Below are 97,805 nucleotides of genomic sequence, written 5' to 3' on the forward strand. Positions count from 1 at the left end.
ACCAGAGCAGGCAGCAGCTCAACGAGCGCCTCCTCATGGCCCGGCAGCAGGTCGCGCAGCGGCAAAGCGAACTCGGAGAGGTGGAGGCGGCGTTGCGGAGCGCCGAGCGCTCGTACCGGATGGCGCAGGAAGAACTGGCCATCACCCGCCCGCTTCTGAACTCCGGCGCGGTGTCCGAGATGGAAGTCCTGCGGCTGGAACGGGACGTCTCGCGCGCGCAAGGGGATCGTCAGCAGGCGCAGGCACGGCGGGCGCAGCTGGCCGGCAGTATTCAGGAAGCGCAGACGCGGATCCGTGACGTGGAGCTGACCACGAAGAACGAGTGGCGGGCCGAGCTCACCGCGGCCATGGCCGAGCTGAACAGCCTGGGCGAGAACGTCACCGGCTTGGCCGACAGGGTGAAGTATTCCCGAATCCGTTCGCCGGTGGACGGGGTCGTCCAGCGCGTGCTCTACAACACGATCGGCGGCGTCGTGCAGCCCGGCCACGCGGTGGTGGAGGTGGTGCCGACCGGCGGGAGGCTGGTGGTCGAGGCCAAGGTCTCGCCGCGTGACATCGCATTCCTACGGCCCGGGCTGCCCGCGGTGGTGAAGTTCACGGCTTACGATTTCTCGGTCTACGGAGGGATGCCCGCGAAGCTGGTCCATATCAGCCCGGACAGCATCACCGACGACAAGGGCAACACCTACTACCTCGTCAAGGCGGAGACCACGAGCAACCAGTTCAGGGAAGGATTGCCGGTCATCCCCGGCATGACCGTCCAGCTCGATGTCCTGACCGGCGAGAAGACCGTCCTTTCCTATCTGTTGAAGCCGATCCTGAGAGCCAAGGCCAATGCCTTGAGCGAGCGCTAACCGGTCTCGTTGCGGGAGCGCTGTGTGGGTGAAGTGATTTTTTGGGGGCAAATGTGAGCAAGAATGGAACTGTCGTCGCCGTAACGGGCACTGTTTGGGCGGTCGCGGCGGATGGTTCCATGCGCGAGCTGTCGCCGGGCGACGAGCTGCTCGCCGGCGAGACGCTGATCCTTGCCGCCGGCGCGACGATTACCATCAGCTACGGCACCGGGCCGGACGCCGAAGTGATGACCTTCGAGGGCCCCGAAGGCGAAGGCTTCAGCGTCGTTGCTGCCGGCCAGGACGAAGCCGTCGTCGCGTCGCCGGAACTCGTCCGCATCATCGACGAGGAACTCCTGCGCGAAGCGAACCAGGAGACGGACGCTGATCGGCCCGACCGCGTCGGCGATGGCCACCGCTTCGTGGAGCTCGTCCGCATCGATCAGAACCTCGAAGCCGACGGGATCACGCCTCTGAACCTCGCGCGGGTCGAGGAACGGATTCCCCCGATGACGGTCGACTGGGGCGATCCGGAGCAACAGCGGGTCGAGTGGCCGTACGGCACCGGCCGGGACGACGACCAGGCGATCAACCGGGTGCCCGAACCTGCGCCCGACGTTCGCGTCATTGCGGAAGACGAGATCGCCACGGGCAACGTGCTCGACAACGATTTCGATAACGAGAACAACACGCTCACCGTCACGCAGTTCGAGATCGGCGGCGAGATTCACGCGGCCGGCGATACGGTGACCATCCCCGGCGTCGGCACGATCCTGATCGAGGCCGACGGCAGCTACACCTTCACCCCCGTCGCCGACTGGAACGGCGTCGTGCCCACCGTCACCTATACGGCCGACGACGGCCGCGGCGGCGTCGCCACCAGCACGCTCGACATCACGGTCGAGCCGGCGGTCGACGTCGAGGCCGACGAGATCGCGACCCACGCGGGCGATCCGGTCACCACCGATGTGCTCGCCAACGACAGCTTCGCGAACGACGATGCCGAAGTGACCGGCGTCACCCAGGGTGAACACGGAACCGTCGTGATCAATCCGGACGGGACAGTCACCTATACGCCCGTTGACGGTTACGTCGGCCCCGACAGCTACACTTACACCGTCACCAGCGGCGGCAAGACCGAGACCACGACGGTGACCGTCGAGGTCACCAACGCAGTGCCCGTGGCAACACCCGAAGTGGAGACGACGCCCGAAGACTCGCCGCTCAGCGGCAACGTGCTTGCGAACGAGAGCGATGCCGATGGTGATCCGCTGACGGTGACGCAGTACGAGGTCGGCGGCCGAACCTACGCCCCGGGCGAGATAGCCGTGCTCGCCGGGATCGGCTCGCTCGTGTTGAATGCCGACGGCAGTTACACGTTCACGCCGGTTGCCGATTGGAACGGCACAGTGCCGACGATCACCTACACCGTAACCGACGGCAACGACGGGGGCACGGTCAGCAGCACGCTCGGCATTACGGTGACACCGGTCGAGGACATCGCGTCGGACACGATCACGACCCACGCGGGCGATCCCGTCACCACCGATGTGCTCGGCAATGACAGTTTCGAGAACGGCGACGCCGAAGTAACCGCCGTCACCCAGGGTGAACACGGCACCGTCGTGATCAATCCCGATGGGACGGTCACCTATACGCCGGCCGAGGGTTATGTCGGCCCTGACAGTTACACTTACACCGTCACCAGTGGCGGCAAGACCGAGACCACGACCGTCACGGTCGAGGTCACCAACACGGCGCCCGACCCTGCTCCGGAGAGGGAGACGACGCCGGAGGACACTCCGGTCAGCGGCAACCTGCTGGAAAACGACAGCGATGCCGACGGCGATCCGCTCACCGTCATCGGGTTCGAGGTCGACGGCCGAGTCTATTCGGCCGGAGAGACGGCCGCGATCCCGGGCACCGGCACGCTGACCATTGGCGCCGATGGCGATTACACCTTCACGCCGGACGCGAACTGGAACGGGACCGTCCCGACCGTCACCTATACGGTAAGTGACGGTAACGACGGCGGAATCGGCACCAGCACGCTTGATATCACCGTCACGCCGGTGAACGACGCGCCCACGGCCGACATCCTTCCGCCGCGAGCGGATGCGGACGCCGATGTGATCGCGGGCATCGACGTGAGCCCTGCCTTCTCCGACGTGGAGGGCGACACGCTGACCTACGCGGCCACGGGTCTGCCGGCCGGTCTGACGTTGGATCCCGTGACGGGCATTATCAGCGGGACGATCGACAACTCTGCCAGTCAGACCGGCACTGCCGGCAATCCGGCGGGCATCTATACCGTTGTCGTGACCGCTGATGATGGCAATGGCGGTACCGTCTCGCAGAGCTTCGAGTGGACGGTCGCGAACCCGGCGCCCGGTGCGACTGATGACAGCGGCACCACTGACGAGGACACAACGCTTGCGGTCGATGCTGCAAGCGGTGTGCTGGGCAACGACAGCGATCCCGATGGCGATGCGCTGACGGTGGGCGCGGTGAACGGCAACGCGGCTAATGTCGGTGCAGTCATTGCCGGCAGCAGCGGCGGGGCGTTCACGCTGAACCCGGACGGCAGCTACAGCTTCGATCCGAACGGCGAGTTCGATGATCTTGCCGTGGGTGAGACGCGGACGACCAGCATCAGCTACACCGTCAGCGACGGCGAGGGTGGGACCGATACGGCAACGCTCGAGATCACGGTCACCGGCACCAATGATGGTCCGGTGGCAGTGGGGACACTTCCCGACCAAGCGAACGAGGATGCGGACGGCGTCACGACAGTGGACGTCACCGCTGCCTTTGCGGATGTCGATGCAAGCGACACGCTGACCTACACCGCCACGGGGCTGCCGGCGGGTCTAACGCTCGACCCCGCCACAGGGATCATCAGCGGGACGATCGACAACTCGGCAAGCCAGACCGGCACTGCCGGTAATCCGGCGGGCACCTACACCGTCGTGGTGACGGCTACCGACGGCAGCGGCGCCTCGGTGACGCAGAGCTTCGAGTGGACGGTTGCGAACCCGGCGCCGGATGCCCTGAACGATGCCGATACGACCGACGAAGACACAGCGCTTACGGTGGATGCTGCGGGCGGCGTGCTGGGCAACGACAGCGATCCCGATGGCGACGCGCTGACGGTCGGCGCGGTGAACGGCGATGCAGTCAACGTCGGCGCAGTGATTGCGGGCAGCAGCGGCGGGGCGTTCACGCTGAACCCCGACGGCAGCTATGGCTTCGATCCGAACGGCGAGTTCGATGATCTTGCCGTGGGTGAGACGCGAACGACCAGCATCACCTACACCGTCAGCGACGGCGAGGGCGGCACAGATACCGCAACGCTCGAGATCACGGTGACGGGCACCAACGATGGTCCGGTTGCCGTGGGGACGCTGCCGGACCAGGCGAACGAGGATGCGGACGGTGTCACGACGGTGGACGTCATCTCGGCCTTTGCGGATGTCGATGCGAGCGACACGCTGACCTACACCGCGACCGGTCTGCCTGCGGGTCTAACGCTCGACCCCGCCACAGGGATCATCAGCGGGACGATAGACAACTCGGCGAGCCAGACCGGAACGCCGGGCAATCCGGCCGGAACCTACACGGTTGTCGTGACGGCTGATGACGGCCACGGCGGCACCGTCTCGCAGAGCTTCACGTGGACGGTCGCCAACCCCGTGCCGAGCGCGACCGACGATAGCGGCGCGACCGACGAGGACACAGCGCTTGCGGTCGATGCTGCGGGCGGCGTGCTGGGCAACGACAGCGATCCCGATGGCGATGCGCTGACGGTCGGCGCCGTCAATGGCGATGCGGCCAATGTCGGTGCAGTCATTGCCGGCAGCAGCGGTGGTGCCTTCACGCTCAACCCTGATGGCAGCTACGGCTTCGATCCGAACGGCGAGTTCGATGACCTTGCCGTCGGTGAGACGCGGACGACCAGTATCACCTACACCGTAAGCGACGGCGAGGGCGGGACCGACACCGCAACGCTCGAGATCACGGTCACCGGCACCAATGACGGGCCGGTTGCGGTGGGGACGCTGCCGGATCAGGCGAACGAGGATGCGGACGGCGTCACGACGGTGGACGTCACCGCTGCCTTCGCCGATGTCGATGCGAGCGACACGCTGACCTACACGGCCACGGGTCTGCCGGCGGGTCTGACGCTCGACCCTGTGACGGGCATTATCAGCGGGACGATCGACAACTCGGCAAGCCAGACCGGCACTCCGGGCAATCCGGCGGGCACCTACACCGTCGTCGTGACGGCTGATGACGGCAATGGTGGAACCGTTTCGCAGAGCTTCGAGTGGACGGTTGCGAACCCCGTGCCGAGCGCGACCGACGATAGCGGCGCGACCGACGAGGACACAGCGCTTGCGGTCGATGCTGCGGGCGGCGTGCTGGGCAACGACAGCGACCCCGATGGCGATGCGCTGACGGTCGGCGCGGTGAACGGCGACGCGGCTAATGTCGGCGCAGTCATTGCCGGCAGCAGCGGTGGCACGTTTACGCTGAATCCGGACGGCAGCTACGGCTTCGATCCGAACGGCGAGTTCGATGACCTTGCCGTCGGTGAGACGCGGACGACCAGCATCACCTACACGGTAAGCGACGGTGAGGGCGGGACGGATACGGCAACGCTCGAGATTACGGTGACAGGCACCAATGATGGGCCGGTGGCCGTTGGCGCGCTGCCCGATCAGGCTAACGAGGATGCAGAGGGCGTCGCCACCATCGACGTCACCTCCGCCTTTGCCGATGTCGACGCGAGCGATACGCTGACCTACACGGCCACGGGTCTGCCGGCGGGTCTGACGCTCGACCCTGTGACGGGCATTATCAGCGGGACGATCGACAACTCGGCAAGCCAGACCGGCACTGCCGGTAATCCGGCGGGCACCTACACCGTCGTGGTGACGGCTACCGACGGCAGCGGCGCCTCGGTGACGCAGAGCTTCGAGTGGACGGTTGCGAACCCGGCGCCGGATGCCGCCAACGACACCGATACGACCGACGAAGATACAGTGCTCGCAGTCGACGCTGCGGGCGGCGTGCTGGGCAACGACAGCGATCCCGATGGCGACGCACTGACGGTCGACGCGGTCAACGGCGATACGGCCAATGTCGGCGCAGTCATTGCCGGCAGCAGCGGGGGCACGTTCACGCTCAGTCCCGACGGCAGCTACGGCTTCGATCCGAACGGCGAGTTCGACGATCTTGCCGTCGGCGAGACGCGGACGACCAGCATCAGCTATACCGTCAGTGACGGCGAGGGCGGGTCCGATACGGCGACGCTCGAGATTACCGTGACCGGTACCAATGATGGTCCGGTCGCGGTGGGGACGCTTCCCAACCAGGCGAACGACGATGCGGACGGCGTCACGACGGTGGACGTCACCGCGGCGTTCGCCGATGTGGATGCGAGCGATACGCTCAGCTACACCGCCACGGGTCTGCCGGCGGGTCTGACGCTCGACCCTCTGACGGGCATCATCAGTGGGACGATCGACAACTCGGCGAGCCAGACTGGCACTGCCGGTAATCCGGCCGGCACCTACACCGTCGTCGTGACCGCCACGGACGGCAGCGGCGCTTCGGTGACGCAGAGCTTCGACTGGACCGTCACCAACCCGGCGCCCGAAGCCGCGCCCGACCACGGCACCGTGGTGGAGGACGGAGCGGATCTGGTCGTCTCGGCCGCCGATGGCGTGATCGGCAGCGGTTCCGCGCCTGCGGGCGCCGACACCGATCCGGACGCCGACAGCCTGGCGGTCACCCATGTGATCACCGGAACCGCCGACGACCTCGGCGACTTCGCGGCAGGCGCGACGCCCGGCGTTCCGATCACCGGCGCCTACGGCACGCTCACGCTCAATGCCGACGGCAGCTACACGTACGTGCTCGACAACGACAATCCGGTCGTGAACGGGCTGAACGCCTCGAGCCCACCGCTTGCCGACGTCTTCAGCTATGCCATCTCCGACGGAGAAGGCGGCACCTCGTTCACCACGCTGACCATCACGATCAACGGCAATGATGACGGCGCGCCCTCGATCACCCCTGCCGATACGAACGGCGCCGAAGCGGGCGAGGCCACCGTCTACGAGGCCGGGCTGACGAGCGACGGACCGGCCGGCCAGAGCGCCGCGGCAACGGGCACCATCGCGATTTCCGCGGGCAATGGCCTCGCCAGCGTCACCATCGCGGGCCTGACGCTGACGCTCGCCGAGTTGGAGGCCATCACGGCCGGCACTCCGGTCGAGATCGACACGCCGCAGGGCAAGCTGACTCTCACTGGCTACACTTCGTCTAGCGAAGTCGGCGGGGTCTCCACCGGCGGCAGCCTGAACTACACCTATACGCTGGAAGACACGGTCACCAATCCCGACGCCGCATCGGGCAGCAGCATCGAGAACATCGCGCTCGCGGTCGAGGACGTCGCGGGCGGAACCAGCAGTTCCACTCTCGGCGTCACGATCATCGACGATGCGCCCACGATCGAGAGCGTCGAGGCCGCTACCGTGGACGAAGCCAATCTGGCTGACGGGACCGACCCGAACGCCGGCGCGCAGACCCAGTCCGGCTCGCTCGAGATCCGCACCGGTGCGGACAGCGGCACGGTGACCACCGTCTTCGACGGCGCCCAGACGGCCCCGGCCGGCCTGACCTCGAACGGCGTCGCCGTGGTCTACACCGTGAGCGCCGACGGTCTCACGCTGACCGCGACCGCCGGGCCCGGCGGCCCCGTCGTCTTCACGGTGACCTTGACCGATCCCGGCACGCCTTCGCTCGGGTACGATTTCACGCTGACGGGACCGCTCGATCACGGCGGCTCGGACATCGACCTCTCCTTCGGCTTCACCGTCACCGACGCGGACGGCGACAGCGACGCGGGCAGCTTCCAGGTGTCCGTCGTCGATGATGGACCGGTGGCGGTGAACGACCCCGGCGTGACGCTGGACGAGGGCGGCGCTGTCGTCGTCGCGAACCTGCTGGGCAACGACCGGGCGGGTGCCGATGGCGACACCAAGGTGGTTTCGATCACTTACACGAACGAGGCCGGCGACAGCGTCGCGGCGGCCGTGCCCGCGAGCGGCGTGACGGTCGACACGCGCTACGGCTCGCTGACTGTCCATCAGGACGGCACCTGGAGCTACACCAGCGACGCGACCGAGAACAATCCCGCGGGCGTGAGCGAGAGCTTCGGCTACACGATCGAGGACGGCGACGGATCGACGTCCACGGCGGTTCAGCCCATCACCGTGACCGACACCGATCCTTCGGCGGGCCCGGTGGGGCTCACGCTCGACGAGCAGGACATTCCGGGCGCGGGCAGCGCAGGCTCGCCCACGAATTCGGTGACCGAGGATCTGGCGATCGTCAGAGGGCCGGATGCGATCAGCGACGTAGTGTTCGACGGCGCCACGGTCAGCGGGCTCGAGGCGCAGAACCTCACCTCGGGCGGAACGGCGCTGGTCTATACCGTAAGCGCCGACGGGCACACGCTGACGGCCACGGCCGGTGCGGGCGGCGCCCCCGTGTTCACCCTGGTGCTCAACAACCCGAACGACGCGGCGGGGACGAGCCAGAGCGTCACCCTGACGCTGACCGGCAAGCTCGATCACGCAGCGGCGGGCGGCGAGAACGGCCTGTCTATCCCGGTCGACTATACCGTGCACGATACCGATTCCAGCGCTCCGGCAAGTCTCGACCTGACGATAGTGGACGACGTGCCGACGGCCGCGGCCGACGCCGGTGTCAGCACCGTCGAGGGTGGGAACACGGTGGCAGGTACGTCGCTGCTCGCCAACGACGTGCAGAGCGCCGACGGCGCGCGGGTGAACCAGATCCAGTACACCAACGAGGCAGGCGAACTGACCACCGCGACGGTGGCGGCGGGCCCGGCGGGCAGCACTTTCGATACGATCCATGGCAGCCTGACCGTCCACCAGGACGGAACCTGGAGCTACACCAGCGATCCCGCGGTGAGCGCCGGCGCCTCGGTCGACCACCCGCAACCGGGCAACGACCTCTCGATAGACGATGTCTTCAACTACAACCTGATCGATGGTGACGGGGACGTCAGCGGTTGGGCGAGCCAGACGGTGACGGTCGACGATACGGCGCCTTCCATCGGCACGCCGGACACCACCGCGGTCAACGAGGCGAACCTGCCGAGCGGCAGCGATCCCGACGCCGCAGGGCTCACGCAGACCGGCTCGCTCGACGTGACCAAGGGGGCGGACGGCATCGATGTCACCTTCGATGCGGTTCAAAGCGCGCTGATCGATCTCGGCCTGTCCTCGGGAGGCGCGGATCTGGTCTACTCGGTCAGCGCCGATGGTCACACGCTGACCGCGACCGCCGGAGCGGGCGGACCGGTGGTGTTCACCGCCACCATTACCGATCCGGCTTCGGCCAGCGCCGGCTACACCTTCGACCTGTCGCGTCCGCTGGATCATACCGGAGGGGGCGAGATCGAGCTTCCGATCGGCTTCGGCGTGGTGGACGGCGACGGCGACGTGGATGATGCGAACTTCATCATCATCACCATTACCGACGATCAACCCGCAACCGCGCGCTCGTTCACTCTCGATGAGGACAGCAGTGGCATCACGTTCAATACGAGCGCGGATGCCACGGACCAGAACACGGTCGCGAGCGATCCGGCGAACGGCACTGCGACGGTCAATCCCGACGGCACGGTGACCTATGTGCCCGATGCCAATTTCAGCGGGACCGATACGTTCGACTATTCGACCACGGCCGATGACGGGACTACCGTCGTCACCACGGTGACGGTGACGGTGAATCCGGTTTCCGACGCTCCGCAGGTGCCGGTCGACGCCGGCGCGGTGCTGACCAACGAGGACGAGCCGGTCGCGCTCGGCCTCAACGCCCCGGTCGTCACCGACGCGACCGACCAGAACGGCGCCGGCGCGGGCGACAATCCGGAACTGCTCGGGGCGATCACCCTGAGCGGCCTGCCGGCCGGCGCGGTGCTGCTCGATGGGGCGGGGCACGTCCTGCTGATATCGGACGGCAGCGACATCACCATCCAGCTTTCCGATGGGTCGCACATTTCGGGTCTCACGTCGAACCTGACGCTGAGCAGCGCCGACTACGAAGCTCTGCAGGTGCTCCCGCCGCCCGAAAGCCATGCGAACTTCACGGTCAACGTTGGCGTGACCAGCTACGAAGTCGGTGATGACGGCACGCCGATCCCCGGCGTGCCCGGTGCGGCTTCCTCGACCGACGTCACGGTCAACGTGCAGGCTGTGACCGATCCGGTCGAGCTCTCGCTGGTCGACGGCGGCGATGCCGATACCCTGGCGAGCGATCATACGTTCGCTGAGGATACCAGCTTCGACCTCGCGGATCTCCTGTCGGTCAATTTCCCCAGCACCGACGGCAACGCCGGCGCGGATACGGACGGCTCCGAAGTCCGCTGGTTCGAGATCTCGGGCCTGCCGGTCGGCACCATGGTCAACGGCGTCGAGGTCACGGCGGCGAACCCGGTGGTCACGGTCGCGGCGCCGGGCCTGAGCACCTCTCCGACCGGCCTGCCGCCGATGACGATCACCCCGCCGCAGGACTTCAGCGGCGACGTGACGATCACGGTGACGCTCAACGCGCAGGACCGGGATGCGGATGGCGTCGGGGCCGGTCCGACGACCGGCGTCGTCGAGCAGGCGTCGGTCACGCTCGACCTGCATGTCACGCCGGTCGGGGGCGATGTGACCGCGTCGGACGTCTCGATGCCCGAGGACACGGCCGCGGCCTTCCTCTCCGGCATCGAGGTCACCGACCAGGGCGGGAATGGTACCGAAATCATCACCGAGGTGCAGTTCGAGGTGCCTGCGGGCTGGACCGTCGCCGACACCGGCGGCGGCGCCGGCTATACGGCGGGTCAGTCCGGCACGACCTACACCATCACGTTCGATGCGAGTCTGACCGAAGCGGAGCGCGAGGCGGTGCTGGACGGCTTCACGATCGCGGCACCCGCGCACAGCAGCGCGGACCAGACGATCGACGTCGCGGTGACCACGGCCGACACGGTCAGCATCGAGGGCAGCGACGTCACCCAGACGACCACGACCACCTTGCCGATCGAGGTCACCGTCACGCCGGTGGCCGAGGCGGTGGGCAGCGATAGCGATGGCGACGGGACCGCCGACGCCACGATGACGCCGGGCCACGCCTACACGACCGTGGGCGCGGAAGATGCCTGGTTCACTCTCGGCACCGAGGGCGGCTTCAACCTCGAAGCAGGCTGGAGCGATCAGGACGCGGACGAACAGGTCTTTGCCCGGCTGACGCCCGAGTTGATCGCCGGGGACGGCGGCTCCAGCAGCGCAATCGGTTCGCAGTTCCGCTACATGGACGGCGAAGGCGATTGGGTCACCGTCACCTATGCCGGCTCTCCGGTCGACATTCCTGTCGAGTATCTCGACACGCTCGAGTTCAAGGCGCCGGAGAACCTGTCCGGAGCGTTCGAGATCGGCGTCGAAACGCTGACCGTCGATACCGACCCCGACACCGGTGCGCGGGTCGAGACTGTCTCGGGCTCGGCCGCTCTGTCGAACCTGGTGATCGAGCCGGTGGCCGATGAGGTCACCATGGCCCTGAACGCGCGCGCGACAGGTATCGAGGACACGGCCATTCCGCTGGATGTCAGACCGACGAGTTCGGACCCCTCCGAAACCTTCACGGTGACGATCTCCAACATCCCGCCGGGCGCTCAGCTCTTCTATGACGGCGTGCTGCAGACGCCGGTTGGCGGCAGCGTGACGCTGACGGACTTCGACTCCAGCAAGGCGCTGGCCATCCAGCCGCCGCCCAACAGCAACGAGGACTTCACGCTGGGCGTGTCCGCCGTCTCGATAGACGGAACCGATATGTCCGCCGCCACTAGCCTGAACGTGAACGTCTCGGTTCGCGGGGTGGCGGACGAGGCGACCGTCACGCCGGTGGACATGACCTACAGCGAGGCGACGCTCGACAGCGGCGCCGACCAGGTGATGCTGAGCGAACTGGTATCTGCCAGCCTAACCGACACCGACGGCTCGGAAGTGCTGACGATGCGCGTCACGGGCCTGCCCGAAGGCTTCTCGCTCAGCGCGGGCACGATGCTGGTCGGCGGCACGGGCGCGGAACGCGTCTGGGTGCTGACGCAGGAGCAGTTCGCGACCGCGACCGTATCGACCCCTGCGAACTACAGCGGCACGCAGGCGTTCACCGTCACCCCTGTGACGACGGAGAACGACGGCGACTCGCGGACGGGCAGCCCTCAGACGGTCGAGATCACGGTCACTCCCTCGGCCGAGGCCGGGGTCACGACCAGCGCCGTGCTGACAGAGGATGTCGTGACGCCGCTCGGCCTCGGCATCGTCCACCAGAACGGCGATGCCGACGAGACTCTCACGACCGTGTGGATCTCGGTCGATGATGCCGACAGTGCGAACTTCACGCTCTACCTCGGCGGAACGCCGCTGTCCGCCGCTGGGCTGACCACCGAGACGATCGACGGGCAGAGCTACTACGTCCTGACCGGCGCGCAGATCGGGGAACTCGGAGCGAAGGGCGCGGCCAATCTCGACGGGTCGCTCGGCTCGTTCGACTTCAAATACGAGATCACCGACGACAGCTACGGCTCGACGCCAGCCGGCGCGAGCGGCACGGCGGTGCAGGACGGCATCTTCGACCTTAGCGCCACTCCGGTCACCGACGCGGTCGACGTGTCGATCACCGCCATCGCGGGATCGGCTGGCGTCACCACCGTCTCCGACGACGTGTCGGGCGACGATGCGTCGCCCGACTCTGCGACACTCAATGCCGGCGACATGGTCACGGTGACCCTGAACGTCGCCAAGGTTCCCGATGCCGGCAGCGCTACCGGAACGGCCGACACCGACGGCAGCGAGAAGGTGATCCGCGTCGTGATCGAAGGCGTGCCGGACGGCGTTTCCGTCCAGGGCGCCGAATATAGCGGTGGGGGCACCTGGCTGCTGATCTACGACGACGCGGCGGCTCTGCCGATCAACAGCGCGGGCGGCATCGATCTGCCGGTCGTGTTCGACGTCAGCGGGTTCGCCGGCGATCTCCAGGACGTGCCGATCAGCATGCAGGTCCAGACGCAGGACCGGGGCGAACTCAACGCAGGGACGGCCGTCGTGTCCGACACCGTCACCTGGCATCTCACCACCGAGTTCACCGGCGGCGACGGCGCGATCCCCGCGCAGATCGACCAGTGGGCGTACAACGGCGCGCACGCCAGCGAGGACACCGAGTTCTCGCTGTCGGACGTCATCGACGCGCAAGTGACGATTCGGGATGCGACGGTGGACAACACCTTCACGGTCAGCCTGACCGACATTCCGCCCGGCACCGTGATCGACGGCATGACTTCGACGATCGTCAACGGAGTCGAGGTCTGGACCGCCTCGGTGACGGTGCCGCCGGGCGGCGATGCCGACGCGGCATTGGCCGGTCTTCTCGACAGCATCGGGATCACCGCGCCTGAAAACAGCAATGCGAACAACGCCCCGGGCGCGTTCCACCTCGATGCGCGGCTGACTGTCTCGGTCGCGGGCGGCGACAACGAGAGCGCCGACATCGACGACATGACCGTGCCGGTGGATCCGATAACCGACCCCGGCGAAATCACCATCTCACCCGAAGCGATCGACGAGGGCACCGCGTCCATTCCGGTGACCATCACCGTCTCGAACGATGCCGACGGCGCGTTCGGCACAATCATCGACGGCACGGTCTACGTGAAAGTGGACGCTGCCGGCAGCACGAACGGGCTGGAAAACGGCACGCTCACCCACAACGGCGCGCCGCTGACGACCGAGGTGGTGGACGGCGAGACCTACTACGTCATCACCGGGGTTACCCCGGGCGCGCCGATCGACCTCGTCTATACGCCGGACAACAGCACCGCAGGCGAGGTTTCATTCAGCGCGCTGGTGCGGACGCAGGAGAGCGGCTCGGCGCTCGTGCAGACGGGCACCGCCACCAGCACCGGCCAGGTCATCATGATCAATAACGGCGTGACGGTAGGCACCGGGCCCTCGTCGGGCGACGAATCGAGCCAGGTTCAGATCACCAACTTGGTGGTCTCGCTCGTCGATGACGATGGATCGGAGACGATCAATTCCGTCCTGCTGTCGAACCTGCCGAACGGCTTCCTCGTCTATGTCGGCGATTCCGCTGCGACGGCGACTCTGGCGAGCAATGCCGGCGGCACCAACACCTGGGTCATCTCCAACCCCGATGGTTCGCTTCCGCCCTATGTGGCTATCGTGCCGCCCGAGAACTGGAGCGGAACGCTCGACAACCTCTCGATCACGGTCGAGAGCGGAGAGACCGTCTTCGACGAGGGGCTCATCCAGAACTTCGATCTGGGCCCCGTTACGATCAACCCGGTGGCGCAGGGCGTCGATCTCACGGCAACCAACACCTTCGGCCCCGAGAACCAGATCATCCCGCTCAATCTCAACGCCTCCATGGCCGACGCGGCCGATGCATCGGTTCCGGGCGCGGTCGATGCCTCTCGCGAGACGACGACGCTGAAGCTGACGGGCCTGGGCGAGTTCGCCTCGTTCTACATCGGGGCGGATCAGAAGATCGACGGCGTGAGCTACGATCCCGCGACCGACACCTACACCCTGACCGGCTTATCCCAGGCGGATCTCGATCAGCTCGGGTTCCTCCAGGCGCGTGACGCGCTGACGGATCAGAATGCCGTCGCTTCAGGCGTCCAGATCCGGGTGGAGGCGTTCACGGTCGACGGGGAAAGTACATCGGCATCCGACACCGTCGACCTGACGGTGAATTCCTATGCCCAGCTCGGGACGAACGGCGACGACTCGCTTCTGTGGACCGGCAGCACGATCAACGCGGGCGCCGGCACGGACACCGTCCGCCTCCGGGGCGGCGAGAGCCTCTCGGGTACCGAGCTCGACACGCAGCTGGCGAACGTCGAGGCGCTGGATCTGCACGGCAATGCCATCACCAGCCTCTCGGCGGCCGATGTCCTCGGGATCGCCGGCGGCAGCGATCCGATCCTCAAACTGCTGGGCGATGCGGACGATTCGGTGGTGCTGGGGGAAGGCTGGACATCTGCCGGATCGCAGCAAATCGATGGGATCGAGTATGCCATTTTTACCTCGACCGTCGGCTCGACACAGGTGGAACTGCAGGTCCAAAGCTCGATATCGGTCGACTGACCGACCACCCGGTGGTTCCAAGCCGCTCCCTGCCATCCCAGTTTCATCTGGTAAGCAGGAAGCGCTGCTGAATGCTCGCGGATTTATGCCCCGTCATGGGCGCGCTCGGGGCTGGGCAGTTCGGTGATCGGGCTCGACTGCGCCATGGCCCCGATAAAATTAACCTCTGCCGATAGGCGAAAAGCGGCCGCTGCCGAGAACGAGCACGCCACTGGGAAGGTCAAGCGGCAGATCGTCCGCGATTGCCTGATCGGCGCAAACGGGCGAAGGTCGACGGCTAGGTGCTGAAGTGGATGGCTTTCCCGGCATCTGGCTACACCTTGCGCGGCGGGGTGCCGAGCGCCGAGCGGAGCGCGTGTGTGGCCGCCCTGATCGCTGCGCTGGCGACAGCGCCTGCGCCGAGTGGCCGAGATGCGCTGCCGCAGGCGGCGTGAAGGCAAGTGCCGGTGGCGCCCCGCGCCACCGGCATTGCCCGCGCCAAGCAACGGAGGATGCCATGAACGACACCGATGACCGCGCCCGCACAAAACCGGGTGCGGGCGAGCCTCGAATATCAGAGGATGCATGAGAGCACGTGCACGCGGCCGCCACGCGTGAAGACGCACGCAAGCAGCTGATCCGCGCACTGGAATCGGGAACGGCAGGAGCAGCCGGCGAGCAGCCGCGTCATCCTCACGCACACCAACAACGGTGCGAACCAGGATGCGTATCGCCGGTGAGCTCGGGCAGGAGGCAACCCTGCAAGTGACCCGCGGCATACGAACGTTCGCGGCCGGCGACCGGATCATGTTCCTCCGCACGAGCGTAGTCTCGGGGTGAAGAACGGTTCGCTCGGCAAGGTGCGCAGCGTCGATGCCGGCCGCATGCGGGTCATGCTCGATGACGGGCGAAGCGTCGCGTTCGATCACAAGGATTATCGCGATATCGATCACGGTTACGCAGCCACCATCCACAAGGCACAAGGCATGACCATCGACCGGGTGCATGTGCTGGCGACGCCCGGGCTCGCGCAGGCGCTGGGGCCCATGCTGGGACGGGAGCGGGGGCTGGGCTTTGAAACGCAGGAGAAGTAGGGGCTGCGAATCAGTAAAACCGCTCTACCTTCGGACAAAGCTGCACCGCGTAAGATCTATACGGCTACCATCAGCGCGGACAGTTCTTAGCAGCACCTGTACCCAGATGCGGTAGTCTTCGCTATGAAGTGCCGGGACGTCCACTGCCCAGAACAGCCGCCGCCGAGCCATCGAGAAACGGAAGAATGCCGTTCCGGACAAAGCGTGCAAGCTCCGCATCGTCGTCGACATTGACGCTGAAGCGACCCTCGGAAAGGATCAGGGCGAAGCCGTATGTCAGCGCCACATATCCCACGGCGACCCCGTGCTGAGAGGCATTGCATACGGGCGCAGAGGGATCGGTTTGGATTCCATAAATGAAGCGGACGATCTCACTGAATGATCGATCAGACGTTTCCACATACTTGACGGCTGTCTGGTGAGCTTGACGTCGCAACATCAGGCGCATGAGCTGTCTGTTCTGCAAGCAGAACCGGATGAAATCGGTTGCGGACGCGACAAGCAGCTCCTGCTTGCTTCCCTCGTTGGACCAGATGGAGATCGCGCGGGCAATCGCCTGATCCAGTGACGACGAAGCGATCAGGAGGAAAAGCTCGTCTAAATTCTGGTAGTGGTTGTAGAAATTTGCTGGTGCGACACCGACTTCTCTTGTGAGTCTGCGAACAGTCACATCTTCCAAGTCTTCGGATGCGAGAATTCGCTCAGCGGCCTTGCGCAAATCGCCAGCGACGTTCCCCCTATGATATGCGCGGGAAGGAGGTATTGGCTGCTCGGAATCTGATGAGTCGGTCATTTCTATTGGTCCTGACGATCCTTGAGTCGCAATAGTATCCTGTATGGGAGAATTGGTCAAAATAGTCCTGATACGCAAATAATAACCCTTGTTCTGCTGGAGGCATCTCACGCGGGGGCAAGTGTTACTGTCGCTCGTCACCGAAACAGACGGGCGGGACCTTTCCTTGGCGGGCAGGGCGGGTTGGCCTCCTCCGCGTGCAATACGCACAGCGCTCATCTTGGGTGGCCCCGCCATAGTGCTTGAAGCCCTTTATAGTGGTTAAGCGCCGATTAGTAAAATTACGTCGGAACTAGGTTAGCTTAGGCAACTAACTCATAAACATTGTAAAATACCCCTGTTTCCGAAAAAAGGGGCTAGACATCGCGTCTAAACGCTGTTCATATCGCATTTGCTGAGTCAGCACAGGGGCAGTGCGTATCAGGCAAAACAGGGTCGGAATCTCATATTGCATCTCTAAATGATGCGGATTTCCGCAGATGATACTTCTGCGCCGTCGATCTATTCGGCGGCGAAGGATGTCGTTCGCCCTCCCGCCTTGCGCTGCCGAGTTTTGAGAGGAGACGCAGTGATGGGTTTTTCGGTAGAAGGATTGAAGCGGCGCGGCGGAGCGTCTCGTGTAGCCGGGCGGCGCGCCCAGCTATTCTCTACGAGAGCGCCGATGCTGCGCGGAATTGCGATCGCTGCGGTGCTGCTGGGCGCCGCGCAGTCGGCGGCCCAGTCGCAGTCGGCCGCACCCGCGCCGGCGGCGCAGAACGTCGACGCCTTCCGCCAGCAGGCAGACCAGCTTGCGGTTCGGCGCTGCGCCAATCTGTTTTCGGCGATCGGCCAGACCGCCACCGCCGGATCCACTTACGCCGTGCAGGTGCACGCGAGCCGTGACAACCCGGACGCCCATGCGGTGCAGGGCGTCGCCGGAATCAACTATGACACGCCTGAAATCCGCGGGCAGGCGGCCGGTGTCGTGCTGGCGGCGCCCGTCGGAAACGCCTGTGAAGGGCAAATGGTGCGCGTCGCGCCGTTCCAGGAGCCCTGCCCTCGGATAATCAGCCTTCTTCCTGCCGGCAGCACCGAAGCCGCAAGGCTCGCCGGTGTTCCGCTTTACAATCTCGGCGGCAATCAGGGGCAGGCCCTGTTGGTGACGAGTGGAAATTCCTGCGTTGTTGTGACGGTCGCGCAAATGGCGGCGACTCAAGAGTAGTCACGGGGCCGGCGAAGGCACGCCGGTCTCGATAATTCGGTTCTGATGGTTGAGTGGCGCGCGCCGGGCGCGGGCCAGTGGTTTCGTGCGTCCTGCTCCCGTTCCGGTGCGGGCATCTACAGGGGAATATGTCATGCTTGGTTTCGATGCAGTCTCGAAGCAACAACGTGGTTCGCTGTTTGCCCAAAATTGGATTGCGGGAGGCGGGCATAGCGCTTCACAGCGGCGCCGGCTGATGTCCGTGCTGCGCATGGCGCACCGCGTGCTCGGCATCGACCGCAAGAACCTCGGCGTGGGCGCCCTCGGCTTCGGCGGCGGCGCCCGCGCGGTAAGCGTCGGCACGCACGACGCGCTCGTGCCCGGCGCCGCGGCCACCGGCGGAGCGCGCGGTCTCCTGGCAGGCGTGGCAGTGCTGGCGCTGAGCGCCGCGTTCGCAACGCCCGCACTGGCGCAGAACTATCAGGCGGGCGGCGCCACGGCCACGGGTGGTGCCGACTCGGTCGCGATTGGTGCTGGCAGTCGAGCAACTCTACCAGCTGGTGGGACAGGCAGCGCCATTGCGATCGGCGCCGGGGCCACCGCGTCCAACACGGATAGCGGCGGGGTGAACCCAATCGCCATTGGCTCAAATACCCAGGCGACCGGCAATTCCGCTATCGCCATAGGCGGACTGTCGACCGCCACCGGATCCGCAGCGGTGACCTTGGGCGTGAATTCCCACGCGTCCGGCAACCAGGCTACGGCGTTGGGCCGGGCCACCAACGCTTACGGAGCGAACTCCACGGCGTTGGGCGCTTTGGCCACGGCGAACGGATTGCGCGGTATCGCAATCGGATCTTCGGCCACGCAGACGGGGGTCGATTCCATTGCCCAAGGGACCAACGCCAATGCGGGGGCGCAGAATGCGCTCGCCATCGGCTTTCAGGCGGACGCCACCAGCTTGAACTCGATCTATTTGGGTTCCCGTAGCGCTGCGGGAACTGGTGCGCTCGCTCAGGGCACGATCGCTATCGGTACGGATGTGACGGCATCCGGGCTCTATTCAATGGCCGTGGGCTTCAACGCGGTGTCGAGTGGCGACCGAGGCACCGCGGTAGGGTATAACGCCACGGCCAGCGGCCTGGAAGGAACAGCGCTCGGCTTGGGGACCGCAGCGACGGCCACCAATGCCGTCGCCGTCGGCAACCAGGTCAGGGCGGAGGGCACAGGCAGCATCGCCATTGCAGGCAACTCGGGCGTGATAATCGCTGTCGACGACGCGTCTACCAACGGCATCGCGATCGGCAATGCGGCGACAGTCGTCAACGCCTCCTCCGCCATTGCCCTTGGCACGCGGGCTGCGGTGTCGGGCGCGAATGCAGTTGCGGCGGGCACCGACACCACCGCGACCGCCTCCGGTGCGGCGGCCTATGGCTGGGAAGCCAGTGCCACCGGCGTCAACTCGACCGCACTCGGCCGACTTGCAGCGGCGGGCGAGCAGAACGCGGTGGCGATCGGCGGCGCAGCTCGCGCCAGCGACCTGAACTCGATCGCCGTAGGGTTCTCCAGCCGGGCGATCGCCGCAGACACCGTCGCAATAGGCACGGGCGCCGTCGCGGACGCTGCGGAAGCCGTCGCCATCGGTAATGGCTCTACCGCCACGGGCGGCAAGGCCGTTGCGATCGGCTCCCAGAACGTCGCCAGCGGCAATGGCGCGGTGGCGATCGGAGATCCCAACACCGCCACTGGCGACGGCGCCGTGGCCCAAGGCATGGACAACACCGCGACCGGCAACGGCTCGATCGCCGTGGGGAACACGAACATGGTCGGCGGCGGCGGCCAGAGCGTGAGCGTTGCCGGCACGGCCGCCCAGGGCGCGGTCGGCATCGGCTATCAGAACACCGTGGTGGGCCAGGGCAGCGTCGCCATCGGCAACATCAGCCAGGCCCTTGCCGCAGGTTCGCTCGCCTTCGGCGACGCGGCCGTGGCGAACAACGCGGGGGATGTTGCGCTGGGCTCGGGTTCGGTGACGGGGGCAGCGGTTGCGACCACCAGCACCACCATTCGCGGCACCACCTACAATTTCGCGGGTACGACCCCGACCAGCGTGGTTTCGATCGGCGCCGCCGGTTCCGAACGCCAGCTCCAGAACGTCGCGGCGGGGCGGATCAGCAGTACCTCGACCGACGCAGTCAATGGCTCGCAGCTCTTCGCGACCAATCAGGCAATAGATGCGCTGGCGACTAGCATCTCAGGGGCGACGCCGCATTATTGGAGCGTCAACGATGCCGGCAGCCCCAGCCCCAACTACAACAACGACGGCGCGACCGGTCTCAACGCCATCGCTGCGGGCGTCGGCGGCCGGGCGACGGCGATAAACTCCGTCTATCTTGGCGCACGCACCGCACCTGGAACGGGGGCTCTTGCGGAGAGCGCTATCGCTATCGGCACGGACGTGACGGCGTCGCATATCGACACCATCGCGATTGGGCGCCAGAGCGTGGCGAGCCAGGCGGAAGCGGTTGCCGTAGGGCAACTAGCCCTGGCGAGCGGCGTCAACGCCATCGCAGTGGGGTCGTCCGCTACGGCCGCGGGCCAGAGTGCCATAGCACTAGGTGCCGGCTCCACGGCTACCAATATCAATGACACGGCTCTCGGCTTCGGGGCAGCGGCGACGGGCGGCAATGCCGTTGCGATCGGATATCAAGCACAATCACAGGGCGTGACCTCGGTTGCCATCGGTTGGCAGGCCGATGCAGCCCAGAACTACGGTGTCGCCGTCGGCAATGGCACTATCGCCGGGCTGTCAGGTGCAGCTTTCGGCGTCAATGCACACGCGTCGGGAGCTACATCGACCGCCTTGGGCGCCGGCGCGCAGTCGACCGGCGTCAACACGCTCGCAGCCGGCGCTGGCGCGACCGCCAATAATGACGACGCCATCGCGCTGGGCTCAGGGACAGTTGCAAACGGACAGCAAACGGCCGCGATGGGGGCGGACGCATCAGCCCTGGGTTTCCAGACGGTCGCGATCGGAACCGGCAGCAGCACCGACGGCAATAGCGCCGTCGCCATAGGAACCGGAGCCAACGCCACGAACTTCGCGAGCGTCGCGCTGGGCATGGACAGCGTCACGGACGGGAACAGCACGGTCTCGATCGGCAGGGCCGCGCAGTCCCATGGTTTCGAATCGATGGCCATGGGGGCGGAAAGTTCGGCCAATCTCGGCGGTACGGCAGTGGGCGCGCGGACCGTGGCTACGGGCGATCTTTCGACCGCTGTGGGCCGGTCGGCAAGCGCGACGGCGGCCAACGCCACTGCGCTGGGCGTGCTCGCCGATGCCGGCGGAGAGAATGCAACCGCGATCGGCAGTGAAGCCAACGCTTCCGCTGTCAATGCGATCGCGATGGGCACCAACGCCACGGCCGACGCGGACGAAGCGGTAGCGCTCGGCACCAATGCGGTCGCGACCGGCGGCAAGGCAGTCTCGATCGGCTCCAACAACACCGCCTTTGGCGACGGCGCGGTCGCAATCGGCGATCCGAGCTATGCGAGCGGCACCGGCGCCTTCACCGGCGGCGCGGACAACATCGCCAATGCCGACGGCACGGCAACGGCCACCGCCGCCAACATGGCGAGCGGCGCGGTCGCGATCGGCAACAGCAATGTGGCGGTCGGCCAGGGCTCGGTCGCGCTGGGCAACGACAGCAGCGCGCTGGCGGCGGGCTCGCTTGCCTTCGGCGATACGGCCATTGCGAACAATGCAGGCGACGTAGCGCTCGGTTCGGGTTCGGTGACTTCGGCGGCAGTTCCGACCGCGAGCACGACCATTCGCGGCACGACCTACAATTTCGCCGGCAACAGCCCGACGAGCGTCGTCTCGATCGGCGCCGTCGGCTCCGAGCGCCAGCTCCAGAACGTCGCGGCGGGGCGGATCAGCAGCACTTCGACCGATGCGGTCAACGGCTCGCAGCTGTTCGCCGTGCAGGAGTCGGTACAGTCGCTGGTTGCCAGCGCGGCGACGCACTACTTCAGCGTCAACGACGACGGCATCGTGGGCGGCAACTACAACAATGACGGGGCGATCGCGCCGAATTCCCTGGCGATAGGGGTGGATGCCAGCGCGCAGAAGGCGAACAGCCTGGCGATCGGCCCTGGCGCCACCGTCACTTCCGCAACCGGAACCGGTATCGAGGGGGACATCGCGATCGGTTCCGCCGCCCAGGCGTTCGGATCGGGCAACAGCACCGTGATCGGCGCCAACGCAGCGGCCGGTGTCCTCGGTGACTTTACTGGCCAGTCGAACATGACGGTGATCGGGTCGGCGGCCTTCGCCCGATCGGCGGGCGCCACTGCCATCGGACATGGAGCGGATGCCTTGGGCAACTCCTCCGTCGCGCTCGGCCTCAATGCAACGGCGGGCGTTGGTCCGGGCAACGGCATTTACGCGATCGCGATCGGCTCCGGCCCGACCACTGGCCTCGGCGCGACCGCGCGCGGGAGCTTCTCGATCGCGATCGGCGGTGGCATACCCGGCGGCGCCAGCGCCCCTTCGTCCGCTTCCGGCATCATGGCCATTGCCATCGGGACCGGGGCGAGCGCCAATTTCGCGCGGACCGTTGCGCTCGGCCCGAGTGCCGTCTCCGGAAGCGTATCGTCGGTCGCTATCGGCGACACGGCGAGGACCGGGGCGACCGGCCGCAACGTTGCCATCGGCAACCTCAGTACGGCCAATTCCTCCACGGCGGCTGGCGGCGCGGTGGCGATCGGGCGCTCCAACACCGCGTTCGGTGACGGCGCGGTGTCGATCGGCGACCCAAGCTACGCCAGCGGCACCGGCGCCTTCACGGGCGGTGCGAACAATATCGCCAATGCGGACGGCACGGCCACTGCCACTGCCGCCAACATGGCCGACGGCGCGGTCGCGATCGGCAACAGCAATGTGGCGGTCGGGCAGGGCTCGGTCGCGCTGGGCAACGACAGCAGCGCGTTGGCCGCGGGCTCGCTTGCCTTCGGTGATACCGCCGTTGCCAACAATGCCGGCGACGTGGCGCTGGGCTCCGGCTCGGTGACCGATGCGGCGGTGGCGACCACCGGCACGACGATCGACGGCACGAACTACGCCTTTGCCGGCACGACGCCGACCTCGACGGTCAGCGTGGGCGCGGCCGGGGCGGAGCGGACCGTGACCAACGTCGCGGCGGGCCGCATCGATGCGGCCTCGACCGACGCGATCAACGGCTCGCAGCTCTACGCCACCAACCAGGCTATCGAGGCCGTGGCGACGACCGCCGGCATGGGCTGGAACGTCCAGACCAATGGCGACGCCGCGACCAATGTCGCCCCGGGCGACACGGTCCAGTTCGTCGACGGGCAGAACATCGAGGTGACCCGCACCGGCACCGACATCACCATTGCGACCAGCGCGGACCTCGTTGCCGACAGCGTCACTCTGGCGAGCGGTCAGGTGCTCGACGCCGCCGGTCTCGACATGGCCAATACGACGATCACCAACCTGGCCGACGGCGAGGTCAGCGCGACCTCGAGCGAAGCGGTGAACGGCTCGCAGCTCTTCGCGACGAACCAGCAGGTCGATCAGAACACCACCAATATCGCCAACAACACGACGGCGATCACCAACCTCGGCGACACGATCACCGACATCAACAACGGCGCCGGCATCAAGTACTTCCACGCCAACTCGACCGAGGCGGACTCGCAGGCGCTCGGCACGAACTCGGTGGCGATCGGCCCGAATGCCGTTGCCAACAATACGGGTGACGTGGCGCTTGGCTCCGGCTCCACGACCGAGGCGGCCGTGGGAACTACCGGCACGACGATCGGCGGCAATGCCTACGCCTTTGCAGGTACTGCGCCGACGAGCACGGTCAGCGTCGGCGCGGCTGGTGCCGAGCGGACGATCACCAATGTTGCGGCAGGCCGCCTGAGCGCGACCTCGACGGACGCGGTGAACGGTTCGCAGCTCTTCGCGACGAACCAGCAGGTCGATCAGAACGCGACGGATATCGACAATCTCGACGGCCGCGTGACGACGGTGGAAGGCGACATCGCCAATCTCGGCGACACCATCACCGACATCAACAACGGTGCCGGCATCAAGTACTTCCACGCCAACTCGACCGAAGCGGACTCGCAGGCGCTCGGCACCAACTCGGTGGCGATCGGTCCGAACGCCGTCGCGAACAACACGGGTGACGTTGCGCTGGGCTCCGGCTCCACGACCGAGGCGGCCGTGGGAACTACCGGCACGACGATCGGTGGCAATGCCTACGCCTTCGCAGGTACGGCGCCGACGAGCACGGTCAGCGTCGGCAGCGCCGGGGCGGAGCGGACGGTCACCCACGTTGCGGCGGGGCGTCTGAGCGCGACGTCGACGGACGCGGTGAACGGTTCGCAGCTCTTCGCGACCAACCAGCAGGTCGATCAGAACGCGACCGACATCGACAACCTCGATGGCCGCGTGACGACGGTCGAAGGCGACATCGCCAATCTCGGCGACACGATCACCGACATCAACAACGGCGCGGGGATCAAGTACTTCCACGCCAACTCGACCGAAGCGGACTCGCAGGCGCTCGGCACCAACTCGGTGGCGATCGGCCCGAATGCCGTTGCCAACAATACGGGTGACGTGGCGCTTGGCTCGGGTTCCACTACGGATGCGGCCGTGGGAACTACCGGCGCAACGATCGGCGGCAATGCCTACGCCTTTGCAGGTACTGCGCCGACGAGCACGGTCAGTGTCGGCGCCGCTGGCGCCGAGCGGACGATCACCCACGTTGCGGCGGGGCGCCTGAGCGCGACCTCGACCGACGCGGTCAACGGCTCGCAGCTCTTCGCGACCAACCAGCAGGTCGATCAGAACGCGACCGACATCGACAACCTCGACGGCCGCGTGACCACGGTGGAAGGCGACGTCGCCAATCTCGACGGCCGCGTGACCACAGTCGAAGGTGACGTTGCCAACCTGGGCGACACGATCACCGAGATCGCGGGCGACACCTCCGACGCTTACACCGATGCAAACGGCAAGGGCCTTCGCTATGCCCGCACCAACGAGGCCGGACTCGCGGAGGCGGACGCCTTCGCTCAGGGGATCGGCTCGACCGCGCTCGGCTATCAGGCAAGTGCAACCGCTGCAGACGCAGTGGCGCTGGGCCGCGATGCCCAGGCGAGCGTCGACGGATCGCTGGCGCTGGGCTCCGGCTCCGTCGCAGATCGTCCCGTGGCGCCTGCGACTGGCCAGCTTGCAGCCGGCGCGGTGAACATCGAGTACAACACGACCGACAAGACGCTTCTTGGCGCCGTGTCGGTGGGGAACGACACGTCCTATCGTCAGATCACGAATGTGGCTGACGGGACCAGCGCGCAGGATGCGGTGACGATCCGGCAGCTTCAGGGAGCCATCGCCTCGGTCGCGACCACACCGACGAAGTACTTCCATGCCAACTCGGACGAACCGGACTCGCTCGCCGTGGGCGAAGACTCCATCGCCGTCGGCCCTGAGACCGTGGTCAACGCCGACAACGGCATCGGCATCGGCAACGGCGCGGTCGTCGACCAGATCGCACCGGGCGGAACCGCCATCGGCCAGGGCGCGCATGTCATGCTCGCCGATGGCCTGGCGTTCGGCACGCAGGCGGTGTCGGCTGCCATCCAGGGCGTGGCGATCGGCGCGGGTGCGAGGGTCGATCATGGCGCGAGCGTTGCGCTCGGGTCGAACTCGGTGACCAGCGTGGGCGCCCAGACGGGTTACACCGGCTACGGGCTTGCCGCTCCGCAGAATTCCGCGGGCGAGGTCTCGGTCGGCAGCGCCGGCGCCGAACGCCAGATCACCAACGTCGCAGCCGGTTCGGCGCCGACCGACGCGGTGAACGTCAGCCAGCTCGAGGCCGTCGAGCAGAACTTGGGCACTCAGATCACAGATCTCGACGACCGGGTGACCAATGTCGAAGGCGATGTGGCCAATCTCGATGGCCGGATGACCAACGTCGAGGGCGACGTCGCGAACATCGACAACCGGGTGACGACGGTCGAAGGCGACGTTGCCAACCTCGACAACCGGGTGACCGATATCGAGGGCAGCATCAGCACCGTCGAGAACAATGTCTCCAATCTCGGCGAAAGCGTGGCGGAGGGCCTTGGCGGAAACTCGAGCTACGATCCGACCACTGGCACGATCACCACGGAACTGAACGTCGCCGGCAACAGCTACAACAACGTCAATGATGCGCTGGATGCGGTCAGTCAGACCGCAAGCGCGGGCTGGAACATCCAGGCCGACGGCGGTCCGTCGACCAATATCGGCTCGAACGGCACGCTGAACGTGGCTGCCGGCTCGAACACGGTCGTGACGCTGAACGGCAACGAGCTCGAGATCGGCGTGGTGGACAACCCCACCTTCTCCGGCATGGTGACGGCCAACGGCGGCCTCGCCGTCGGTGCGAACACGAGCGTCGATATGGGCGGAAATGTCGTCCAGAACGTCGCCGCGGGTGCGGTCAACGCCACTTCGACCGATGCCGTGAACGGCTCGCAGCTCTACGAAGTGCAGCAAGTCGCCAACAACTCGGTCCAGTACGACGCCGACGGCGACTCGGTGACGTTCAATCCGGGAGGATCTGCGACGCGGCTTCAAAATGTGGCCGCAGGTGTGGCACCGACAGACGCGGTCAACGTCCAGCAGCTCAACGACGGACTTGCAGGCGCGGTGAAGGAAGCGAACGCCTACACCGACTCGCGGCTTGCGGGGATCGACTACGATATCCGCAACCTGCGCGAGGACGCCAACGCCGGCGTTGCCGGTGCGCTGGCGGCGGCCGGTCTTCCGCAGGCGTTCGAGCCGGGCCGCGGGATGCTCTCCTTCGGCGCCGGCACGTACCAGGGGCAGTCGGCGTTTGCGATCGGGCTGTCGCGGGTGCTCGATGACGGCAAGACCGTCATCAAGGCGGGCGCCACTTACGACACGCAGGAACGCGCGGGTGCCAACGTCGGCGTCGGCTTCCAGTTCTGATCCGTTCAAATTGCTCGACAGGAGGGCACATATGAAAGCCAGACTTCTCGCGCTTCCGCTGATCGCCGCGACTTCGATCGGCACCGTGGCCGCCGCACAGGAGGCCGCGGAAACCGGCCCCGCGACTTACGTCGCGACGGTCGATCCCGGGACCTTCAAACGCGCGCCGCTGGAGGAGAAGAAGACCGGTGTGACGGCCGACCCGGCAGCGGTACGGATGATCGTGCCGGGGCTGGAGAAGTTCAGCATCTACCGGCTGATCGGTCCGCCGCATTTCGGCGAAGGCATTACGCGGCGGTGGAACTACGTGCTGTTCCTCCCGCTGGCGCCGGGAAGCACCGAGCGGGCACGCTGCCGGATGGAAATCCGCTTCGAAAAGCCCGAGGGCCGCTACCACGTCGTCGTGTCCGAAGTGGTCTGGCAGGACCAGGCCTGCGCGGACCGGGTTGCGGCGGCAGGCTGATTGAGGGAGAGGGCGGTCATGCGATCCTTCACTCTCTCCGCCGCCCTCGTCCTCACCTGCGTCGCAAGCCCCGCGGCAGCCCAGACGTTCGGGCCGCCGATCGCGGGGCTATGCCTCCTCTCGCGCGATGGCGCGATCAGCGCTTCGCGCGCCGGGCAGTCGCTGCAGGGGCAGTTACAGCAACTGCAGTCCTCGCTGTCGGGCGAACTGGCGCAGCGGCGCGGCGCGATCGAGCAGCAACAGCGCGCGCTGGCGGCGCGGCAGAACGCCACCGCGCCGATCGAGTACCAGCGCCAGCAGGCCGCTCTTGCCCAGCAGTTGCAGGTCCTGGACCAGCAGCAGAACGCCCGCTTCATCGCCGCCCAGCAACGCGGTCAGCAGCAGATCGATCAGGCGCTCGGCACCGCGCTGGGCCGCGTCGTCAGCCGCAACGCCTGCAGCGTCGTGATGGAGCGAGACAACTCCTACGGCTGGAACAACGCGATGGACATCACCCCGGCGGTTGCCCGCGAGATGGACGGGATTCTGCAAGCGGTGACGCTGCGCTGAGGGGCGGCAACTGACGATGGCATTCCTTCGGCGGCCTGGGGCGGCGGCTGTCGACGGAAGAGCCGGCGAACCCTGGGGCTGTGCCGCCACCGGTTGAGCGTCTGCCGGCTCGGTGATCTGGCGGAAGCTTTGCCCGAAGGTGAGAGGGCCCCGTACCCAGCCGAACGCGATAGCGATACGATGTCGCACCCGATCAGGAAGTGGACGTGGGCCCAGACACCCGGCCGATCGACCCTCACCGCAGCGAGCTGGCGGCCGACGATGCCGCAACACCTGCCGCTCAGACGATTGCGCCTGCCGGGATCATGCGTTCTCCCCTGAAAGCCTGTTCGAATCAATTGGCGTGACGGGTGACCGTACACGGTCTCACTTCATTCGCTGCCTGCTTGTGCGGGCCCAAGGTCGGCGAGGCAGTAGCACCCGCGGCCGACATGACGGCTGCGGCAAGAATAATTGCACTCGCGGGCCTTTTGTGCATCACACTTGCTCCAAGCTTCCCCTACCAGCAACGTTCGCCCCGGTGCAACGGAGGCTACGCCCGTGTAGCGAGATCGCTCTCATGGCTTCGGAGCGTGTGCTTGCCCACCAACGGCTTCCACAGCAAATCTGTGCTTTTCCAATCTCTTGTTGTAATGTCCCGGCGCCGGGCGGTGGAACCGAAGGTCTGCTCGGGAGTTGGTTTGCGTTTGAAAAGCGTTCGGGGCCGCCCTGCGGCCGGGCGAATTTTACCGGGGGTTCTTGTATGGTTGCGAGCAGTTGAGGGGCATGGCCACTAATCAGATTCTGTCCCCACCACGTCAACTGAGCGAGTACGAGGCGTTGATGGCGGCCGCACCGAGCGTTCTGGAGGCACTGCCCGGCGCGGTCTATCTCTGCGACGCCGAAGGTTATCTTACGCGTTACAATCTGGAAGCGGAGACGCTGTGGGGCCGCAAGCCCGCGCTGGACCGGCAGGAACGGTTCTGCGGATCGCACAAGCTCTACCTGGTCGATGGAACGCCGCTCGCACTCGAAGACTGCCCAATGGCTGAGGCCGTCGAGACGGGCAAGGGAACGCGCAATGGCGAAGTCGTGATCGAGCGGCCGGATGGCACGAAGATCACTGCGCTCGTGAACGTTCGGGCGCTGCGTGGTCCGGACGGTGAGGTTCAGGGCGCAATCAACTGCATCCAGGACATCTCAGAGCGCAAGGCGCTCGAGGAAGAGCTCGTGCGCAAGAATCGCGACCTCGAGGACTTCTTCGATAACGGTGCCGTCGGTCTGCACATCGTCAGTGGCGACGGCACGATCCTGCGCGCAAATCGCGCAGAACTCGACTTGCTCGGCTACTCCGCCGATGAGTACATCGGACGATCGATCACGGACTTCCATGCCGATGCCCCCGTGATCGACGATATTCTTCACCGCCTATCACGCGGCGACCAGCTCGATCGCCATCCGGCCCGGCTGCGTGCGAAGGACGGCTCCATTCGCGAGGTGCTGATCACCTCGAACAGCCGTATCGAGGACGGGGAGTTTGTTAACACTCGCTGCTTCACAATCGATGTGACCGACTGGCGCAAGGCGGAGCAGGCGCAACGCGAGAGCGATGAGCGCCTCGCCGCGACGCACGAGGCCGCTCCCGTGGGGATAGCCGAGGTCGACGAACAGGGCTGCTACATCCGCGTGAACGACGCCTTGTGCAGCATCCTCGGCCGCACCCGCGATGAAGTGCTCTCTTCCAGCTTGGTCGAAATCACCCACCCGGAGGACCGCGCTCGCGAATCCCAGCAGTATCAGAGCCAGGTTCGCGGTGAGATCGACAGCTACGCGAGCGAGAAGCGCGCCATCCGGGGCGATGGCTCGATCATCCATCTCGAGGTCTCAAGCTCGTCGGTTCGTGACGCGCAAGGGCACTTCCGCTTCGGGGTGCGGATCATGCAGGACGTGACCGAGCGCAAGCGCATGCAGGAGGAGCTCCGCGCGAACGAGCGCCGCCTGAGCGATTTGCTGCAGGCGCTGCCGGCGGCGATCTATACGACCGATGCAGAAGGCAGGATAACCTTCTATAATCAGGCGGCTGCGGACCTAGCCGGGCGCACCCCCGAACTCGGCGTCGACGAATGGTGCGTGACCTGGAAGCTCTACCGGCCGGACGGAACGCCGCTGCCGCACGAGGAATGCCCGATGGCCGTGGCCTTGCGCGAGGAGCGCGCAGTTCGCGGCGAGGAGGCGATAGCCGAGCGCCCCGACGGAAGCAGAACGCCGTTCATCCCTTACCCGACGCCGCTGCGCGATGCCGACGGGCGGCTCATCGGTGCAGTCAACATGCTGGTCGACATCAGCGACCGGAAGGCGGCCGAAACGCGGCAGAAGGTTCTGATCGACGAACTCAATCATCGGGTCAAAAACACGCTGGCTACGGTGCAGTCGCTGGCCCGGCAGACCTCCAGGCATGCGCGGGACCTGCATGGGTTCGGCGAGACCTTCGAGGCGCGCCTCCTCGCTCTTGCGAGGGCGCACGATCTCCTGACGGCCCGCAACTGGACAAGCGCGCCTCTCGAGAAGCTGCTTGACGATATAGTTGCACCCTACAGCGGCGACCGGGGACGCCTGCGAATGAACGGACCGCACGTCGAACTCGACCCGCGCACGGCGCTCTCGATGACCATGGTGCTGAGCGAACTGGCGACGAATGCGGCGAAATACGGCGCGCTGAGCGGGCCCGACGGCGTCCTCTCGGTCGATTGGGACTTGTCGGGTGATGCAGACGGCGCGCTCGAACTGAAGTGGTCGGAATGCGGAGGGCCATCCGTGCGTGCGCCGGACCGGCAGGGGTTCGGCACGCGGCTTATCGAACGCTGCATCCGTCGCGACCTGGGCGGGCGGCTTGACCTGCGATTTGCCGAAAGCGGCGTCGAGTGCCGGATCGAAGTGCCGCTCGGAGTGTTGGCGGAAGATGCCTGATCTCGCCGGAGTTCGCGTTCTGATCGTCGAAGACGAGTCGATTGTCGCGATGATGCTCGAGGAAATGCTCGAGGAACTCGGTTGCGAGATCGCGGCGTCCGTGGCCAGCGTGGCCAGAGCCGAGCACGCCGTCCGGACAATCGATGTCGATCTCGCGCTGCTGGACGTAAATCTCTCTGGCGAGACGACGATCGACTTCGCGCGCGGACTGGCTGGCCGCCCAATCCCGTTCGCTTTCTGCACCGGCTACGGTAGCGCCGGTGTGCCCGCGGACCTGCGAGACCGGCCGGTGCTCACGAAGCCCTTTGCGCCTTGGGAACTTCGCAAGGCGATCGAACGCGTGCTCTTGCCGAGCGACTGAACACGGCTTCCAGAATTCCGTGCGGCTCGCGTGGTCTCCGGCGTGGGCGGCATGCCCAACAGCTCGCCGGCGAAGGACGCTCGCTGCGCCGCCGCTCTCGCGAAGACCGGCCCGGCCGCTTCGCTCCGCGCAGCCGGCGAGCAGCTATCGAGCAGGCTCATGGGCGTGGCGCTGGCCACTTTCAGTCTTGCAGCAGATCCTTGCCCGCAGGGCCCAACACCGCGCGACGATCAAAGTCGCATCCGATGCCTCTCTTCCGTTGACAGGGGTCGCGGCGCTTCCCATTGTTGGCTTGCGGGCCGGGCCCCTCTGACGAGACCGATCTCGTGATGTCGGACCGCATCGGATGATCCGATGCTAGAGGCCCGGCGCAACGCGCTCCCCAAAAGCACGGATCCTCCGGTGACCAACGGTCGACTAGAGGAGATGTACGAATGCACTCGCGCCTGTTCCGCCTGATCGAAAGGCATCAGCGAATCGACGAGCTGCTGCGCTTCGCGCAGCAGCGTGCCGACAGCCACGAGGTTGCCCGGCTGCGCAGCTTGAAGAGGAAGGCAAAGGGGCTAATTCACCGGTTCACGATGCGCGCCGCGTGAGCGCCGCCCAGTTTGCCGACCGGTAGACCAAGCCCGGGGGCCTCGCAACCGTTGCTCCGGTCATCCCGTTCCCTGATACCCGAGAAGAGAGTCCCGCATGGAGTTCCTATTTGCAGATTGGCTGGGGACGCCAGCCTGGTTCTGGCTTTCCTTCCTCGCCCTGGTTGTTGCCCTGACAGCGTTCGACCTCGGCGTGCTCCACAAGGAAGACCGGGAGATGGGCATCGGGGAGAGCCTGAAGCTCTCCGCATTCTACATCGGCATCGCTCTGCTGTTCGGCGCCTGGGTCTGGTACGCCCGCGGCCCTGAGCCGGGCATGCAGTATTATACCGGCTTCTTCATCGAGAAGGCGCTGTCGATCGACAACGTCTTCGTCATCAGCCTGATCTTCACCTACTTCGCCATCCCGCCGAAGTACCAGTACCGGGCGCTGCTGTGGGGTATCATCGCGGTGATCGTGCTGCGCGGTCTGATGATCGCCGGCGGCGCGGCGCTGGTGAACGAAGCCTACTGGGTGCTCTACCTGTTCGCCGCCTTCCTGGTCTTCACCGGCATCAGGATGTTTTTCGCCGGCGACCAGCCGATGGACGTGGCGAACAATCCGGCAGTGAGGTTCATCTCCCGGCACATGCGCGTGACGCGAGAGCTTCACGGTCAGCGCTTCTTCGTGAAGGCCCCCGATCCCAAGACGGGCAAGCTGGTGAGCGCGGCGACGCCGCTGTTCCTCGCACTCGTGGTGATCAACCTCGCCGACCTCGTGTTCGCGGTCGACAGCGTGCCGGCGATCTTCGCCATCACCACCGACACCTTCATCGTCTACACTTCCAACATCATGGCGATCCTGGGCCTTCGCGCGTTGTATTTCGCGTTGGCGGCGATGGTTCATCGCTTTCACTATCTCAAGTACGCGCTAGCAGCGGTGCTGGTCTTCATCGGCACAAAGATCTTCGTTGCGGATTTCGTGTTGGGCGGCGACAAGTTCCCGCCGGCCCTCAGCCTCGGCGTCACCTTCGCGCTTATCGCTGCTGGCGTACTATACTCACTGTGGAAGACGCGCGGTCAGCCGGAGCCCGACTGGCCGGCAGAAATGGAGGCAGAGGATCCGGGGCGCAAAGACGCGTAGAGCGGCCTTATCGCGCTCCATCCATGACGGGGAACAGAAAGCATTTGATCACGGGACGCGAACTAGGACCGATGATTCAAGATCACGAGCTGGCGCCGCTTCGGGCAGAGCTGCGCGAGACTGTAGCCATACCCGCGCTGTTCATGGTGGGCGCGGCAAGGATTGAACTTGCGACCCCACCCGTGTGAAGGGTGTGCTCTACCACTGAGCTACGCGCCCGCCGGAGTGCCTCGTGGCATGTCTCCACGGCAGGGGCGCGCCTTTGCCATGCGTTGCCGGGCTTGGCAAGCGCGGTAATGCACGGAGTGGCAGCGCCGGCCGCGGAGACGTCGCGAGTGTTTCCACCCGCGCGTTCTTCGCGTCAGTCCAGAAATGTGAACAGCCGGGCCAGCCATCCCTTTGGCACGGCGGCCCGGGCCTGGACGCTCGGCGCAGGGGGGCACTCGAGGCAGTAGGCCTGCATCCCGCTCGACGACAGCAGTCGCTCGACGTCGCCCGCGACGCGTGCCAGCAGCGCCCGCTCGCGGCCTGCGACCATCGCGAAGATGTCGCCGCCGCCCGCGCTTTCGCCGGCGACCAACTGCCGAATCAGTGCGTCGTAGGGCTGCACGTCCTCGCCGAGGAATTCGACGTGCCAGCCGCCGTCCTCGAGCTCGGCCTGTCCGGCGGCCCAGGCGATCGCGTCGTCGAGCCCGCCGTACTGATCGACCAGACCGATCTGCCGTGCCGTGCCGCCGTCCCACACACGCCCCCGGCCGACGGCGTCGACCTGCGCGGGCGTCATGTTGCGCGATTCGGCGACGCGGGCGAGGAATTCGCTGTACCCGTTCTCGATCGAACTCTGCAGGATCGCATCGATCTCGGGCGTGAAGCCGCCGATCAGGTCGGGCTGGCCGGACAGCGGGGTGGTGCGCACGCCGTCGGCATGGATGCCCCACTCGGCTGCGGCATTCTCGAACGTCGGGATGACGGCGAAGATACCGATCGAGCCGGTGATCGTTTCGGGCTCCGCAAAGATGCGGTCGGCGGGAGTCGAGACCCAATAGCCGCCGCTCGCGGCGAGGTTGCCCATCGAAACCACGATCGGGATGTCCTTCGCCTTGTGGCGCAGGATGCCCCGACGGATCTCCTCCGACGCGGTCACCGAGCCGCCCGGCGAATCGACGCGCACGACCAGCGCGGCGAGATCTTCGTCGAGGGCATCGAGCAGGACGTCGCGGATGCGGTCGCCGCCTGCCACTCCCGGCCCCGCATCCCCGTCGACGATCGTTCCGGCGATCGTGACGACGCCGATCTTCCTGCCCGACCGATCCGGCTCGACTTCCGCCAGCCACGGGTCGAACTCGGTATGTGCGTAGGTTCCGGGCGTTTCGTCCCAGCCGTCCTCGCCGGCGATTTCCGCCACGCGTTCGCCGAACTCGGTCTTGCTGCCCAGCTTGTCGACCAGCCCGGCCTCCATCGCCGCGGTCGCGAGGTCGCCGTCGGCCGCCGCGAGCCATTCGACCGGCTGCTGCGTAACCCGGTCGAGCTGAATCTGCGGCCGGGCCTTCTTCACGTTGGCCTGCCATTCTTCCCACAGCGCGCCGTACAGCGCCTGGTAGTTCTCCCGCGCTTCGGGGGACATGTCCGAACGCGAATAGGGTTCCACCGCCGACTTGTATTCGCCGACCTTGTAGATGTGGGCGTTGACGTTCAGGTTCTCGAGCAGCTCGCCGAAGTAGATGTTCGATCCGCCCGGGCCGGCGATAACGGCACCGCCCAGCGGATCGACCCAGACTTCGCTCGCGTGGGAGGCGAGCATCATCGCGTCGTCGCCGTAGGCGACCGCGTAGGTCAGCACGGGCTTGTCGGCCGCGCGCGCGCGATCGAGCGCCTCGCCGATGTCCTGCAGATGCACCTGCCCTCCGCCGAGGAACGAGGTGAGGTCGAGCACGATCGCCTTGATCCGGTCGTCCGTCGCCGCCTCGTCGATCGCATGGACGAGGTCGCGCGCCTGGAACTCGGTGATTGGCGGCTCTCCGCTCAGCAGCACGGCGAACGGATCGATCTTCGACTTTTCCTCGACTACCACGCCGTCGAGCTCCAGCAGCAGCGCGCCTTCGCGGACCTGGGCAGGGCTGGGCCGGGCCGTGAGAATGGCATAGAGCGCCATGAAGAACAGCAGCAGGAAGACGAGGCTCATCCCGTCCTTGATGCCCACCAACAGTCGCCAAACCTTGCCCGCGAAGCTCATCTGCTCGGAATCTCCGGAAGTGTCGTCCCGGCGCGGAACCTAGGGGGTACGGGCGAAAGGTTCCACCCGAAAGCGCTTGAGCGGCCGACAGGGCTCGACTAAGGGCATGGCTTCAATGGCATCGACGGGAACTCACGACATACCGGGCCGCTTTCCGGCGGGCGCCCGCGCCTTTCCGCATCGCGACCTGACCGGCATCGGCCATCTCGAACGGCACGAGATCCTGTTCCTGCTCGCCGAGGCGGAGCAGTGGGTGGAACTCAACCGCCAGCCGTCCAAGCACTGCGACGAGCTGGCCGGCCTCACCATCATCAACGCCTTCTTCGAGAACTCGACGCGCACGCTGCTGAGTTTCGAGATCGCGGGCAAGCGGCTGGGGGCGGACGTCGTCAACATGCACGCCGCGCAGTCGAGCGTGAAGAAGGGCGAGACGCTGATCGACACCGCGATCACGCTCAACGCCATGCGCGCCGACGCGATCGTCATCCGCCATGGATCGAGCGGCGCGGTGGACCTGATCGCGAGCAAGGTCGACTGCCCGGTGCTCAACGCCGGCGACGGCCAGCACGAGCACCCGACGCAGGCGCTGCTCGATGCGCTCGCGCTGCGCCATGCGCTGGAGGATCGCGGGGAGGGGAGCGAGGACTTCACCGGGCTGACGGTGACGATCTGCGGCGACATCCTGCACAGCCGCGTGGCGCGCTCCAATGTGCTTTGTCTGCAGGCGCTCGGTGCCTCTGTGCGCCTTTGTGCACCGCCCGCGCTGATGCCCTCTGGGGTGGAAGCTATGGGCGCGCAGCCTTTTCACGATTTCGACGCTGCGCTCGAGGGCGCGGACGTGGCGATGATGCTGCGCCTGCAAACCGAGCGGATGAGCGGCCAGTTCATTCCCTCCGCGCGCGAATACCACCACCTCTATGGCCTGACCCGCGAACGGCTGGAGCGCTGCGCGCCCGACGCGCTCGTCATGCACCCGGGGCCGATGAACCGGGGGGTGGAGATCGACAGCGATGTGGCCGACATGCTCGACCGTTCGATCATCACCCGCCAGGTCGAAATGGGCGTGGCGATCCGCATGGCCTGCCTCGACGTGCTGACCCGCAAGGCCCGCGGCGTGCCGGGCTGGAACGACGGGCAATGGGCATGAAGCAGGGGCGCGCCCTGACGATTACCGGCGGCCGGCTGGTCACGCCCGACGGCGTTCGCACGGGCGCAGTCCGGCTCGGGGAGGGGCGGATCGCGGCGCTCGGCGAGATCGGTCCACAGGAGGGCGACCAGACGCTCGATGCGAACGGCATGCTCGTCGCACCGGCGCTGATCGACTTCGGCGTGTTCGCGATCGACAAGCCGGCGTTTCGCTTCGGCGGCATCGCGCGCGCGGCGCTGATGCCCGATCAGACGCCTCCGCTCGACCTGCCGAGCAGGGTCTCGTTCATCGCCAAGAGCGGCAAGCCCGATCTCTGGGTCCATCCCTTCGCCGCCGCCACGCGGGGGCTCGGGGGTGCCGAGCTCGCCGAGATCGCGCTGATGAAGGAAGCGGGCGCCCGCGGGGTTGCGACCGGGCGGGGGTGGATCGCCGACTCGGGCGTGATGCTGCGGCTGCTGCAGTACGCCGCGATGCTCGATCTCGTCGTGGTGGCGCACGCGGAGGATGGCGGTCTGATCGGCTCGGCGGCGGCGACCGCGGGCGAGATCGCCACCCGCCTCGGCCTGCCCAGCGCGCCCGCCGAGGCGGAGGCGCTGGCGGTCGCCCGCGATATTGCGCTGGCCGAAATGACGGGCGCGCGGCTGCACTTGCGACAGGTAACAACCCGCGCGGCGCTCGATCTCGTTCGCGCGGCCAAGCGTCGGGGCGTTTCCGTAACGGCCGGGGTGACGCCTGCGCACTTCATGCTGTCCGACCTGGCGACGGTCGATTTCCGCACCTTCGCCCGCCTGTCCCCGCCACTGCGGCGTGACGATGACCGCCGGGCGGTCATCGAGGCGATCGGGGACGGCACCATCGACGTAATCGCGTCGGGCCACGATCCCCGGGGGGCAGAGGACAAGCGGCTGCCGTTTGCCGACGCCGAACCGGGCATGGCGGGGGCCGAGACGCTGCTCGCCATGACGCTGACGCTCGTACGCGACGGCGTGATCGACTGGCCGCGCGCCTTCGACCTGCTGGCGGCCGCGCCTGCGCGGCTGCTCGGTGTGGAAGCGGGTGTTCTGCGCGAAGACCATGAAGCGGACGTGGCCGTGATCGACCCGGAGAAGCCGTGGGTCGTCGACAGCCGCAAGATGGAAGCCACCGCCGGGAATACGCCGTTCGACGGTCAGCCCACGCAAGGCCGCGTGCTGACCCTCTTCAAGGGCGGCGTGCCGCTCTAGCGAAACAGAAACCCTCCGGTGAAGGAGAGGGGAAGGCTCGGTCGCGGGGCCTAGCGCCGCGCCATCCGCACGCCGGCGTCGACCGCTCCGGGCAGCGGACGCCCCTCGGCCCAGGCGATGCAGCCCTGTCCGCGCGCTTTGACCGTCGAGCACATCGAGCGCGCGTCGGCGCGTTCGAGACCGCCGGCGGAGACGCGGTAGTAAGTCTTGCCGCGCACCTTCGCTTCGGTGATGACCATCCGGTAGCGGTCGAGGCCGGGATACTGCCGCGCGTAGACGCCCCAGGCGCGCCGTGCGCCCTCGTGGCTCGAGAACGAGCCGAGCTGAACGAGATGCTTGCCGTTTGCCGCCTCGAATTCGGCGGCCGGCATATCTGCCGCTGCCACGTGAGGAGCGGCGCGGCTCTCGCGAGCGGCAGTCGCCTGCGCGCCGTAGCGTGCGGGCATTTTCTGTACGACCGGATTGGACACGAAGGCGATCGCGCTTTCGGTAATCTGCGCCGGCGTTGCGCCTGATGGCGCGGGCGCGGCGAAAGCGCTTCGCACGTCCGCGGGCGTTTCGACGCGAGGCGTTGCGACAGCGAGTTGCGGCCCAGGATCGACCGGCTCGAGCTCGCCCGCAGGCGCAGCAGCGGCCAGCGCGGCCGGGCGTTCTTCGGCCGCGGGCCGGGCAAGCGCCGCCGCTTCGGCCGCGAGCTGCTCGGAACTCGGATGGTTGCTCAGCGCGAGGCCAATCGGCTGGCCCGGATCGCGCACGACCGGCGCATCGAGCAGCGTGGCAATGCGCACCTGGTACATCTCCGGCTGAACCGCGCGCGCCCATTCTGCCATGCGCGCGCCGACCTGGTCGGCCGGTACGTCTTCTGCCGCCATCAGCCGTGCTGCGCGCCAGTTGCCCTGCAGGGCATAGGCATAGGCGAGGTTCTGGCGCACCTTTGCGGTGTTCTGTCCGCCGCGCAGCGCGTCCGCGAGCACGCGCGCACCGCGCTCCGGCTCGCCTGCGAGTGCCAGCGCGAGGCCGAGGTCGGCCGGGTCGAGATCGTCGCGCCAGTCATCGAGCACGGCCACGGCGCGGGGATAGTTGCCGACCGCGGTCTGGGCCAGCGCATAGCTGAGCGCGGTGCGCGGCGAGTTGTCGCCCAGCGACATGGCATCCTGGAAACTCGTCGCGGCCGACTGGAAGCGGCCGGCCTCGAGATAGGCGGCGCCGAGCATTGCGCGGTACTGCGCATTGCGTGGCTCGGCGAGCACGGCGGCCTCGGCATGGACGACAGCCTTGCCGGCCTTCCCCTCTCCGAGCGCGCTCTGTGCCTTGTTCGCGGATAGGTTCGCCGGCGGCGCGCCCTTGGTCGTGCAGCCGCTCAGCACGGCGGTCGCGAGCGCGGTGGTCAGCGCCAGCGTGGCGAGGCGGGTGGTCTTGACGGTGCGGATCATGGTTGTCCCCCCAAGATGTCTCACTGCCGCTCGATCTGCGCGGCGAGCCCGTCGAGCTCGGGCATTCGGGCGAGCAGCGCATCGAGCGCTTCGGTGACGATCTGCTGTGCGCTGCGGTTGCGAACGGTGCAGGCGAGCCGGAGCTTGAGATGCCGCTCGGCATCGAGTCGCAGCGTGAAAGCGGCGCGCTTGCCCCGCTTCAGCGCGGAGCGGCGGACCGGTCCGTCGTGCGATTCGATCGGCGCGTTCATCCGCTCGGCGAGCACGGCCTGCTGCTGGCGGACCGGCGGCTCCGGCGGACCGCTCCCCTCGAGCTGGCCGTGCGCTTCGTGGTCGATCTCGCGCGCCTCGGCGGCGGTCGCGTGATTGGCGGGCGAGGGCGTCAGCTGGAGCACCTCGGCCTCGCGCGCGGGCTCGTCGTCGGCGCCCATGTCGTTCCAGCCGAGATCCTCGACATTGTCGGGAACGGCCGCGTGACTCGTGATTAGTGCCGACTGCGGCCGCATAGCCGGCCGCGCGCCGCCCTTGCGCGCAAGCAGCGAGGAATTGAGAGAGGCGAAGCTGGCGTCGCTCATGATCGTGTCCTGTCCGGCCCTCTTACTGCGCGACGCGGCGGCCGAAGCCGCCGGCGGGGCGATGCGCGCCCGGCACGGGTGAAATGGCCTGCGGCGCGGCGAAGACCGTGCGGCGGAAGTTCTTTTCGAGCCGGTCGGCGACGTAGTTCCACAGCGCGGTGACCTCGGCGGCGCTGCGGCTGTCGGGATCGACCTCCATCACCGTGCGGCCATCGATCATCGAGGCGGCGAAGTCGGTGCGGTGGTGCAGGGTGATCGGCGCGACCGTGCCGTGCTGGCTCAGCGCGACCGCCGCTTCGGAGGTGATCTTGGCCTTGGGCGTGGCCCCGTTGACCACGAAGACCAGCGGCTTGCCGGCGCGCTCGCACAAGTCCACCGTGGCGCCGACTGCGCGCAGGTCGTGCGGACTGGGGCGCGTGGGCACCACGATCAGTTCGGCGACGCCGATGACCGACTGGATCGCCATGGTGATTGCCGGCGGCGTGTCGATGACGGCCAGCTTGAAGCCCTGCTGCCGCAGGATCTGAAGATCGCTGGCGAGCCGGGATACGGTCGTTTGGGCGAACGCGGGATATTCGGCCTCGCGCTCGTTCCACCAGTCGGCGAGCGAGCCCTGCGGGTCGATGTCGATCAGTACCACCGGCCCGGCGCCGGCGCGCTGCGCCTGCACCGCCAGATGGCCCGACAGCGTCGTCTTCCCCGATCCGCCCTTCTGCGAAGCCAATGCCAATACTCGCACAGGCTGGTCCCCCTGCTGTTCCTGTCCTGCGCCGCCTGAACGCGGGCCGGTGTCGGGATCGCAGGATACCCCTAATTTAGGGTTAACGCCGATTAGCTGCGGCGCCGAGCGGCGGTAGCGGAAGTTAGAAACCTTTTGCTAACGGGTCGTTCACTATGTCAGTCTTCTCGCAGGAGGGACTCGAAGGGCCGAACGGGTATGAGGTTCGCACACGCACTGTCGCTGTTCGCCGCCGGAACCGCGCTCGCCATTGCCGCGCCGGCACTCGCCGACGTCAAGGCGGGCGTCGATGCGTGGAGCCGCGGGGATTACGCCGCGGCGGTGCGCGAATGGCGCGAGCCTGCCGCGCAGGGCAATCCCGACGCGCAGTTCAACATGGCGCAGGCCTATCGCCTCGGACGCGGGGTGGAGCGGGATCAGCAACAGGCCGAGGCCTTCTATGCCAGGGCGGCCGCACAAGGGCACATAAAGGCGGCCGACAACTACGGACTGATGCTGTTCCAGGCCGGGCGCCGGGAGGAGGCGATGCCTTACGTTCTCGCCGCCTCCGAACGCGGCGATCCGCGCGCGCAGTACCTGCTCGGCATCGCCCATTTCAACGGCGATCTGGTCGAGAAGGACTGGGTGCGCGCCTATGCGCTGCTGACGCTCGCCAATTCGGCCGGGCTGCCGCAGGCGAACCCCGCGATCCGGCAGATGGACGAGTACATTCCGCTCGAGCAGCGCCAGGAAGCGCAAGTGCTCGCGCAGCAGCTGAAGCGCGAGAGCGACGCGACCCGGGCGCAGCAGCTCGCGGCAGTGGATCTCGCGCTCGATGGCGAAGCGACCGCCGCGCCCGCGGCGCGACCTGCGGCCACTGTGCCGCCGACCTCAGGCCGGAGGCCGATGCCGATCGCACGGACACCCGTGTCGCCCTCGGTCGCCGCAGCGCAGGCCGCGATCGTCGAGGCGAGCCGCGTCACCGGGACCGACAGCCCGGCTGAAGCGGGTGCCGATTACGCGCGGCCAGCCGTTGCTGCGGCCTCGCCGTCGCCATCGCCGGCATCGGCGCCACAGCAGCCGCGGCCCGAGCCTCAGCCGGAGCGCACGACAGCCGCAGCGCCGACGGCGTCACCGTCGCCGTCACGATCGCCGTCGTCTTCGCCGCCCTCGTCGGATGGTCCATGGAGGGTCCAGCTCGGCGCCTTCTCGGTCGCAGGCAATGCCGATCGCCTCTGGCGTGACGTCGCGGGGCTGGCGCCGCTTGCGGGGAAGGAGAAGCTTCTCGTGCGCACCGGCAGGCTGACGAAGCTCCAGGCCGGCGGCTTCGCGACACGCGGCGCGGCACAGGCCGCCTGCGATTCGCTGAAGGCCGCGGGACGGGCGTGCCTGGTGACGCGCTAGGGCGGGGTTCCCTCAGCGCCAACGGCTGCTAAGACCCTCCCTCGCAGGGAAGGGGGAGGGGCCGATGTCCGACGGTCTGGACGATTCGCGCGTGCCGCATACGCCCGACCAGCCGCAACCTCTGCCCGCCGCCGGTGCGGAACGGATCGGGAGCCTCGATTTCATCCGCGGAATCGCGGTCATGGGCATCGTGCTCGCCAATATCGCAATCTTCGGCCAGCCGATTACCGCGGCCATGTGGCCCGGCGGCTTCATCGGGGCGGACAACGATCCCGGCGGATGGCTCTGGATCGCGCAGTTCGTGCTGATCGACGGCAAGATGCGCGGGCTGTTCACCCTGCTGTTCGGCGCCGGAGTCATGCTGTTCATGGAAAAGGCCTGGGCCCGGGGGGCGACGCGATGGCTCCAGGCGCGGCGGCTCGGCTGGCTGCTCGTCTTCGGCCTGCTCCACTACTTCCTGCTGTGGCAAGGCGACATTCTCACGCTCTATGCGCTCTGCGGGCTGATCGTGCTCGCCTGCGTGCGGTGGGACGTGCAGACCCAGATCGTGGCCGCGCTGATCGTCTACGTCGCCGGCGCGCTGCTGTGGACGGCGCTGTTCTACTATTTCTACCTTCTCGCCGAGACGCCCTTCGGCGAGAACCCGATGCTGGCGGAGACGCGCGCGGAGATCATGACGGCGAAGACCGTGCCGGTCGCGGACGCCGCGACCGAAGCGGCGCTCATGCGGGACGGCAGCTGGTCCGCCAACGTCGCGCACCGGCTGAGCGAGCACCGGTTCGGCTGGCTGACGGTCCTGTGGCAGGTCGCCTGGGAGACGATCCCGCTGATGCTGCTCGGCATGGCGCTCTACCGCGCCGGGTTGTTCGACGGCCGCATGGACCCGCGCAAACAGTGGCGCTGGGGCTGGGGCGGGTTGCTTGCCGGCGCGCTCGCAACGCTGTCGATCGCACTCTGGGTTCAGGCCAAGGGCTTCACCTACTTCACCACCATGTTCGCCTTCATGGGGCCTTCGATGCTGACACGGTTGCCGATGATCCTCGGCCTCGCCGCGCTGCTGGCGCTCTGGGCGCCGGGGGCGAAAGGGTGGCTGGGAGAGCGGATCGCGGCGGCGGGGCGGATGGCGTTCTCGAACTATCTCGGCACCTCGTTCGTGATGCTGTTCGTGTTCTCGGGCTGGGCGCTGGACCTGTTCGGCCGGCTGGATCGGGGCCAGCTCTACTTCGTTGCCTTGCTCAGCTGGGCGGTGATGCTCGCCTGGTCGAGGCCGTGGCTCGCGCGCTTCCGCTACGGACCGCTAGAATGGCTCTGGCGCTGCCTCACCTACGGACGGCTGTTTCCGCTGTGTCGCTGATTCGGGTTGATATTGCGAACAGTTCGCATAAATTGACGCCTGCGAATCGATCGCAGGAGCCGCAATGTACGTCTGTATCTGTAACGCCATCAGGGAATGCGACCTGCGCCGCGCCGCGCGCCGCTGCCCCGGCGATGCGGAGGCGGTCTATGCCGCGCTGGGCAAACGCCCCAATTGCGGCCAGTGCCTCGACGATGCGGAGGAGATCCTGTTCGAGGAACGCGAAGGGGCGCTTCTCCCCGCACGTGCGGCCTGATTTTCTGCCTTTGCCAGGCTAACGCAAATCGCTCGCAAATGGCGGAATTCCGCCATTTTTCGGCTCTCGGGCTTGCCACCGGCACCATCGGCGCGCATACTTCCGGGTACATTTTTCGAGCGATGGAGGCGCCCCGTGAAAGGCGACGCGACAGTCATCGAGTTCCTCAACAAGGCGCTCACCAACGAACTCACCGCCATCAACCAGTACTGGCTGCACTACCGCGTGCTGAAGGACTGGGGTGTCGAGCGCCTGGCCGAGTACGAGCGGCACGAATCGATCGACGAGATGAAGCACGCCGACGTGCTGGCCGAACGTATCCTGTTCCTTGACGGGCTTCCCAACTTCCAGGCGATCCACAAGCTCAAGGTCGGCGAGACGGTCGAGGAGATCCTCAAGGCGGACCTCGCGATGGAGCAGGAGGCGATTCCGCTCCTGCGCGACGCGATCGAGCATTGCGAAAGCGTGCGCGACTACGTCAGCCGCGAGATCTTCGAGCGCATCCTCGAAAGCGAAGAGGAGCACGTCGACTTCCTCGAGACGCAGTTCGACATGATCCAGCGCATGGGCCTGCAGAACTATGTTCAGCTCCAGAGCAAGGCGGCGGAAGAGAGCGAGTAGGGGCCGGATCGGCGCGCGAGGAGAGGCAAAGGGCCAGCCTTTCCACTCCCGAGTCTCTCCCTCCCGAGTCCCCGCGCAGGCGGGGACCTCAGGCCACTGGCGCTTCGTCTGCTTGGAAGAGGGAATACCCCGAGCGGTGCGCCAACTGCCTGAGGTCCCCGCCTTTGCGGGGAACTCGGGGCAGTGCGAATGCAGGCTGTGGCAAATAGTTCTTGACAAAATAACCTATTTGGTTATACACCGGGCCCGCCAGCCATGCTGGTCAGCGACGGGGGCGAGGCGTGTACGCGTCACGCAGTGCGCTTCGTCCAGACGGCCGGTGCCTCGGAGGAGCTAGTGACCTTGCGAGAAAGCACCTCTGTGCCGGGATGCGAGGAATACCGGCATGTCCTCTCGCGGTGGGCCTCAACGCCGCGGACCTGAGGATATGTCCGGCGGAGGCGGCAAGCGCGAGCCCTGGCCGCATCTGCCTCGCGCGTCCCCGAAGGGCCGAGCGGAAGGTTGCCGTAACCCCTTCCGCCGTTCGCAACGATGTTACCAAGGCAACCCTGTGACGCCCAGGTGGCAATCCTGTGATGCCCAGGCGGCACCGGCCGATCCCGTCCGCTTGCCTACCCTCCCGGCGCAACGTCCGCACTCGCCAGCGGATGATGGCGCGTGCCGGCTTTCCCTCCTTCCCGAGTCCCCGCGCAGGCGGGGGTCTCAGGCCACTGGCGCTCCGCCCGATAGCACGAGGCCCCAGCCTGCGCTGGGGATCGGAGGAGGTTGTAACCCAGCGCGTGTCCCCGCGAAGGGGGGCCTCAGGCCGCTGGCGCTCCGTTGCCGGCCCATGTCCCCGCGGCGGTCATGGACGGGCTCAGCTTTCCTCTTCGTCCTCCTTGAACGCCGGCGCGCCGCGGGCGGCGAGGCGGGTTTCGAGAAGGAAGAATCCGAGCCCCGCCAGCAGCAGCGCCATCGTTGCGATCCACGCAATTGCCGTCAGGGTGCCGATCTGGGGGCGGATGAAGGCGCTGACGAACAGCAGCACGATCACCACGCTGATCACCGCGGCCGAGGCGGTGCTGAACACGACCGCCGTCTGCGCGTGCCGGCGGCGGCGGGCAAGCCACGGGAGTTCGCGCATCTCGTCGGCCCCGGCCTTTCCGTCCTCGACCCGGCGCTCGATCCGTTCCTTGCGCTCGGCGATCCAGATCAGGCGACTCATCATCACGTTCATGATCGCGCCGATACCGCCGAGAAGGAAGGCCGGGGCGAGCGAGAGCTGCACCATCTGCTGCACGCGCGGGGTGCTGGAGGTGCGTTCGAGGATCTCTCCGGCGAGGCTGCCGCCGATGGCTAGCAAGTCGATCATCGATCGCTCTTGTAAGGGTTCTTGGGGCTCTTGAGAACGACGCGCACCGGTACCGCCTCGAAGCCGAGTTCGCGGCGGATTCCGTTCACGAGGTAGCGCTCGTAGCTCTTGGGCAGCATGTCGAGCCGCGTGCCGAACACCACGAAGCGCGGCGGGCGCGTGCTCGACTGGGTGATGTAGCGCAGCTTGATCCGCTTGCCCCCGGGCGCGGGCGGCGGATTGGCGGCCAGCGCATCGTCGAACCAGCGGTTGAGCGCCGCCGTCGGGACGCGCTTCGACCAGCTCTCCCGGATCTCGAATGCGGCGCCGAGCATCGTGTCGAGGCCCTTGCCGGTCCTGGCGCTGACGGCGAGAAGCGGCAATCCGCGGACTTGCGCCAGCCCTTCGTTGAGCGCCTCGCGAATGCCGTTGAACAGCGAGGAGGCGTTCTCGGCCACGTCCCACTTGTTGATCGCCACGATCAGTGCGCGGCCTTCCTGCAGCACGGCGTCGGCGATCTTGAGGTCCTGATGCTCGAGGCCCTTGGTCGCATCGAGCAGCAGGACGACGACTTCGGCAAAGTCGACCGCCCGCCGCGCGTCGGCGACGCTGAGCTTCTCGAGCTTTTCGGTCACCCGCGCCTTCTTGCGCATTCCGGCGGTGTCGATCAGGCGGATGTCGCGCACTTCTCCGCTGGCGGGATCGGTCCACCGCCAGTCCACCGCGATCGAATCGCGCGTGATGCCGGCCTCGGGGCCGGTGAGCAGACGGTCTTCCCCGAGCAGGCGGTTGATCAGCGTGGACTTGCCGGCGTTGGGCCGGCCGACGATGGCGAGCTTGAGCGGGCCGAGCGGGGCGTCCTCGTCGGATTCTTCGGCATCGGCGGCTTCTGTGTCGATCGTCTCCCTGCGTTCCGCCTTCTCTCCGATGATCGGCCACAACGCGCCGAACAGATCGGCGATGCCTTCCCCGTGTTCGGCCGACAGAGCGACGGGCTCGCCGAAGCCGAGCGACCATGCCTCGATTGCCCCCGCTTCGCCGGCGGCGCCTTCGGCCTTGTTGGCGACCGGCACCACGGGCACGGTCTGGCTGCGCAGCCAGCGTGCGATTTCCTCGTCCAGCGGGGTCAGCCCGGCGCGGGCGTCGATCACGAACAGCGCGGCGTCGGCGCCTTCCAGGCTGACCTCGGTCTGCCGGCGCATGCGGCCGGGCAGGGTCTCGGGATCGTCGTCCTCCCACCCGGCGGTGTCGACCACGGTGAACTCGAGCCCCGCGATCGTCGCATCGCCGAAGCGCCGGTCGCGGGTCACGCCCGGCTGGTCGTCGACCAGCGCCAGGCGCTTGCCCACCAGCCGGTTGAACAGCGTGGACTTGCCGACGTTGGGGCGGCCGATGATGATGACTTGCGGCTTCGTGACCATTGCGGGTGCGCAGGTGGAGCCTATCGCGCCGCTTGGCAAGCGCGCTCGGCGACGCTTAGGAATTCGTTAACCATACTTCTCAGGCCCCCGTTAACGACGAACCGGCAATTTCTTGCCGCATGAGGGCAAGTCTCTGGATCATGGCCGCTTCGGGCCTGTGCGCCTTATCGGGGCCGGCGCTGGCGGATGCCAGCGCGGCATTCGAATCCGCCAGCGGCAGGGAATTGCCGGCCTATCTCCAGTGCGTGCCTTACGCGCGCCAGCTTTCGGGCGTGCAGATCTACGGCGACGCGCACACCTGGTGGGACCAGGCCGCGGGCCGCTACGAGCGCGGCGACGAGCCGCGGGTCGGGGCGGTGATGGCATTCGTTCCGCACGGCAGCATGCGGCTCGGCCATGTCGCGACGGTCAGCAGGGTGATCGACAGCCGCACCGTGCTGCTCGATCATGCGAACTGGTCGCCGATCAACGGCCGCCGCGGGCAGATTGAGCGCGACGTGCGGGCGATCGACGTCTCGCCGGGCAACGACTGGAGCCAGGTGCGCGTGTGGTACGACCCGATCCAGGCGCTCGGCACCACAGTCTGGCCGGTCCATGGGTTCATCTATGGCGAGGAAGCGCGCTTGCCCGAGACGCGCCTCGCCGCAGCCTCCCCCTCGCGCGCGGCGCCAGCCCCTCAGGCGCCCGCGCGACCCGTTTCGACAGCGCCGTCGCGCGCGTTCATGAGCGCCTTCTCCGGGATGGCGGCACCTGCGCCCGTCACGCGCCGCAGCGGCACGGTCGCGTCTGCGCCGGCTCGAAAGGCGATGCCGCAGCGCAAGGTCGCGGTGCCGGCGCCGCGCGATCCGATCGCGGCGGCCGTGGCGCGTTACGGAAACTGAGGCAAGCTAGGCTTTCGCGACGGGCGCCTCGTCGCCCAGATCCTCGTACCAGGCCTCGACCGGTCCGCTGAGCTTGATCGTCAGCGGCTGGCCCTTGCGGTCCATCGTCTTGCCCGCCTGTACGCGCACCCACCCTTCGGAGATCGAGTATTCCTCGATATCGGTCCGCTGGCGCCCCTTGAAGCGGATGCCGATCCCCCGCCTGAGCTTCTCCGCATCGAAGTGCTCGCTGCGCGGATTGACCGACAGGCGGTCGGGCGGAATGTCGTTGCTCGTCTCGTCGCTCATGCGCGCGCCCTAGTCCGCCGCCACGCGAGCCGCAATATTCAATCGGCCGTGCCGGATCAGTCGGGCGGCGGCGGGGTTTCGATCGGGCTGCGGTCGGGCCGGTCGAAATCGGGATCGGGCTGCTCGATCTCGCCGGGCTCGCGCATCGGGTCTTCCAGCGGGGGGCTGTCGGGTGGCGTCTCGGGCGGGGATCCGGGTTCGATCGTGTCGGGGGCGGGATCGGGTTGCGTTGCCATGGGGAGAGCTCCTTGCGTCTTCCCGATTCCAACGCCGCGCCGCGGCCCCGCGTTCCGCCGCCGCACGCGGTAAATCGCAGCGCTTGCCCTTTTCGGCCCGCCCTTCTAAGGGCGCTCCCCTGTTCGTGTGGGTTTCCCACGCGCGGCTTCGTTCGGGTTGCGGGCGTGGCGGAACTGGTAGACGCGCTGGTTTTAGGTACCAGTATCGAAAGATGTGGGGGTTCGAGTCCCTTCGCCCGCACCAGTACCCAGCCCCGGTGCCCTTCGACAAATCGTGATTTTGAAAAGGCTTAAGTTCGCACCATGCAGATCAAAGAGACCACCAGCGAAGGCCTCAAGCGCGGCTTCCAGCTCACCATCCCGGCCGGTGACATCGAGGCCAAGGTCGATGCGGAGGTGAAGAAGATCGCCCCGCAGGTGCGCATGCCGGGCTTCCGCCCGGGCAAAGTGCCTGCCAACCTGATCCGCAAGATGCATGGCGAGAACGTCCATGCGCAGGTGATCAACGACGCGATTCGCGGCTCGGTCGACGAGCTGATCCGCGAGAAGAAGCTCCGCCCGGCGATGCAGCCCAAGGTCGAGCTCGGCGAGGGATACGAACAGGGCAAGGACGCGGTGCTCGACGTCGAGCTCGAAGTCCTGCCCGAGATCGAGGCGCCCGAGGTCGAAGGCATCGCGCTCGAGCGTCTGGTCGTGCCGGTCAGCGACAAGCAGGTCGACGAGGCGCTGGAGCGCATCGCGGACCAGCAGAAGAGCTACAAGGACGCACCGAAGACCAGGAAGGCCGCCGAGGGCGATCAGCTCATCATCGACTTCGTCGGCTCGATCGACGGCACCGAGTTCGAGGGCGGCAAGGCCGAGGACGCGCCGCTCGTGATCGGCTCGGGCCAGTTCATTCCGGGCTTCGAGGAACAGCTCACCGGCGCGAAGGCGGGCGACGAGAAGACGATCACCGTCACTTTTCCCGAGGACTATCCGGCTGAGCACCTCAAGGGCAAGGAAGCCCAGTTCGCCGTCACGGTGAAGCAGGTGAAGGTCGAAGGCGAGACCAAGATCGACGACGAGTTCGCCAAGAACCTCGGCCTCGAAGGTCTCGACAAGCTCAAGGAACTGCTGCGCGGGCAACTCGAGCAGGAGACTGCCGGCCTCACCCGCACGCAGATGAAGCGGCAGCTTCTCGACCAGCTTGCGGCGGGGCACGATTTCGCAGTGCCGCAGGGCATGGTCGATGCCGAGTTCGAGCAGATCTGGGCGCAGCTCCAGCAGGAAGCCTCGCGCGATGAGGATCCGGCCAAGGCGCTCAAGGAAATCGAGGCGGAGAAGGACGATTATCGCAAGATCGCCGAACGCCGCGTGCGCCTCGGCCTCCTGCTGAGCGAGATCGGCCAGAAGAACGGCGTCGAGGTCAGCCAGCAGGAAATGAGCATGCTCGTCCAGCAGGCGGCGCAGCAGTACCGCGCCGAGGACCGTCAGCGCTTCGTGCAGTACATCCAGTCCGAACCGATGGCCGCTGCCCAGCTGCGCGCGCCGCTCTACGAGGACAAGGTTGTCGACTTCCTGTTCGACAAGGCCGAGATCTCCGAGCGCGAAGTGACGCGCGAGGAACTCGAGGCGGCAATCGAGGCGGAAGAGACCGAGCCCGCCGAAAAGCCGGCCGCGAAGAAGAAGGCGCCGGCCAAGAAGCCCGCCGCCAAGAAGACCGCGGCAAAGGAGGAAGGCGAGGAGAAGGCTCCGGCCAAGAAGCCGGCGGCCAAGAAGGCTCCCGCCAACAAGGAAGCAGCCAAGGACGAGGGCAAGAAGGCCCCGGCCAAGAAGGCCGCCGCCAAGTCCGAAGACAAGGCTCCGGCTGCCAAGAAGCCTGCTGCCAAGAAGGCGCCGGCCAAGAAGGCCGCTGCCAAGAAGTGATCGTCCGGCCACTCGCCGGGTGACGAACAGGGGCGGCGGGCGTGTCTCGCCGCCCTTTCTCGTCCCGCGGAGTTCGGCGGCACACGGGTGACGGTGCCGATTTCCCCGGCCGCAAGGTTAATCCCCTTGAACATCGCGCCGGCTATCGCGACATAGCCGGTCGCACTTCTGACGAGAGGAAATTTTCGCATGATCGACCTGTTCGGCACCGATGCCCACGCTTCGCAGGGCCAGTTCACCCGCGATCCGGTGACGGGCGCGCTGGTGCCGGTGGTCGTCGAGCAGACCAGCCGCGGCGAGCGCAGCTTCGACATCTTCAGCCGCTTGCTGCGCGAGCGGATCGTGTTCGTGACCGGTCAGGTCGAGGACGGGATGGCCTCGCTGATCGTCGCCCAGCTGCTGTTCCTGGAAAGCGAGAATCCCTCGAAGCCGATCTCGATGTACATCAACTCGCCCGGCGGCGTGGTGACGGCCGGCATGGCGATCCACGACACGATGCAGTACATCAAGCCGCGCGTTTCGACCGTCTGCGTGGGCCAGGCCGCCTCGATGGGCAGCTTCCTGCTCGCGGCGGGCGAGCCGGGCATGCGGATCGCGCTGCCGAATGCGCGGATCATGGTCCACCAGCCCTCGGGCGGCGCGCGCGGCATGGCGAGCGATATCGAGATCCAGGCACGCGAGATCCTGCGCATCCGCCAGCGGATGAACGATCTCTACGTGAAGTATACCGGCCAGAGCCTTTCCGACATCGAGAAGGCAATGGACCGCGACACCTTCCTCGAAGCCGACGAAGCGATGAAGTTCGGCATTGTCGACAAGGTGTTCGAGACCCGGCCCGAGAACGAGGAGCCGGGCGACGAATCGGGTTCGGGCGGTGCGCCCGAGTAACCGGCGGCGGGGGAACCGCCCCGACGCGGAACAGTTGCCGTAGCATTTGGGCAACCTTGCCACTTCAGCTTGTGGCAATGCCCGAAATGCTAAGCCCGGTGTGTTGATTAATGACCAACCGGCTTTAGAGTCGGTCGAATCCGGCGCGGGAATCGGGCGCGGGTTCGGGAACCACGGGAAATGACCAAGTTGAGCGGAACCGATAGCAAATCGACCCTGTACTGCAGCTTCTGCGGCAAGTCGCAGCACGAGGTGAGGAAGCTCATCGCGGGCCCGACCGTGTTCATCTGCGACGAATGTGTCGAGCTGTGCAACGACATCATTCGCGAAGAGACCAAGGCCGGGCTCACGGGGCGCAAGGAAGGGGAAGTTCCGACTCCCAACGACATCTTCGTGACCCTGAACGATTACGTGATCGGGCAGGATCGCGCGAAGCGCGTGCTCTCGGTCGCGGTCCACAACCACTACAAGCGGCTGAAGCACTCGGGCAAGGCGGGCGACGTCGAACTGGCGAAGTCCAACATCCTGCTCGTCGGCCCGACCGGTTCGGGCAAGACGCTGCTGGCGCAAACGCTGGCGCGCACGTTCGACGTGCCGTTCACGATGGCCGATGCGACCACGCTGACCGAGGCCGGCTATGTCGGCGAGGATGTCGAGAACATCATCCTCAAGCTGCTCCAGTCGAGCGATTACAACGTCGACAAGGCGCAGCACGGCATCGTCTACATCGATGAGATCGACAAGATCACCCGCAAGGCCGAAAACCCCTCGATCACGCGCGACGTCTCGGGCGAGGGCGTGCAGCAGGCGCTCCTGAAGCTGATGGAGGGCACGACCGCCTCCGTCCCGCCGCAGGGCGGCCGCAAGCATCCGCAGCAGGAATTCCTGCAGGTGGACACGACCAACATCCTGTTCATCTGCGGCGGCGCCTTTGCCGGCCTGGAGAAGATCATCGCCGACCGCCTGCAGAAGCGCTCGATCGGCTTCGGCGCGCACGTTGCCGATCCGGACAAGCGCCGCGTGGGCGAGCTGCTTGAGAAGTGCGAGCCGGAAGACCTGCTCAAGTTCGGACTGATCCCCGAATTCGTCGGCCGCCTGCCGGTGATCGCCACGCTGCGCGATCTCGATGTCGCGGCACTGGTGCAGATCCTCAGCGAACCGAAGAACGCGCTGGTCAAGCAGTACCGCAAGCTGTTCGAGCTCGAGGATGTCGAGCTGACCTTCACCGACGACGCGCTCGAGACGATCGCCGAGCGGGCGATCAAGCGCAAGACCGGCGCGCGCGGCCTGCGCTCGATCGTCGAGGGCATCCTGCTCGATACGATGTTCGACCTGCCCGACATGGACGGGGTGAGCGAGATCGTGATCGACAAGGACGTGGTCGAAGGCCGCAAGGAGCCGATCCGGGTCCACGGCGGCGAGAAGAAGGAAGCGGCGGCCTGACAGGCCCCGCCCCGCGGCGCCTGGCGCTGCGGACATAATCGGCCCCCGGCGGGCCGTTCATCGCCTTACCGGGCGCAAGTGGCGCGACACGCGGTTGCGCCCCGGGCCGGGCCGCATTCGGGCCCGGGCCGCACTGTCACGCGAATACGAGGAATTTCCGAATATGGCCACCAACGCACAGCTCGCGGCGAAGCTTCTGCGCGACGCGAGCGGCTTCTTCCGCAACGTCGGCGAACAGAACCCGCAGCTCCAGCAGCAGATGGATGACAACGCGCAGGTTTACGAACAAGTCGCCGAACTGGTCGAGAACGACCCGAACGGAGAGCTTCCCGCGCAGGAAGGGTAAGGTTTTCGGCGAGCGGCGAGGGGACAAATGCGGTTCCTCGCCGCTCAGCCACCCTTCGCAACAGTCCCGTCATCCCAGCGAAAGCTGGGATCGGGTGCAGCCACGTAAGAGCTCGCGGACAGCGATCCCAGCTTTCGCTGGGATGACGGCCATTTCCTAGCAGCTCTCCGCCGAAGCTAGCACGCAGCCGGCGTCGCGCTCGATCTGGATCGTTGCATGACCGATCCGGTGCCGGTGCTGCAACTCGTGCGCGATTGCGCGCAGGAAATCGTCGCCGGGGTGGCCGGCGGGCATGACCAGATGCGCCGTCATCGCGGTTTCGGTCGTGCTCATCGGCCAGATGTGCAGGTCGTGGACCGCCGCCACACCCGGCAGACGCGTGAGATAAGCGCGCACGTCGGCTTCCGAAATCCCTTCGGGCACGGCCAGCAGACCCATCTTCACGCTGTCCTTCAGCAGCCCCCAGGTGCCCCAGGCGATCACTGCCACGATCATCAGGCTGGTCACCGGATCGATCCAGGTCGCGCCGGTCAGCAGGATCGCCGCACCGGCGATCACCACGCCCAGCGAGACCAGCGCATCGGCGACCATGTGCAGGAACGCGCCGCGGATATTCAGATCGTCGTGCCGGCCGCGCAGGAACAGCAGCGCGGTTGCCGTATTGATCGCGATCCCGATGCCCGCGACCACGATCATGGTCCACCCTTCCACTTCGGCTGGTCTGGTCAGGCGGTTGAGCGTCTCGAACAGAATCGCCCCGATGGCGACCAGCAGCAACCCGCCATTGGCCATGGCGGCGAGAATCGTCGAGCTCTTGTAACCGTAGGTGAACTTGTCCGATGGCGGCTTGCTTGCAGCGGCTGCGGCCGCCCAGGCGAGCAGCAGGCTCAGCACGTCCGACAGGTTGTGTCCGGCATCGGCCACCAGCGCCATCGAGCCGGAGAGAAAGCCGTACGTCGCCTCGACCAGCACGAAGGCGCTGTTGAGCACGATCCCGATCGCGAAGGCCGGCCCGAACCCTGCCGGCGCATGCGCGTGCCCATGCCCGTGCCCATGACCATGATTGTGAGAATGACCCCCGCCCATCGCCGTCACTGATAGACGCAGGCGTCGAGCCCGTCACGTTCGACCACACCCATGCGCGCCGCGATCATGTTGCCGTAGCGGCGCGTGAAGCCGCTCGGGTTCACCACCGGGCGCTGCTTGGGCAGGGGCAGCGCGGCCGCCATGCGCGCGGCTTCGGTGCGGGTAAGGCGGGCGGCGGAGTGCTTGAAGTACCGCTGTGCGCCCGCTTCGGCGCCGTAGGTGCCGATCCCGGTCTCCGCCACGTTCAGGTAGACCTCCATGATCCGCCGCTTGCCCCAGACGTTCTCGATCAGGAAGGTGAACCACGCTTCCAGTCCCTTGCGAAAGAAGCCGCCGCCCTGCCACAGGAACACGTTCTTGGCGGTCTGCTGGCTGATCGTGGAGCCGCCGCGAATGCGCCCCCCTTGCGCATTGTGCTGAATCGCCTTCTCGATCGCCTCGCGGTCGAAGCCGTCATGGCTGCAGAACTTGCCGTCTTCCGCTGCGATCACCGCACGCACGAGATTGCGGTCGATGTTCGACAGCGGCTCCCAGTCCCTGGTCATGCCGTTCTCGTCCATCAACATGGTGACGGTCGCGGGCGGAGGCACGAACCTGTACACCAGCACCAGCACGAGGCTGAGAGCCACGAACCACAGAACCAGCTTGGCGAGCAACATCAGGAACCAGCGCATCAGGGCAACCGGATAAGGGTCATGGGGGCCCTACGCAATTGCCTTGCTTGCGCGCGTCGAATGCGGCGCGCGCGGCCTCGATGCGGTCGATGTTCCGCTCGGCCCAGTGCCACACGCCGCAGAACGCTTCGGCGAGGTCATGCCCCAGGTCGGTCAGCCTGTATTCGACCCGAGGCGGAACCTCAGGATGGACGGTGCGCGTCACCAGCCCCTCGCGCTCCATCTGGCGGAGGGTCTGAGTCAGCATCTTCTGGCTGATACCGGGTACGGCGCGACCGATCGCGCTGAAGCGCTGCTCGCCGTTCTCTTCCAGTGCTTCGAGCACCAGAAGAGTCCACTTGTCGGCCACGCGGCCGATCGTCTCCTCGACCAGCGCGTCGACGCGCGGGTCCGAATGATAGCTCGTATGCGGCGGTTTTCCCATTTCTTTCCTTCCGGTAACTACCGCACATTCAGGTGCCTACTTCCCATTATAGAGTAATGACCTAGATGGAGCGCCTCCTCGATACAAGCAAGGAAGGTCTCCCCATGAAAACCAGCGGCAACACCATTCTCGTCACCGGCGGCGGCAGCGGGATCGGCCGCGAACTCGCGCGGCGCTGGCACGATCTCGGCAACACCGTGATCGTCGCCGGACGCAGCGAAGGCGCGCTTGCCGAAACCGCCGAAGGACATGCGAATATCCATGCGGTCGCTCTCGACGTGTCCGACGCCGCCGATATCCAGCGGTTCGCGCGCGAGGTCACGGCCCGGTTTCCCGCACTCAACGTGCTGGTGAACAACGCCGGGATCATGCGCTACGAGGATCTGTCGACCGGCCGCGATCTGGCCGACGCGGAAGCGACTGTCGTCACCAACCTGCTCGGCCCGATCCGCCTGGTCGACGCGCTCGTCGATCACCTCAAGGCGCAGGACGGCGCGGCGATCGTCAACGTCAGCTCGGGCCTCGCCTTCGTGCCGATGCCCAAGGCGGCGACCTATTCGGCGACCAAGGCGGCAATCCACAGCTACACCGTCTCGCTTCGCGCTAAGCTGGAGGGCGCGGTCGAAGTGATCGAGCTCGCCCCACCCGCGGTGCAGACCGAACTGACGCCGGGGCAGTCGACGCGCGAGGGCTATCTGCCGCTCGACACGTTCATCGATCAGGTCATGGCGGAGTTCGAAAGCGGCAATCCGCCGGCCGAAGTATGTGTCCCCAATGCCTTGTTCCTGCGCAATGCGGAGAAAGAAGGCCGGTTCGAGGAAGCCCTGGCGATGACCAGGAGCTTCTGACCGGCCGGCGCGGTGGAAAAAGGGTGCGAGGGCCGGGCCTTCGCACCCTCATCCCGATCTCAGGACGCGAACCACACCGCAGCGTTCGGGCGCGGAAGGCCGTCGATCGCGCGCAGCCGAGCGGACGACCCTGCCGCATCGCCGGGGAGTCCCGCCGGGGCAAGCACCTGTCCGGCGTCCAGGTCGTACGGCAGACCTTCCGAGTCTAACGGAGCCGGGCCATCCGCGACGTGGAAATGGAGATGCGGGCGGGTGACATGGCCGGAAGCGCCCACCCGCGCGATCACTTGCCCTTTCACGACGCGATCCCCGGCGCGGATCGGGATGCCGGGGGCGAGATGTTGATAGAAGGCATAGCGCCCGTCCGGCAGCAGGAGCACCACCATGGCTCCGGTCTCGTCCTCGATACTCGGGCGCGCGCCGGGCGATGGTTCCTCCTTCACGGCTACGATCTCTCCGTCGGCAACGGCGAGGACGTCGGCGCCCGTGCCGTCGGCGGCGACCTCTTTCCCGGACGATGCCGGATCGAACCCGTTCGCGGGCATCCAGTCGATCGCGTGCCGCCCGGGCAAGCGAACCCGGCCGCTGACCGCATAGGGGTAACGCCGATGGCCGTTGGCGTGGTCGGGCAGGGCGACGGCGCTCCACGGGCCGCCGCGCAGCGGCGCGCCGAGCGCAAGGGGGAAGGGCGGACGCGGCGTGACGACGCCGCCCACGATCGTCACCGCTTCGGCCGGCCCATCTTCCGGAACTGCCGTAAAGCGAATGCGGTGTCGCAGCGATGCGGTTTCCTGCGGGGCCGGGATGTCGAGGTAGAGAATCGCGCGTTCGCCGGGGGCGAGGCGTTGCGCCGGGTCGCGGGGCGCGCCGACCCAGCGGGCCGCCTCGCCCGCATCGACCCGGGCAACCACATCGCCGTGGACCGTTTCGACCTCGATCACGTCGAGCATGAGGGTCTTGCCGGAAAAATTGGTCGCGTGAACTTCGTAGACCAGCCGGTCGCGCCCCTCGATCCGTGCGACCGGCGGCGTATAGGGCACCTCGATGTGCAGCGATTGGTAGGGCCGCACTTCGGCGGGCGCGACGGCCGCCGTTGCGGCGGACCAGAGCGGCGGCGACAGAACCAGGAACAAGGAAAGGGCAAACATCGGCGGATCTCCGGCTGACAGCGGTGGCCGCGGTTGTGCCGCCGCCCGCTATCGCTTCGCGAGCGGTGATCTGCGAGCGGGACCGCCGGACGTGTCAGGCGGGGGCGATGAGCGCCGCGAGGTTGGTGCGGAAGCGGCGGCTCAGGCGTAAACGCTCGCCGGTGACGAGGCGTACGTGTGCGTCGCCGCGCCCGATCGGCTCGATATCGCGAATACGGTCGATCCGCACCAGCGCGCCGCGGTGGATGCGGGCGAAGGATCCCGCCGGTAGCCGGGCCGCCAGCGACGCGAGCGATTCGTCGAACAGCTCGACCCGTCCCGCTGCGTGCACCTCGACATAGTCACCCGCCGCGCCGATCCAGTCGATCGTGTCCAGCGGAACCCGGCGAACGTGTCCGCGATTGCGGATCAGCAATGCATCATCGGGGGCCGGCGGCGACGGATCGCCCGTCGCGGCGCGGCGCCGCCGCAAGCGCAAGCCGAACAGGACGACGCCGAGGAGCGCAAAATAGAGCAGCGTATTGGTGTCGAGATTGCGGACGAACATGCGATCGGCCATCGCCCAGCGCGTCGGCACGCTCTCGCCGCGATAGGCCGGCCAGTAGAGAACCGCGAAGACGAGCACGTGCAGCGCCGAAACGGCGGGCCACAACGCGACATAGGCGGCGATCCGCAATGCGTGGGTCCGGACCTGCCGCTCGATCGCCAGAATGGCCGCGACGATCGGCCCGGTCAGCAAGGCCCAGACCGAATAGATGGCCAGCGTATAGGCAAGCGTCGGCCACCAGGACTGCGAGGTTCCCGAATGTGCGGCGAGAAAATATCCCTGGGCGGCCTGGACGACGGCCACGATCGCCCAGCCGAACAGGACGAACACGATCCATCGGGCGCGGCTTCGCGGCAGGAACGGGCGGCTGGTCATCGCACCCAAGCTGCCGGTTTCGCGGCCAGACGGCAAGGCGGGCGGCGCCATAGGCGCCGCCCGCGATTTGCCGGTTGCTTATGCGATGCCCGGTAGCAGCCGTTCGCCGGCAATGCGCTGCATCGCCTTCTGCAGCTTCTCGAACGCCCGCACTTCGATCTGGCGAATGCGTTCGCGGCTGACGTCGTAGACCTGGCTCAGCTCCTCCAGAGTCTGCGGATTGTCCGTCAGGCGCCGTTCGGTGAGGATGTGCTTCTCACGCTCGTTCAGGCTGTCCATCGCCTCGACCAGCATCTCGTGCCGGACTTCGGCCTCCTCGGCCTCGGCGACGGTCTCGTCCTGCAGCGGGCGCTCGTCGGTCAGCCAGTCCTGCCATTCGCCCGAGCCTTCCTCGCCGCCGCGCATCGGCGTGTTCAGCGATCCGTCGCCGCCCATCAGCATGCGCCGGTTCATGTTGATCACTTCCTGCTCGGGAACGCCGAGGTCGGTCGCGATCTTGGCGACGTCGTCCGGGTGAAGATCGGTGTCCTCGTAGGCGTCGAGGTTCTTCTTCATCCGGCGCAGGTTGAAGAACAGCTTCTTCTGCGCCGCGGTGGTGCCCATCTTCACGAGCGACCACGAGCGGAGAATGAACTCCTGGATCGAGGCCTTGATCCACCACATTGCGTACGTCGCGAGGCGGAAGCCGCGATCGGGCTCGAACTTCTTGACGCCCTGCATCAGACCGACGTTGCCTTCCGAGATGAGATCGCTCACCGGCAGGCCGTAGCCGCGGTAGCCCATGGCGATCTTGGCGACCAGCCGCAGGTGACTGGTCACCAGCTGTGCCGCCGCGTCGGGATCTTCATGCTCGGCATAACGCTTGGCGAGCATGTATTCCTGCTCGGCCGTCAGCACCGGGAACTTCTTGATTTCGGCGAGATAGCGGTTGAGGCTCTGCTCGCCGCCAAGCGCCGGAATTGACAATGCTTTGGTATTGCTCACTTCTACCCTGACCTTTCTCGTGTCGACCGCGCGGGTGCAGACCCCTGATGGGCATCCGCGATGCGGGCCACGTGTGTGCATATAGGACGCTGGCTGGGCGGATTGAACCGACTTTCATCGATTTCAACGAGCGGTTTCGTCGATGAGTTCCCGCATGTCCCCCGGCAGCTCGGCCCGGAAATCCACCCTCTCGCCGGTGATCGGATGATCGAACCCGAGCGATGCGGCGTGGAGCGCCTGCCGCGCGAAACCAAGCCGTCTGAGGAGTGGGCGAAGCCCTTCCGGTGTGCGTCCATATGTTTGATCTCCCAATAGCGGATGACCGATTGACGCACAGTGAACGCGCACCTGATGGGTTCTGCCGGTTTCCAGCCGGCACTCGACGAGTGCGCAATCGTGCAGCAGTTTCAATGTCTTGTAGTGCGTTACCGCATGCTTGCCACGGGCCGAATCGGGCGGCAGCACGGCCATCTTCTTGCGGTTCGCGTCCGACCGGCCGATTCGCCCCGAGATCGTGCCCATCGGCGGAGCCGGATGCCCGGCGCAGACGGCCAGATAGGCCCGCGTGATCGAGTGGTCGGCGAACTGCCGCGCCAGCCCCTCGTGCGCCGCATCGGTCTTGGCTACGACGAGCAGGCCCGAGGTGTCCTTGTCGATCCGGTGCACGATGCCCGGCCGCGCCACGCCATTGATGCCCGACAGTTGCCCGCGGCAGTGGTGCAGCAGGGCGTTGACCAGCGTCCCGTCCGGATTGCCCGCCGCCGGATGGACGACCAGCCCCGCAGGCTTGTTCACGACGATCAGGTGATCGTCCTCGAACACGACATCGAGCGGGATGTCCTGCGCCTCGGCGGCCAACGGCTCGGCCGGGGGCACGTCGATCGAAAATGCCGCGCCTTCGCTGGTCCTGGCCGAAGCGCTGCGCACCACCAGGCCATCGACCGTTACCCTGCCCTCGCTGATCAGCCCCTTGACCCGCTCGCGCGAAAGCCCGGATGCATCCGCCAACGCCTTGTCGAGGCGGAGGCCGCCACCCAAAGTGCCCTCCAAATCCGTTCGCCCTGAGCTTGTCGAAGGGCCGTCCTTGCTTTTGGCGAGGCGCGAGATCTCCTCCCGATCGCCGCGAATAAGCGCCAGCTTCTTCGCCCGCGACCAGCCTTTGATCCGCCTTTCCGCTTCCGATGCCTCGTACCGGGTCGGAAATTCCTCCGACCAAACGAGCTCACAAGGTCCGTCCTTCGAGGTGAACCCATCGAGCGTCCCGTCCCGATGTTGTCCCATCCGGTGCTCGAGATTCTCGGTATGCCCGGTGTAGAACACGCCGCCGCGGCAGTGGAGAATGTAGGTCCAGAACGGCATGCGTTTCGCCTAAGTGAAGGACGGCCCTTCGACAAGCTCGGGGCGAACGGATGGGGAGGTGCTGCTTGATGCGGGAGAGGAGTGCTAGGAGAATCCCCGTGACGCTCCAGATCATCCGATCCGTAACGGACCAGATTCTCGCCGAAGCCGCGCGCGCGTCTCCGCGCGAGTGCTGCGGTATCCTGCTTGGCGACGGGGAAACTGTTCACGCTCTCGGCTCGGCGCGCAACGTCCACCCAGCGCCCGAGATGCACTTCGAGATCGATCCGCGTGCGCTGATCGACGCGCACCGGGCGGCGCGTGCGGGCGGGCCGCAGGTCGTGGGTTACTATCACTCCCACCCGTCCGGTCCCGCCGAGCCTTCGCCTACGGACCAGGCCATGGCGGCGCGCGACGGCCGCGTCTGGGCGATCGCCGGCGAAGGCGAGGTACGGTTCTGGCGCGACGACGAAGCGGGGTTCGAACCGCTTTCCCTGCGAGTCATTGATCGGTAAGGCTGCGGTTAACCTGATCATCGCCGCACGGGACGACGTTTTTCAACCCATGACCGATACCGACGCCATCGATCTCGCCAGCATGCTCTGTTCGCGCCTGTGTCACGACATGCTCAGCCCGGTCGGGGCACTGTCCAACGGGCTCGAACTCCTCGCCGGGGAGAAGGACCCGGAGATGCGCCAGCGCTGCTTCGAACTGCTCGAGCAGAGCGCGCAGATCAGCGCCGACAAGCTCAAGTTCTTCCGCCTTGCTTACGGTGCGGCGGGCGGTTTCGGCGACCAGGTGGACGTGGCCGAGGCCCGTGCGGTGATCGATGCGCTGGCCCGCGACGCGAAGCGGGTCGCGGTGAACTGGGCGCTGGCCGAAAGCCGCATGTCCAAGCCGGCGGTGAAGGTGCTGCTCAACTTCGCCCACATGGGGATCGAGGCGCTCGTGCGCGGCGGCACGATAGATATCGGGGCCGAAGTGCGGGAGGGCGCTACCGAAATCGTCGTTCGCGCCGCGGGCGCCAGGATCGCCTTCGACGAGACGATCGGTGCGGCGCTCGAAGGCAATCTGTCGAAAGACAAGCTCTCCAGTCGCACCGCGCCTGCGCACCTGCTGTGCCTGCTGGCCGATCACGCGGGCGGCGGGCTGCAGTACCGTCAGACCGGTGACGCGCTGGTTCTCGGAGCGGTCCTGCCGAACGGCTGATGGACGAACTCGTTCACCGCGAGCGGCCGTCGCCCAATTTCAACGAACGGACGCTGCCGGTCTCGATGGTGGTGATCCACTATACCGAAATGGAAAGCGCCGAGGCCGCGCTGGAGCGTCTGTGTGATCCCGAAGCAGGGGTCAGCGCGCACTACCTGATCTCGGAGGCCGGCGAGGTCACGCGGCTGGTCCCGGAGGACAAGCGTGCCTGGCACGCGGGCGCTTCCTACTGGCGAGGGCACAAGGACGTGAACTCTGCCAGCATCGGGATCGAGCTCGATCATCCCGGGCATGCGCTCGGCTATCGCGACTTCTCGGAAGCGCAGTTTGCCGCGCTGGTTCCCCTGGTCGCGCGGATCGTGAAGGATCATGACATTCCGCGCGCCAACGTCGTCGGCCATTCCGATGTCGCCCCCGCGCGCAAGATCGATCCGGGCGAACTCTTTCCCTGGGATCGGCTGGCCGAATACGGCCTGTGCCTGCCGCGTCCCGAGAAGCTCGAGCTTGGCGATCCTTTCGACAACGACGGTGCGTTCTACCTCGCGCTCGAGCGTTTCGGCTACGATGTGACCGACGGCCGCAAAGCGGTCGAGGCGTTCCAGCGCCGCTGGCGGCCGGAGCGGATCGATGGCGAGATCGATGGGCAGATCCGGGCGATCCTGTTCCAGCTCCTCTTGGATCGCGACCGGGGACACGCTAGATAGGGCGCGCCAGGGGGCCGGGCAGCCGCGCCCCTTCGACAAGCTCAGGATGAGCGGGTTGGAGGGTCGAGGAAAGTCCGGGCTCCACGAAACGAGGGTGGCGGGTAACGCCCGCCGGGTCCGCGCGAGCGGGCTCAGGGAAAGTGCCACAGAGAGTATACCGCCGACGCGGCCCTAAAGGCCGCAGGCAAGGGTGAAAGGGTGCGGTAAGAGCGCACCGGGGCCTCGGCAACGCGGCCCGCATGGCAAACCCCACCCGGAGCAAGGCCGAATAGGGGCGGCGCGCCTGCGAATGCGGGCCGGGGTGTTTCGCCCCGAGCGCAAGCTGCGACCGCCCGGGTTGGCTGCTTGAGCGCACGGAGCAATCCGTCGCCTAGACGAATGGCTGCCCTCGCGGGGCCGGTCCCTTTTCGGGATACCGCCCGCGAGACAGAACCCGGCTTACAGGCCCCCTGGCATTTCTCCTGACGTGCGATCCGAAGATGGGCTTGCCTTGGTCTCGCAAGCGGCCGAAGTGTGGCGCAATGCGGATCGCGATCATCGACGAAAGCGCCACCAGGGCGTCGATCATCGAAGATGGCCTCGCACAACTGCCGGACAGCGAGATATTCATCCTCACCGAGCGCAAGGGTCTCGTGCCGCGGCTCGAGGCGATCGCGCCCGACGTCGTGCTGATCGATCTCGGCAATCCCTCGCGCGACGTGCTGGAGGAATACTTCGCGGTCAGCCGGGCGCTCGCCCGCCCGATTGCGATGTTCGTCGACCAGGCCGACGACGAAGCGATCGCCGCGTCGATCGACGCCGGCGTGTCCGCTTATGTCGTCGACGGGCTTTCCGCCCATCGCATCCGGCCCCTGCTCGACCTTGCGATCAAGCGTTTCAACGCCTTTGCGAGGCTGCAGGCCGATCTTGCGGCGGCCGAGGGCAAGCTGGCTGAGCGCGAGACGATCGATCGTGCCAAACGGATCCTGATGGACAGCAAGGGCCTCAGCGAGCCCGAGGCCTATGCCGAGCTGCGCCGCAAGGCGATGAGCTCGAGCCGGCGGATCGCCGAGATCGCCGAAGCGGTCGTCACCGCACACGATCTTCTGGGAGACGGAGCATGACCGAGAAACTGACTGTCGGCTTCCTCCCGCTGGCGGATGCCTGCCTGCCGATTCTCGCGCACGAGCACGGCTTTGCCGAGGAGGAGGGCCTCGCGCTCAACTTCCAGCGTGACGTCAGCTGGGCGACCGTGCTCGACCGGCTTCTCTACGGCCATACCGACGCGGCGCACCTGGTCGCGCCGCTGGCGATCGCCGCGACGCTTGGCCGGGGGCGCCCCGCGCAGCCGCTGGCCGTACCTTTCGTGCTCGGTCTCAATGGAAATGCGATCACCATGTCGGCCGCACTGGCGGGCCGGATCGCGCGTTCCGGAAAGTTCGAGGATCCCCGCGAACTCGGCGCCGGCCTCGCGAGCGAGGTGGCGGCGCGCAAGCGTGCCGGGAGCAAGCTGCGCTTCGGGGTGGTCCACCGCTATTCCAGCCACAACTACATGCTCCGCTACTGGCTGGCCGGATGCGGCGTCCGGCCCGACGAAGACGTGGAGATCATGACGGTCTCGCCGCCTTTCGTTGCCGACGCCTACGCCAGCGGCGAGATCGATGGCGCCTGCGTAGGGGAACCGTGGAACAGCCTTGCGGTCGAACGCGGCGTGGCGAGGATCGTGCTCGCCACGGCGCAGATCTGGCGCAGGGGCGTGGAGAAAGTGCTGGCCGTGCGCAGCCCCGTGCTGGAAGCCCGGCGCCCCGCTTTCGAGGCGCTGATCCGGGCCATGCGCAAGGCCGGCAAGCACTTCGTCGACCCTGAAAACTGGGACGGCAATGCGAGAATTCTCGCCCGGCCGGAATATGTCGGCGGCGATCCCGCGTTGATTCGCCGTGCAATCTCCGACCGGCTGGTCCTGCGGCAAGGCGGCGAACCGGTGCATTTTCCCGATTTCATGTTCCAGCACAGCGAGGCGGCCAACTTCCCCTGGGTGAGCCAGGCGCTATGGCTCTATTCGCAGATGATCCGCTGGGACCGGACGCCGTTCGCGACCGGAGAGGCGGCAGCGGCCGCCGCGGTATTCCGCCCCGACGTATACCGCAGTGCAATGCAAGACACCGACGATCCGCTTCCCGGCGCCAGTTCCAAGGTCGAGGGCAGCGTAGCGCAGCTTACCTCGGTGGGTACGCAGCAGGGCGTCATCACATTGTCCCCGAACACTTTCTTCGATGGGGACAGCTTCGATCCGGAGAAACTCGAAGAGTATCTTGCGCGACTGCCGTAGCGTGGCTTGTTGAGTATCCAATGAACCGCAACGGCACTTTTGGTTTGTGATTGTGACTGGTATTTTGGTTATTTACCGATGCTCCCGAGAGTGCGTTTTCGCTGCTGCCCGCGTCGACCGCCGATTTTGCTGCACCGCAAAAACTGCTTGGCGAACGTGATATGACTCGATAACAATTGCTGCGGAACGGAGAGCCGCCCCACCGCCGGGGCGAGCAGCGCCTCCGTTTCGGTTCTTACATTGCGTGGCAACGTCGCCGCCCGATCTGGCTCCCACCCGGGACCCATGTCGAGGCGGCTTTTTTGCGTTGTGCGCCAATCCGGCGAGGGTTCGAGTGAGCGATTACGACGCAGATTTTCGGAGAGGGGCGGGTTCGTGGCGCAAGCCGCTGGCGGTGCTTGCTCCGTTCCTCATCGCCGGCTGGCCGCACCCGGCGTCCGCCGCACCGGGCGATACGATCGAGATCGGCGGCGGCGCGTCGCTCGATCCGATCCTCGCGGCCCGGCTGCGTCATGAGGTCGTCGACCAGGCCGGCGCGCCCGACGATGCAGAGGCGCTCACCCTGCGGGTCCGCGCCGGCGCCGAGTTGAAAATCGAGGGCTTCTCGATCCTTGCCGAAGGCGAGGGCACGGCGGCGCTGGCCGACGACTACAACGATACGCTTCCCGGCAACGGCATCGAGCCGTTTCCGGTGGTCGCCGACCCGGAAAATTTCGAGCTGAACCGCCTGCAAGTGTCCTGGACGCGCGACGGCACCGGGGTCACGGTCGGGCGCCAGCGGATCATCCTCGACAACGCGCGCTTCGTCGGCAACGTCGGCTGGCGACAAAACGAGCAGACGTTCGACGCCGTCCGCGGGCAGGCAAAGCTCGGCCCTGTCTCGCTGGATGCGACCTATTCGATCTCGCAGCGGACGGTGTTCGGCGTCGACAGCCCGAACTCGCACTTCGACGGCGACATCGTGCTGCTGAACGGCGGGATCGACCTGCCGGTGATCGATGCCAAAGCCTTCGCCTATCTGGTCGATTACGACACGCGGGTGGCTTTCTCGAGCCAGACTTACGGCGTGCTCGCGAGCGCAGGCGTCGACATTCCCGCCGTCGGCAAGCTCAATGCCCTGGCCAGCTATGCCCGGCAGAGCGACTATGGCGCCAATCCCATCGCCTACGACGCAGACTACATCAACGCACGGCTCGGCCTCGCCCTGTTCGGGTTCGATCTCGCCGCCGGTTACGAGGAACTCGGCAGCGACGGCGGTGTCGCGGCGTTTCAGACGCCGCTCGCTACGCTGCACGCGTTCAACGGCTGGGCCGACATGTTCCTGACCACGCCACCCACCGGCCTGCGCGACCATTACGTGACGGTCGGCCGATCGTTCGGCGTGCCGTTCCTGCCCGGCCTCAAAGCCGACCTCACCTACCACGAGTTCGACAGCGATTTCGGCGGCCTCGACTACGGATCCGAGTGGGACGCCTCCCTCGGCTTCAAGGTCGGGCCGGCCGCCCTGCTGGCGAAATACGCGAACTACCGCGCCGACGGGTTCGCCGTCGATACCGAGAAATTCTGGCTTCAGGCCGAAATCAGCTTCTAACCGAGGAGAATTTTCAATGTCTTACCTCGCACCTTCGGAATTCGTCACCAAGATGGTCGACGCGGGCGAATCCAAGATCTTCATGTCGACCAAGGACACGCTGATCCGCGCCTTCATGGCGGGCGCGACACTGGCTCTGGCGGCGGCGTTCGCGATCGCCGTCACGGTGCAGACCGGGGATGCGCTGCTCGGCGCGGTGCTGTTCCCGGTCGGTTTTGTCATGCTCTACCTGCTTGGCTTCGACCTGCTGACCGGCGTGTTCGTGCTCGCCCCGCTGGCAGTGTGGGACAAGCGGCCGGGCTGCACCTGGGGCGGCGTACTGCGCAACTGGGGCCTGGTGTTCACCGGCAATTTCGCCGGGGCGCTGACCACGGCGGTGCTGATGGCGATCTATTTCACCTACGGCTTCCAGACGGAACCGAACGAGGTCGCGCAGCGGATTGCTTCCATCGGCGAAGGCCGCACGCTCGGCTATGCCGAATTCGGCGTAGCCGGGTGGCTGACGATCTTCGTGCGCGGGATGCTGTGCAACTGGATGGTCTCGACCGGCGTGGTCGGGGCGATGATCTCGACCAACGTTTCGGGCAAGGTGATCGCCATGTGGATGCCGATCATGCTGTTCTTCTACATGGTCTTCGAGCATTCGATCGTGAACATGTTCCTGTTTCCCAGCGCGCTGATGATGGGCGGGGCCTTCTCGCTGTGGGATTACTTCTGGTGGAACGAGATCCCGACCGTGCTCGGCAATCTGGTCGGCGGCCTGACCTTCACCGGGCTGACGCTCTACGCCACCCACATCCGCACCAGCCCAAGCCGCAAGGCAGTCGAGCCGGTGCTCTCGCGCGCCGCGTGAACTCGGCCGCGAGCGAGGCGGTTCCAGGCGGACTGGTCCGCCTCCCCCGCCCTGGGCCCGGCCGGCTGGAGATTTCGATCGGCCAGTATTCAGCCGCCGGGGTCAAGCCGGAGAACCAGGACTTCCACGGCGCCCTCGAGCCCGAGGGCGCCGACCGGCTGACCAAAGGCATCGCTATCGCGGTCGCCGACGGGATCAGCACCAGCCGCCTCGGCGCGGCCGCCGCCGAAACCGCGGTGAAGAGCTTCCTCACCGATTACTACTGCACCTCCGAAGCCTGGTCGGTGCGGACTGCGGCCGAACGGGTGATCGCTGCCACCAACTCCTGGATGCACGCACAGAACGCCCGGCACCGCCCGCGCGAGGAGGGCGAGAACCGCGAGCAGGCGGCGCTGATCTGCACGTTCGGCGCGCTCGTCCTGAGATCCCGCAGCGCGCATCTGTTCCACGTCGGCGACGGGCGGATCGCTCGCATTGCGGGCGGTGTGCTCGAGCCCCTCACCGAGCCCCACCGGGTCGAGCTCGGCGGGGGCGAGAGCTATCTCGGCCGTGCGCTCGGCGCCAACCGCTCGGTCGAGATCGACTACCGCCAGCTCCCGCTGCAGCCGGGCGACCTGTTCATGCTCTCGACCGACGGCGTGCACGATTTCGTCGGCACGGCGCGGACGGTGGAGCTGATCGAAACCGCAGCCGACCTGGAGGAGGCGGCGCGCGCGATCGCGGACGAAGCGCTGGCCAGCGGCAGCCGAGACAATCTCACGGTCCAGCTCGTGCGGATCGAGAGGCTGCCGAGCGGCGAGGTCGAGGAGCTGCTCGACGGCAGCCTCGGCCTGCCGCCGGCGCCGAGACTCACGCCGGGAGAGCTGTTCGAAGGCTACGAGATCGTCCGGGAAGTGCATGCCGGCAGCCGCAGCCATGTCTATCTCGCCCGCGATTTGGCGGACGGGGCGCAGGTGGCGATCAAGGTGCCCTCGACCGAGCACGCCGACGACCAGGGCGAGCTCGCCGCGCTCCTGCTCGAGGAATGGGTCACCCGCCGGGTATCCCACGCCAACCTCCTGCCTGCTGCTTCCCAGCGCGGCCCCCGGCGCCACGTTTATTCGGTCGCGCCTTTCATCGAGGGCGAGACGCTCGATGCATGGATGATGCGCCACCCGCGGCCCGAGCTGGCGGCGGTGCGTGATGTCGCGGGCCAGCTCGCGGCCGGCCTGCTCGCGCTGCACCGGCGGGAGATGTTGCACCGGGACCTGCGGCCGAAGAACGTGATGATCGATCGCGAAGGGACGGCGCGCATCATCGACTTCGGTTCGGTCGAGGTCGCGGGTCTCGGCGAGCTCGCGCCCGGTGCCGCGAAGCAGGCGCTGTTCGCCGGAACGGTGCAGTATGCCGCGCCCGAGCTGTTCCTGGGCGACCTGGCGAGCCCGCGCAGCGATCTCTTCTCGCTCGGAGTGATTGTCTATCAGATGCTGACAGGAGCGCTGCCATACGGCACGGCAGTCGCGAACGCGAGCACGCCCGCGGCGCAGCGGCGGCTGCGCTATCGCCCTGCTTCGGACCGGAATCCGGACGTCCCCGGCTGGGTCGACGCAGCGCTCGCCCGGGCGGTCGCGGTCGACCCTGCGAAGCGCTATGGCGAACTGAGCGAGTTCATCTACGACCTTTCGCATCCGAATCCGGCGCTTCTCGAATTCGCCCCGCGGCCGCTGCTGGAGCGGGGCGGCGTGCGGCAGTGGCAGATCGTATCGGCGATACTGGCCCTGCTGCTCGCGTTGTCGGTTCTCCGGTGGCCAGAGTTGACCCTGCTCGCACGTTAGGCACGCCTGCCGCATTTTGCTGCACTGCAAAAAGCGCTTGCTGGCAGGGCGGCGAATCCGTTACAAGATTGGTGAAGGCGGACAGGGCCCGTCCACCGTTGGACGAAACCGGCCCACCGCTCGAACAGCAGCACAGCGTGGCAATGACGCCGCCAGTCTCTCCCTCTCCGGGGTGCGATCTGGCGGCTTTTTTGCGTGCGCGGCTGGCGACCGGAAGGGACAAGGCAAGTGAACGCACCGACGAGCTTCGATCAGGCACAGCGGAGGCGCGAGCGATTGGTCGTCATCGGCAACGGCATGGCCGGCTGCCGGGCGGTCGAGGAGATCCTGGCACGCGACGCGAAGCGCTATGCGATCACCATTTTCGGCGCCGAGCCGCGGGTCAACTACAACCGCATCATGCTTTCGCCGGTTCTGGCGGGCGAGAAGAGCTTCGACGAGATCGTGCTCAACACCGCCGAATGGTACGCCGAGAACGGCATCGAGCTGGTCTCCGGCGATCCGGTCGACCACATCGACCGGGAGCGGCAGACGGTAGTCGCCCGCTCCGGCCGGGTCGAGTCCTACGACAAGCTGCTGATTGCGACCGGGTCCGATCCGTTCATCATCCCGGTGCCGGGCCGCGACCTGCCGGGCGTGGTGACGTTCCGCGACCTCGATGACGTCGACAAGATGCTGGCGGCGGCCGAGCAGGGCGGCCCAAATGAAGAGCAAGGGCGGGCGGTGGTGATCGGTGGCGGGCTGCTGGGGCTGGAGGCGGCGCACGGCCTCTCGCTGCGCGGGATGACTGTCACCGTCGTCCACCTGATGCCGACGCTGATGGAGCGCCAGCTCGACGAGGCGGCCGGCTGGCTGCTGAAGCAGGAGCTGGAACGGCGCGGGCAGACGATCCTGACCGGCGCGGATACGCAGGAGATCGTCGGGAAGGACGGCCACGTCGCCGCCGTACGGCTGAAGGACGGGCGCGAGATTCCGGCGGACATCGTGATCATGGCGGTCGGCATCCGGCCATCGATCATGCTCGCCAAGACCTCGGGGCTCGAATGCGAACGCGGCATCATGGTCGACGACCACATGGTAACCTCGGACCCGAACGTGCTCGCGGTGGGCGAGTGCGTCCAGCACCGCGGGCAGTGCTACGGCCTCGTCGCGCCGCTGTGGGAGATGTGCCGCGCGCTGGCCGATCACCTGACCGAACAACCGAGCGGCTATGCGGGCTCGGTCACTTCGACCAAGCTCAAGGTCTCCGGCATCGACGTGTTCTCGGCCGGCGACTTCTCGGGCGGCGACGAGGGCGAGGACATCGTCATGCGCGACGCGGCGCGCGGCGTGTACAAGCGCCTGGTCCTGAAGGACAACCGCATCGTCGGCGCGGTGCTCTACGGCGATACCGTCGACGGCAACTGGTACTTCGACCTGCTGAAGAAGCAGGAGGACGTGTCCGAGATGCGCGAAGGGCTGATCTTCGGCCAGGCCTTTGCGCTCGGCGGAGGCGCCCTCGCGGACCCTAACGCCGCCGTTGCCGCCCTCCCGGACGACGCAGAGATCTGCGGCTGCAACGGCGTATCCAAGGGCAAAGTCATCCAGTGCATCCTCGACGGCGCCGCCAGCCTCGACGCCGTGCGCTCTACCTGCAAGGCCTCGGCCAGCTGCGGATCGTGCACTGGGCTCGTCGAGGGGCTGCTGGCGCTGACTCTCGGCGACGAGGTCCAGGCGGGCCCGAAGACCATGTGCAAGTGCACCAGCTTCGGCCATGACGACGTGCGCCGCCTGATCCTCGAGAAGGAGCTGAAGGCGATCCCGCAGGTCATGCAGGAGCTGCACTGGACCACGCCCGACGGCTGCGCCTCCTGCCGCCCGGCGCTCAACTACTATCTCCTGTGCGCCTGGCCGGGCGAGTACGAGGACGACCAGAAGAGCCGCTTCGTCAACGAGCGCCTGCACGCCAACATCCAGAAGGACGGCACCTACTCGGTCGTGCCGAGGATGTGGGGCGGCATCACCAACCCGCGCGAGCTGCGGGCGATCGCCGACGTGATCGAGAAGTTCGATGCGCGCATGGTCAAGGTCACCGGCGGACAGCGGCTCGATATCTTCGGGATCAGGAAGGAGGATCTGCCGGCGGTCTGGGCCGATCTCAACGCCGCGGGCATGGTCTCCGGCCACGCCTACGGCAAGAGCCTGCGCACGGTGAAGACCTGTGTCGGCTCCGAATGGTGCCGCTTCGGGACGCAGGATTCGACCGGCCTTGGCGTCAAGCTCGAGCAGATGAGCTGGGGCAGCTGGATGCCGCACAAGTTCAAGATGGCGGTCAGCGGCTGCCCGCGGAACTGCGCCGAGGCGACGATCAAGGACTTCGGGGTTGTCTGCGTCGACAGCGGCTACGAGCTCCACGTCGGCGGCAACGGCGGGATCAAGGTCCGCGCAACCGACCTGCTGTGCAAGGTCGCCACCGAAGAAGAGGCGCTGGAGCACTGCGCCGCGTTCATCCAGCTTTACCGCGAGGATGCGCACTACCTCGAGCGCACGGCGCCGTGGCTCGAGCGCAAGGGGCTCGAGTGGATCAGGGCGCAGATGTTCGACGACCCGGACGCGGTGCGGCGATTGGCTGCGCGATTCCGCCATTCGCAGAAGTTCATGCAGGACGATCCGTGGGCGAAGCGTGCGGCAGGCGAACGGCGCGATCTGCACAGCCACCTCGCCACCGTCGTCCCTGCCGGAATGGAGTACGCATAATGGAAGCGACATGGCTCGACCTTGGCCCGGTCACGCAGATCGAACCGGGCATGGCAGCCACGCTGCCGGTGATCGGTGGCGAGGAGATCGCGGTGTTCCACACCACGCGCGGCGAGTTCTACGCGCTGGTCAACAAGTGCCCGCACAAGCAGGGGCCGCTGAGCCAGGGCATTGTCCACGGCGACAGCGTCACCTGCCCGCTGCACAGCTGGCGCATCTCGCTCAAGAGCGGCCAGGTCCTCGGCGGCGACGAGGGTTGCGTTCCGACCATTCCGTTGAAGGTCGATTGCGGCCGAATCTACCTTCTGCGCGAGAGCGTCGTGGGGAAGCGGGCGGCATGACGGGGGAATTTCCGTCCGGCACGGTGTGGCTGGTGGGAGCGGGGCCGGGCGACCCCGACCTGCTCACGCGCAAGGCCGAACGGCTGATCCGCTCGGTAAGCCTGGTGATCCACGACGCGCTCGTCGGGCCTGAGGTCCTCGATCTCGTTCCGCCGTCCGCTCGTCGCGTCTACGCGGGCAAGCGCGCCGGGCGCCATGCGATGGATCAGTGCGCCATCAGCGGGCTGATCATCGAGGCCGCGCTGGCCGGAGAGCGCGTCGTGCGGCTGAAGGGCGGGGTCGTTCGCATGCATGGGAACAAATCCAACGTTTGTGAATTTCACGCGCTGACAAGGCGATCGGGAGAGTCGCCGGAAATCCTCTCGTCACGATGCCGCCAGAGCGTGATCGCCAGCCGTACCCCCCCCAATACCCCCGGCTGGCCCACTCCCCGCTCCGGCGGGCTTTTTTTTGGGCGATGCGGTTCGTCGCCGGGGCGCCAACTGCGCTCGGCGGGCCAAGGCTGCCTGCCTGCCCGCAAGGCGGGATAGAGGTTTTCGGGAGCCCCGCAGCGATGCCGCGCGTGACAGGGTCAGCGGCGCCGGTGGCGGAGACGGAGGGATTCGAACCCTCGATACCCGATAGGGTATGGTTCCTTAGCAGGGAACTGGTTTCAGCCACTCACCCACGTCTCCGCATGCCCGGCGGCGTGCGAGGGGCGCGCTATAACGGGCACGGGTGAGCGCTGCAAGCCGCCTCTCGTCTCGCGCGGCGAACGGTGCGCTCGGCGCCGTTCCGACTCGTTTCGCCCCGTTTTCGATTCGCTTCGTCGCCGGTTCATTGCCGCTTCAGCCGCAAGGGATTCTGTTCGCTTCTGGACAGGTCCGGGTTTCGGGCCCGATTTCGGACCAGGAGGGGCCACATGCAACGCATTCCCACAATTCGCCGCGCGATGGCCGGCCTTGCCGCCGCCTTTGCGCTGACCGCCGCACCGCTCGCTGCGCAGTCGATCGAGACGTTCGATCCCGACACCGCGATCGACGCGGATCTCGAGGAAGCGCCCGGCAGCGAGCCGGTCTACGCCGATGAGGTCGCGCAGCCGCAGGACAACACGGTCACCTACTCGCCGACGCCCCCCGACGGCGCGCCCGTCGCCCCGACCTGGTCGGACCCGGCGCAGGCGACGGACCAGGGCGCGGCCGCCACCGGCGAGGTCGCCGGAAACACGCAGGTCGCCGCCGCGGACAGCGACACCTACAAGGAAGACGACCTGATCGGCGCCGCCGAAGGGCTGTTCGGCAAGGGCGCCGAGGGCGTCGCGAAGATGATCCAGGGCCTGCTGAAGGAGCAGGGCGAGCCCAACGCCTACATCGTCGGTCGTGAGGCGGGCGGCGCGTTCGTCGTCGGCGCCCGCTACGGCTCGGGCACGCTCTACCACAAGGTCGAGGGGCAGCGCCCCGTCTACTGGACCGGGCCCTCGGTCGGGTTCGACGTCGGCGCGAACGCCGGCAACACCTTCGTGCTGGTCTACAATCTCTACGACACCGAGGAGCTCTACGAACGCTATCCGGCGGGCGAGGGGCAGGCCTACGTGGTGGGCGGCCTCACTGCCAGCTACATGCGCAAGGGCAATGTCGTGCTGATCCCGATCCGGGTGGGTGCGGGGCTGCGGCTGGGGGTCAACGCCGGCTACATGAAGTTCTCCAAGAAGCAGCGCTGGCTGCCCTTCTGAGCATCTGTTCGGGAATCGGTGCCGCTTCTCCAAAAGTTCTGACCACCCAAGCAAAACTGCGCTGACGGGGAAGGGCTGCGACGGGATTTTCTGTTGCGGCCCTTCGCACGTCTGGGCATGGGGCGGCACATGCTCGACAGACTCGAACCGCAAGCCCCCGACGCGCTGCTCGCGCTGATCAAGCTCTATGCCGACGACGAGCGGGCGGACAAGATCGACCTCGGCGTCGGCGTCTATCGCACGGGGCAGGGCGACACGCCGGTCTTCGCCGCGATCAAGCAGGCCGAGCAGCGGCTGGTCGAGGAGCAGGAGTCGAAATCGTATCTCGGCCCCGAGGGCGACATGGGCTTCGTCAACGCGCTGATCCCGCACGCCTTCGGACGCGACGGAACGATGGGCGGGCGGTTGCAGGGCATGCAGACGCCGGGCGGCACCGGCGCGGTGCGCCTCGCCGTCGCGGTGGCCCAGCGCGCGGGCGTGAGCCGCATCCACCTCGGCGCGCCGAGCTGGCCCAACCACGCGCAGATCCTCGCCGACGTCGGCGTGGAGGCGGCCATGTTCGAGCACGCCAATCCCGACGGCACCGCCAATGCCGAGGCTGCGCTCGCCGCGATCCGCGGGGCGAAGGAAGGCGAGGCGGTGCTGCTGCACGGCTGCTGCCACAACCCGACCGGGATCGACTACTCCCCCGAGGAATGGGACGCGATCGCCGATGCGTTCGCGGGCGGCGCGGCGCTGCCGATCCTCGACCTTGCCTACCAGGGCCTCGGCCACGGGATGGAGGAGGACGCCTACGGCCTGCGCCGCGTGCTCGATGCGGTGCCGGAAGCGCTGGTCGCCTACAGCTGCGACAAGAACTTCGGCATGTACCGCGACCGCGTGGGCGCGCTCTACGCGCTCGCCCGCGACGCCGGACAGATCGACGCGATCCAGTCGAACCTCAACGCGCTGGCCCGCGCGGCCTGGTCGATGCCGCCCGATCACGGCGGCGCGGCGGTGCGGATCGTGCTGCGCGATGCGGACCTGACCGCGCTGTGGCTCGACGAGCTCGAGACGATGCGCGAGCGGATGCGCCGGGTGCGCCAATCGCTCGCCGACGCGGGAACGGCCGGCGCGGTCGACCTGGCGCCGCTGGCGCACCAGAACGGGCTGTTCTCGGTCCTGCCGGTGAGCAAGGAGCAGGTCGAGCGGCTGCGGACCGAGCATGCGATCTACATGGCGGGCTCGGGCCGGATCAACGTCGCCGGGCTGCACGGCGGCAACATCGAGAAGTTCGTGCAGGCGCTCGCCGCCGTCACCGGCTGACAGTCCGATCCGGAACTTGCGTTTCAAATCTCTCATGATCCCCGGCCCTTCGACGCCGCCTGCGGCGTCGCTCAGGATAAACTGCCGCTTTGCGGCAAGCAGGGGGCTCAGGCCGCTGGCGCTCCGCCTGATAGCCTGAGACCCCAGCCTTCGCTGGGGATCGGGGTGGGGCGTGGCCGGGCGTGGGCCGGTGCCGGACTTCGAATCAGGCCCTGAGAGGGCTTGTGCCAACTGCGGAACCGGCCGCCCGGTTGACACTCGACGGCATATTTGCGCGGCGTGACCTTTCATGCCGCCTCCCTCTCCCGCCGGGTGCGCTCGCCGGTGATCCGCGCGCGGTCGAGCCGAGCAAGCAACTGAAAAAGCGCGGCATTGTCGGGTCTCCGCCACACCCCGGCGAAGCGGCCGCGGTGCATCCGCACCTGCCACAGGCCGGTCTCGACGCGCCACATGAGCTCCCTGTTCGTGACCTTCCGTGACGGGGTCACGCCGGCCTGTGACCTTTTGCCGTCACCTTGCGCGGGGGCGATCCCGAGCGCCGCATTCCACGCCGCATTGAAGCCTTCCGCTCCCTCGCGGCGGCGCAGCCGGTAGGCGGTTTCGCGCGCCATCGACACACGCCGCGCGGCTTCGGTGACGGAACGGGTTTCGGCGAGATATCCGATGAACAGGGCCTGCCGCCGCGGCGTCCACCCGTCGGCGCGGGTGCGGCCGGGCACGGCGTAGAACAGCGGGATCCGGGGCGGCGCAGGCTTCCGCTCGCGCGGGAGAAGGGGCGGATAGTGCTTCATCCGAAAGGATAAGGCAGATTTTCGCGATGTAGGAAAGTTGTTTTTGTACGTACTTTGTTCTTATTTCCCGCGACCGCTAGATCAAAACTCCGTCGTCCCCGCGAAGGCTGGGTCGCGTGCAGCGAGGCCGACCTGGTGGAGAGCGATCCCCGCGTTCGTGAGGTGAAGAGTATTTGGTTCACACAAAGACACCAAGGCACAAAGATGTGGCGTTTGCGGCGATGTCGTTCCGCATCATGGCGGAAGAGTGAGGGCTACGGTCGAGGAAGGGGTGTCCCGCTGCGCGGGGCGGAACATCTTCGTGCGTTGGTGTCTTTGTGTGAACAATCCGGAGCGGCGGTGCGACCGGCAGGCCGCTTGCGGTTCTCGCTCATAGGACTGCGCGATGAGGGAACTTGCCGTCGGGGCGTCGGAGCGGTTTCGGATCGGGAGGCACGCGCCACCCCGGAGCGCACACGCCCCATCTCACTTACGGTTATAAACCCGGATAGCCCTACGTAGGTCGCCGCCTCCAACACGGAGGATCGTATGAAGACCGTTTTCGCATTGGCCGCCGCTTCGCTCACCGTCAGCGGCGCCGCGTTCGCTCAGGAAGCCACCGCTCCGGCGCAGCCGACCACGCCCCCGGCCGCGCAGGCCGCGCCGCAGTCGGCGGACATCTCCGACGAGCAGGTCGACCGTTTCGCGCTGGCCGCGCTCAAGGTCGAGCAGATCGCCGGCGACCAGGCCATGGACCAGCAGCAGAAGCAGAGCATGATGGCTGCCGCGGTGCAGGAATCGGGCATGGCGCCCCAGGAATTCAACGCCATTGCGGTGGCGAGCCAGGGTGATCCGGAGCTGCAGGAGCGCATCCAGGTTGCGGCCGCGGCCCACGTCCAGGCCGCGCAGAATGCGGCGTCACAGGGCAATCCCTGAGCCAAGCTCCCCCCGAATCGGAGAAGCTCTCTCCGTTTCGAACCAGCGCCCCGTCCGGCCTCGCGGCCGGGCGGGGCGTTTTCGTCGCGGGCGGAGATCGGAGGGATGTGCGTCATCCCGGCACACACCGGCCTCCGGGGACGGCAAAGTCCGATCCGGGGAGAGGGCGCCGGCTTTCGCCGGGCTGATGGATGGAGGGAGGGCCGCGCCCCTTCGCCCCTCCCTCCGTGCCCCCCGTTCCGCGTGACGAACCCGTGGCGCGGCCGGATCCGGCCGGCGCTCAGAAGCTGTGCCGCATGCCGATCGCCACGCTGCGGCCGCGGAGCGGCGACTGGTCCTTGACGAACGAGGTGTGGACGTAGGCCAGCTCGTTGGTCAGGTTCGTGCCCCGGGCGTAGAGCTCGACCGACTTTCCGCCGCCGACGTCGAACCGGTAGGCGAGCGTCGCGTTGAGCATGTCGTAACCGCCCGTCGGCGTCTCGTAGGAAGCCACGCGGTCCTGCTTGAAGGTGTGGTAGTATTCGACGTCCGCCGAGACCGGGCCGGAGGTCCATTCATACCGCGCGCCGAGCCGCCCCGGAGGGATGCGCGGCAGGTTGTCGTCCTCGCTCTTGAGCTCGGCGTCGACGTAGTCGCCGAACAGCGTGACCAGCGATCCGGGCGCGAGCTGATGGCTGATCTGCCCGTCGATCCCGAAGAACCGCGCGTCCGCGGCGGTATAGACCAGCAGGAGATGGGGGCGGCCGGTCTCGCGCTCCTCCTCGATCAGGCGGGCGAAGATGTAGTCGTCGACGTCCTGGTAGAAGGCGCCGAGCTCGAACCGCGTGCGCCCGTCGGTCTTGCGGAAAGTCAGGTCGACCGACTTGTTGGTCTCGACGAGATCGGTCACCGGCGCGGGCAGTTCGTCGGAAATGGTCGCCGTGCGCGCCAGGCCGACCTCGTAGCTGTTGGTCGCGAGATTGTTCCCCCGCGCATAGAGCTCGCGCACGTTCGGCGCGCGCTGCGAGCGGGCGAGCGTCAGCCCGAGCGAATAGCCCGCATCGATGTTCCAGGTCGCGCTCGCCGAGACAGAGAAGGGATTGGGCTCGGACGGGGGATAGTTCGACGCGAAATAGTCGTCGTAGAAGCCCGAATACATCTCCTCGATCTCCGGCGTCAGCTCGAATCCCGGGGGAAGAATGTAGTAGGACGTCCAGTGCTTCTTCACCGCGTGCATCGTGCGCCAGTCCTGCCGCACGCCGAGCTCGACATCGACCGGCCCGAACGCGCGCCGCTCGGTCAGGAACAGGCCGACGTTCTCGGTCTTCATGTCGTAGATGCTGTCGTAGCCGCGATAGACGTCGTTGACGTTGAGACCGCTGAAGGTGCCGTCGGTATACTGGACGCCGAACGTGCCGGTGAAGCCGAGCAGCGGGGCATGGGTCAGCTCGAGCCGCCCGTCGTAGACCTCGTTGCCGTAGCGCGCGAACAGGAACGCGCCGTCCATCTCCTCATGCATATAGTCGGTGTAGGACAGCCGCAGGCGGGTATGCTCGAGCCCCGGCAGCAGGCGGTCGTAGTCCGCGCGGATGTCGAAGCGCTCGCTGCGGAGGTCGATATAGGCGGTATGATCGTCGGGCGCCGAGACGAGCGGCGGCGGGGTGCCGTGCGAGCCGCAGTGCAGGTCGAGGCCGTGGGTGTGGCACGGCGCGTTGGCGTGGCTGTGGCCCGGCAGGCCGTATTCGCTGTCCTGCCGGGTATAGGCGGCGCCGATATAGCCCTTCTCGGTCACCCATGAGGCGCCGAAGCTGTAGCTCGACCCTTTGGCGTAGGAGTCCTTGAGCCGGTCGCTGCCGTAGGCGTCGGGGACGTCGTAGTCCTCGGCGACATGGCGCGATCCTTCCGCGTGCACGGCGAAGGAGCCGATGCCGGCGGTGACGCGGCCGACGACGGTCTTCTCCTCGTCGCCGGTGCCGTAGCGGACTTCGGTCGCGCCGGTATAGCCGCCCTGGGGCACGGCCTTGGGCACCTTGCTGTCGATCAGGTTGACCGCGCCGTTGAGCGCGTTGCCCCCGTAGCGGACCGTGGCCGGGCCGCGCTGTATCTCGATCGCGTCGAGCAGCAGCGGATCGGCGGCGATCGCGTGGTCGGGCGAAACGGACGAAGCGTCGAACAGGTTGGCGCCGTCGGTCAGGATCTCGATCCGCGGGACGGTCTGGCCGCGGATGACCGGGCGCGAGGCGCCGCCGCCGAAGCTGTCGAGGTGCACGCCGGGCAGGCCCGCGAGCGTCTCGCCGAGGCCGCCCTGGCGCCGGTGCGCGAGTTCGTCGCCGGCGAGGACCTGGACCGGCAGCGGCTCGCTCGCCTCCTCCCGCTCGAGCGAGGTGCCGGTGACCACGATATCGCCTCGCTGGCCGCGTTCGCGCGCCTCCTCGTCCGTGGCCATGTCCTGCGCCCCCGCGGCCGCGGGCGACACGAGCGCGATCGAAGCCGCGGAGAGCCAGAACCGCTTCCGCCGCGTGCAACCTGACAAATTCATACTGGTGACCCCTCTTGGCTGATGTCGAGGGGCAGGTAGATGATGTTATACCATAACGTCAACCAGGTAAGGCCGGGCCGGACGTGAACGAAGGCGGCTCATCCCTCGCGCTGCAAATCTTTCGGACGGGCAGGGGGGGCGGCGCGATTCCCGCGCCTGCCTGAATGGAGACCGGCGCCCCGTCCCGCCAACGGGACGAAGGCGACACGCCGCCGGTCAGCCGGGATAGCGCTCGAAGCGAGGGAGTTCGGGCAGCGACGCCTCCCACGGCAGTTCATCGGCGGTCTGCACGTGGATCTGCGGCGCGTAGTTTTCGGGATCGTCGAGCGTGACGATCTGGACGTCGACCAGCCCCGGCAGCATCTTCTCGTTCACGTAGTAGAGCCCGGTGCCGCAAGTGCCGCAGAAGTAACGCTCGGCATCGGGAGAGGAACGGTAGAGCGCGGGTTCCCCCTCGACGATCGCGAACTCCTCGTTACCGACCGCCATCCAGGCGACGCCGGCCGCGCCGGCGCAGCGACGACAATCCTCGCAGTGGCAGACCGAAGCATGCCTCGGCTCGCCCTCGATCCGATAGCGCACTGCGCCGCAATGGCATCCGCCACCCGTCATCGCACTCTCCCTTCGCTTCGTTTGGCCTTCGCCTCGTCTGGCCATCGATTCGCCAAGGGGAACATATCGGGTACGCCGCGGCGCTACAAGATGTACTTGGAAAGGTCGCTGTCCTCGGCGAGTTCCTCGAGCCGTTCGCGCACGTAGGCCGCATCGATCGTCACCGTTTCGCCGTGGTGATTCTCCGCCTCGAAGCTCAGTTCCTCGAGCAGCTTTTCCATCACCGTCTGCAGGCGGCGGGCGCCGATGTTCTCGACGCTCTCGTTCACCTGTGCCGCGATTCGGGCGATCTCGTGCACCGCGTCGTCGCCAAGTTCGAGCGTGACCTGTTCGGTGCCGAGCAGAGCCTTGTACTGAGCGACGAGATTGGCGCGCGTTTCCGACAGGATGCGCACGAAATCCTCCTCGGTCAGCGCGCGCAGCTCGACCCGGATCGGCAGACGACCCTGGAGCTCGGGCAGCATGTCGGAAGGCTTTGCCACGTGGAACGCGCCGCTGGCGATGAACAGCACGTGGTCGGTCTTCATCGGGCCGTACTTGGTCGAGACCGTGGTGCCCTCGATCAGCGGCAGCAGGTCGCGCTGCACGCCCTCGCGGCTGACCGAGCCGCCGCGCACGTCCGAGACGGCGATCTTGTCGATCTCGTCGAGGAAGACGATGCCGTTGGTCTCCGCATTTTCGAGCGCGACCCGGGCGACGTCGTCCTGGTCCATGCGCTTCTCGGCCTCTTCCTCGACCAGCTTGTCCCAGGCGTCGGGCACCTTGAGCTTGCGCCGCTTCATCGGCGTCTTGCCCATCGCCTTGCCGAGCATGTCGGACAAGTTGATCATGCCCACGTTGCCGCCCATGCCGCCGAGGTCGAAGGGCATCTGCGGCGCCTCCTCCACCTCGATCTCGACTTCGACCTCGTTCATCGCGTTCTGGACGATCCGCTCGCGGAACGATTCGCGAGTGGCCTCGCTCGCGTTCTCGCCGACGAGCGCCTTGAGCAGCCGGTCCATCGCCGCCTTGCTCGCCGCCTCGCGCACGGCCTCGCGGCGGCGGTCCTTCTCCAGCCGGATCGCTTCCTCGACCAGGTCGCGCGCGATCTGTTCGACGTCGCGGCCGACGTAGCCGACTTCGGTGAACTTGGTCGCCTCGACTTTCACGAACGGCGCGTCGGCCAGCTTGGCGAGGCGCCGGCTGATCTCGGTCTTGCCGCAGCCCGTGGGGCCGATCATCAGGATGTTCTTGGGGGTGACCTCGTCGCGCAGGTCGGGCGAGAGCCGCTGGCGGCGCCAGCGGTTGCGCAGCGCCACCGCCACCGCGCGCTTGGCTTCCTTTTGTCCGATGATGTGTTCGTCGAGAGCGGCGACGATCGCCTTGGGGGTAAGTGCTTCGGTCATTTTCTTCCCATTGCTCTCTCCCCTTCAGGGGAGAGATACGGAGACTTGGCTGCGCAGCAGGCTAGTCGGAGTTGAGAGGGGGTCGCATTCCCCTCTCCCAACCCTCTCCCCAGAAGGGGAGGGGGCTTAGACCGTCTCCACCGTCACATTGCCGTTGGTAAACACACAGATGTCGGCTGCGACCGCCATCGCCTTGCGCGCGATCTGCTCTGGGTCGTCCTCGTAGGCATCGAGCGCGCGGGCGGCGGCGAGCGCGTAGTTGCCGCCGGAACCGATTGCGGCGATCCCCGCCTCGGGCTCCAGCACGTCGCCGTTGCCTGTCAGCACGAGCAGGGCGTCCTTGTCGGCGACGATCATCAGCGCTTCGAGATTGCGGAGGTACTTGTCGGTCCGCCAGTCCTTGGCCAGCTCGACCGCGGCGCGCATGAGCTGACCGCTATATTGCTCGAGCTTCTTTTCCAGCCGTTCGAACAGGGTGAAGGCATCGGCCGTCGCGCCGGCGAACCCGGCCACGACCGCACCGTCCTTGCCGATGCGGCGGACCTTGCGGGCGTTCGGCTTCATCACCGTGTTGCCCATGGAGACCTGGCCGTCGCCGGCGACGACGGTCTTGCCGTTCTTGCTGACGCCGATGATGGTGGTGCCGTGCCACTGGATCAGGCCGTGGCCCGCCGTGCTCTCACTCATGCCGCGTTCTCGTCCATGCCGCGCGATATGGGGTGGCGCGGGCGGCGGTCAAGCGAAGCGCTAGACCCCCGGGCCGCCCGGACCGGCCGCACCCGGCGTGCCGACCTGACCGATATTGCCGAACAGGTCCTCGAAGAAGCCGCGTTCGCGGCCGAGGGTCGGCGTCGCGGCGCCGTCGGGGCTGAGGTAGACAACCCGGTCGAGCCCCGACTGTTCGGTCGAGAGGACGTTGCCCGCGGCGTCGAACTTCACCGCGAGAACCGAGTGCTCGCGGATCGTCGGGCGCACGAAGGGCCGGCGGCCGGTGGTGCTGGAGACGTAGTACCAGGTCTCCTCGCCGAACTGGCTGGTGAAGCTCGGCCGGCCGAGCGTGGCCGCGACCGAGCGTTCGTTGTCGATGCCGGGCTGGATCGCCGAAACGAGCGTCCTATCCTGGATGTATCCGCGATTCTCGCGGATCGCGCTGCATCCGCCCAGGGCCAGCGCCGCCACAACCGCCGCCACGCCCAAAGCCTTACCTGCCTGCATCGAGAAACCTTCCGAAATCGACGCACGCGCCTTTTGCCAGGCGCGGCGAAACCTTCTATCGGCGCGAGCCTTACGGCGATGCGCGCGTGCTTGCAACTTTGCCGCTTGCGCGCTGTGCGGCGGCGGGGTTGAATTGCCCCTGAACATCGAACCGGACACCTGACCAATTTGGGGACGAACACGAACGGCCATGTCACTGCTTGCGAAGATCTTCGGTCGGCAGACCGATCCAAGGGAGCGCTTCGTGCCGCTGTGGCGCGCCGTCGTGGGTATCGCCCGCGAGCCGCAGTGGTATGCCGAATGCGGCGTCGCCGACACGCAGGAGGGGCGCTTCGACATGCTCTCCACCGCGCTCGCAGCAGTGATCGTGCGGATGGAGCGCGAGGAGGGCCTGCGCGCACAGGCCGCGCTGCTGACCGAGCTGTTCGTCGAGGACATCGAAGGCCAGCTTCGCCAGCAGGGGATCGGCGATCCGACGCTCGGCAAGCGCGTGGGCAAGCTGATGAGCGCGCTCGGCGGCCGCATCGGCGCCTACCGCGCGGGGCTCGCGGACACCGGCGATGCGGCGCTGACCGACGCAGTGACCCGCAACGTCACGTTCGGCGAGGGCGGTAGCCCCGCTTGCGTCGCCGCACGGCTGCGCGCGCTCCACCGCACCCTGCAGCAAACCCCGGACGATGCCCTGCTGCGGGCGGAGATCGCACGATGAGCGAGAGCGAACTGTCCCGGATCGTCAAGCTGCGCCAGATCGACGCCCGCCCTATGCGGATCGAGGCGGATGCGGAGGAACGCGCGGCGCTCGCCGAGCGCTTCGGGATCGTTTCGGTGGAGCGGCTCGCTGCAGACGTCACGCTGGAGCGCGAAGGCGAGGAGGTGGCGGTGTCGGGCCGGCTCGAGGCGAATATCGTGCAGACCTGCGGCATCTCGGGCGAGGATTTCCCGGTCCGCATCGACGAGCCGATTGCCCTGCGTTTCGTCCCCGAGGTGGCGCGCAGCGTGCCCGATGAGGAAATCGAGCTGGAGGAAAGCGAACTCGACGAGATCGAGTATAGCGGGGATGCCTTCGACCTCGGCGAAGCGGTCGCCCAGTCGCTCGGCCTCGCGATCGATCCCTACGCGACCGGCCCCAACGCGGACGTCGCGCGCAAGGAAGCCGGCATCCTCGAGGAAGGCGCCGCTGGCCCGCTCGCCGAAGCGCTCAGAGCGCTGAAGAAGGACTGAGCGCCCCGTCAGCTCTTGCAGGACCTCGCAGCCACAAGCCGGGCACCGCCGGCTCGTGCCCGACTGGACGAGGAGCAGGAGACCGGCCGCGGGCTAGCGCACCGCAGCCGCCGCGATCGCGGCGATGTGGCGATGGTCGGTGCCGCAGCAGCCGCCGAGTACCGCAAGATGCGGCAGCGCGGCGACCAGTTCACCATATTCGCGGCCGAGCTCCGCCGGATTGCCGGCGTCGAGTTCCTCCATTCCGTCGAGTTCGGCATGGCTGAGCCGCGAGGCATTGGCCCGCAGGCCCCTGATCCGCCCGGTCCACCCGCCGCCGGCGAGCAGCGCCGGGCTGAAGTGGGAGGGATGCGCGCAGTTGATCATGTAGTAGGCCGGCCCGCCGCCCGTCGCCTGGTCGACTGCGGCAATGGCCTGCTCCAGCGTATCGCCGGTCGGCAGCCGCGAGTCGGTCTCGACCGTGAACGAAATGGCCGAGGGGAGGCCCGCCTCCTGCCCTGCTTGCACGATCCCGATCGCCTCGGGGACATTGGTGATCGTAATGCCGGCGATCATGTCCGCACCGGCCTCCCCGAACGTCCGCGCCTGCCATGAATGGTACTCGCGGGCTTCCTGCACGCTCATGATTTCCGCGGGGTTGTAGCCGTCGCCGCGCGGGCCGATGCAGCCGCTCACCACGATCGGGCACTCCGCCGTCTCGTGCCGCGCCCGCAGGTCGACCAGCATCTCGATCGCCTCATGGTTGTAGGCCGCGAGTTCTCCCAGCGACATGCCGAGCGGTTCCGCCCAGTCGCGGCTCGACCGCCAGGTTGCGCTTTCCAGCACGAAACCGGCTTTCGCCTCTTTGGCGATTGCCAGATACGTTTCGAAATAGCGCTCCAGATGCGCGCGGCCGCCGGGCTTGCGCAGCATGTCGATGGCGGCGAAGCAGGCGAGGTCCACCCCCTCCTGGAAAAGCAGCGTGGTCTCCAGACCGCCGTCGGTCAGGAACAGCTTTCCCTGGAGCTGCGGCAGGTCGTGGCCCGTGATTGGCGTAGCCGTCAAAGTTTCGGTCATCTCGTGTCTCCTCTATGGGTGAGGGCGCGAGCCCAGGCGGCCCTCCCACCACGGACAGAAGCGTGGTAGAAGGTGCACGAGGTCGCGCCGAAAAGGTGGGCACAATCTACCGGTGGGTCTGCGACCGATTCTAGCGGGCCCATGGTCGGTAGATTCGAAGAGCCCGGCAAACTGCTGTTTTGGCAGGCCTGTTTTTCAGGTCGCAAGGAACGGAGGGAGGCGATGCACGGCACTCTCGAGCCGAAGAACCGACCGGCGGTACAGTCCGCCGAGCTGACCAAAGGCGAACGCACGCGTCAGCGGCTGATGGACTTCGCCGAAGAAGCGGTACTGCGCAAAGGATTCGCCGCGACCTCGATCGACGAGCTCGTCGAAGCCACGGGGATCACCAAGAGCGGCTTCTTCTATCACTTCCGCGACAAGGACGACCTGGCGATGCAACTCGTCGCCCGCTTCGTCGAGCGCGACAGCGAACTTCTCGACGAACTCGCGCAGCGTGCGCGGACGCTCTCGGACGATCCGCTGCAAAGCTTCCTGATCTTCCTCAGGCTCTTCGCCGAGATGATGGACGACTTGCCCAACGTTCATCCGGGCTGCCTCGTCGCATCGGTGATCTATCAGGACCGCGCCTTCAACCGGGAAGTCTCGGCCATGGCGTCCGACGCGATCCTGCTCTGGCGCGGACGCTTCCACGAATGGCTGAGCCGGATCGCCGATCGCTATCCGCCGAAGATCGAAACCGATCTCGTGGCGCTCGCCGACCACTTCAGCGTCGTGGCGGATGGTGCAATCGTCACCTCTCGGGCCTTGAAGGACAAGGAGGTGGTCGGCCGCCAGGCGCGGCTGCTGCACGACTACGTCAAATTGTTGTTCGACGGACGCTAGCCGCGCCGCACACGAGCACCGATCGCGCGCTACGAAGGCGCTTGGCGGTCCTTAGAACGGAATATCGTCGTCGAGGTCGTCGAAGTTCGAGCCCCCGCGCGATCCCGAACCCTGGCCGCCGCCCGAGCCTTGGCCGCCGCCCTGATTCCAGCCGCCGTCGTTTCCGCCCGAAGAGCCGCCGCGGTCCCAACCGCCGCCGCCGCTACGCTGGCCACCGCCGCCGCCGCCGCCGCCGCCCGCGCCCGGCGGGCCGTCGAGCATGGTCAGCGTGCCGTTGAAGCCGCGCAGCACGATTTCGGTCGAATAGCGGTCCTGCCCGTTCTGGTCCTGCCACTTGCGGGTCTGGAGCTGGCCCTCGATGTAGACCTTGCTGCCCTTGCGCAGGTAATTCTTGGCGACGTTGATCAGCCCTTCGGAGAAGATCGCCACGCTGTGCCACTCGGTCCGCTCCTGCCGTTCGCCGGTGTTGCGGTCCTTCCATTGCTCGCTGGTCGCGATGCGCAGGTTGCACACCGCGCCGCCGTTCTGGAACTCGCGTACTTCGGGATCGGCGCCGAGATTGCCGATGAGCATGACTTTGTTGAGGCTGCCGGCCATGGATTCGCTTTCCTCTTTCGGGTGTGGCGAACGGCTTAACCAATGGGCCCAAGCCGCGCCACCCCGAGACCGGGCCAATCCTGAGGATATTTTCGCCCGAAGCCGCTACAGCCCCAGCGCCACCGCAATCCAATAGGTCAGCCCCGCGAAGACATAGGCGAGCGCGAACAGGTAGCCGACCATGAACGCCGGCCACTTCCACCCGTTCGTCTCCCGCCGCGCCACGGCGATCGTCGAGAGGCACTGCGGCGCAAACACGAACCATGCGAGGAACGCGAGCGCGGTCGGCAGGCTCCAGCGCGCCGCGACCTCGTGCTCGAGCGCGAGCGCGGTCTGCTCTTCGTCTTCCGAGGCGACGGCGTAGGTCGTCGCCAGCGAGGACACGGCGACCTCGCGCGCGGCCATCGCCGGCACCAGCGCCAATGCCATTTCTCGGTTGAACCCGATCGGCTCGACCACCGCGTGCACCCCGTCGGCGACCATGCCGGCGAACGAGGCGTCGATCTGGCTCTCGCCCGGTTCGGCCTGGGGGAAGCTCAGCAGCACCCACAGCGCGATGGTGGCGGCGAAGATGATCGTGCCCGCGCGGCGCAGGAAGATCCATGCGCGCTGCCACAGCCCGATCGCGAGATCGCGCAGGCGCGGCATCTGGTAGCGCGGCATTTCCATGATGAAGCCGCTCGCCGAACCCTGCGTCACCGTGCGGCGCAGCAGCAGCGCCGCGGCCATGGCGCCGATGATCCCGGCGACGTAGAGCCCGAACAGGACGAGACCCTGCAGCCCGATGCCCCCGCCCACCGTCGTTTGCGGGATCACCGCGGCGATGATCAGCGCATAGACCGGCAGCCGGGCGGAGCAGGTCATCAGCGGCGCGATCAGGATCGTCGTCAGCCGGTCCTTCGGATCGGCGATGCTGCGCGTCGCCATGATCCCCGGGATCGCGCAGGCGAAGCTGGAGAGCAGCGGAATGAAGCTCTTCCCCGACAGGCCCACGCCGGCCATCATCCGGTCCATGATGAAGGCCGCGCGCGCCATGTAGCCGCTCGCTTCCATCACCAGGATGAAGGCGAACAGGATCACGATCTGCGGCAGGAACACGACCACCGAGCCGACGCCGGCGAGAATGCCCTGGGTTACCAGATCGCGCAGGAAACCGCCGGGGAAAGTCGCCACGACCCAGTCGGAGATCGCGGTCACCGCGGCCTCCAAGCCGTCCGCGAACGGCGTCGCCCAGGCGAACACGGCCTGGAACATCACGAACAGGATCGCGAACAGGATCACCGGCCCGATCCAGGGGTGGAGCAGCACCCGGTCGACTTGCGCGTGGATGCGGTGCTGTGCCGATTCGGCGACGATCGCCGCTTTCGCCACTTTCCGCGCTTCCTGCCGCCGCTCGGACAGGGCGAGGGCGGGGCGGGGGCTTGCCGGAGACGGATCGGCGGCCGCCCGCACATCCGCCTGCTCGATCGCTTCGGCAAGCTCGGTGAGGCCCTTGCGCCGCACCGCGACGGTCGGGATCACCGGGACGCCGAGCGCCTTCTCGAGCGCGGCCGGGTCGAGCGTCAGCCCGTCGCGCTCGGCGAGGTCGAGCATGTTGAGCGCAACCACCGTCGGCCGGCCCAACGCGATCACTTCCTGCGCGAACACGAGGTGCTGCTCGAGGTTGGCGGCGTCGAGCACCAGAACCAGCACTTCGGGAAGGGCTTCGCCGGGGAACTCCCCGTGGATGACCTTGCGGGTCACTTCCTCGTCCGGGCTCGCCGCGTCGAAGGAATAGCTGCCCGGCAGGTCGATCAGTTCGACCGGCGCGCCCGAGGGCAGGATCAGCCGGCCCGCCTTGCGCTCCACTGTCACGCCCGGATAGTTGGCGATCTTCTGCCGCGCACCCGTGAGCGCGTTGAACAGCGCGCTCTTGCCAGAATTGGGATTGCCGACGAGGGCGGCCCTGCGCTGGCGGCTCATATCGCTTCCACCGTCATCGCCGCCGCATGGACCCGGCGCACCGCCACGGTCATGCGGCCGACGGTCACCGTAAGCGGATCGACGCCGCCGAACACGCCGCGGTGCGCAACCGCCACATGCGCGCCCTGGTCGAGCCCCATCGCCTGCAGGCGCTTTGCGTCTTCGGGGGCGAGGATGGCCCAGTCGACCGAAAGGACGGTCGCTCGCTGGCCGCGATCGAGCTGGTCGAGAGTCATGCCATGTCCGCTATGGGAAGCGGTCGTCATTTGCAACTGATTATCAATAGAGCTTCCGGACTAGCGCGCCGGATAGCGCAGCCGCCCGAGGAATCGCGCCATGTTGAAGCCGTCGCCGCCACTGTTCAGGAGCTGCGCCTTGGCCTTCTCGAACCGCATCACCCCGTCGATTCGCCGATCGAGGAAGGCGCGCGTCTCCGCCTTGCCCTCGCTCTCGTCGTCGACGAACACGGCCACGGTCGCGGCGTAGATCGAGGCGAGCAGTGCGCGCTTGGTATAGTGGTTGTAATCGGTCGCCGTATCGCCGGCGAGCCGCCACATGACGTCGGCGCTGCGCCAGCCGAGCCTGAGACTGCGCGCCGCGTTCTGCGGCATGGCCATGATCGACAGCGCGCGCCGCAGCGCTTCCTCGCGCCCGAGCATGGCATCGAGCCGCGCCTGCACCAGCCCTGCGATTCGCGCGCGGATCTTGATGCCCGCGAGCTGTTCGGGCGGCAGCGCCGCGGCCATTGCCGCATCGATCGATTCGAACCACGCGGCGATCATGTCCATCGCCCCGCCGGGGTAGGCGAGCGCGGCGACGTCGGGATCGACGCCTTCGATCTCCGCCGCCACGCGCACGGCTGCTTCGGTCCAGCCGTCGAAGATCGCCGAGTCGGCGACCGCGGGCGCCAGCGCGAGCCGCAGTTCGTCGAGTGTCAGGTCGCCTGAAACTGCCATCTCAGAACCGCGGTCCGTAGCTGGCTCCGGCGCTGGCCTTGTTCTCGTCCGCCTCTGCGATCGCGTGAGCGATGCGGCTGTTCGAGCCGAGCAGTTCGGCATAGTCGCGTGCCGAGCGGCCGGAATTGTCGGTCCGGTCCGGGTTGGCCCCTTTCTTGAGCAGGAGTTCGACCATGGCGTTGTCGCGCCGATGGACAGCCGCGATAAGCGGCGTCTCTCCGGTGGCGGAAACATCGTCGACCCGCGCGCCGGCGTCGATGAGCTCTTCCGCCCCCTCCACGAAGCCCAGACGCACCGCGATCGCGAGCGGGGTATTGCCGGTCTTGTCGCGCACGTTGGGATTGGCGCCCTTGGCGGTCAGGAAGCGGATCCACACCGCGTCGCGGCGCTCGGTCACGATATGCAGCGCGGTCTGGCCGGTGGAGATGTCGCGCGCATTGACCACGACCGCCCCCGGCTGGCTGAGCGCCTCGGTCACCTTGGTCCCGTCGCGCTCGCGCACGGCTTCCAGGAACTCGTATCCTTCGGACATCAACTGGGCGGCGGCGGGCGCGGCCGCGATCGCGGCTGCCAGTCCGATCGCCAGGGTCGCCTTGCGCAGAACGGCGCGGGCCATGTCTTCCCTACCTTTCGTCGTCGTATTCCGGGAGCCCTTGGCGCCCCCTTGCGGAAGCCGGATTAGCAGAGCATGAAGCGCCGCGCCATGCCTCTCCCCAGAACTCTGATCGCCCTCTCCGCCGCACTGGCTCTCGCCGCATGCGACAGCCAGCCCGCGCTGGAAACCGCGCCGCTCCGAGGTGCCGCCATCGGCGGGCCCTTCGCGCTGACCGGCGGCGACGGGAAGGTGCACCGCTGGGCCGATTACGACGGCAAGTGGCGGATCGTCTATTTCGGCTATACCTATTGCCCCGACATCTGTCCGACCGACGTGCAGCGCTTCTCGCAGGGGCTGACGCAGTTCGAGAAGGCGGAGCCCGAGCTGGGCGCGCAGGTCCAGCCGATCTTCATCACCATCGATCCGGCGCGCGACACGCCCGAAGTGGTGGCCGAATTCGTCTCCAACTTCCATCCTCGGCTGGTCGGCCTGACCGGCACGCCCGAGCAGATCGAGGCGGTCGCGAAGACGTTCGGCGTGTTCTTCTCGCGCGGCCGCGAGGGAGAGGGCGGCGCCTACGACATGAACCATTCGAACGTCGTCTATCTCTTCGCGCCCGACGGATCGCCGGTCGCGATCCTGCCGGCGAACGAAGGGGCGGACGCGATCGCCGCGGAACTGGCCCGATGGGTGCGCTGAGGGACCGGTTCTGGGAGCGTCCGCTCGCGGAACTTACGCGCGAGGAGTGGGAGGCGCTGTGCGACGGCTGCGGCCGCTGCTGCCTGCACAAGATCGAGGATGCCGACACCGGCGAGATCGAGGACACCAACGTCGCCTGCAAGCTGCTCGACACCGGAACCGCGCGCTGCCGCGACTATCGCCACCGCAAGGCATTCGTGCCCGACTGCCTGCGCCTGACGCTCAAGATCGTCGGCACGGTGAGCTGGCTGCCCGAGAGCTGCGCCTACCGCCGGCGCGCCGCGGACGAGCCGCTGCCCGACTGGCATCCGCTGCTGACCGGCGATCCCGAGAGCGTGAAGCGCGCCGGCGCCTCGGTCGCGGGCCGCGTGGTCAGCGAGACCGAGGCGGGGCCGCTCGAACACCATATCGTCGACTGGAGCGACAGGTGATTGACTGGCTGCGGCGCGATGCGCGGGCCGCGCCGGAGATCGTGCTGGGGGAGCGGCGCCTGCCGATCCTCGTCGTGCGCCATCCGCGCGCGCGGCGCATGGTCCTGCGGCTCGCGCCGGAGGGCGACTCGGTGCGGGTCACCCTGCCGCGCTGGGGCCGCACAGCCGAAGCGGTCGAGTTTGCTCACGCTCGCCGCGACTGGCTCGCCGCGCAGCTCGAGGCTCTCCCCCGCGCCGCGCCGCCCGAAGCCGGCGGCACGCTCGCCTACCGCGGTGAGGAACTCGCCATCGCCTGGTCGCCCAACGCTCCGCGTCGTCCGGTGCTGAGCGACGGGGCCATCGCGATCGGCGGGCCCGAGAAGCACCTGTCCCTGCGCCTGCGCCGCTGGCTGGAGGGCGAGGCGCTGCGCTTGATGGAGGCCGACCTCGTCCACTTCTGCGCCGCCGCGGGCGTGCCCGCTCCGGCCCTCCGCCTGTCGCGGGCGAAGCGGCGCTGGGGAAGCTGCGCGAGCGACGGCACGGTGCGGATCAACTGGCGGCTGGTCATGGCGCCCGATGCGGTGCGCCGCTCGGTCGTCGCGCACGAAGTCGCGCACCTGCTGCACTTCGACCACGGCCCGGCGTTCAAGGCGGCCCTCACGCGGATCTACGACGGCGACCTTCCCGCCGCCGACGGCTGGCTGAAGGATCGCGGCCGCACGCTCTACGCGCCGTTCGGCTGAGAGCCGCCTCCATCCGCGATGAATTCCCGGCACTGGCGCTTGGGCACGCGAGCGCCTATCTTGGCGCCATGCGTTTGATCAGCCGCCTCAATCCGGCCGAGGGAGTCGGCGATTTCTGGGCCTATATCCGCCGGCCGCAGCCCTATCGCTGGCCGATTCTCGGCCTTTCCATGCTGATGACCGGGACCTTGCTTTTCTGGGTCCTGCAGGAACGGTACTACCTGCCACCGGAGCGGCCCCAGGTCACCTACATCACCACCTTCGCGCCGGGGCGCACGGACGAGGAGATCATCGCCTCGAACATCGCGAACGAGGCGCGCAAGGACGCGCTGGCCGCCGAGCAGGCCGAGCGAGACGAAATCCGGCGCGAGATCTACCGCACCTTCGGCCGCGCGGCCGGCATGGACGTAGAGAAGATCGAGCGCGAGGCCGCCGCGGAGCGCGCGCGCGAGGAAGCCGCGGAAAAGGCACGGCGCGAGGCGCTGATCGGCGAATCCATTGCCGAACCCGCCGAGTGACGCTGCCTGGCTCACCGCCGCCGCTCGTCTCGCGGCGCGCGGCCGGCCGCTGAGCCGCCCCAATCCCGCTGTCGGGTGCGTGATCGTCAATGACGGCAAAGTCGTCGGCCGCGGCTGGACCCGGCCGGGTGGACGCCCCCATGCCGAGGCGATCGCGCTCGCCGAAGCGGGCGACGCGGCGCGCGGCGCCACGCTCTACGTCACGCTCGAACCCTGCGCCCACCGCTCCGGGCGCGGTCCCGCCTGCGCCGACCTGATCGCGGAGGCGGCGCCTGCGCGCGTGGTGATCGGCGCGCGCGATCCCGACGAACGCACCCACGGCCGCGGCATCGAGCGGCTCGGCGAAGCGGGCATCGCGGTCGAAACGGCCGACTGCGCCGCTTCCCGCGCCAGCCTTGCCGGCTACCTCGCCCGCGCCGAGCACGGCCGCCCGCACGTCACGCTCAAGCTCGCCACCTCGCTCGACGGGTGCATCGCCACCGCGAGCGGCGAGAGCCGCTGGATCACCGGTGAGGCGGCCCGCGCGCACGTCCATTCGCGCCGCGCCATGGCCGATGCGATCCTCGTCGGCGGCGCCACCTGGCGCGCCGACGCCCCGCGGCTAGACGTGCGCCTGCCCGGCCTCGAGGCGTGCAGCCCGCGCCGCGTCGTCCTCTCACGCACCGTCGAGGACGAGACGGTGGAAACGATCGCCGCGCCCGAGGAGATCGCGGGGCTCGAAGCCGTGCAGTACCTCTACGTCGAAGGCGGCGCGCAAACCGCAGCGGCTTTCCTCGCGGCCGATCTCGTCGACCGGCTCGAGCTCTACCGCGCCCCCGTCCTGATCGGCGCCGGCACCCCGGCGCTCGGCGACATCGGCCTCGCCTCTCTTGCCGAAGCGCACGGCCGCTGGCGCCTCGCCGAACGGCGGCAGCTTGGCAGCGACACCTGCGAGGCCTATGAGCGCGCCCGGATAGGGAGCGAACAATGTTCACCGGCATAGTCAGCGCGATCGGCACCATCGAGGAGGCGCAGCAGCGCGGCGACCTGCACTTGCGGATCGCCTGCCCCTATGACCCCGAGAAGATCGCGATCGGCGCCTCGATCGCCTGCTCGGGCGTGTGCCTGACGGTGGTGGAGCGCGGCGGCGAGCCGGGAGACGCCTGGTTCGCGGTCGACGTCTCGGCAGAAACGGTCTCGCGCACCGTGCCCGGCATGTGGCGCGCCGGCCGCCGGCTCAATCTCGAAACCGCGCTCAAGCTCGGTGACGAGCTCGGCGGGCATATTGTCACCGGCCACGTCGACACGGTCGGCGAGGTCCGCCTGGTCCGCGCCGAGGGCGGCTCGACCACCGTCGCGATCCGCACCGGCGCGGCCTTCGCGCCCTTCGTCGCGCCTAAGGGCTCGATCACGGTCGACGGCGTCTCGCTCACCGTCAACGACGTGCGCGATCAGGAAGACGGCGCGTGCGACTTCCTCCTCAACCTGATCCCCCACACCGCCGAAGTCACCACGCTCGGCGACCTGGCCGAGGGCGACCGGGTGAACCTCGAGATCGATGTTCTCGCCCGCTATCTCAAGCGGATGCAGAGCCTGCAGCGCTGAGTTCCGGCGTAGCCTCGTCCTCCGCCTGCTGGCGGCGCCACATTTCGGCATAGAGACCGTTTGCGCGCAGCAGCACGGGATGGCTGCCGCGTTCGGCGAGGCGGCCGTGTTCCATCACCAGGATCTCGTCGGCATCGGCAATGGTCGAGAGGCGGTGTGCGATCGACAGGCTGGTGCGGTTCTCGCTCACGCGGTGGAGCGTGGCGAGGATGTCCTGCTCGGTGCGCGAGTCGAGCGCGCTGGTCGCTTCGTCGAGCAGCAGGATCGGCGGGTTCTTGACCAGCGTGCGGGCGATCGCAACCCGCTGCTTCTCCCCGCCCGAGAGCTTCAGGCCGCGCTCGCCGACCTCGGTCTCGAACCCGTCGGGCAGGCGCTCGATCAGCGGCAGGATCGCGGCATCGCGCGCGGCGCGCACGATCTCGTCGTGCGTCGCGCCGTTGCGACCGTAGGCGATGTTGTAGCCGATCGTGTCGTTGAAGAGCACGCTGTCCTGCGGGACGATCCCGATCGCCGCGCGCAATGAAGCTTGCGTGACCCGGGCGATGTCCTGCCCGTCGATCAGCACGCGGCCCGACCATGGATCGTAGAAGCGGAACAGCAGCCGCGCGATTGTGCTTTTGCCCGCGCCCGAGGGGCCGACGATCGCGACATGCGCACCGGCGGGCACTTCGAAGCTGAGACCGTGGAGGATCGTCCGCCCCGGATCGTAGCCGAACACGACGTTCTCGAATGCGACGCTCGGCCGGCGGACGACTAGCGCGGGCGCGCCCGGCGTGTCCTCGATTTCCGCTTCGGTGTCGATGAGCTCGAACATGGCAGCCATGTCGATCAGCCCCTGGCGCACCGTGCGGTAGACCCAGCCGAGCATGTCGAGCGGGCGGAAGAGCTGCGCGAGGTAAGTGTTGACGAATACGAGGTCGCCCGTCGTCAGCTCGCCCCGGCTCCAGCCCCAGACGGTATAGGCCATGGCGCCGCCCATCAGCAGATTGGTGATCAGCGACTGCGCGACGTTGAGCAGGCCGAGCGAGTTCTCGCTGCGGATCGCCGCCTCGGCATAAGCGCGGGCCGCGCGCCCATAGCGCTCGCGCTCGCGGCCTTCCGCCCCGAAGTATTTCACCGTCTCGTAGTTGAGGAGCGAATCGACCGCGCGCGACAGCGCTTGCCCGTCCAGGTCGTTCATCTCCTTGCGCAGCTTGGTGCGCCATTCGGTGATCCAGCGCGTCACCGCGACGTAGGCGACCACCGTCACCGCGGTCGCGAGCACCAGTCCCCAGCCGAAGTTCAGGTAGAAGATCACCGCGACCGCGAGGAGCTCGATCACCGTGGGCGCGATATTGAAGAGCAGGAAGTAGAGCATCGAATCGATGCTCTTGGTGCCGCGCTCGACCGTCTTGGTGACCTCGCCCGTGCGGCGCGAAAGGTGGAAGCGCAGAGAGAGGCGGTGGAGGCGGGAGAACGTGTCCTCCGCGAGGTGCCGGGTCGCTTCCTGGCCGACCCGTTCGAACGCGACGTTGCGCGCGTTGTCGAACCCGACCGAGGCGAAGCGGCCCGCGGCATAGGCGATGACGAAGGCGATCGCGACCATCGCCGCCTCGTTCGCCGGCGTGGTCATCGCATCGACCGCGCGCTTGTAGGCATAGGGCAGGGCGAGCGTGACCCCCTTCGCCGCCAGCACCAGCATCAGCGCGATGACGATCCGCCGCCGCAGCGCGGCATTGTCGCGCGGCCAGAGATAAGGGAGGAAGCGCCGGATCGTCGCCCAGCCGTCGTGCCTGACAGGGGCGGGGGAGGGGGCGTCGGGCGGCATCGCGCGGCTATGTGGCTACGCGGCCGTCTCCGTGCAATGGATCGGCCTGCTAGAAGCGGCTCGGAAACCCTCCATAGCGCACGCCCCGGCTGCGCGCCGCATAGCCGCGCGGCATGTCGAACAACACGGCGCGCGATTCGAAGTCGATCGCCACTCGATCGAACAGGCGCAGATCGCGCATGCCGAGGACCAGTGCCGGCTTGCGGTCGAGGCCGAGCGCGGCAAATGCCGGCCCGTCCGCGAAGGCGATCGGCAGGTTCGTCAGCTGGAACTCGTCGATCTTCAGGTAATCGACGAAGTCGAGATCGCCGACGAGGTCGACGCCATGGACGTCGGTCGAGCGCACCTGCTCCAGCTTCTTCGCGCGCAGTCGCCGCTGCAGCTCGAGATTGCCGAGATTGCCCTGCGCGCCCGTGTCGATCACCACGGCGGTTTTCACCCCGTCTATCTGCGCATCGGCGATGATCAGCCGGCCGAGCTTGCGCCGCGCGCGCACGACGATCTCGTAGCCGCGGTTGCCGCCGAGCGCCTCGGCATCGTCGACGGCGATGGTTCCCTTGCGGAAGTCGATCAGCACGCGCAGGTCCTGCAGGCTGTCGAGCCCGAGGATTCCGTCGGCTCCGACATGCTGCGCCTCGAGCAGCGGGACGTGGAGATCGTCGAACGTCCGCGCCGCGAATTCGAGGCCGTTGAGCTCGACGAGCTGGACCTGCCGGCTGCTCGCCATGCCGATCACCGTGGCGTTGCCGAGCGGCTTGAGCCCGAGCCGCTCGCTGAGCCCGCGGGTGACGACCGTGGCCTGTGCGCCGGTATCGATCATGAAACGGAACGGACCCTCCCCGCCGATCGTGACCGGCACCGTCATCCGCTCGTAGTAGTCGGTCATGCTCTCGATGGTCTCGCCTCCTGCGCCGGCCATCTTGTCGAGCAGCGCCGACGTTTCGACCGGCGCGGGATCCGCCACCGGCGTGGACACCGGTGCCGGCGGTTCGGCGGGGTCGGGCGTCGATATCTGGATCAGCGCGCCGGCAGCGAGAACGAGGAGCGACATGACGATCTCCCATTCGGATCGTCCATCTGCATACCACACACCGCGCCACGCTACCAATCCGTCGCGTATCGATGCGCCATGCCGGGTTGCGGCCGAAGGGGCCGCAGGCCTGGGGGCCGCCGGCCGCCCTGGCGGCAAGATGCCTATCGGCAGGCCGGGAATACTCATCCGAAGAGTGCAGGAGTGCCCGAACGGGACGCGGCGTACATCGGGGCCGACGCCCCGGCTTCCCGTTGCTATCCCGTCAAACAGCCATCATGAAGACACGGCTCTCGGTGGGGAAACGATCGGGATGCCGAATGCCAGGGCTGCCGGGACGACTGATGAACAGGATCGCAAAGAAACTCAATTGGCTATGGAAGGAGCGTGCGCACCGCGCTGTCGCTCGTCACGTTCTCCACACGCCGCCGGTGAGAGCGGCCGAGGACGGGCTGGTACTATTCTCAATGATCGGTACGCGCGTGCTGTTGCCTTACCTCGTCGCCGTGAAATCGCTGCACGCGAGACTGCAGAGAGGGCGGATCGTAATACTGGACGACGGTACGCTGACGGAGCCGGACCGGGCTGTGCTCGCCATCCATCTCGACAACCCGCGGATAATCTCCATCGGGGATGTCGACACGGGTCCGTGTCCCCGGGGCGGAACCTGGGAACGGCTGCTGACGATTCTCGATCTGCGCGCCGATGACTACGTGATCCAGCTCGACTCGGACACGGTGACGCTGGCAGCGGTGCCGGAGATCGCGGAGGCGATCGACTCCAATCGCAGCTTTACCTTGCGCGGCGACCCCGACTCGCGATTTCTGTCGTTCGCGGAGATCGCCAGCCTGACGGATGACGCTGCCTACTTCCTCAACCCGGCCGCGCATGTGCAGGGCGCGATCGAATGCGGCATGGACAGGGTCGCGCTGCCGGACGTGGCGAACCCGCGCTATGTACGCGGCTGCTCCGGATTCGCCGGGTTCGCGCGCGGCGGGAACGGACGGGTGCTGGCGGAAGCCTTCTCGCAGGAAGCCACCCGGTTGCTCGGGGAGGAGCGCTGGTCGCGCTGGGGCAGCGAGCAGGTGACGTCGAACGTGGTCATCGCGAACGAGCCGGACGCCTTGCTCCTTCCCTACGCGCGCTATTTCAACTTCTGGAACGACGGAATCCCCGAGGATGCGCGGTTCATCCACTTTATCGGGAGCTGCCGCTATGTCGGGAACGCCTATATCGATGCTACGCGCGCTGCGGTTGCGGCGCTGCAGGCCGCCTGAGGCCGTTGCCGCAAGGGAAAGCCGCTACACCTTCCCGCGCACGAGCCGTACCAGGTCGTCGACAGTCTCGCGTGCGAAGAGCACCAGCCACAGGCAATAGATCAATCCTCCGGCCGCGGTCAGGATCG

The 97,805-nt window shown here is 67.2% G+C and carries 76 protein-coding genes, 3 tRNA genes, 1 other RNA gene and 3 pseudogenes (2 of these 83 running past the window's edge); 49 read left to right on the plus strand and 34 right to left on the minus strand.

Annotated elements, in window-relative coordinates:
• The 3 genes and pseudogenes from ETX26_RS01735 to ETX26_RS14415 all read left to right on the plus strand — a co-directional run.
• Window positions 1–854, plus strand: partial view of an HlyD family type I secretion periplasmic adaptor subunit gene (locus ETX26_RS01735; protein ID WP_129522987.1) — the 3' portion only. Its footprint begins 592 nt before the window's first position; only the last 854 of its 1,446 coding nucleotides appear in the window; the start codon falls outside the window, past its left edge; it ends in the stop codon at window positions 852–854.
• Between the two features lie 119 nt (window positions 855–973).
• Entirely contained in the window at window positions 974–15,088 is a 14,115-nt protein-coding gene (locus ETX26_RS01740; protein WP_129522988.1) for an Ig-like domain-containing protein, read from the plus strand.
• Window positions 15,089–15,662: 574 nt separating this feature from the next.
• Window positions 15,663–16,095, plus strand: a pseudogene (locus ETX26_RS14415) (Ti-type conjugative transfer relaxase TraA); the annotation flags it as partial.
• A 187-nt stretch (window positions 16,096–16,282) separates the two neighbouring features.
• Here the strand turns inward: ETX26_RS14415 and ETX26_RS01750 are convergent.
• A complete protein-coding gene (locus tag ETX26_RS01750) occupies window positions 16,283–16,954 on the minus strand; it encodes a TetR/AcrR family transcriptional regulator (protein ID WP_165271676.1) in 672 nt (223 codons plus the stop codon).
• 661 nt (window positions 16,955–17,615) lie between these two features.
• Here ETX26_RS01750 and ETX26_RS01755 point away from each other — a divergent pair.
• From ETX26_RS01755 to ETX26_RS01800, 8 genes are all read left to right on the plus strand, one after another.
• Complete coding sequence (locus tag ETX26_RS01755; RefSeq protein ID WP_129522991.1) at window positions 17,616–18,155, plus strand: hypothetical protein; 540 nt, start codon at window positions 17,616–17,618, stop codon at window positions 18,153–18,155.
• Between the two features lie 235 nt (window positions 18,156–18,390).
• On the plus strand, window positions 18,391–27,165 hold the full coding sequence (locus ETX26_RS01770) for a beta strand repeat-containing protein (RefSeq protein WP_191984675.1): 8,775 nt from the start codon (window positions 18,391–18,393) through the stop codon (window positions 27,163–27,165).
• Between the two features lie 31 nt (window positions 27,166–27,196).
• Window positions 27,197–27,628 (plus strand): cell envelope protein SmpA, encoded by a 432-nt coding sequence (locus ETX26_RS01775; RefSeq protein WP_129522995.1) that lies wholly within the window; start codon window positions 27,197–27,199, stop codon window positions 27,626–27,628.
• A gap of 18 nt (window positions 27,629–27,646) precedes the next feature.
• Window positions 27,647–28,177, plus strand: a complete 531-nt coding sequence (locus ETX26_RS01780; protein ID WP_129522996.1) for an OmpH family outer membrane protein — start codon at window positions 27,647–27,649, stop codon at window positions 28,175–28,177.
• Between the two features lie 765 nt (window positions 28,178–28,942).
• Window positions 28,943–31,123 carry a PAS domain-containing sensor histidine kinase gene (locus ETX26_RS01785; protein WP_129522997.1) on the plus strand — a complete coding sequence of 727 codons (2,181 nt, stop codon included), beginning with the start codon at window positions 28,943–28,945 and terminating at the stop codon, window positions 31,121–31,123.
• Window positions 31,116–31,484, plus strand: a complete 369-nt coding sequence (locus tag ETX26_RS01790; protein ID WP_129522998.1) for a response regulator — start codon at window positions 31,116–31,118, stop codon at window positions 31,482–31,484. Before ETX26_RS01785 ends, ETX26_RS01790 begins: the two co-directional genes overlap by 8 nt.
• 434 nt (window positions 31,485–31,918) lie before the next feature.
• Complete coding sequence (locus ETX26_RS01795) at window positions 31,919–32,080, plus strand: DUF465 domain-containing protein (protein WP_129522999.1); 162 nt, start codon at window positions 31,919–31,921, stop codon at window positions 32,078–32,080.
• Between the two features lie 97 nt (window positions 32,081–32,177).
• On the plus strand, window positions 32,178–33,203 hold the full coding sequence (locus tag ETX26_RS01800) for a TerC family protein (RefSeq protein ID WP_129523000.1): 1,026 nt from the start codon (window positions 32,178–32,180) through the stop codon (window positions 33,201–33,203).
• 144 nt (window positions 33,204–33,347) lie between these two features.
• Here ETX26_RS01800 and ETX26_RS01805 read toward each other — a convergent pair.
• Window positions 33,348–33,422: transfer RNA gene (locus ETX26_RS01805), tRNA-Val, on the minus strand.
• Window positions 33,423–33,564: 142 nt separating this feature from the next.
• Complete coding sequence (gene sppA / locus ETX26_RS01810) at window positions 33,565–35,436, minus strand: signal peptide peptidase SppA (RefSeq protein WP_129523001.1); 1,872 nt, start codon at window positions 35,434–35,436, stop codon at window positions 33,565–33,567.
• 115 nt (window positions 35,437–35,551) lie between these two features.
• Here sppA and ETX26_RS01815 point away from each other — a divergent pair, with 115 nt between their 5' ends.
• Both ETX26_RS01815 and ETX26_RS01820 read left to right on the plus strand, forming a co-directional pair.
• On the plus strand, window positions 35,552–36,583 hold the full coding sequence (locus tag ETX26_RS01815) for an aspartate carbamoyltransferase catalytic subunit (protein ID WP_129523002.1): 1,032 nt from the start codon (window positions 35,552–35,554) through the stop codon (window positions 36,581–36,583).
• Window positions 36,580–37,806: a dihydroorotase gene (locus ETX26_RS01820; protein WP_129523003.1), complete on the plus strand. Its 1,227-nt coding sequence runs from the start codon at window positions 36,580–36,582 to the stop codon at window positions 37,804–37,806. The genes ETX26_RS01815 and ETX26_RS01820 overlap by 4 nt, the downstream gene beginning before the upstream one ends.
• 50 nt (window positions 37,807–37,856) lie before the next feature.
• On the opposite strand, the gene ETX26_RS01825 is transcribed toward ETX26_RS01820, so the two are convergent.
• From ETX26_RS01825 to ETX26_RS01835, 3 genes are read right to left on the minus strand one after another with little or no spacing between them, the layout of a single operon-like run.
• Entirely contained in the window at window positions 37,857–39,239 is a 1,383-nt protein-coding gene (locus ETX26_RS01825; protein WP_129523004.1) for an SPOR domain-containing protein, read from the minus strand.
• Between the two features lie 20 nt (window positions 39,240–39,259).
• Window positions 39,260–39,814 (minus strand): hypothetical protein, encoded by a 555-nt coding sequence (locus ETX26_RS01830; protein ID WP_129523005.1) that lies wholly within the window; start codon window positions 39,812–39,814, stop codon window positions 39,260–39,262.
• A 22-nt stretch (window positions 39,815–39,836) separates the two neighbouring features.
• The gene (locus ETX26_RS01835; RefSeq protein WP_129523006.1) at window positions 39,837–40,553 is read right to left on the minus strand and encodes a ParA family protein; all 717 of its coding nucleotides are present in this window, start codon (window positions 40,551–40,553) and stop codon (window positions 39,837–39,839) included.
• A 198-nt stretch (window positions 40,554–40,751) separates the two neighbouring features.
• Here ETX26_RS01835 and ETX26_RS01840 point away from each other — a divergent pair, with 198 nt between their 5' ends.
• From ETX26_RS01840 to bfr, 4 genes are all read left to right on the plus strand, one after another.
• A complete protein-coding gene (locus ETX26_RS01840; protein WP_129523007.1) occupies window positions 40,752–41,936 on the plus strand; it encodes an SPOR domain-containing protein in 1,185 nt (394 codons plus the stop codon).
• A 64-nt stretch (window positions 41,937–42,000) separates the two neighbouring features.
• The gene (locus ETX26_RS01845; protein WP_225425452.1) at window positions 42,001–43,290 is read left to right on the plus strand and encodes a DUF418 domain-containing protein; all 1,290 of its coding nucleotides are present in this window, start codon (window positions 42,001–42,003) and stop codon (window positions 43,288–43,290) included.
• A gap of 64 nt (window positions 43,291–43,354) precedes the next feature.
• Complete coding sequence (locus tag ETX26_RS01850) at window positions 43,355–43,546, plus strand: (2Fe-2S)-binding protein (protein ID WP_129523008.1); 192 nt, start codon at window positions 43,355–43,357, stop codon at window positions 43,544–43,546.
• Window positions 43,547–43,681: 135 nt separating this feature from the next.
• Window positions 43,682–44,167 (plus strand): bacterioferritin, encoded by a 486-nt coding sequence (gene bfr / locus ETX26_RS01855; protein WP_129523009.1) that lies wholly within the window; start codon window positions 43,682–43,684, stop codon window positions 44,165–44,167.
• 856 nt (window positions 44,168–45,023) lie between these two features.
• Here the strand turns inward: bfr and ETX26_RS01860 are convergent.
• Together ETX26_RS01860 and der are read right to left on the minus strand one after the other, a co-directional pair.
• A complete protein-coding gene (locus tag ETX26_RS01860; RefSeq protein ID WP_129523010.1) occupies window positions 45,024–45,518 on the minus strand; it encodes a DUF2721 domain-containing protein in 495 nt (164 codons plus the stop codon).
• The gene (gene der, locus ETX26_RS01865) at window positions 45,515–46,918 is read right to left on the minus strand and encodes a ribosome biogenesis GTPase Der (RefSeq protein WP_129523011.1); all 1,404 of its coding nucleotides are present in this window, start codon (window positions 46,916–46,918) and stop codon (window positions 45,515–45,517) included. The genes ETX26_RS01860 and der overlap by 4 nt, the downstream gene beginning before the upstream one ends.
• A gap of 119 nt (window positions 46,919–47,037) precedes the next feature.
• On the opposite strand from der, the gene ETX26_RS01870 reads away from it, so the two are divergent.
• Window positions 47,038–47,799: a CHAP domain-containing protein gene (locus ETX26_RS01870; protein WP_129523012.1), complete on the plus strand. Its 762-nt coding sequence runs from the start codon at window positions 47,038–47,040 to the stop codon at window positions 47,797–47,799.
• Window positions 47,800–47,805: 6 nt separating this feature from the next.
• On the opposite strand, the gene ETX26_RS01875 is transcribed toward ETX26_RS01870, so the two are convergent.
• Both ETX26_RS01875 and ETX26_RS01880 read right to left on the minus strand, forming a co-directional pair.
• Window positions 47,806–48,087 (minus strand): DUF3297 family protein, encoded by a 282-nt coding sequence (locus ETX26_RS01875; RefSeq protein WP_129523013.1) that lies wholly within the window; start codon window positions 48,085–48,087, stop codon window positions 47,806–47,808.
• Between the two features lie 56 nt (window positions 48,088–48,143).
• Entirely contained in the window at window positions 48,144–48,323 is a 180-nt protein-coding gene (locus ETX26_RS01880; protein WP_129523014.1) for a hypothetical protein, read from the minus strand.
• A 159-nt stretch (window positions 48,324–48,482) separates the two neighbouring features.
• On the opposite strand from ETX26_RS01880, the gene ETX26_RS01885 reads away from it, so the two are divergent.
• The 5 genes from ETX26_RS01885 (at window position 48,483) to ETX26_RS01905 (ending at window position 52,905) form a co-directional block, all read left to right on the plus strand.
• Window positions 48,483–48,567 (plus strand) — tRNA-Leu (locus ETX26_RS01885).
• Window positions 48,568–48,626: 59 nt separating this feature from the next.
• Entirely contained in the window at window positions 48,627–50,228 is a 1,602-nt protein-coding gene (gene tig, locus ETX26_RS01890; protein WP_129523015.1) for a trigger factor, read from the plus strand.
• A gap of 189 nt (window positions 50,229–50,417) precedes the next feature.
• Entirely contained in the window at window positions 50,418–51,116 is a 699-nt protein-coding gene (locus ETX26_RS01895; protein WP_129523016.1) for an ATP-dependent Clp protease proteolytic subunit, read from the plus strand.
• A 180-nt stretch (window positions 51,117–51,296) separates the two neighbouring features.
• Entirely contained in the window at window positions 51,297–52,559 is a 1,263-nt protein-coding gene (gene clpX / locus ETX26_RS01900) for an ATP-dependent Clp protease ATP-binding subunit ClpX (RefSeq protein ID WP_129523017.1), read from the plus strand.
• A gap of 163 nt (window positions 52,560–52,722) precedes the next feature.
• The gene (locus ETX26_RS01905; protein ID WP_119513115.1) at window positions 52,723–52,905 is read left to right on the plus strand and encodes a hypothetical protein; all 183 of its coding nucleotides are present in this window, start codon (window positions 52,723–52,725) and stop codon (window positions 52,903–52,905) included.
• 156 nt (window positions 52,906–53,061) lie between these two features.
• Here the strand turns inward: ETX26_RS01905 and ETX26_RS01910 are convergent, their stop codons facing one another.
• From ETX26_RS01910 to ETX26_RS01920, 3 genes are read right to left on the minus strand one after another with little or no spacing between them, the layout of a single operon-like run.
• A complete protein-coding gene (locus ETX26_RS01910) occupies window positions 53,062–53,991 on the minus strand; it encodes a cation diffusion facilitator family transporter (protein ID WP_129523018.1) in 930 nt (309 codons plus the stop codon).
• A gap of 5 nt (window positions 53,992–53,996) precedes the next feature.
• On the minus strand, window positions 53,997–54,665 hold the full coding sequence (gene mtgA / locus ETX26_RS01915; RefSeq protein ID WP_129523019.1) for a monofunctional biosynthetic peptidoglycan transglycosylase: 669 nt from the start codon (window positions 54,663–54,665) through the stop codon (window positions 53,997–53,999).
• A 19-nt stretch (window positions 54,666–54,684) separates the two neighbouring features.
• Window positions 54,685–55,089 (minus strand): winged helix-turn-helix transcriptional regulator, encoded by a 405-nt coding sequence (locus tag ETX26_RS01920; RefSeq protein WP_129523020.1) that lies wholly within the window; start codon window positions 55,087–55,089, stop codon window positions 54,685–54,687.
• A gap of 104 nt (window positions 55,090–55,193) precedes the next feature.
• Between ETX26_RS01920 and ETX26_RS01925 the strand changes: the two genes are divergently transcribed.
• Complete coding sequence (locus ETX26_RS01925; protein ID WP_129523021.1) at window positions 55,194–55,937, plus strand: SDR family oxidoreductase; 744 nt, start codon at window positions 55,194–55,196, stop codon at window positions 55,935–55,937.
• 59 nt (window positions 55,938–55,996) lie between these two features.
• Here the strand turns inward: ETX26_RS01925 and ETX26_RS01930 are convergent, their stop codons facing one another.
• From ETX26_RS01930 to ETX26_RS14420, 5 genes and pseudogenes are all read right to left on the minus strand, one after another.
• Window positions 55,997–57,085 carry a M23 family metallopeptidase gene (locus ETX26_RS01930; RefSeq protein WP_129523022.1) on the minus strand — a complete coding sequence of 363 codons (1,089 nt, stop codon included), beginning with the start codon at window positions 57,083–57,085 and terminating at the stop codon, window positions 55,997–55,999.
• A 94-nt stretch (window positions 57,086–57,179) separates the two neighbouring features.
• The gene (locus ETX26_RS01935; protein ID WP_165271678.1) at window positions 57,180–58,007 is read right to left on the minus strand and encodes a LytTR family DNA-binding domain-containing protein; all 828 of its coding nucleotides are present in this window, start codon (window positions 58,005–58,007) and stop codon (window positions 57,180–57,182) included.
• Between the two features lie 78 nt (window positions 58,008–58,085).
• Window positions 58,086–58,991: an RNA polymerase sigma factor RpoH gene (gene rpoH, locus ETX26_RS01940; RefSeq protein ID WP_191984676.1), complete on the minus strand. Its 906-nt coding sequence runs from the start codon at window positions 58,989–58,991 to the stop codon at window positions 58,086–58,088.
• A gap of 123 nt (window positions 58,992–59,114) precedes the next feature.
• Window positions 59,115–60,041 (minus strand): RluA family pseudouridine synthase, encoded by a 927-nt coding sequence (locus ETX26_RS01945; RefSeq protein ID WP_225425579.1) that lies wholly within the window; start codon window positions 60,039–60,041, stop codon window positions 59,115–59,117.
• A 147-nt stretch (window positions 60,042–60,188) separates the two neighbouring features.
• Window positions 60,189–60,350, minus strand: a pseudogene (locus ETX26_RS14420) (GIY-YIG nuclease family protein); the annotation flags it as partial.
• Window positions 60,351–60,448: 98 nt separating this feature from the next.
• Here ETX26_RS14420 and ETX26_RS01950 point away from each other — a divergent pair.
• From ETX26_RS01950 to ETX26_RS14425, 12 genes and pseudogenes are all read left to right on the plus strand, one after another.
• Window positions 60,449–60,844, plus strand: coding sequence for a M67 family metallopeptidase (locus ETX26_RS01950; protein ID WP_129523025.1), 396 nt, complete (start codon window positions 60,449–60,451; stop codon window positions 60,842–60,844).
• 49 nt (window positions 60,845–60,893) lie between these two features.
• Complete coding sequence (locus ETX26_RS01955; protein ID WP_129523026.1) at window positions 60,894–61,538, plus strand: histidine phosphotransferase family protein; 645 nt, start codon at window positions 60,894–60,896, stop codon at window positions 61,536–61,538.
• Window positions 61,538–62,242: an N-acetylmuramoyl-L-alanine amidase gene (locus ETX26_RS01960; protein ID WP_404825253.1), complete on the plus strand. Its 705-nt coding sequence runs from the start codon at window positions 61,538–61,540 to the stop codon at window positions 62,240–62,242. Before ETX26_RS01955 ends, ETX26_RS01960 begins: the two co-directional genes overlap by 1 nt.
• Window positions 62,243–62,248: 6 nt before the next feature.
• An RNA gene (rnpB, locus tag ETX26_RS01965) (RNase P RNA component class A) lies at window positions 62,249–62,699 on the plus strand.
• Between the two features lie 64 nt (window positions 62,700–62,763).
• Window positions 62,764–63,345 (plus strand): ANTAR domain-containing response regulator, encoded by a 582-nt coding sequence (locus ETX26_RS01970; RefSeq protein WP_129523028.1) that lies wholly within the window; start codon window positions 62,764–62,766, stop codon window positions 63,343–63,345.
• Window positions 63,342–64,550, plus strand: coding sequence for an ABC transporter substrate-binding protein (locus ETX26_RS01975; RefSeq protein ID WP_129523029.1), 1,209 nt, complete (start codon window positions 63,342–63,344; stop codon window positions 64,548–64,550). The genes ETX26_RS01970 and ETX26_RS01975 overlap by 4 nt, the downstream gene beginning before the upstream one ends.
• Window positions 64,551–64,884: 334 nt before the next feature.
• A complete protein-coding gene (locus ETX26_RS01980) occupies window positions 64,885–66,141 on the plus strand; it encodes a hypothetical protein (protein WP_225425453.1) in 1,257 nt (418 codons plus the stop codon).
• Between the two features lie 16 nt (window positions 66,142–66,157).
• Complete coding sequence (locus tag ETX26_RS01985; RefSeq protein ID WP_129523030.1) at window positions 66,158–66,994, plus strand: formate/nitrite transporter family protein; 837 nt, start codon at window positions 66,158–66,160, stop codon at window positions 66,992–66,994.
• Window positions 66,991–68,808, plus strand: a complete 1,818-nt coding sequence (locus ETX26_RS01990) for a bifunctional protein-serine/threonine kinase/phosphatase (protein WP_225425454.1) — start codon at window positions 66,991–66,993, stop codon at window positions 68,806–68,808. Before ETX26_RS01985 ends, ETX26_RS01990 begins: the two co-directional genes overlap by 4 nt.
• A gap of 228 nt (window positions 68,809–69,036) precedes the next feature.
• Window positions 69,037–71,544 carry a nitrite reductase large subunit NirB gene (gene nirB, locus ETX26_RS01995; RefSeq protein WP_129523031.1) on the plus strand — a complete coding sequence of 836 codons (2,508 nt, stop codon included), beginning with the start codon at window positions 69,037–69,039 and terminating at the stop codon, window positions 71,542–71,544.
• A complete protein-coding gene (nirD, locus tag ETX26_RS02000) occupies window positions 71,544–71,885 on the plus strand; it encodes a nitrite reductase small subunit NirD (RefSeq protein ID WP_129523032.1) in 342 nt (113 codons plus the stop codon). Before nirB ends, nirD begins: the two co-directional genes overlap by 1 nt.
• Window positions 71,882–72,163 (plus strand): annotated as a pseudogene (locus ETX26_RS14425) (uroporphyrinogen-III C-methyltransferase); the annotation flags it as partial. The gene nirD and the pseudogene ETX26_RS14425, both read left to right, overlap by 4 nt.
• A gap of 306 nt (window positions 72,164–72,469) precedes the next feature.
• Here ETX26_RS14425 and ETX26_RS02010 read toward each other — a convergent pair.
• Window positions 72,470–72,559: transfer RNA gene (locus ETX26_RS02010), tRNA-Ser, on the minus strand.
• Between the two features lie 227 nt (window positions 72,560–72,786).
• Here ETX26_RS02010 and ETX26_RS02015 point away from each other — a divergent pair.
• Together ETX26_RS02015 and ETX26_RS02020 are read left to right on the plus strand one after the other, a co-directional pair.
• A complete protein-coding gene (locus ETX26_RS02015) occupies window positions 72,787–73,596 on the plus strand; it encodes a DUF1134 domain-containing protein (protein WP_129523034.1) in 810 nt (269 codons plus the stop codon).
• 129 nt (window positions 73,597–73,725) lie between these two features.
• Window positions 73,726–74,901, plus strand: a complete 1,176-nt coding sequence (locus ETX26_RS02020; protein ID WP_129523035.1) for an amino acid aminotransferase — start codon at window positions 73,726–73,728, stop codon at window positions 74,899–74,901.
• Window positions 74,902–75,188: 287 nt separating this feature from the next.
• Here the strand turns inward: ETX26_RS02020 and ETX26_RS02025 are convergent, their stop codons facing one another.
• On the minus strand, window positions 75,189–75,692 hold the full coding sequence (locus tag ETX26_RS02025; RefSeq protein WP_129523036.1) for a hypothetical protein: 504 nt from the start codon (window positions 75,690–75,692) through the stop codon (window positions 75,189–75,191).
• A gap of 528 nt (window positions 75,693–76,220) precedes the next feature.
• Here ETX26_RS02025 and ETX26_RS02030 point away from each other — a divergent pair.
• Window positions 76,221–76,607 (plus strand): DUF4168 domain-containing protein, encoded by a 387-nt coding sequence (locus ETX26_RS02030; protein WP_129523037.1) that lies wholly within the window; start codon window positions 76,221–76,223, stop codon window positions 76,605–76,607.
• Between the two features lie 280 nt (window positions 76,608–76,887).
• Here ETX26_RS02030 and ETX26_RS02035 read toward each other — a convergent pair whose 3' ends face one another.
• The 5 genes from ETX26_RS02035 to ETX26_RS02055 all read right to left on the minus strand — a co-directional run bounded on the left by ETX26_RS02035 (window position 76,888) and on the right by ETX26_RS02055 (window position 82,337).
• Window positions 76,888–79,032 carry a TonB-dependent receptor domain-containing protein gene (locus ETX26_RS02035; protein ID WP_225425455.1) on the minus strand — a complete coding sequence of 715 codons (2,145 nt, stop codon included), beginning with the start codon at window positions 79,030–79,032 and terminating at the stop codon, window positions 76,888–76,890.
• A 309-nt stretch (window positions 79,033–79,341) separates the two neighbouring features.
• Window positions 79,342–79,737, minus strand: coding sequence for a GFA family protein (locus ETX26_RS02040; protein WP_129523039.1), 396 nt, complete (start codon window positions 79,735–79,737; stop codon window positions 79,342–79,344).
• A gap of 83 nt (window positions 79,738–79,820) precedes the next feature.
• Window positions 79,821–81,122: an ATP-dependent protease ATPase subunit HslU gene (hslU, locus tag ETX26_RS02045; protein WP_129523040.1), complete on the minus strand. Its 1,302-nt coding sequence runs from the start codon at window positions 81,120–81,122 to the stop codon at window positions 79,821–79,823.
• A gap of 126 nt (window positions 81,123–81,248) precedes the next feature.
• Entirely contained in the window at window positions 81,249–81,809 is a 561-nt protein-coding gene (hslV, locus tag ETX26_RS02050) for an ATP-dependent protease subunit HslV (RefSeq protein ID WP_129523041.1), read from the minus strand.
• A gap of 60 nt (window positions 81,810–81,869) precedes the next feature.
• Window positions 81,870–82,337, minus strand: coding sequence for an outer membrane protein assembly factor BamE (locus tag ETX26_RS02055; RefSeq protein ID WP_129523042.1), 468 nt, complete (start codon window positions 82,335–82,337; stop codon window positions 81,870–81,872).
• Between the two features lie 190 nt (window positions 82,338–82,527).
• Between ETX26_RS02055 and ETX26_RS02060 the strand changes: the two genes are divergently transcribed.
• Entirely contained in the window at window positions 82,528–83,046 is a 519-nt protein-coding gene (locus tag ETX26_RS02060; protein ID WP_129523043.1) for a ubiquinol-cytochrome C chaperone family protein, read from the plus strand.
• Window positions 83,043–83,558: a YceD family protein gene (locus ETX26_RS02065; RefSeq protein WP_129523044.1), complete on the plus strand. Its 516-nt coding sequence runs from the start codon at window positions 83,043–83,045 to the stop codon at window positions 83,556–83,558. The genes ETX26_RS02060 and ETX26_RS02065 overlap by 4 nt, the downstream gene beginning before the upstream one ends.
• A 93-nt stretch (window positions 83,559–83,651) precedes the next feature.
• On the opposite strand, the gene ETX26_RS02070 is transcribed toward ETX26_RS02065, so the two are convergent.
• Window positions 83,652–84,614, minus strand: a complete 963-nt coding sequence (locus ETX26_RS02070) for a homocysteine S-methyltransferase family protein (protein ID WP_129523045.1) — start codon at window positions 84,612–84,614, stop codon at window positions 83,652–83,654.
• A 222-nt stretch (window positions 84,615–84,836) separates the two neighbouring features.
• Between ETX26_RS02070 and ETX26_RS02075 the strand changes: the two genes are divergently transcribed.
• Window positions 84,837–85,499, plus strand: coding sequence for a TetR/AcrR family transcriptional regulator (locus ETX26_RS02075; protein WP_129523046.1), 663 nt, complete (start codon window positions 84,837–84,839; stop codon window positions 85,497–85,499).
• Window positions 85,500–85,550: 51 nt separating this feature from the next.
• Here ETX26_RS02075 and ssb read toward each other — a convergent pair whose 3' ends face one another.
• The 5 genes from ssb to ETX26_RS02100 all read right to left on the minus strand — a co-directional run bounded on the left by ssb (window position 85,551) and on the right by ETX26_RS02100 (window position 89,630).
• Entirely contained in the window at window positions 85,551–86,096 is a 546-nt protein-coding gene (gene ssb, locus ETX26_RS02080; protein WP_129523047.1) for a single-stranded DNA-binding protein, read from the minus strand.
• A gap of 105 nt (window positions 86,097–86,201) precedes the next feature.
• Window positions 86,202–88,058 (minus strand): ferrous iron transporter B, encoded by a 1,857-nt coding sequence (feoB, locus tag ETX26_RS02085; protein WP_129523048.1) that lies wholly within the window; start codon window positions 88,056–88,058, stop codon window positions 86,202–86,204.
• Window positions 88,055–88,324, minus strand: a complete 270-nt coding sequence (locus ETX26_RS02090) for a FeoA family protein (RefSeq protein WP_404825254.1) — start codon at window positions 88,322–88,324, stop codon at window positions 88,055–88,057. Before ETX26_RS02090 ends, feoB begins: the two co-directional genes overlap by 4 nt.
• A gap of 30 nt (window positions 88,325–88,354) precedes the next feature.
• Window positions 88,355–89,014 (minus strand): COQ9 family protein, encoded by a 660-nt coding sequence (locus tag ETX26_RS02095; protein WP_129523049.1) that lies wholly within the window; start codon window positions 89,012–89,014, stop codon window positions 88,355–88,357.
• A 1-nt stretch (window position 89,015) separates the two neighbouring features.
• Window positions 89,016–89,630 carry an ankyrin repeat domain-containing protein gene (locus tag ETX26_RS02100; RefSeq protein WP_129523050.1) on the minus strand — a complete coding sequence of 205 codons (615 nt, stop codon included), beginning with the start codon at window positions 89,628–89,630 and terminating at the stop codon, window positions 89,016–89,018.
• A 72-nt stretch (window positions 89,631–89,702) separates the two neighbouring features.
• Here ETX26_RS02100 and ETX26_RS02105 point away from each other — a divergent pair, with 72 nt between their 5' ends.
• The 6 genes from ETX26_RS02105 to ETX26_RS02130 all read left to right on the plus strand — a co-directional run bounded on the left by ETX26_RS02105 (window position 89,703) and on the right by ETX26_RS02130 (window position 93,563).
• Entirely contained in the window at window positions 89,703–90,308 is a 606-nt protein-coding gene (locus ETX26_RS02105) for an SCO family protein (protein ID WP_129523051.1), read from the plus strand.
• Complete coding sequence (locus ETX26_RS02110; RefSeq protein WP_129523052.1) at window positions 90,296–90,739, plus strand: YcgN family cysteine cluster protein; 444 nt, start codon at window positions 90,296–90,298, stop codon at window positions 90,737–90,739. Before ETX26_RS02105 ends, ETX26_RS02110 begins: the two co-directional genes overlap by 13 nt.
• On the plus strand, window positions 90,736–91,461 hold the full coding sequence (locus ETX26_RS02115) for a M48 family metallopeptidase (RefSeq protein ID WP_129523053.1): 726 nt from the start codon (window positions 90,736–90,738) through the stop codon (window positions 91,459–91,461). The genes ETX26_RS02110 and ETX26_RS02115 overlap by 4 nt, the downstream gene beginning before the upstream one ends.
• 68 nt (window positions 91,462–91,529) lie before the next feature.
• The gene (locus ETX26_RS02120) at window positions 91,530–91,979 is read left to right on the plus strand and encodes a hypothetical protein (protein WP_129523054.1); all 450 of its coding nucleotides are present in this window, start codon (window positions 91,530–91,532) and stop codon (window positions 91,977–91,979) included.
• The gene (gene ribD, locus ETX26_RS02125; RefSeq protein WP_129523055.1) at window positions 91,960–92,961 is read left to right on the plus strand and encodes a bifunctional diaminohydroxyphosphoribosylaminopyrimidine deaminase/5-amino-6-(5-phosphoribosylamino)uracil reductase RibD; all 1,002 of its coding nucleotides are present in this window, start codon (window positions 91,960–91,962) and stop codon (window positions 92,959–92,961) included. The genes ETX26_RS02120 and ribD overlap by 20 nt, the downstream gene beginning before the upstream one ends.
• The gene (locus ETX26_RS02130) at window positions 92,946–93,563 is read left to right on the plus strand and encodes a riboflavin synthase (RefSeq protein WP_119513053.1); all 618 of its coding nucleotides are present in this window, start codon (window positions 92,946–92,948) and stop codon (window positions 93,561–93,563) included. The genes ribD and ETX26_RS02130 overlap by 16 nt, the downstream gene beginning before the upstream one ends.
• Here the strand turns inward: ETX26_RS02130 and ETX26_RS02135 are convergent.
• Together ETX26_RS02135 and ETX26_RS02140 are read right to left on the minus strand one after the other, a co-directional pair.
• Window positions 93,535–95,370, minus strand: a complete 1,836-nt coding sequence (locus ETX26_RS02135; protein ID WP_129523056.1) for an ABCB family ABC transporter ATP-binding protein/permease — start codon at window positions 95,368–95,370, stop codon at window positions 93,535–93,537. The genes ETX26_RS02130 and ETX26_RS02135 overlap by 29 nt on opposite strands.
• A gap of 49 nt (window positions 95,371–95,419) precedes the next feature.
• Window positions 95,420–96,421 (minus strand): aspartyl protease family protein, encoded by a 1,002-nt coding sequence (locus ETX26_RS02140; protein WP_225425456.1) that lies wholly within the window; start codon window positions 96,419–96,421, stop codon window positions 95,420–95,422.
• A 323-nt stretch (window positions 96,422–96,744) separates the two neighbouring features.
• Here ETX26_RS02140 and ETX26_RS02145 point away from each other — a divergent pair, with 323 nt between their 5' ends.
• On the plus strand, window positions 96,745–97,677 hold the full coding sequence (locus ETX26_RS02145; RefSeq protein ID WP_129523057.1) for a hypothetical protein: 933 nt from the start codon (window positions 96,745–96,747) through the stop codon (window positions 97,675–97,677).
• A gap of 24 nt (window positions 97,678–97,701) precedes the next feature.
• Here the strand turns inward: ETX26_RS02145 and ETX26_RS02150 are convergent, their stop codons facing one another.
• A protein-coding gene (locus tag ETX26_RS02150) for a lipopolysaccharide biosynthesis protein (RefSeq protein ID WP_129523058.1) crosses the window boundary here: on the minus strand, window positions 97,702–97,805 show its 3' portion. The gene runs 1,369 nt beyond the window's last position; only the last 104 of its 1,473 coding nucleotides appear in the window; its start codon lies off the right edge, out of view; it ends in the stop codon at window positions 97,702–97,704.

Origin of the sequence: Pelagerythrobacter rhizovicinus, from assembly GCF_004135625.1 — a bacterium.
In the GTDB taxonomy this organism is placed as follows: domain Bacteria; phylum Pseudomonadota; class Alphaproteobacteria; order Sphingomonadales; family Sphingomonadaceae; genus Pelagerythrobacter; species Pelagerythrobacter rhizovicinus.

Bases quoted from the DNA above. Each gene is read 5' to 3' on its own strand.
- ETX26_RS01740 (WP_129522988.1), top strand. From the start codon at position 974: ATGCGCGAGCTGTCGCCGGGCGACGAGCTGCTCGCCGGCGAGACGCTG.
- ETX26_RS01750 (WP_165271676.1), bottom strand. From the start codon at position 16,954: ATGACCGACTCATCAGATTCCGAGCAGCCAATACCTCCTTCCCGCGCA.
- ETX26_RS01755 (WP_129522991.1), top strand. From the start codon at position 17,616: ATGCTGCGCGGAATTGCGATCGCTGCGGTGCTGCTGGGCGCCGCGCAG.
- ETX26_RS01770 (WP_191984675.1), top strand. From the start codon at position 18,391: ATGTCCGTGCTGCGCATGGCGCACCGCGTGCTCGGCATCGACCGCAAG.
- ETX26_RS01775 (WP_129522995.1), top strand. From the start codon at position 27,197: ATGAAAGCCAGACTTCTCGCGCTTCCGCTGATCGCCGCGACTTCGATC.
- ETX26_RS01780 (WP_129522996.1), top strand. From the start codon at position 27,647: ATGCGATCCTTCACTCTCTCCGCCGCCCTCGTCCTCACCTGCGTCGCA.
- ETX26_RS01785 (WP_129522997.1), top strand. From the start codon at position 28,943: ATGGCCACTAATCAGATTCTGTCCCCACCACGTCAACTGAGCGAGTAC.
- ETX26_RS01790 (WP_129522998.1), top strand. From the start codon at position 31,116: ATGCCTGATCTCGCCGGAGTTCGCGTTCTGATCGTCGAAGACGAGTCG.
- ETX26_RS01795 (WP_129522999.1), top strand. From the start codon at position 31,919: ATGCACTCGCGCCTGTTCCGCCTGATCGAAAGGCATCAGCGAATCGAC.
- ETX26_RS01800 (WP_129523000.1), top strand. From the start codon at position 32,178: ATGGAGTTCCTATTTGCAGATTGGCTGGGGACGCCAGCCTGGTTCTGG.
- sppA (WP_129523001.1), bottom strand. From the start codon at position 35,436: ATGAGCTTCGCGGGCAAGGTTTGGCGACTGTTGGTGGGCATCAAGGAC.
- ETX26_RS01815 (WP_129523002.1), top strand. From the start codon at position 35,552: ATGGCATCGACGGGAACTCACGACATACCGGGCCGCTTTCCGGCGGGC.
- ETX26_RS01820 (WP_129523003.1), top strand. From the start codon at position 36,580: ATGAAGCAGGGGCGCGCCCTGACGATTACCGGCGGCCGGCTGGTCACG.
- ETX26_RS01825 (WP_129523004.1), bottom strand. From the start codon at position 39,239: ATGATCCGCACCGTCAAGACCACCCGCCTCGCCACGCTGGCGCTGACC.
- ETX26_RS01830 (WP_129523005.1), bottom strand. From the start codon at position 39,814: ATGAGCGACGCCAGCTTCGCCTCTCTCAATTCCTCGCTGCTTGCGCGC.
- ETX26_RS01840 (WP_129523007.1), top strand. From the start codon at position 40,752: ATGAGGTTCGCACACGCACTGTCGCTGTTCGCCGCCGGAACCGCGCTC.
- ETX26_RS01845 (WP_225425452.1), top strand. From the start codon at position 42,001: ATGTCCGACGGTCTGGACGATTCGCGCGTGCCGCATACGCCCGACCAG.
- ETX26_RS01850 (WP_129523008.1), top strand. From the start codon at position 43,355: ATGTACGTCTGTATCTGTAACGCCATCAGGGAATGCGACCTGCGCCGC.
- ETX26_RS01860 (WP_129523010.1), bottom strand. From the start codon at position 45,518: ATGATCGACTTGCTAGCCATCGGCGGCAGCCTCGCCGGAGAGATCCTC.
- der (WP_129523011.1), bottom strand. From the start codon at position 46,918: ATGGTCACGAAGCCGCAAGTCATCATCATCGGCCGCCCCAACGTCGGC.
- ETX26_RS01870 (WP_129523012.1), top strand. From the start codon at position 47,038: ATGAGGGCAAGTCTCTGGATCATGGCCGCTTCGGGCCTGTGCGCCTTA.
- ETX26_RS01875 (WP_129523013.1), bottom strand. From the start codon at position 48,087: ATGAGCGACGAGACGAGCAACGACATTCCGCCCGACCGCCTGTCGGTC.
- ETX26_RS01880 (WP_129523014.1), bottom strand. From the start codon at position 48,323: ATGGCAACGCAACCCGATCCCGCCCCCGACACGATCGAACCCGGATCC.
- tig (WP_129523015.1), top strand. From the start codon at position 48,627: ATGCAGATCAAAGAGACCACCAGCGAAGGCCTCAAGCGCGGCTTCCAG.
- ETX26_RS01895 (WP_129523016.1), top strand. From the start codon at position 50,418: ATGATCGACCTGTTCGGCACCGATGCCCACGCTTCGCAGGGCCAGTTC.
- clpX (WP_129523017.1), top strand. From the start codon at position 51,297: ATGACCAAGTTGAGCGGAACCGATAGCAAATCGACCCTGTACTGCAGC.
- ETX26_RS01905 (WP_119513115.1), top strand. From the start codon at position 52,723: ATGGCCACCAACGCACAGCTCGCGGCGAAGCTTCTGCGCGACGCGAGC.
- ETX26_RS01910 (WP_129523018.1), bottom strand. From the start codon at position 53,991: ATGGGCGGGGGTCATTCTCACAATCATGGTCATGGGCACGGGCATGGG.
- mtgA (WP_129523019.1), bottom strand. From the start codon at position 54,665: ATGCGCTGGTTCCTGATGTTGCTCGCCAAGCTGGTTCTGTGGTTCGTG.
- ETX26_RS01920 (WP_129523020.1), bottom strand. From the start codon at position 55,089: ATGGGAAAACCGCCGCATACGAGCTATCATTCGGACCCGCGCGTCGAC.
- ETX26_RS01925 (WP_129523021.1), top strand. From the start codon at position 55,194: ATGAAAACCAGCGGCAACACCATTCTCGTCACCGGCGGCGGCAGCGGG.
- ETX26_RS01930 (WP_129523022.1), bottom strand. From the start codon at position 57,085: ATGTTTGCCCTTTCCTTGTTCCTGGTTCTGTCGCCGCCGCTCTGGTCC.
- ETX26_RS01935 (WP_165271678.1), bottom strand. From the start codon at position 58,007: ATGACCAGCCGCCCGTTCCTGCCGCGAAGCCGCGCCCGATGGATCGTG.
- ETX26_RS01955 (WP_129523026.1), top strand. From the start codon at position 60,894: ATGACCGATACCGACGCCATCGATCTCGCCAGCATGCTCTGTTCGCGC.
- ETX26_RS01960 (WP_404825253.1), top strand. From the start codon at position 61,538: ATGGACGAACTCGTTCACCGCGAGCGGCCGTCGCCCAATTTCAACGAA.
- ETX26_RS01970 (WP_129523028.1), top strand. From the start codon at position 62,764: ATGCGGATCGCGATCATCGACGAAAGCGCCACCAGGGCGTCGATCATC.
- ETX26_RS01975 (WP_129523029.1), top strand. From the start codon at position 63,342: ATGACCGAGAAACTGACTGTCGGCTTCCTCCCGCTGGCGGATGCCTGC.
- ETX26_RS01985 (WP_129523030.1), top strand. From the start codon at position 66,158: ATGTCTTACCTCGCACCTTCGGAATTCGTCACCAAGATGGTCGACGCG.
- nirD (WP_129523032.1), top strand. From the start codon at position 71,544: ATGGAAGCGACATGGCTCGACCTTGGCCCGGTCACGCAGATCGAACCG.
- ETX26_RS02015 (WP_129523034.1), top strand. From the start codon at position 72,787: ATGCAACGCATTCCCACAATTCGCCGCGCGATGGCCGGCCTTGCCGCC.
- ETX26_RS02020 (WP_129523035.1), top strand. From the start codon at position 73,726: ATGCTCGACAGACTCGAACCGCAAGCCCCCGACGCGCTGCTCGCGCTG.
- ETX26_RS02025 (WP_129523036.1), bottom strand. From the start codon at position 75,692: ATGAAGCACTATCCGCCCCTTCTCCCGCGCGAGCGGAAGCCTGCGCCG.
- ETX26_RS02030 (WP_129523037.1), top strand. From the start codon at position 76,221: ATGAAGACCGTTTTCGCATTGGCCGCCGCTTCGCTCACCGTCAGCGGC.
- ETX26_RS02035 (WP_225425455.1), bottom strand. From the start codon at position 79,032: ATGGCCACGGACGAGGAGGCGCGCGAACGCGGCCAGCGAGGCGATATC.
- ETX26_RS02040 (WP_129523039.1), bottom strand. From the start codon at position 79,737: ATGACGGGTGGCGGATGCCATTGCGGCGCAGTGCGCTATCGGATCGAG.
- hslU (WP_129523040.1), bottom strand. From the start codon at position 81,122: ATGACCGAAGCACTTACCCCCAAGGCGATCGTCGCCGCTCTCGACGAA.
- hslV (WP_129523041.1), bottom strand. From the start codon at position 81,809: ATGAGTGAGAGCACGGCGGGCCACGGCCTGATCCAGTGGCACGGCACC.
- ETX26_RS02055 (WP_129523042.1), bottom strand. From the start codon at position 82,337: ATGCAGGCAGGTAAGGCTTTGGGCGTGGCGGCGGTTGTGGCGGCGCTG.
- ETX26_RS02060 (WP_129523043.1), top strand. From the start codon at position 82,528: ATGTCACTGCTTGCGAAGATCTTCGGTCGGCAGACCGATCCAAGGGAG.
- ETX26_RS02065 (WP_129523044.1), top strand. From the start codon at position 83,043: ATGAGCGAGAGCGAACTGTCCCGGATCGTCAAGCTGCGCCAGATCGAC.
- ETX26_RS02070 (WP_129523045.1), bottom strand. From the start codon at position 84,614: ATGACCGAAACTTTGACGGCTACGCCAATCACGGGCCACGACCTGCCG.
- ETX26_RS02075 (WP_129523046.1), top strand. From the start codon at position 84,837: ATGCACGGCACTCTCGAGCCGAAGAACCGACCGGCGGTACAGTCCGCC.
- ssb (WP_129523047.1), bottom strand. From the start codon at position 86,096: ATGGCCGGCAGCCTCAACAAAGTCATGCTCATCGGCAATCTCGGCGCC.
- feoB (WP_129523048.1), bottom strand. From the start codon at position 88,058: ATGAGCCGCCAGCGCAGGGCCGCCCTCGTCGGCAATCCCAATTCTGGC.
- ETX26_RS02090 (WP_404825254.1), bottom strand. From the start codon at position 88,324: ATGACGACCGCTTCCCATAGCGGACATGGCATGACTCTCGACCAGCTC.
- ETX26_RS02095 (WP_129523049.1), bottom strand. From the start codon at position 89,014: ATGGCAGTTTCAGGCGACCTGACACTCGACGAACTGCGGCTCGCGCTG.
- ETX26_RS02100 (WP_129523050.1), bottom strand. From the start codon at position 89,630: ATGGCCCGCGCCGTTCTGCGCAAGGCGACCCTGGCGATCGGACTGGCA.
- ETX26_RS02105 (WP_129523051.1), top strand. From the start codon at position 89,703: ATGAAGCGCCGCGCCATGCCTCTCCCCAGAACTCTGATCGCCCTCTCC.
- ETX26_RS02110 (WP_129523052.1), top strand. From the start codon at position 90,296: ATGGGTGCGCTGAGGGACCGGTTCTGGGAGCGTCCGCTCGCGGAACTT.
- ETX26_RS02120 (WP_129523054.1), top strand. From the start codon at position 91,530: ATGCGTTTGATCAGCCGCCTCAATCCGGCCGAGGGAGTCGGCGATTTC.
- ETX26_RS02130 (WP_119513053.1), top strand. From the start codon at position 92,946: ATGTTCACCGGCATAGTCAGCGCGATCGGCACCATCGAGGAGGCGCAG.
- ETX26_RS02135 (WP_129523056.1), bottom strand. From the start codon at position 95,370: ATGCCGCCCGACGCCCCCTCCCCCGCCCCTGTCAGGCACGACGGCTGG.
- ETX26_RS02140 (WP_225425456.1), bottom strand. From the start codon at position 96,421: ATGTCGCTCCTCGTTCTCGCTGCCGGCGCGCTGATCCAGATATCGACG.
- ETX26_RS02145 (WP_129523057.1), top strand. From the start codon at position 96,745: ATGAACAGGATCGCAAAGAAACTCAATTGGCTATGGAAGGAGCGTGCG.